This is a genomic window from Sphingomonas sp. Leaf20 (assembly GCF_001421535.1).
In the GTDB taxonomy this organism is placed as follows: domain Bacteria; phylum Pseudomonadota; class Alphaproteobacteria; order Sphingomonadales; family Sphingomonadaceae; genus Sphingomonas.
Genome location: NZ_LMKN01000011.1, coordinates 1 through 115,343, shown reverse-complemented (window position 1 = coordinate 115,343; position 115,343 = coordinate 1). Strand labels below are relative to the sequence as shown.

103 protein-coding genes and 1 pseudogene are annotated in these 115,343 nt (G+C 62.2%); 64 read left to right on the top strand and 40 right to left on the bottom strand.

Going from position 1 to position 115,343, the window contains the following annotated elements; genetic code table 11:
• The first annotated feature begins 40 nt into the window (after positions 1 to 40).
• From ASE72_RS18275 to ASE72_RS18245, 8 genes are all read left to right on the top strand, one after another.
• The gene (locus tag ASE72_RS18275; protein WP_082446279.1) at positions 41 to 313 is read left to right on the top strand and encodes a PadR family transcriptional regulator; all 273 of its coding nucleotides are present in this window, start codon (positions 41 to 43) and stop codon (positions 311 to 313) included.
• The gene (locus ASE72_RS18270) at positions 310 to 948 is read left to right on the top strand and encodes a hypothetical protein (protein ID WP_156350666.1); all 639 of its coding nucleotides are present in this window, start codon (positions 310 to 312) and stop codon (positions 946 to 948) included. Before ASE72_RS18275 ends, ASE72_RS18270 begins: the two co-directional genes overlap by 4 nt.
• Positions 949 to 1,141: 193 nt before the next feature.
• Entirely contained in the window at positions 1,142 to 1,531 is a 390-nt protein-coding gene (locus ASE72_RS18265) for a hypothetical protein (protein WP_056025118.1), read from the top strand.
• Between the two features lie 102 nt (positions 1,532 to 1,633).
• A complete protein-coding gene (locus ASE72_RS18260) occupies positions 1,634 to 2,512 on the top strand; it encodes an ABC transporter ATP-binding protein (RefSeq protein WP_056025115.1) in 879 nt (292 codons plus the stop codon).
• A gap of 14 nt (positions 2,513 to 2,526) precedes the next feature.
• A complete protein-coding gene (locus ASE72_RS18255) occupies positions 2,527 to 6,111 on the top strand; it encodes an ABC transporter permease/M1 family aminopeptidase (RefSeq protein ID WP_056025112.1) in 3,585 nt (1,194 codons plus the stop codon).
• A 348-nt stretch (positions 6,112 to 6,459) separates the two neighbouring features.
• Entirely contained in the window at positions 6,460 to 7,692 is a 1,233-nt protein-coding gene (locus tag ASE72_RS18250; protein ID WP_162235502.1) for an ABC transporter permease, read from the top strand.
• 483 nt (positions 7,693 to 8,175) lie between these two features.
• On the top strand, positions 8,176 to 9,078 hold the full coding sequence (locus ASE72_RS20430) for a hypothetical protein (protein ID WP_156350665.1): 903 nt from the start codon (positions 8,176 to 8,178) through the stop codon (positions 9,076 to 9,078).
• A 116-nt stretch (positions 9,079 to 9,194) separates the two neighbouring features.
• Positions 9,195 to 9,917, top strand: coding sequence for a hypothetical protein (locus tag ASE72_RS18245; protein ID WP_056025106.1), 723 nt, complete (start codon positions 9,195 to 9,197; stop codon positions 9,915 to 9,917).
• A gap of 694 nt (positions 9,918 to 10,611) precedes the next feature.
• Here ASE72_RS18245 and aqpZ read toward each other — a convergent pair.
• From aqpZ to ASE72_RS20425, 5 genes are all read right to left on the bottom strand, one after another.
• Positions 10,612 to 11,469 carry an aquaporin Z gene (aqpZ, locus tag ASE72_RS18240; protein WP_082446278.1) on the bottom strand — a complete coding sequence of 286 codons (858 nt, stop codon included), beginning with the start codon at positions 11,467 to 11,469 and terminating at the stop codon, positions 10,612 to 10,614.
• 104 nt (positions 11,470 to 11,573) lie between these two features.
• Positions 11,574 to 11,858: a CsbD family protein gene (locus tag ASE72_RS18235; RefSeq protein ID WP_056025103.1), complete on the bottom strand. Its 285-nt coding sequence runs from the start codon at positions 11,856 to 11,858 to the stop codon at positions 11,574 to 11,576.
• A gap of 36 nt (positions 11,859 to 11,894) precedes the next feature.
• Positions 11,895 to 13,328 carry a mechanosensitive ion channel gene (locus ASE72_RS18230; protein WP_056025099.1) on the bottom strand — a complete coding sequence of 478 codons (1,434 nt, stop codon included), beginning with the start codon at positions 13,326 to 13,328 and terminating at the stop codon, positions 11,895 to 11,897.
• 93 nt (positions 13,329 to 13,421) lie between these two features.
• Positions 13,422 to 13,787, bottom strand: a complete 366-nt coding sequence (locus ASE72_RS18225; RefSeq protein WP_056025096.1) for a hypothetical protein — start codon at positions 13,785 to 13,787, stop codon at positions 13,422 to 13,424.
• A 140-nt stretch (positions 13,788 to 13,927) separates the two neighbouring features.
• Positions 13,928 to 14,131, bottom strand: coding sequence for a hypothetical protein (locus ASE72_RS20425; protein WP_156350664.1), 204 nt, complete (start codon positions 14,129 to 14,131; stop codon positions 13,928 to 13,930).
• Positions 14,132 to 14,609: 478 nt separating this feature from the next.
• Here ASE72_RS20425 and ASE72_RS18220 point away from each other — a divergent pair, with 478 nt between their 5' ends.
• Together ASE72_RS18220 and ASE72_RS18215 are read left to right on the top strand one after the other, a co-directional pair.
• Positions 14,610 to 15,716 (top strand): LuxR C-terminal-related transcriptional regulator, encoded by a 1,107-nt coding sequence (locus tag ASE72_RS18220; protein ID WP_056025093.1) that lies wholly within the window; start codon positions 14,610 to 14,612, stop codon positions 15,714 to 15,716.
• A 357-nt stretch (positions 15,717 to 16,073) separates the two neighbouring features.
• Positions 16,074 to 16,658 carry a recombinase family protein gene (locus ASE72_RS18215; RefSeq protein WP_056025090.1) on the top strand — a complete coding sequence of 195 codons (585 nt, stop codon included), beginning with the start codon at positions 16,074 to 16,076 and terminating at the stop codon, positions 16,656 to 16,658.
• A 130-nt stretch (positions 16,659 to 16,788) separates the two neighbouring features.
• Here ASE72_RS18215 and ASE72_RS19870 read toward each other — a convergent pair whose 3' ends face one another.
• Positions 16,789 to 17,280 carry a MucR family transcriptional regulator gene (locus ASE72_RS19870; protein WP_082446284.1) on the bottom strand — a complete coding sequence of 164 codons (492 nt, stop codon included), beginning with the start codon at positions 17,278 to 17,280 and terminating at the stop codon, positions 16,789 to 16,791.
• Positions 17,281 to 17,806: 526 nt separating this feature from the next.
• Here ASE72_RS19870 and ASE72_RS18210 point away from each other — a divergent pair.
• From ASE72_RS18210 to ASE72_RS18200, 3 genes are read left to right on the top strand one after another with little or no spacing between them, the layout of a single operon-like run.
• Entirely contained in the window at positions 17,807 to 18,235 is a 429-nt protein-coding gene (locus ASE72_RS18210; protein ID WP_056025087.1) for a hypothetical protein, read from the top strand.
• The gene (locus tag ASE72_RS18205; RefSeq protein ID WP_056025085.1) at positions 18,232 to 18,435 is read left to right on the top strand and encodes a helix-turn-helix transcriptional regulator; all 204 of its coding nucleotides are present in this window, start codon (positions 18,232 to 18,234) and stop codon (positions 18,433 to 18,435) included. Before ASE72_RS18210 ends, ASE72_RS18205 begins: the two co-directional genes overlap by 4 nt.
• A 1-nt stretch (position 18,436) precedes the next feature.
• Positions 18,437 to 19,342: an alpha/beta fold hydrolase gene (locus ASE72_RS18200; protein ID WP_056025082.1), complete on the top strand. Its 906-nt coding sequence runs from the start codon at positions 18,437 to 18,439 to the stop codon at positions 19,340 to 19,342.
• Between the two features lie 478 nt (positions 19,343 to 19,820).
• Here ASE72_RS18200 and ASE72_RS21135 read toward each other — a convergent pair whose 3' ends face one another.
• The 4 genes from ASE72_RS21135 to ASE72_RS18185 form a co-directional block, all read right to left on the bottom strand.
• Entirely contained in the window at positions 19,821 to 20,033 is a 213-nt protein-coding gene (locus ASE72_RS21135) for a VOC family protein (protein WP_327196501.1), read from the bottom strand.
• 296 nt (positions 20,034 to 20,329) lie between these two features.
• Positions 20,330 to 20,487 (bottom strand): VOC family protein (locus ASE72_RS20725; RefSeq protein ID WP_235532452.1); only part of this gene is annotated, 158 nt, incomplete at its 3' end.
• 348 nt (positions 20,488 to 20,835) lie between these two features.
• On the bottom strand, positions 20,836 to 21,924 hold the full coding sequence (locus ASE72_RS18190; protein ID WP_056025079.1) for an NAD(P)H-dependent flavin oxidoreductase: 1,089 nt from the start codon (positions 21,922 to 21,924) through the stop codon (positions 20,836 to 20,838).
• A 305-nt stretch (positions 21,925 to 22,229) separates the two neighbouring features.
• On the bottom strand, positions 22,230 to 23,123 hold the full coding sequence (locus ASE72_RS18185) for a LysR family transcriptional regulator (protein WP_056025076.1): 894 nt from the start codon (positions 23,121 to 23,123) through the stop codon (positions 22,230 to 22,232).
• Positions 23,124 to 23,286: 163 nt separating this feature from the next.
• Here ASE72_RS18185 and ASE72_RS18180 point away from each other — a divergent pair, with 163 nt between their 5' ends.
• Genes ASE72_RS18180 through ASE72_RS18170 form a run of 3 tightly spaced genes read left to right on the top strand, consistent with a single transcriptional unit; the run spans position 23,287 to position 24,693 of the window.
• Positions 23,287 to 23,808 carry a pyridoxamine 5'-phosphate oxidase family protein gene (locus ASE72_RS18180; protein ID WP_321163531.1) on the top strand — a complete coding sequence of 174 codons (522 nt, stop codon included), beginning with the start codon at positions 23,287 to 23,289 and terminating at the stop codon, positions 23,806 to 23,808.
• A complete protein-coding gene (locus ASE72_RS18175) occupies positions 23,805 to 24,215 on the top strand; it encodes a VOC family protein (protein ID WP_056025071.1) in 411 nt (136 codons plus the stop codon). The genes ASE72_RS18180 and ASE72_RS18175 overlap by 4 nt, the downstream gene beginning before the upstream one ends.
• A gap of 13 nt (positions 24,216 to 24,228) precedes the next feature.
• The gene (locus ASE72_RS18170) at positions 24,229 to 24,693 is read left to right on the top strand and encodes a nuclear transport factor 2 family protein (protein WP_056025067.1); all 465 of its coding nucleotides are present in this window, start codon (positions 24,229 to 24,231) and stop codon (positions 24,691 to 24,693) included.
• A gap of 406 nt (positions 24,694 to 25,099) precedes the next feature.
• Here the strand turns inward: ASE72_RS18170 and ASE72_RS18165 are convergent, their stop codons facing one another.
• Entirely contained in the window at positions 25,100 to 25,780 is a 681-nt protein-coding gene (locus ASE72_RS18165) for a TetR/AcrR family transcriptional regulator (RefSeq protein WP_056025063.1), read from the bottom strand.
• Between the two features lie 189 nt (positions 25,781 to 25,969).
• Here ASE72_RS18165 and ASE72_RS19865 point away from each other — a divergent pair, with 189 nt between their 5' ends.
• From ASE72_RS19865 to bktB, 11 genes are all read left to right on the top strand, one after another.
• Entirely contained in the window at positions 25,970 to 26,791 is an 822-nt protein-coding gene (locus tag ASE72_RS19865; RefSeq protein ID WP_162235501.1) for an alpha/beta hydrolase, read from the top strand.
• Positions 26,792 to 26,872: 81 nt separating this feature from the next.
• On the top strand, positions 26,873 to 28,807 hold the full coding sequence (locus ASE72_RS18155) for a flavin-containing monooxygenase (protein ID WP_082446283.1): 1,935 nt from the start codon (positions 26,873 to 26,875) through the stop codon (positions 28,805 to 28,807).
• Complete coding sequence (locus ASE72_RS18150) at positions 28,804 to 29,562, top strand: crotonase/enoyl-CoA hydratase family protein (protein WP_056025058.1); 759 nt, start codon at positions 28,804 to 28,806, stop codon at positions 29,560 to 29,562. The genes ASE72_RS18155 and ASE72_RS18150 overlap by 4 nt, the downstream gene beginning before the upstream one ends.
• A 42-nt stretch (positions 29,563 to 29,604) precedes the next feature.
• A complete protein-coding gene (locus tag ASE72_RS18145; RefSeq protein WP_056025057.1) occupies positions 29,605 to 30,450 on the top strand; it encodes a 3-hydroxyacyl-CoA dehydrogenase family protein in 846 nt (281 codons plus the stop codon).
• Between the two features lie 31 nt (positions 30,451 to 30,481).
• The gene (locus ASE72_RS18140; protein WP_082445142.1) at positions 30,482 to 31,663 is read left to right on the top strand and encodes an acyl-CoA dehydrogenase family protein; all 1,182 of its coding nucleotides are present in this window, start codon (positions 30,482 to 30,484) and stop codon (positions 31,661 to 31,663) included.
• A 10-nt stretch (positions 31,664 to 31,673) separates the two neighbouring features.
• Positions 31,674 to 33,194, top strand: a complete 1,521-nt coding sequence (locus ASE72_RS18135) for an AMP-binding protein (RefSeq protein ID WP_056025051.1) — start codon at positions 31,674 to 31,676, stop codon at positions 33,192 to 33,194.
• On the top strand, positions 33,191 to 33,997 hold the full coding sequence (locus ASE72_RS18130) for an ester cyclase (RefSeq protein ID WP_162235500.1): 807 nt from the start codon (positions 33,191 to 33,193) through the stop codon (positions 33,995 to 33,997). Before ASE72_RS18135 ends, ASE72_RS18130 begins: the two co-directional genes overlap by 4 nt.
• A gap of 1 nt (position 33,998) precedes the next feature.
• The gene (locus tag ASE72_RS18125; RefSeq protein WP_056025046.1) at positions 33,999 to 34,925 is read left to right on the top strand and encodes a 3-keto-5-aminohexanoate cleavage protein; all 927 of its coding nucleotides are present in this window, start codon (positions 33,999 to 34,001) and stop codon (positions 34,923 to 34,925) included.
• 2 nt (positions 34,926 to 34,927) lie between these two features.
• The gene (locus ASE72_RS18120; RefSeq protein WP_056025042.1) at positions 34,928 to 35,719 is read left to right on the top strand and encodes a cyclase family protein; all 792 of its coding nucleotides are present in this window, start codon (positions 34,928 to 34,930) and stop codon (positions 35,717 to 35,719) included.
• 572 nt (positions 35,720 to 36,291) lie between these two features.
• Complete coding sequence (locus ASE72_RS18115) at positions 36,292 to 38,631, top strand: TonB-dependent receptor (protein ID WP_235532451.1); 2,340 nt, start codon at positions 36,292 to 36,294, stop codon at positions 38,629 to 38,631.
• A 20-nt stretch (positions 38,632 to 38,651) separates the two neighbouring features.
• Positions 38,652 to 39,830, top strand: a complete 1,179-nt coding sequence (gene bktB, locus ASE72_RS18110; protein ID WP_056025036.1) for a beta-ketothiolase BktB — start codon at positions 38,652 to 38,654, stop codon at positions 39,828 to 39,830.
• A gap of 487 nt (positions 39,831 to 40,317) precedes the next feature.
• Here bktB and ASE72_RS18105 read toward each other — a convergent pair whose 3' ends face one another.
• On the bottom strand, positions 40,318 to 42,030 hold the full coding sequence (locus tag ASE72_RS18105; RefSeq protein ID WP_056025033.1) for a restriction endonuclease: 1,713 nt from the start codon (positions 42,028 to 42,030) through the stop codon (positions 40,318 to 40,320).
• 871 nt (positions 42,031 to 42,901) lie between these two features.
• Here ASE72_RS18105 and ASE72_RS18100 point away from each other — a divergent pair.
• The 3 genes from ASE72_RS18100 to ASE72_RS18090 all read left to right on the top strand — a co-directional run bounded on the left by ASE72_RS18100 (position 42,902) and on the right by ASE72_RS18090 (position 45,208).
• Positions 42,902 to 43,837 carry a YihY/virulence factor BrkB family protein gene (locus ASE72_RS18100; RefSeq protein ID WP_082446275.1) on the top strand — a complete coding sequence of 312 codons (936 nt, stop codon included), beginning with the start codon at positions 42,902 to 42,904 and terminating at the stop codon, positions 43,835 to 43,837.
• Positions 43,834 to 44,847 carry an AI-2E family transporter gene (locus ASE72_RS18095; protein WP_056025028.1) on the top strand — a complete coding sequence of 338 codons (1,014 nt, stop codon included), beginning with the start codon at positions 43,834 to 43,836 and terminating at the stop codon, positions 44,845 to 44,847. The genes ASE72_RS18100 and ASE72_RS18095 overlap by 4 nt, the downstream gene beginning before the upstream one ends.
• A 91-nt stretch (positions 44,848 to 44,938) precedes the next feature.
• Positions 44,939 to 45,208: a hypothetical protein gene (locus ASE72_RS18090; RefSeq protein ID WP_056025026.1), complete on the top strand. Its 270-nt coding sequence runs from the start codon at positions 44,939 to 44,941 to the stop codon at positions 45,206 to 45,208.
• Positions 45,209 to 45,433: 225 nt separating this feature from the next.
• On the opposite strand, the gene ASE72_RS18085 is transcribed toward ASE72_RS18090, so the two are convergent.
• From ASE72_RS18085 to ASE72_RS18070, 5 genes are all read right to left on the bottom strand, one after another.
• Positions 45,434 to 46,783: a sensor histidine kinase gene (locus ASE72_RS18085; protein ID WP_056025024.1), complete on the bottom strand. Its 1,350-nt coding sequence runs from the start codon at positions 46,781 to 46,783 to the stop codon at positions 45,434 to 45,436.
• Positions 46,784 to 46,785: 2 nt separating this feature from the next.
• Positions 46,786 to 47,463, bottom strand: coding sequence for a winged helix-turn-helix domain-containing protein (locus ASE72_RS18080; protein ID WP_056025022.1), 678 nt, complete (start codon positions 47,461 to 47,463; stop codon positions 46,786 to 46,788).
• Positions 47,464 to 47,528: 65 nt separating this feature from the next.
• Entirely contained in the window at positions 47,529 to 48,725 is a 1,197-nt protein-coding gene (locus ASE72_RS18075) for a trypsin-like peptidase domain-containing protein (RefSeq protein ID WP_056025019.1), read from the bottom strand.
• A 229-nt stretch (positions 48,726 to 48,954) separates the two neighbouring features.
• Positions 48,955 to 49,371: a hypothetical protein gene (locus ASE72_RS20410; RefSeq protein WP_156350662.1), complete on the bottom strand. Its 417-nt coding sequence runs from the start codon at positions 49,369 to 49,371 to the stop codon at positions 48,955 to 48,957.
• Between the two features lie 166 nt (positions 49,372 to 49,537).
• Positions 49,538 to 50,617, bottom strand: a complete 1,080-nt coding sequence (locus tag ASE72_RS18070; protein WP_056025016.1) for a sodium:calcium antiporter — start codon at positions 50,615 to 50,617, stop codon at positions 49,538 to 49,540.
• Positions 50,618 to 51,674: 1,057 nt separating this feature from the next.
• On the opposite strand from ASE72_RS18070, the gene ASE72_RS20405 reads away from it, so the two are divergent.
• The gene (locus ASE72_RS20405; protein WP_156350661.1) at positions 51,675 to 51,842 is read left to right on the top strand and encodes a hypothetical protein; all 168 of its coding nucleotides are present in this window, start codon (positions 51,675 to 51,677) and stop codon (positions 51,840 to 51,842) included.
• Between the two features lie 958 nt (positions 51,843 to 52,800).
• Here the strand turns inward: ASE72_RS20405 and ASE72_RS18065 are convergent.
• Entirely contained in the window at positions 52,801 to 54,192 is a 1,392-nt protein-coding gene (locus ASE72_RS18065; RefSeq protein WP_162235499.1) for a vanadium-dependent haloperoxidase, read from the bottom strand.
• Between the two features lie 528 nt (positions 54,193 to 54,720).
• Here ASE72_RS18065 and ASE72_RS21235 point away from each other — a divergent pair.
• On the top strand, positions 54,721 to 54,972 hold the full coding sequence (locus tag ASE72_RS21235; protein WP_443024789.1) for a DUF6894 family protein: 252 nt from the start codon (positions 54,721 to 54,723) through the stop codon (positions 54,970 to 54,972).
• Positions 54,973 to 56,068: 1,096 nt separating this feature from the next.
• Positions 56,069 to 57,445, top strand: coding sequence for an IS1182 family transposase (locus ASE72_RS18060; RefSeq protein WP_056025010.1), 1,377 nt, complete (start codon positions 56,069 to 56,071; stop codon positions 57,443 to 57,445).
• Between the two features lie 215 nt (positions 57,446 to 57,660).
• On the opposite strand, the gene ASE72_RS18055 is transcribed toward ASE72_RS18060, so the two are convergent.
• Positions 57,661 to 59,421 (bottom strand): SLC13 family permease, encoded by a 1,761-nt coding sequence (locus ASE72_RS18055; RefSeq protein WP_056025008.1) that lies wholly within the window; start codon positions 59,419 to 59,421, stop codon positions 57,661 to 57,663.
• A gap of 116 nt (positions 59,422 to 59,537) precedes the next feature.
• Between ASE72_RS18055 and ASE72_RS18050 the strand changes: the two genes are divergently transcribed.
• Genes ASE72_RS18050 through ASE72_RS18040 form a run of 3 tightly spaced genes read left to right on the top strand, consistent with a single transcriptional unit; the run spans position 59,538 to position 62,553 of the window.
• A complete protein-coding gene (locus tag ASE72_RS18050) occupies positions 59,538 to 61,586 on the top strand; it encodes a hybrid sensor histidine kinase/response regulator (protein ID WP_056025005.1) in 2,049 nt (682 codons plus the stop codon).
• Positions 61,586 to 61,966 carry a response regulator gene (locus ASE72_RS18045; RefSeq protein ID WP_056025154.1) on the top strand — a complete coding sequence of 127 codons (381 nt, stop codon included), beginning with the start codon at positions 61,586 to 61,588 and terminating at the stop codon, positions 61,964 to 61,966. The genes ASE72_RS18050 and ASE72_RS18045 overlap by 1 nt, the downstream gene beginning before the upstream one ends.
• Complete coding sequence (locus ASE72_RS18040) at positions 61,963 to 62,553, top strand: DUF533 domain-containing protein (protein WP_056025002.1); 591 nt, start codon at positions 61,963 to 61,965, stop codon at positions 62,551 to 62,553. The genes ASE72_RS18045 and ASE72_RS18040 overlap by 4 nt, the downstream gene beginning before the upstream one ends.
• Here the strand turns inward: ASE72_RS18040 and ASE72_RS18035 are convergent.
• The 4 genes from ASE72_RS18035 to ASE72_RS19855 form a co-directional block, all read right to left on the bottom strand.
• Positions 62,525 to 62,983, bottom strand: a complete 459-nt coding sequence (locus ASE72_RS18035; protein ID WP_056024999.1) for a CBS domain-containing protein — start codon at positions 62,981 to 62,983, stop codon at positions 62,525 to 62,527. The genes ASE72_RS18040 and ASE72_RS18035 overlap by 29 nt on opposite strands.
• A gap of 160 nt (positions 62,984 to 63,143) precedes the next feature.
• Positions 63,144 to 64,427: a mechanosensitive ion channel family protein gene (locus tag ASE72_RS18030; protein ID WP_235532445.1), complete on the bottom strand. Its 1,284-nt coding sequence runs from the start codon at positions 64,425 to 64,427 to the stop codon at positions 63,144 to 63,146.
• Positions 64,428 to 64,782: 355 nt separating this feature from the next.
• Complete coding sequence (locus ASE72_RS19860; RefSeq protein WP_082446270.1) at positions 64,783 to 65,682, bottom strand: retropepsin-like aspartic protease; 900 nt, start codon at positions 65,680 to 65,682, stop codon at positions 64,783 to 64,785.
• A 952-nt stretch (positions 65,683 to 66,634) separates the two neighbouring features.
• On the bottom strand, positions 66,635 to 67,420 hold the full coding sequence (locus ASE72_RS19855; RefSeq protein WP_162235498.1) for an energy transducer TonB: 786 nt from the start codon (positions 67,418 to 67,420) through the stop codon (positions 66,635 to 66,637).
• A 172-nt stretch (positions 67,421 to 67,592) separates the two neighbouring features.
• Between ASE72_RS19855 and ASE72_RS18020 the strand changes: the two genes are divergently transcribed.
• Positions 67,593 to 68,747 (top strand): endo-1,4-beta-xylanase, encoded by a 1,155-nt coding sequence (locus ASE72_RS18020; RefSeq protein WP_443024788.1) that lies wholly within the window; start codon positions 67,593 to 67,595, stop codon positions 68,745 to 68,747.
• A gap of 101 nt (positions 68,748 to 68,848) precedes the next feature.
• On the opposite strand, the gene ASE72_RS18015 is transcribed toward ASE72_RS18020, so the two are convergent.
• Positions 68,849 to 72,115 carry a TonB-dependent receptor gene (locus ASE72_RS18015; RefSeq protein WP_235532444.1) on the bottom strand — a complete coding sequence of 1,089 codons (3,267 nt, stop codon included), beginning with the start codon at positions 72,113 to 72,115 and terminating at the stop codon, positions 68,849 to 68,851.
• Between the two features lie 273 nt (positions 72,116 to 72,388).
• Between ASE72_RS18015 and ASE72_RS18010 the strand changes: the two genes are divergently transcribed.
• The 5 genes from ASE72_RS18010 to ASE72_RS17990 are packed head-to-tail and all read left to right on the top strand — an operon-like array spanning position 72,389 to position 80,091.
• Positions 72,389 to 73,936 carry a tryptophan halogenase family protein gene (locus ASE72_RS18010; RefSeq protein WP_056024988.1) on the top strand — a complete coding sequence of 516 codons (1,548 nt, stop codon included), beginning with the start codon at positions 72,389 to 72,391 and terminating at the stop codon, positions 73,934 to 73,936.
• Positions 73,933 to 75,336 carry a tryptophan 7-halogenase gene (locus tag ASE72_RS18005; RefSeq protein ID WP_082446267.1) on the top strand — a complete coding sequence of 468 codons (1,404 nt, stop codon included), beginning with the start codon at positions 73,933 to 73,935 and terminating at the stop codon, positions 75,334 to 75,336. The genes ASE72_RS18010 and ASE72_RS18005 overlap by 4 nt, the downstream gene beginning before the upstream one ends.
• Positions 75,333 to 76,850 (top strand): tryptophan halogenase family protein, encoded by a 1,518-nt coding sequence (locus ASE72_RS18000; protein WP_056024982.1) that lies wholly within the window; start codon positions 75,333 to 75,335, stop codon positions 76,848 to 76,850. The genes ASE72_RS18005 and ASE72_RS18000 overlap by 4 nt, the downstream gene beginning before the upstream one ends.
• Entirely contained in the window at positions 76,847 to 78,349 is a 1,503-nt protein-coding gene (locus tag ASE72_RS17995) for a tryptophan halogenase family protein (protein WP_056024979.1), read from the top strand. The genes ASE72_RS18000 and ASE72_RS17995 overlap by 4 nt, the downstream gene beginning before the upstream one ends.
• Positions 78,349 to 80,091: a glycoside hydrolase family 9 protein gene (locus tag ASE72_RS17990; protein ID WP_056024975.1), complete on the top strand. Its 1,743-nt coding sequence runs from the start codon at positions 78,349 to 78,351 to the stop codon at positions 80,089 to 80,091. Before ASE72_RS17995 ends, ASE72_RS17990 begins: the two co-directional genes overlap by 1 nt.
• 3 nt (positions 80,092 to 80,094) lie before the next feature.
• Here ASE72_RS17990 and ASE72_RS17985 read toward each other — a convergent pair whose 3' ends face one another.
• The 3 genes from ASE72_RS17985 to ASE72_RS17975 form a co-directional block, all read right to left on the bottom strand.
• Entirely contained in the window at positions 80,095 to 81,135 is a 1,041-nt protein-coding gene (locus ASE72_RS17985) for a cupin-like domain-containing protein (protein ID WP_056024972.1), read from the bottom strand.
• Positions 81,136 to 81,328: 193 nt separating this feature from the next.
• Positions 81,329 to 82,180: an archaetidylserine decarboxylase gene (gene asd, locus ASE72_RS17980; RefSeq protein ID WP_056024969.1), complete on the bottom strand. Its 852-nt coding sequence runs from the start codon at positions 82,178 to 82,180 to the stop codon at positions 81,329 to 81,331.
• A 472-nt stretch (positions 82,181 to 82,652) separates the two neighbouring features.
• Positions 82,653 to 82,877 carry a YozE family protein gene (locus ASE72_RS17975; protein WP_235532442.1) on the bottom strand — a complete coding sequence of 75 codons (225 nt, stop codon included), beginning with the start codon at positions 82,875 to 82,877 and terminating at the stop codon, positions 82,653 to 82,655.
• A 135-nt stretch (positions 82,878 to 83,012) separates the two neighbouring features.
• Between ASE72_RS17975 and ASE72_RS17970 the strand changes: the two genes are divergently transcribed.
• The 4 genes from ASE72_RS17970 (at position 83,013) to ASE72_RS17950 (ending at position 85,911) form a co-directional block, all read left to right on the top strand.
• A complete protein-coding gene (locus ASE72_RS17970; RefSeq protein WP_056024965.1) occupies positions 83,013 to 83,216 on the top strand; it encodes a hypothetical protein in 204 nt (67 codons plus the stop codon).
• 63 nt (positions 83,217 to 83,279) lie between these two features.
• Complete coding sequence (locus ASE72_RS17965) at positions 83,280 to 83,696, top strand: LexA family protein (protein ID WP_056024962.1); 417 nt, start codon at positions 83,280 to 83,282, stop codon at positions 83,694 to 83,696.
• A complete protein-coding gene (locus tag ASE72_RS17960) occupies positions 83,657 to 84,964 on the top strand; it encodes a Y-family DNA polymerase (protein WP_327196498.1) in 1,308 nt (435 codons plus the stop codon). The genes ASE72_RS17965 and ASE72_RS17960 overlap by 40 nt, the downstream gene beginning before the upstream one ends.
• A 728-nt stretch (positions 84,965 to 85,692) precedes the next feature.
• On the top strand, positions 85,693 to 85,911 hold the full coding sequence (locus ASE72_RS17950) for a hypothetical protein (protein WP_156350658.1): 219 nt from the start codon (positions 85,693 to 85,695) through the stop codon (positions 85,909 to 85,911).
• Between the two features lie 190 nt (positions 85,912 to 86,101).
• Here the strand turns inward: ASE72_RS17950 and ASE72_RS17945 are convergent, their stop codons facing one another.
• The 3 genes from ASE72_RS17945 to ASE72_RS17940 form a co-directional block, all read right to left on the bottom strand.
• Positions 86,102 to 86,617 (bottom strand): YciE/YciF ferroxidase family protein, encoded by a 516-nt coding sequence (locus tag ASE72_RS17945; protein ID WP_056025145.1) that lies wholly within the window; start codon positions 86,615 to 86,617, stop codon positions 86,102 to 86,104.
• Positions 86,618 to 86,718: 101 nt separating this feature from the next.
• Positions 86,719 to 86,883 (bottom strand): hypothetical protein, encoded by a 165-nt coding sequence (locus tag ASE72_RS20400; protein ID WP_156350657.1) that lies wholly within the window; start codon positions 86,881 to 86,883, stop codon positions 86,719 to 86,721.
• Positions 86,884 to 86,967: 84 nt separating this feature from the next.
• Positions 86,968 to 89,361, bottom strand: a complete 2,394-nt coding sequence (locus ASE72_RS17940) for a glycoside hydrolase family 3 N-terminal domain-containing protein (RefSeq protein ID WP_056024953.1) — start codon at positions 89,359 to 89,361, stop codon at positions 86,968 to 86,970.
• Between the two features lie 314 nt (positions 89,362 to 89,675).
• On the opposite strand from ASE72_RS17940, the gene ASE72_RS17935 reads away from it, so the two are divergent.
• Both ASE72_RS17935 and ASE72_RS17925 read left to right on the top strand, forming a co-directional pair.
• Positions 89,676 to 90,110, top strand: coding sequence for a pyridoxamine 5'-phosphate oxidase family protein (locus ASE72_RS17935; protein ID WP_056024950.1), 435 nt, complete (start codon positions 89,676 to 89,678; stop codon positions 90,108 to 90,110).
• Between the two features lie 217 nt (positions 90,111 to 90,327).
• On the top strand, positions 90,328 to 90,693 hold the full coding sequence (locus ASE72_RS17925; RefSeq protein WP_156350656.1) for a hypothetical protein: 366 nt from the start codon (positions 90,328 to 90,330) through the stop codon (positions 90,691 to 90,693).
• A gap of 24 nt (positions 90,694 to 90,717) precedes the next feature.
• Here the strand turns inward: ASE72_RS17925 and ASE72_RS17920 are convergent, their stop codons facing one another.
• The 5 genes from ASE72_RS17920 to ASE72_RS17905 form a co-directional block, all read right to left on the bottom strand.
• The gene (locus ASE72_RS17920; RefSeq protein ID WP_200916381.1) at positions 90,718 to 91,698 is read right to left on the bottom strand and encodes an MFS transporter; all 981 of its coding nucleotides are present in this window, start codon (positions 91,696 to 91,698) and stop codon (positions 90,718 to 90,720) included.
• Positions 91,699 to 91,704: 6 nt separating this feature from the next.
• A complete protein-coding gene (locus ASE72_RS20720) occupies positions 91,705 to 92,217 on the bottom strand; it encodes an MFS transporter (RefSeq protein ID WP_200916379.1) in 513 nt (170 codons plus the stop codon).
• On the bottom strand, positions 92,214 to 93,431 hold the full coding sequence (locus tag ASE72_RS17915) for an MFS transporter (protein ID WP_056024943.1): 1,218 nt from the start codon (positions 93,429 to 93,431) through the stop codon (positions 92,214 to 92,216). The genes ASE72_RS20720 and ASE72_RS17915 overlap by 4 nt, the downstream gene beginning before the upstream one ends.
• 347 nt (positions 93,432 to 93,778) lie before the next feature.
• Complete coding sequence (locus ASE72_RS17910) at positions 93,779 to 94,324, bottom strand: sugar O-acetyltransferase (RefSeq protein ID WP_082446282.1); 546 nt, start codon at positions 94,322 to 94,324, stop codon at positions 93,779 to 93,781.
• Between the two features lie 5 nt (positions 94,325 to 94,329).
• Positions 94,330 to 95,019, bottom strand: coding sequence for a DUF1349 domain-containing protein (locus ASE72_RS17905; RefSeq protein ID WP_056024940.1), 690 nt, complete (start codon positions 95,017 to 95,019; stop codon positions 94,330 to 94,332).
• Between the two features lie 71 nt (positions 95,020 to 95,090).
• Here ASE72_RS17905 and ASE72_RS17900 point away from each other — a divergent pair, with 71 nt between their 5' ends.
• Both ASE72_RS17900 and ASE72_RS17895 read left to right on the top strand, forming a co-directional pair.
• Positions 95,091 to 95,639 carry a TetR/AcrR family transcriptional regulator gene (locus tag ASE72_RS17900; RefSeq protein ID WP_056024937.1) on the top strand — a complete coding sequence of 183 codons (549 nt, stop codon included), beginning with the start codon at positions 95,091 to 95,093 and terminating at the stop codon, positions 95,637 to 95,639.
• A 151-nt stretch (positions 95,640 to 95,790) separates the two neighbouring features.
• Positions 95,791 to 96,888: a biotin carboxylase gene (locus ASE72_RS17895; RefSeq protein WP_056024934.1), complete on the top strand. Its 1,098-nt coding sequence runs from the start codon at positions 95,791 to 95,793 to the stop codon at positions 96,886 to 96,888.
• Between the two features lie 113 nt (positions 96,889 to 97,001).
• On the opposite strand, the gene ASE72_RS17890 is transcribed toward ASE72_RS17895, so the two are convergent.
• The gene (locus ASE72_RS17890; protein ID WP_056024931.1) at positions 97,002 to 97,439 is read right to left on the bottom strand and encodes a winged helix-turn-helix transcriptional regulator; all 438 of its coding nucleotides are present in this window, start codon (positions 97,437 to 97,439) and stop codon (positions 97,002 to 97,004) included.
• A 68-nt stretch (positions 97,440 to 97,507) separates the two neighbouring features.
• On the opposite strand from ASE72_RS17890, the gene ASE72_RS17885 reads away from it, so the two are divergent.
• Positions 97,508 to 98,365: an aromatic alcohol reductase gene (locus tag ASE72_RS17885; protein ID WP_235532440.1), complete on the top strand. Its 858-nt coding sequence runs from the start codon at positions 97,508 to 97,510 to the stop codon at positions 98,363 to 98,365.
• Between the two features lie 388 nt (positions 98,366 to 98,753).
• Here the strand turns inward: ASE72_RS17885 and ASE72_RS19850 are convergent, their stop codons facing one another.
• Both ASE72_RS19850 and ASE72_RS20395 read right to left on the bottom strand, forming a co-directional pair.
• The gene (locus ASE72_RS19850) at positions 98,754 to 98,930 is read right to left on the bottom strand and encodes a Flp family type IVb pilin (protein ID WP_082446265.1); all 177 of its coding nucleotides are present in this window, start codon (positions 98,928 to 98,930) and stop codon (positions 98,754 to 98,756) included.
• A gap of 247 nt (positions 98,931 to 99,177) precedes the next feature.
• Complete coding sequence (locus tag ASE72_RS20395; RefSeq protein WP_156350655.1) at positions 99,178 to 99,318, bottom strand: hypothetical protein; 141 nt, start codon at positions 99,316 to 99,318, stop codon at positions 99,178 to 99,180.
• A gap of 1,323 nt (positions 99,319 to 100,641) precedes the next feature.
• On the opposite strand from ASE72_RS20395, the gene ASE72_RS19845 reads away from it, so the two are divergent.
• On the top strand, positions 100,642 to 100,794 hold the full coding sequence (locus ASE72_RS19845) for a Flp family type IVb pilin (RefSeq protein WP_082446264.1): 153 nt from the start codon (positions 100,642 to 100,644) through the stop codon (positions 100,792 to 100,794).
• 140 nt (positions 100,795 to 100,934) lie between these two features.
• A complete protein-coding gene (locus ASE72_RS17875) occupies positions 100,935 to 101,657 on the top strand; it encodes a hypothetical protein (RefSeq protein ID WP_056024927.1) in 723 nt (240 codons plus the stop codon).
• 723 nt (positions 101,658 to 102,380) lie between these two features.
• On the opposite strand, the gene ASE72_RS17870 is transcribed toward ASE72_RS17875, so the two are convergent.
• Positions 102,381 to 102,713, bottom strand: a complete 333-nt coding sequence (locus ASE72_RS17870) for a hypothetical protein (protein ID WP_156350654.1) — start codon at positions 102,711 to 102,713, stop codon at positions 102,381 to 102,383.
• A 48-nt stretch (positions 102,714 to 102,761) separates the two neighbouring features.
• Here ASE72_RS17870 and ASE72_RS17865 point away from each other — a divergent pair, with 48 nt between their 5' ends.
• The 7 genes and pseudogenes from ASE72_RS17865 (at position 102,762) to ASE72_RS20390 (ending at position 111,147) form a co-directional block, all read left to right on the top strand.
• Complete coding sequence (locus ASE72_RS17865) at positions 102,762 to 103,376, top strand: TetR/AcrR family transcriptional regulator (protein ID WP_056024921.1); 615 nt, start codon at positions 102,762 to 102,764, stop codon at positions 103,374 to 103,376.
• A gap of 352 nt (positions 103,377 to 103,728) precedes the next feature.
• Complete coding sequence (locus ASE72_RS17860) at positions 103,729 to 104,127, top strand: hypothetical protein (protein WP_056024918.1); 399 nt, start codon at positions 103,729 to 103,731, stop codon at positions 104,125 to 104,127.
• Positions 104,124 to 105,401 carry an efflux RND transporter periplasmic adaptor subunit gene (locus tag ASE72_RS17855; protein ID WP_056024916.1) on the top strand — a complete coding sequence of 426 codons (1,278 nt, stop codon included), beginning with the start codon at positions 104,124 to 104,126 and terminating at the stop codon, positions 105,399 to 105,401. Before ASE72_RS17860 ends, ASE72_RS17855 begins: the two co-directional genes overlap by 4 nt.
• A gap of 136 nt (positions 105,402 to 105,537) precedes the next feature.
• The gene (locus ASE72_RS17850; protein WP_056024913.1) at positions 105,538 to 108,720 is read left to right on the top strand and encodes an efflux RND transporter permease subunit; all 3,183 of its coding nucleotides are present in this window, start codon (positions 105,538 to 105,540) and stop codon (positions 108,718 to 108,720) included.
• A 10-nt stretch (positions 108,721 to 108,730) separates the two neighbouring features.
• A complete protein-coding gene (locus tag ASE72_RS17845) occupies positions 108,731 to 110,140 on the top strand; it encodes an efflux transporter outer membrane subunit (protein WP_056024910.1) in 1,410 nt (469 codons plus the stop codon).
• A 115-nt stretch (positions 110,141 to 110,255) separates the two neighbouring features.
• Positions 110,256 to 110,968, top strand: a pseudogene (locus ASE72_RS17840) (IS6 family transposase).
• A gap of 29 nt (positions 110,969 to 110,997) precedes the next feature.
• Positions 110,998 to 111,147 (top strand): hypothetical protein, encoded by a 150-nt coding sequence (locus ASE72_RS20390; protein ID WP_156350653.1) that lies wholly within the window; start codon positions 110,998 to 111,000, stop codon positions 111,145 to 111,147.
• Between the two features lie 948 nt (positions 111,148 to 112,095).
• Here the strand turns inward: ASE72_RS20390 and ASE72_RS17835 are convergent.
• The gene (locus tag ASE72_RS17835) at positions 112,096 to 112,437 is read right to left on the bottom strand and encodes a hypothetical protein (RefSeq protein ID WP_156350652.1); all 342 of its coding nucleotides are present in this window, start codon (positions 112,435 to 112,437) and stop codon (positions 112,096 to 112,098) included.
• Positions 112,438 to 113,404: 967 nt separating this feature from the next.
• On the opposite strand from ASE72_RS17835, the gene ASE72_RS20385 reads away from it, so the two are divergent.
• The 4 genes from ASE72_RS20385 to ASE72_RS20935 form a co-directional block, all read left to right on the top strand.
• On the top strand, positions 113,405 to 113,596 hold the full coding sequence (locus ASE72_RS20385; RefSeq protein ID WP_156350651.1) for a hypothetical protein: 192 nt from the start codon (positions 113,405 to 113,407) through the stop codon (positions 113,594 to 113,596).
• A gap of 138 nt (positions 113,597 to 113,734) precedes the next feature.
• On the top strand, positions 113,735 to 113,902 hold the full coding sequence (locus tag ASE72_RS20380) for a hypothetical protein (RefSeq protein ID WP_156350650.1): 168 nt from the start codon (positions 113,735 to 113,737) through the stop codon (positions 113,900 to 113,902).
• Positions 113,903 to 114,132: 230 nt separating this feature from the next.
• Positions 114,133 to 114,960 (top strand): hypothetical protein, encoded by an 828-nt coding sequence (locus ASE72_RS17825; RefSeq protein WP_156350648.1) that lies wholly within the window; start codon positions 114,133 to 114,135, stop codon positions 114,958 to 114,960.
• Positions 114,961 to 115,130: 170 nt separating this feature from the next.
• A partial coding sequence (locus ASE72_RS20935; protein WP_056024899.1) for a hypothetical protein occupies positions 115,131 to 115,343 on the top strand: 213 nt, incomplete at its 3' end.

Sequence of the window (115,343 nt, the reverse complement as noted above, 5' to 3'; positions counted from 1 at the left end):
GAGTGAGACCATGGGCCGTAATCGTCGACCATCGAAGCAGATGCTCCTCTTGTTGGATGCGCTGTCTGCGCGCACTCAGCAGTGGCGCCACGGCTACGATCTGATGAAAGAAACCGGGCTCTTGTCGGGAACGCTGTACCCGCTACTGATCCGCATGACCGACCAAGGGCTTGTCGAGGCCGAGTGGCGCGAGCCGGAACAACCTGGTCGCCCTGCTCGGCATGCATACCGTTTAACAAATGCTGGAGTGGCATTTGCGCGGGCGGCGACACCTGGCGGTTCGATCACCCTCACCAAGGCCTCCTTCGCATGACCGCAGCGGTGTCGCGGGCTTTGCTGTCATTAGCCAGTCGGTCTCTCGGCTCGGATCGCCGAACGTGGGCGATGGCCATGGAAGCGGAGTTCGAAGAGGCAGTCGAAGATGGGAAGCCAATGATGTTCGCGATCGGCTGCCTCATCGCAGCGTGGCGCGAGATCGGGAAGCACAGTGAAGGACGCCTGATCGTTGCGAGCTATGCGCTTGCCCTAGGATTACTCATCCCGATGGCAGTTCTGCAGTTCCAGCAGGCGGTCGGCTTCCTGCCCTTGGTAGAAAGTTCGCCTGTCGGCATTCCGGGCGCCGGCGCGGAACCAAATCCCTACCTGATCTGGTCTCAGAACAGCGCCATCCCGATATTGCTGATCACGTGGATTCTCCTCGGCATGGCGCACCTTTGTCTTGCTTGGATGCTCGTTGACGGGGACTGGCCGCGCATTGTGAAGTGCGGCACGCTGATTGGGGCGGCAATGATCACGCTGGCGCTCTTCATGGGCGTATTGATGCTCGATCTGTCGCCATTGAGGGCACAATTTGCCGAGCTTGCAATCGAATTGGCGGCAGTAATATCTATCTCGCGGTGGCACATCCGGGTTTATGCAGATGCCTCGCGCGAAATGCCTGCTCGGTAGCCTGTAGGCACCCTCCAACGATCCATGCGACTGGCTGGAATTATACGGATCGATTTGACTGATAAGTCTACATATGTTGTTATGTGTCCGCAAAGGGGGTGGCGAGGCTGACTGCTAATGATCATCGAAACGCTGGCAAGGCGTATGCGGGCCAAGGAGAAACAGCACCCGATGGGGCCAAAGGAGAGTGAAAATGCGGCGTGTTATCAGCATAGGCGTCGTTGCAGCCGGCACTATCTTGCTCATCGCTTTCGTTGTCTTGCTTCGTAAGCCTGTCATTGACTCCAGCGCGAACGGCCTGTTCGCAAACGACTTCTGCGGCACGATAAAGCTCGCCGACGGCAAGATGCTGTTAAACGATCAGAGGACCATATCCTATGTCATCGGTAGAGATGTAGATGGGCCATACATCTTGCCGCGATTTGACGTCGGCGCCGTATCTGATCAAGGGCTCGACGTGGACGGAACCCGCTCGGTGCGAAAGCTGCGCCTCGACCGGCTACCTTCGGCGACCAAGCTTACGCTACATGAGGGTTCGACACCCTATGTCTTCAAAAGGCTGACCCCACGTCTTCGCAAATAATCCGGAAGCAGCGGTTCATCAGATTGAATAATCAGGTAAGAGCCACGCTCGCTTGACTCTTAAATCTACATATGTCGTGATGTTTGTTCAGAGGAGACGGCTATGCTTTCGATCACGGACCTGAGCCATGTCTACGCCAACGGCACGCGCGCGCTCGATCGCGTGACTCTCTCGATCCCTGCGGGCATGTTTGGCCTGCTCGGACCCAACGGGGCGGGCAAGTCGACGCTGATGAGGATCGTCTCGACCCTGCAATTGCCCACGTGCGGTAGCGTAGTGTTCGAGGGTGCTGATGTCCTCAAGGACCCGGGAGCGTTGCGCCGGACACTCGGCTATTTGCCACAGGAATTTGGCGTGTACCCCCGCGTTTCCGCGTACGACATGCTCGATCACATGGCCGTATTGAAAGGCCTCGCCGTTGGTGCCGAACGTAAGGAGACGGTTGAGGCGCTGCTCTACCAAGTCAACTTGTGGGACGTGCGTAAAAAGGCGTTGGCTGGCTTCTCGGGCGGTATGCGTCAGCGGTTCGGTATCGCGCAGGCGCTGATCGGTAATCCCCGGCTGATCGTCGTGGACGAACCCACCTCAGGTCTTGACCCGGAGGAGCGCAATCGCTTCCTCGACCTGCTCGCCGGGATCGGCGACGACACCGTGGTCATCCTTTCCACCCATATTGTCGAAGACGTCGCGGACCTTTGCCCGCGGATGGCCGTGCTGGCGAACGGCCGCATCGTGCTCGACGGCGCGCCTCAGGACTTTATTGCCGAACTGATAGGACGTGTCTGGCAGAAGACCATCGATCGCACTGTATTGGAAGACCACACCGCCGCGCACCAAGTAATTTCCTCCCGCCTGCTCGCGGGCCGAACCGTTATTCACGTCGCATCCGACACCTCGCCCGGCGACGGATTTGTCCCGGCCACTGGCAGCCTCCGGGACGTCTATTTCTCAACGCTCGACGCTTTGCGCCGTGCAGCTTGAGGGGAGCAGCGACGATGTTTCTTAAAGTTGCTAAATTCGAGTTTCGCTACCAACTGCGCAATCCGCTTCTCTGGATTGCCGTATTGCTGTTCGCGGTGCTTGTCTTCGCTGCCACGATTAGTCAAAATTCTATCGGCATGCCCCAGCGTGTCGAAAAAAATGCGCCCTTCAAAGTCGCCCAACTCTATATGGCGCTATCGGGGCTCTACATGTTCGTGTCAGCGGCATTCGTCGCGAACGCGGTCGTGCGCGACCAAGAAACCGGCTTTGCTCCGCTTTTGCTGACTACTGCTATGGCCAAAAGCCCATATCTTTTGGGCCGTTACGCTGGCGCTCTCCTCGCAATAGCGATGAGTTTCATCGCAATTCCCGTGACGCTGTGGCTCGGGACGCAGATGCCATGGGTAGACCCAGCGCTGTTTGGGCCGAACCACATGGCTGCTTATCTCATGCCATTTCTCTGGTTCGCGCTGCCCAATTTATTCGTGCCTTCAGCGCTACTCTTCGCCCTCGCAGTGCTTACGCGCTCGATGGTCGCCACCTATGTCGGCGTCATCGCCTTGCTGATGTTCTGGGGAGGTGCGACTGTTGCCTCGCAAAGTGGCGGCAATGGGCTGCTCACTGCCTATATAGACCCATTCGGTCTTGCTGCGCTCGCGCAGGCTACGCGCTATTGGTCCCCAAACGAACTCAACACACTGAGCTTGCCGGTTTACGGCGTTGTACTGTGGAACCGTCTCAGCTGGATCGCGGTCGGCACGGCCTTCTTCGCACTCGCCCATGCCCGTTTCCAGTTCGCCGAACGCGTCCCGCGGGAAGCGCGCCACCGCAGCATCGAGGTCCAGCAGGCCGGTACAGTGACTATGGTTCGCGAGGGCGCTGCCAAGGCTTTCCCAAGAATCGAGCCGCATTTCGGTCACGCGACCGCCTGGACTCAAATGCGGGCCCGCACGCGGCTCGACATGGTCCAGATATTTCGCAGCCCGGCCTACCTCATTCTGTTAATGCTCGGTCTGATCTTCTCGTTAACCGGTCTGCGAAACCTCGATCTGGCGTGGGGCACTCCTTCCCTGCCAGTCACGCGGCTGATGATCCAGCTGCTCGACGACAGGTTCAAACTTATCCCTCTCGTCATAGCGATCTATTACAGCGGGGAGCTGGTCTGGCGCGAACGCGACCGAAACATTCACGAAATCATCGGCGCGACCGCGATCCCCGACTGGGCCTATGTTGTGCCCAAGGTCCTTTCGCTGGCCCTAGTACTGATCTCGACACTGCTAGTGAGCATGGTTGGCGCGGTGGCGATCCAGCTGTTTAGGGGCTACACGCAACTGGAGCTTGATCATTATCTCCTCTGGTATCTTCTGCCCAACGCGGTGGACTATGTACTGATCGCGATCCTTGCGGTGTCCGTGCAGGCGATTAGTCCTCACAAGATCGTCGGCTGGGGGGGCATGCTAATCTTCGTGGTCTCGCGGTCGGCGCTCCCGATGCTTGGTCTGGAGGACCATCTCTATACCTATGCGCAAGGACCAACCGTCCCCCTCTCCGACATGAACGGGCATGGCCGATATTGGATCGGCGCCTGGAGCTTTCGCGCTTATTGGGCAGCATTTGCTCTCCTCCTGCTGGTGCTGAGCCACGCGCTGTGGCGACGCGGTGCCGAAACGCTGCTGAATGTCCGGTTGAAGCGCCTGCCACATCGGCTAGCAGGCCAGGCGGGCGGCATAGCAGCGGCGGCGATCATTGCCTTTGTCGGTCTTGGCGCCTGGTGCTTCATCAACACCCATGTCTGGAACGCGTATCGCTCCTCGCGCGATGACGATCGGTATCTAAGCGGGCTTGAGCGCCAGTTGGTCCCATATGAAAAGACGCCTCAGCCCGCGATCGCCATGGTGCGTGTGAACGCCGAACTCTGGCCTCGCCAGCAGAAGCTGGTGGCGAACGGCACGCTTGATCTGGTCAATCGGCAAACGGCACCGTTGACCGAGGTTCATCTCCGCATGCGCTCGCGCGACACCGAATGGACCGCGCTAAGTGTTGCCGGCGCAACGTTGGCTAAGGACTATCCCGGTTTCCAGTATCGCATCTACCGCTTCGCGAAGCCGCTGGCCCCGGGCGCGGTGGCGCGCGTCACCTTCACTACCATCCATCATCAGATGGGCTTTCGCAACGAAGGCAATGACGTAAGCGTGGTGGACAATGGGACTTTCATAGACAACTTTGAGCTCCTGCCCGCGATAGGCATGGATCGCCACGGCCTTATCCAAGATCCTGATAAACGGCGCAAATATGCCCTGCCGGAGTTAAGTCCGGCAAGCGTGAATGATCTCTCGGCAACACGCTTTAATCGACTGCGTAGCGACTGGGTCAAGACCGACATCAGCCTTACCACCGATGCCGATCAGACTCCGATCGCCCCCGGCACGAAGATCGCAGACGGCATCATGAACGGGCGCCGCACGGCGCGCTTCATAAGCAACGTGCCGATATTGAACTTCTTTTCGCTACAGTCGGCTCGGTACAAGGCGCGGCACATCCTGCATAAGGGCGTCGATCTCACCGTTTATTATGATGCGCGGCACGCCCGCAATGTCGACCGGATGCTGGCCGGGTCCGCAAATGCCCTCGATACATACCATTCCGCGTTCGGGCCCTATCAGTTCCGCCATGCACGCATCGTCGAGTTTCCGGCTTACAGGGGGGGCGCGCAATCCTTCGCCGGGACCTTTCCCTACTCCGAAGGTCTGGGGTTCATCGCCGACTTTCGAGACAAGACCATGCTTGACTATGTTGGCCAAGTGGTCGCGCATGAACTGGCGCATCAGTGGTGGGGACATCAGGTAATCCCTGCGGACATGCCAGGAGCCTCAATGCTTGACGAAGCACTTGCGCAATATTCCGCACTGATCGCGATGCAAAGAAGCGGGGGCCGCGACGAAGTTCGTCGCTATCTCCGGCATGAGCTCGACGCATATCTGTCTACGCGCGGCTTCGAAACAGCAGAAGAATTACCGCTCAGCCAAGTTGGAAACCAGCCCTACGTTTATTATCAAAAGGGGGAACTAGCGATGTATCGTCTTCGCAACGTGCTCGGTGATAAACGCGTCAATGCTGCACTGAAGCGCTATCTCTATCGCTTCGGGTCCCACACTGCGAGATATCCGCGATCGCTCGACTTGATTGCAGAATTTCGCAGTAATGCCAGCCCGCGGGAGAACGAGTTAATCACCGATCTGTTCGAAAAGATCACGCTGTATGATATCAGGACCATAGCAGCAAAGGTTAGCAAGTTGCCTGACCGTCGCTATGAAACGATCCTGACTGTCGAGGCCCACAAATATCATGCTGATGGAAAAGGAAAGGAGACCGAGGCACTTCTCAAGGAAAGTATCAATTTCGGCCTGTTCGCGGCGAGGCCCGGGCCAGGCTCCTTCGACGTGCAAAATGTGCTTTCGTCTCAGTCTATCGAGATTCATACCGGGGTTCAGCAGATCAGATTGATTGCTTCAGTCAAGCCGAGCTATGCGGGTACGGATCCCTTCGAGATTCCAATCGACCGTAATTCTGATGATAACATCATTGCGACCACAGGATGACGTCCGAGGGGTGCGAACCATCACGTTGCGGCCAGCCGGACGCACGCTACCCAGAGTAGATGTCGAGCATTACAAACTTGAGACGAATAGAACTGCCGTCTTCGCTGCCGCCTCTTAAAATCGACCGGGATGCTATCCACGGTTGCATCGATATGTCGCAAAAGTGGAGACATATGCGACGTTCGAAAGTCAGCAAATTCGCGACACTGGGCGGTGGTGGCCCTACTTGGACGACGAGTGCCGCTTTTAGCACGCACTGGTGGTCATTCATCCTGGCGCCTACCAACAGGATCGTACCATAAGGTCACGCTCCTGTTTTAGGATGCAGGCGTTGCTGGAAGGATGTCCTTGCTCACGACTTTCGAGAAGCTTCTCGCCTCGCGCTTCCTGGTCCCTGGCGCAGGTGGGCGCTTAGCACTGCTAATTGCGGCGATCGGGTGCGCCGGCATCATGATCGGCGTCGCGTCGTTGGTTTTAGTCGTGAGCTTCATGAATGGCGCCGAGGTCCGACTTGCAGGGCAGATCGCGTCGGCGGACGGCCACCTGTTCGTCAGTGGTCCGAGGCTTCGAATTGCTCGCCCGGGCGAGGTGCAACGGACGCTTGAATCCATTCGCGGGGTGCAGGCGGCAACCGCATCGCTAGACGCTTCCGGTCTGATTACCGCTGGCGGAAGGTCGTTTGCGGCTAACCTGCAAGGCGTGCAGCCATCGCAGATAAGCGTCAGCCCCCTGTTTAACGGCTCAGCACACAGCATTGCAGGCGCTGCTCCCACGAGCTCAGGAACCATGGCCTTGGGGAGCGATCTCGCGGACAGGCTTGGGATTGCTCCTAGCGATCACGCAGCGATAACAATGGTCCGCTTCGATCGTGATGGACTTGCTGTCGATAACCACGATCTCGCCGTCTCCGGCGTCGTAAGCACGCAAGTACAGTCGTTCGACAGTCGCCGCGTCATAATGCCGATCGCCGACCTTCGAGCGATCCTGAGAACGGACAGTGTCGCCAGCAAAATCAATGTACGACTCAGCGATCCTGAACGCCAAGATGCGGTCGTAGCGGCTATCAAGGAACGACTGGGGCCGGGCTATACGGTTGCTACCTGGCAGAGCATGAACGCAACTCTGTTCACGGCGCTGGCGCAGGAACGGCTGGCCATGACGTTGATCATATCGTTGGTAACGCTCATCGCTTTGTCGAACGTGCTGTCATCGATGGTGATGCTGGTTCGCTATAAGGTGCGCGAAATTGCTATTCTTCGGACGATGGGCATGTCGCGATACTCCACGGCGAAGGTGTTCATTGTCGTTGGCGTGGCAATCGGTCTCGTCGGCGAGCTGGCTGGTTTGGTACTCGGGTTCGGTCTGAAAGCCGCCAAAGATCCGATCACCGCCGGAATCAGTGCGATGATGGATCACCCGCCTATCGAGCTCAACGTCCTGCTTTCCCTTCCCTTGGTAATCTCTCCCACCGAGATCGCCTGGATCGTAGCGCTGGTTGCGATCGGCGTTGTGACCAGCACAATTTACCCAGCTTTACGGGCAGCTGCTGTTGATCCAGCTTCTGTCCTCAGACACACCTAGTTCCCTCGCAAAAGGCGGGACATACGAGACATCCGAAACTCAGCCCTTTCGCAACATACGTACTGCTTGGGAAGCATCGGATCTTTACATCAAGGAAGGGCACGGATTGGGCCACCCTCGGTCTGATGCCGAACTCGCGACTTTTGCATCTGGAACGCGGAAAATGGTCATTAAAGGAGGGTCGCGCCTGTTGCTATTTGCCCACCTTACACGCGAGATCGGTGGCCCTCCTCGGAGTTGATCAAGCGACGATATTACGGTTGTCGCAGCGGCAGGGTTTAAAGGAAAGGTGCTGAGGTTAAGCCATTCTTGTCGATAATTTTGCGAGACGATGCCCCAAGTAAACGGGGGTTGTATAAAATCATGAGGGGTTAGACTGTGGTAAATCGAGTAAATCGGCCGGCGACAATTTGGATGGTCATTCTAACCGGCGCCGCCTTGCTCCAGGGTTGCGGTGGCGGTAACTCAGGGAACGATGCCCCGGTGATCGTTCCCGGTCCGACGCCGACGCCGAGTTCGACGCCCGCGCCGACACCCACGCCGACCGCTACCCCGACACCGGTAGTAAGTTACGACCAAGTTTTTGATTTTACCCGTGATCGATCTTTCCGCGCGATTGGCGCGAGGCTGCAGACCACTACTCCTTCAGGCTCTAGCACCTTGCAAATTCAGAACTCGCTTCAACCGAACGACTCGACAATTTTAATATCATACGCTGCTGCAACTCAAATGATCGCGTTTCGCTACGAGGGCGAGCAATCCACGGTACCTAGGACGCCTGCCATCCGTAATGATGGTGAAATTGCATGGTTACAGGGGCGTACTGCAACCACGCGTGCAGAAACTGTGGTTTTGAGTCGTGTAGATCTGCAAAATAAGTACGTTATCTTTGGAGGCTTCAACTCGACGGATGATGGAAGCTCTACAAGTTCTGCGCCAAGTGCAGTTCTAGATGTGCGCCGTATCGCACTCGTTGGATCGCCGACCTTTGCAACCGATATACCTACCACTGGAGCAGTTACGTTCTCGCCTGTTATGAGAAGCTTCCTTCAGACCCCAACTCGATTGAGGCTGTTAGCGCAGGGGTCGGTTGCGACGATGAGGGTAGATTATGTCGCCCGGACCGTCTCGGCGACCTTACCGTTCGAGGAAACCGGCAACGATGCGTCCGTCCCCCCTGAGAGGGGAACGCTGACGTTTACAGGCACTCTGAACAGCATCACGAACGAGATATCGGGCACCATCACGAGTGTGGATGGAAGCCAAACCGGGACGTTCAGCGGAAAGCTTTTCGGTCCACAAGGTTTGGAAATTGGCTTCGTCTTTACGTTATCGCGTAGCAGTGATGGCGCACGTGGTATTGGGCAGGTGATCGGACGACGATGACACTTGCTGGTGGTTGTAAAAGAAACCCTTTCGCGACAACCAAGACGGCATAAAGCGCCCATTAGCGGACGGTCTATCCATTGCGGACCTCAGCTCACAATGCGAGATACAACGCCATGTTCGCACGTTTTCGCTTCCTGCTTCTTGCGGCCCTTGCAGCCAGTTTCACGACTGCAGGCTATGGGCAGCATCCGCTAATTCTCCAACGGCTGACGGCATGGAATGCGGCGGCGCCGCAACCCGCCCCGTCGACTATTCGGCAACAGGTTATGGAAGCCGCAATGGTGGCGCAGAAGCGCTCGGGCGGCTGCGCTCCGACCAGCACGGTCGTCGATAGCGTTGTGCCGGCGACTAGCGTTAAGTTCGTGTTCCAAGGCATCGTCGCTGGGCAGCTGAAGAATGGTTGGACCGTTACCGCCCACCACCCGAACTGCGACGCAACTCCCGTACGCTACACCATCTCCGAGGACAGCGCGGGCGCGCTTACTACAATCCGTACCAATCGGGGGCTATCGCTCGCTAATGAGTCGCTGATCGGTGACACTTGGCCGCTCGCCGTCCTCCAGGCGACCGCGACCGCCAAGCGGAACGCGTTTGCGTGTGACTTGAATGGCGCAAGCCTGGGCGTCACCCGCGTCGCCAAAGAAGAGCCTAGTCTCGGCGCCGACGTCTATGGGGTTCGTTACGCCGGTTCGTGGAGCGAGGTCTGGCCGATTGAGCTGTGCGGCCGCACTATCGAAGTCACGGTGCGCTTCACAGCCGACGGTGACGGCGGCGCCTATACGGACCTCAAGGGCACCGAAGCGAAGCTACTCCCGCCGGCGACGAAGGTATCCTGACTACGGTTGAACATCCGCTGTCCATCAAACCCGGACATTTACGGCCGACAAGCATCAGATTTCTGCATCAGGCGATGCCATGATTTTCGCAGTTTCGAGCCTGATGCAAATCTTGTGAGTTTCGCATCAGGAACTGCGCCAAGGTGCATGACGACTGCTTACATCAGCGATGTTCGACGCCGTCAGTTTTAGCCTTCAGTGGGCGAGTGCGTATGCCAATATGAAGCCAAACAACCCTATAGCGAAAGCCGCGAAGAAGACCGCGAGCAACGGGTGCTGCTTAACCAATCGCGTCTGGGATCGAACAGTATCCATATCATTCGGGCTCCTTGAACCCAATCAAATTAAGCGACGAACGGCCGCCTTGTAAACCAGCCTGCGCTTCATTCCGACCGGCCTTGTCGAGCGCCATGCGCCTGTTTTTGTCATGAATGTTGATGCAAAACTTTTAAGTTTTGCGACAACAGCACGGACGATCGCGTCGTAAAACGACGATCCTCATTGCCTCGCTGGCCAGCGCTAGATGCTATTCACGCGAATAACGGGGAACAGCTGTTTGTCGTACACGAGCGCCGGCAATCGAGATTGTCTGCGTTCGCCGTGAGTCTTAGCGGACGATAGAGGCTGGGCCAGCCTTACCGAAAAGGATCCGTTTCGGGAAGGACAAGATCGGCAGAATAGGCCCGTTTCATACTTAGCCTGATACCGAACTACGGTCGTCGGCGACCATCATTTCAACCGGAGTATCCCCGATCGGGCCTGGCGACTGATCTTCGTCAGTATGCGCGAAAAGCCAACGGCCGAGAATACCGGCTACGGCAGCGCCGCTGAGCGGTGCGATCCAGAACAGCCAGAGCTGCGACAGCGCCCAGCCGCCAACGAACAATGCCGGCCCCGTGCTGCGCGCCGGGTTCACCGACGTGTTGTCGATCGGGATCGAAATGAGGTGGATCAGCGTCAATGCTAGACCGATCGACAGCGGTGCGAACGCTGCCGGGGAGCGCTCGTCGGTCGCGCCGAGGATGACCGTGAGGAAGCCCGCGGTCAGCAATGCCTCGGAAAGGAACGCGGTTGCCGCGCTGTAACCGCCCGGCGAATGCACGCCGTAGCCATTCGCAGCGAACCCGCTGGCGACCAGGTCGAACCCTGCGGTGCCCGATGCCAGTGCAGCGATTGCTGCGCTGCCCAATATGCCGCCGATGACCTGCGCGATGACGTAGCCCGGCAGGTCCCGAGCGGGAAAGCGGCCGGCGACCGTTAGGCCAACGCTGACGGCCGGATTGAAATGGCCACCCGAAATGAAGCCAACGGCAAACGCCATCGTGAAGACCGTGAGGCCGAATGCCAGTGCCACGCCCGCCATGCCGATCGTGCCAGGGACGCCCGTACCCGCCGCGATTACTGCAGCGCCGCAACCGCCAAGGACCAGCCAAAACGTACCGATGATTTCAGCGGCCAGTCGCCGTGCGGTCGCGATGCGGCGAGGGCGGGGCGTCTTGCCGTCGGGCGTACCAAAGGTCGAAGCCGGGGGGGAGTTTAGACTGTCGGCCATGTAGTGCTGCCTCGGGTGGGACGCATCCGCTGTCGTCCGTCGGTCGATGAGAGGATGCGCGGGGCGGCAATCGCTGCCCCGCGCATCAGTTGGGCGTCAGGTGATTACTTGCCACGCAGCGTGTTGATGACCGCGATGCCGAGCACGCCAGCTACGGCTGCGGCGGTGAAAGGGCGCTCCTTCGAGAACTGGCGGACATAGTCGAGCAGCGGGCGGATATTGTCCTCGACGACGTCCTTGGCCTGGCCAACGGTCTTCTGGATGGTGCCGCCAAGCTGATCCGCGGCGCCTTCGCTCTGCAGCGACTTGTCGCCGATCGCGCCGCCAAGCGTCTCCTTGAGTTTGCCGCTGACGTTGGTTGCTGCGCCGGTGAGGGTGTCGGTGTTCATGATGATTTCCTTTGATTTACAGGGGGGAGAAAAGGTTCAGATCAGGGGATGGTCGGTGGGGTTCCGCATATCGCCGCGGTCGTCCTGCCGATCGTCCTGACGAGCGTCGCTACTCGCGAAATCGCTGTCGGAGGGACGAAGCATCGATGCCATGCCAGACGTTGCCGTATGGTCGCCGTCGATCGCCCGATCACCGCGGTCGTCGGTCGACTTGGCACCGTCGAGCATCCGCTTGACGGCATTCCCGGCCGCATCGCGACCACCCAGGCCGAACGCCAGGGCAAAGGCGACTGCGATCGCGCCGAGAAGCAACCCGAACGCCAGGTTGATGATGTCGTCGGCCAGACCCATGAAGCGCAGGCCGATCGCCGTGCCGAGCACGATGATCGCGATCCGCACGGCCGGGGCGGCAATGCGTGTGCCCTGGTCGCCGTTACGCTCGATGACGTGTGCCACGAAGCGGGCGATAACGACCGATGCGAAGATGATGATCGCACCGAACACGACCTGCCCGAACAGCGTCAGCACCTCGGCCATGATCTGCGAGCCATAGGCGAAGTCCAGCTGGCGGAACGCTTCCATCAGCCCGAAGATCAGGATCGCGACGAACGCGCCGGTGCCGACCGTCTTCGATGGCATGAACGACGGAGCGGTTCTGCCCAGCTCGCGGCTTTCCGCGTTGCCGAAGATGCCGATCGAACCGATCGTCCGGTCGAAGCCGGTCGTTGCCAGGAACTGCGTCAACAGACGCGACGCGAACTTGCCGATGACATAGGCGACGGCGAGGATCATGCCAGCGGCGATGACGTGCGGAATCGCGTCGAGGATGATGCGCAGCATGGCGGTTGCCGGCTGCGAGATCGCCGCGATGTTGAGCGTGTCGAGCGCCGCGATCGCCACCGGAATGATGATCAGCGCAAACACGATGCTGCCAATGGTGCGCGGCAGCATGGTCGGGTCGGTCGGCGACGTGGCACCGACATGCGTCGAGAAACGCTCGACATGGCTGACCGTGATGACCGCCTCGACCGCCTTCTTGGCAACCTTGGCAAGCACGTAGCCGAGGAAGAAGATCAGCGCGGCGCCGATGATCCGCGGCACTGCCTGACCGAAGCCCTGCAGCATGTCGCCAAGCGGGCCGGTCGCGCCGGCGAGGCCGAGCGGCTGCGTCGCGAGGAACAGCGCGATCAGGAGGACTACCCAATAGGCGGCGTCACCGACCTGCGCGCCGATCGTAGTCGGATTGCGCGGGTTGGCATTCGGCTCGTTGGCGTGGATCGCGAGCGGCGTCTTGTTGACGAGCTTGGCGACGCCCCACTTCACGGCGCGCGCGATCGCCCAGCCGATCACGAGGATGATCAGGGCTGCGATGATCCGCGGGGTCCAGATCTCGATATAGCTCCAGGCTTGCGCCCCGAAATCGCGGGTGTTCGATACGACTGTATCGCCCGCATAAGTTACATCTTGCATGTGTGGTGTTCCTGAAACGCCCATCCGGGACGTGTCTTGCACGACGCCGCTGCCCCGCCGTTTTGGGCGGGGGCAGCGGCGCGGTTAGCGTGATTACAGTGGCGAGGCGGGGTCAGTCAGAATGCCACAGGCTGCAGCAGCCTTGCCGACTTCCAGCGGAACCTTCGGGTCCTTCACTTGCGCAGAAACGCGAATGAAATCGCTGGCGGTCAGGCGGCCCGGTGTCGTGTCGCCCTGGCGCGATGCCTTGGCAGCGCGTCCAAGCTGCTGAAGTTGGCCGAGCGACAGGTTCGCCTCGAGCCGATCGCCGACGCACTGCGACTGCGCAGGCTGGAAACCGTAGCCTTCGAGCGAGGTCGCGATTTTGGCGGACGGGTTGACGCAGGCTGCAAGCGATAGAGTAGCAACGCCGACAACGATAATTGCGGTGAGCTGCGTAGAACGACGATTCTGCGTCATGAATGCCCCTTCTCTTAGGGGGTCATACAGTCAGACCGGAGTGGCCAACGATCTGCTGATCCCAAGCGTCTAACCAGCAAGTTTGTCCAACAGTTTCTAGTATTATTAGCGACTTATCTAGTGCCTTAGTACCATCCCCGTCAAAACTCGGCTGATGTCGCGGTATCGGCACGCCCCTCTTCGGTGCGTGCACGATAAAGCGATGCAAACCTTTCGTGCAGCATCTTTGAACTGCCATCGGCTGAAATCGAAGCGCGGTGACTATGCCACTCCGCGCGCGCAGCGTTGTAAGCACGGTTGCTGGAATCTCGATCGGTGTTCGCGATGTTGTCGTTATTGCTCATTTTTGTACTCTCCTGCATCCCTTTACTCGGCAAACCAGCAAGTTCCCATGGTGCAAAAGTACCCCGAGGTTGGTACGTTCAGCATACTTGGCGTGGCGTCGCGACCTCTTGCGTCGTTTGGGAGGCGGATGCAGCGCGTCAGTGAGGTGTCATGCCCAGCAGCTAAGTTTGACGTAAACTTTCAAAGACCGACTGCCCCCCCCTACGGGTTCCATTATTGTCGGCGGATGCCAGTATAATACAGTCATCCGAGCCTAATTTACCCACAATGTAGCGAACTCGATCGACCGTCTCTCTGGTGGGGACCAATATATCCAATCTATTAATTGGTTAGTCATGCTGACCCTTGCGCCAATCTGTCCTACAGGTTTGGTACAGGTGATTGCCAATTATCAAAATGGGCCACTTCTTAGGTGACGTGATATTCATTTAATCTAAGAGATGATTTTGCCGTATCTTCGTTATACGAGGAACGACGATGACAAACGCCTGCATAGATATTTTCACGCGACCCCAGCACCCTTCGACGGGGCGGGTGTCGAACGCCCGTGATCGCGACACGCAATACGAATGCTTTATCGAGCAAAACCCGACTCCGGCAATCGTTTGCAGCGTGCGCGATCTTCGCTACGTCACCGTCAATCGTAGCTTCCTTGCGCTGACGAACAGCGCTGACGACCATTGGTTGCGGCGATCGATGTACGAGCGGGATATCCTCAAAGGGGTAGCGAATGCCGATTTCTTAAAGCGTGCCCTTGTCGAGGCGCAAACCGTTCCACAGACCCTGGCTGATCTTGCAATGCCTAACGGCATAAGCCGGCGCGTGATAGTGGCAGGCCAGCCGGTGACTGTCGCTGGTCAACCCTGCATTTTGTTTACCTTCACCGACATTGAAGCGTGGCGTGAAAGCGAGCCGTACCATGCTCGGTATCGAACGAGTGTCGAGGCGGCATTCGCGAACTCGTCGGCATGTATGATGATAGTCGACGCCGCCAATAACGTGGTGAACGTGGCAAACGAAAGCCTCTGCTCGCTGACTGGGTATCAGGCCGACGAGTTGGCCGGACGTTCGATCTATGACGTGGACATCTGGCCATCGGGGATCGCATCCGGCACGGTTCATACCAAATGCGGACAGCCTCTCGAGTGCCTGGTTTCACAGGCCAGTGTCATGGTTGGCGAGCAGGTCTACGTGCTTTGGACGTTTCAAGACGTCACCAAACGTAGAATGGACGAACGCGATCTCGCTGCCGCAATCGAGGCCACGATTACGGAATCCAAGTGGCTCAGCCATGCGATATTAGACAATCTGACGCTTCGGTCCGAACCATCACGGAGTAGCGCTCCGTCTGGACTGAATGACCTGACTGTACGCGAGCGTGAGGTGCTGGCGCTGATCTGCGAGGGGATGGATGACAAGACGATGGCACGTACGCTGAACGTCAGCGGCAACACCGTCCGCAACCACGTTGCTCCCGTTTACAGCAAGATCGGCGTCAATCGTAGAGTAGCAGCAGCGGCCTGGGGCCGAGCACGCGGGTTCGACAGCGGCCCGGAGCGTACAGTTGTGTCATCGCACTGCTGAACTATCCTGAGTCACCGGCGCTTGAGACCGCATGCATCCGGGCATGTGAGATTTCATCATTTTGACTTTTTCCAAAAGGGAACCCGACAAGGAAACGGTGCGCCACAGCGACGAGCGAACTGCCCGCTGCAAGCCGTGTTCGTCAAAACCGTTCCCAAACGCGTTCCCGAAATGGCGTCAGCTCGACGGAGTTATGGGAATGACAAGTGCGCCCGTTCAGGCGACGAAAAACACATGATTTACGACATTCCCGGTTTTCGGCTTCGCTGAATCAACGCCGCCTACGGTCATAACGTTCGACAAACCCTGTCGCTTTGATAGAGTATTCATGAACGTGCTTTTGGGGGTTTGTCGTACATGCTGGTTGGATATATGCGGGTCTCGTCGGCTGATGACCGCCAAACGGTTGATCTTCAGCGGGACGCACTAGTCGCAGCCGGTGTCGATCAACGTCATTTCCATACCGACAAGGCACCCGGCGCCCGCGACGATCGGCCGGGACTGAAAGCCTGCCTCGATTATCTGAACCCGGGCGACACGCTGATAGTATGGAAGCTCGACCGGCTTGGACGCTCGCTGTCGCACCTACTGGCGATCGTTACAGATCTGAAGACGCGCGGTATTGCGTTCCGATCGGTAACTGAGCAGATGGATACGACCACGCCGCACGGCGAATTGCTGTTCTCCCTTTTTGGCGCACTCGCACAGTATGAGCGCGCGCTGACGCGCGAGCGCGTAATGGCCGGACTAGCTGCAGCGAAGCGTCGCGGACGCAAGGGTGGCCGCCCGCCGATGATCGATACTGAAACCCTCGAACGGATTACAGCTGCGCTAGATGGTGGGGCCAGCAAGGCTTCTGTCTGTCGGACCTTCAAGGTACCGCGCTCGACGCTCATCGGCACGCTGGCCCGGATTGGCTGGACCGCACCAGGTAAGGCCTGACCGATCGCATCAAGCAGTCTGTCGGCAGAACACAACGCTCTGTGAGAAGCCGGACCGGGCGGACTAGCGGCAGAAGCAGCCCTTCCCCTGCCGCCCAAAGGCTGGCCCCCAATGGGAAGCCAGCTATTAATTACTCAGCAGTTTCAACTTTTGGCTTTTTGGATTTAGCGGGAGCCTTCGATGCCGTGCCATCACCGCTGCGGCTGCTACCCAAGCCAATCCTATGGGCCATCGCACGGCGCGCTTCCGAATAGGTCGTTGCAACCATCGGATAATCAGCCTTCAGACTGTACCGCTCGCGATATTCTTCTGGCGTCAGTCCGTGCGTCGTGAGGTGCCGGCGAAGTGTCTTGTATGGCTTGCCATCGATCATACTGATAATGAAGTCCGGGTTGGCCAGCGACTTACGGACCGATACTGCGGGGGTATATTGCTCGGTATCCGCGACAGGGGCGTTCGCCTCGTTGGCACCGCCGATCAGAGATTGAACGCTTGAGTGCATCTGGGCGAGAAACGCTGGAACGTCATCTGCTGATGTTCGCGTGTTTGGATTTGACAACCATGCAATCGTCAGCTCGGTTGCAAGCTCGACCGCGTCTAGCTGAATAGTTTCGTCAGACATCATTCACTCCACGTATGACGCCGCCATTTGGGGTCGCCTTTTTACAAAAACAACCGCGGCTGCATGCAACTGAAGCAATCAACCAAATTGCCGCATGAATAAGTAGCTATGCAAACGATACCAATATGTAAGTGATTGCACCCTTTTGCCGTGAGGGAAGCAGGGCAAGAACGAAACATTATTGAAGAGACTTGCGCTCAATATGCGCACTTTCGGGCTTGCATGAGCCAAATGACCTTCAAGGTTGGCAGGGCGCAGTCCGGCGATCTTTGACTCTGGCTGCTACTATCGATGACACTCATGGTCAGGCCCTGGACGGCAGCGAAATGGCCAGAATTGGTGGAGAAGAGACCGTCCGCCTTCGGGGATGTAGTGGCAGTTAGCGGACGTTGCTGGCGGGCTGACGCCTTTCGCAAAAATGGTGAAACGTTCGGGTTATAAAACTTCTTACTATGGAAAGCCTGCTTGACGTAAAGCTCGCTTTCCATGACAAGCTTCCTTCACAACGAATCGAAGGGGCTGCAACATGACTACCGACGTCGCCAACACCCGCTACCGGGACCCCGCAACCAAGCGCTATAATCGCCGGATGATCGGCGCGATGCTCAGCTACATCGTTTTGCTGATCGGCGTGCAACGTGCCTTCGACCTCGACGCGATGCGAGGCCCTGCGCGCTGGGTGCTGGCGGCACTGCCGGGCCTGCCGATCGCGGCCGTTTTCTGGCTGATCGGCGACATGATCCTGGACATGCGCGACGAATATCTACGGCTCCTTGAAGTGCGCAAGGCGCTGATCGCGACCGGCGTGACCATGACGCTGGTATCCATCCTGGGTTTCCTCGAGATGCTGGGCGGCGCGCCGCACCTGCCGCTCTTCTACGTTCCCGTGCTGTGGTTCGGATCATTAGGTATCGGACAGTGCGCCAACATGCTGATCGAGCGCCAACGGTCGTGATCAATCATCTGCGTGCGCGACGCGCTGCTCGCGGATGGTCGCAGCAGCATCTCGCCGACCTGCTGGAAGTGAGCCGGCAGAGTGTGAACGCGATCGAGACCGGACGCTACGATCCATCGCTTCCACTCGCCTTCAAGCTCGCCGAACTGTTCGACCTCGCCATCGAAGACGTCTTCGTCAGCCCTTCAAAGGAGCAATAACATGATCCGACACATCGGTTTGCGCATCGCGCTATCAGCCATGACTATTGGCCCCGCTCTCCATCTTGTCGCAACCCATGCCGCGGCATCAACTCGGATCATGCAGATGCCGCACATTTCTGCGGTTTCCATAGGCAAGGGCACGCCAGTCATCCTGATCCCCGGCCTGTCGAGCCCGCGAACCGTGTGGGACGGCGTGGTACCTAGTCTTGCCAAGAACCACCGCGTCTATGTGGTCCAGGTCAATGGTTTTGCCGGCGATGCCCCGGGTGAGAACCTGTCACCTGACATACTCGACGGCATAGTCGAGGACTTGCATGCGCTGATCGAGCGGGAGAAGATCGCTGGCGCCGCGATCGTTGGTCATTCGATGGGAGGGCTCGTCGCGCTGAAGTTGGCGGAAAAGCATCAGGCGGATCCCGGCCGGATCATGATCGTCGACGCACTGCCTTTCATCGGCACGCTCTTTTCACCCGCCGCGACCGTCGCCATGGTCGAGCCGCAGGCCAAGGCGATGCGCGACGCGCAGGTGGCCAGCTATGGCAAACCTGTCAGCGACGCGGCCGCGCAGGCGATTGCAGATCGGCTGGCATTGAAGCCGGCATCTCGCGCGCTGGTGTCGGGCTGGGTGAAGGCGGCCGACCCGCGCGTGTCCGGCGCTGCGATGTACGAAGACATGACCAGCGACCTGCGCCCCGCGATGAAGTCGATCGCAACCCCCATCACGCTGGTCTATCCCTGGTCGTCCGGCGGGCCCACCAAGCCGCATGCGGATGCCATGTATCGTGCGGCGTACAAGGACGCGCCACATGTAACCTTCGTCGATATCGGCGAGGCCGGGCATTTCGTGATGCTCGATCAACCGGCACTGTTCCAGGAGGCTGTCGGCACGTTCCTGTCGCACTGAGTTCTCGCGAGGCGCCCTCCAAATGTAAGCCGAAAGCTTGCCGCTTGGAGGTCAAACCACTGGTTGACCCACGTCCCGCGCCACTCTTCGACCTAGCCTTTTTCCGTGGGGAGCCCGTCCCCGGACCGTCGCTTTGGCCGCGCGCAGGTAGCCGTCGCGGCATCCCCTTTCCCAATCTGTTCCCGTTTACTCGTTATCCAAATCAGCAATCGGCGATGGAAAGACGGGAACGATCTCACTTAACGAATGTCTGCTTTCTGTGTTGTGGCTCGGCAAGCTGAGCGTCCATTATTGGGCGAAGGCACCCTGCCCCCAGCTTCCGGCTAGACTCACTTGCGGTCATTCGCGGCCTCTTTCTGGCTCCCCAACTTCTGCCATCCATTCAGTATTGCAGCAGAGAAGGTGCTGAGCCTCGGCCCTGCACGCTGACTCGCCAGCTTTCAAAGGATGATGAGGCGGCAAAGCTTTTGCCGACCCATTAACGGGCTGTCGGCTGCATAAGCTCTATCGTGATATGATCGGGGCCTGAAACGTAGGCCACCAACGTTCCCTTCCGTGGACCACCTGGGATCGGCAGCGGATTACCTTTCGCCTTCCATCCTGCTGCCTCGACACGGGCAATGGCGACATGAATGTCCTTTACGGTCAGAGCCAGGTGGGCCGCTCCGATCGATCCCGCGCCGCTGGGCACCGTCCCGTTCTGGAGCCCGTTTGAATATTCCAACAGTTCGACCACGTNTTACGGTCAGAGCCAGGTGGGCCGCTCCGATCGATCCCGCGCCGCTGGGCACCGTCCCGTTCTGGAGCCCGTTTGAATATTCCAACAGTTCGACCACGTAGCCGTCTTGTGCCTTGACGATTGCCGTTCTCACTTTCGGATCATCGACACCTGTCACCTGATGCAGGAAGTCGCCCCCCATCTCCGATTGCCGCTCAAGTGTGAAACCGAGCGCTCCCGTCCAGAACCGAACGGCTTCGTCCAAAGANTCGACACCTGTCACCTGATGCAGGAAGTCGCCCCCCATCTCCGATTGCCGCTCAAGTGTGAAACCGAGCGCTCCCGTCCAGAACCGAACGGCTTCGTCCAAAGAAGACACAGCGAAGCCTGTGTGGTCCACGGCAATTACGTTTGTGGCGTCCGTCATTACTGCCCTCTCACTGGTATGCCGCCCGTGCTTACCACGCGACCGTTCACCATCGTAAACCGCTTTCCCTAAACCCTTTCCCGCATACACTTTCCCAACATGGGCCGGAGAAACGGAAAGGCTTTGAGCCTTTTAAAGCAGCGAGTTCCAGGATGCGAAAGACCTTGGGAGCAGACGAGCGTGATCATGCAGCGATCAGGCGACCAGCGGCCGCGGAGACCAACAAAAGGACGCCCGCGCCCCTTACCTTGCTTCTTAACTTCGGGCGCTGGTTCATCATGATTTGAGGCTTTCAGTACGCTGAAAGGTCTGCTTATACGGCTTCTAGTGGGGAAACGGCCAGTCCGATCAAGGAACGTCGCAACGCTCAACCGAGCCTCTAATCCGTCGCAATTCAAATTCCTCTCGCAGCACCCTGACCAAGGCTGCTGCCGGCATGGCACGAGAAAGCGGCGCACCTTGCCCCGCCCATTGCGCTCCGAAACCGTGCTCGCCTTGCGCCTTGGCAGCCGCGTGCAAGGCCTTTCCCGCATCATAGGCGATAGGATAATCAGGCGGTCGGCGTTCATCAACCGACTGACTCAGAGCCGTGAACCGGTTGGCCAGCGCACGCGCGGGTCGACCAGAAATTAGCGAAGTGAGGACGGTGTGGTAAGCGCCCTCACCGGTGAGGGCCGCCCGGTATGCATCGTCTGCGGCCGACTCCGGGCACGCGACAAAGGCAGTTCCCAGTTGCGCTGCCGATGCGCCCAGGTCGAGCGCCGCGGCGATGCCGGCGCCGTCCATTATCCCGCCAGCAGCGATGATTGGTAGGTTGTTCTTGCGCACCAGGAGCCGGGTCAGCGCGAATACGCCGAGCGCGTCGTCAGGCGCGATGGGGTCGAAGACACCCCGATGCCCGCCAGCCTCGATCCCTTGCGCGACCACCGCATCGATCCCGGCGGCCTCGATCGCGTGTGCTTCGTTGAGGCTGGTTGCGGTCGCCATGAGATAGATACCACGCGCTCGCAACGCCGAGAGCACGTCGGCGGACGGCAACCCGAAGTGGAAGCTAACCACTGGCGGCGCGAGGTCGAGCAGTACCGCCACCATGTCGGGATCATCTGCGAAGCTCTTGTAGATGGTCATGAGTGCCGTCGGGGGTTGTGCGCCGTACTCGGCGAACAGCGGGGCAAGCCAATCCAGCCATTGCGCTTCCCGCGACAGATCGGCCTTTGGGCCAGCGTGGACGAAGACGTTGACGTTGAACGCGCGGGTCGTGCTGCTGCGCACCTCCTCGATCATCGCCCGTGCGCCGGCGGCGTCGGTCGCGCCTACTCCGATCGATCCCAAGGCTCCCGCCTCGGATACCGCTGCCGCCAGCGAAGGTGTGGCGACGCCTGCCATCGGCGCCTGGATCAAGGGCACCGAGAGTTCAAACCGATCGATGAGAGACATACCTACGCCGGATCCGGTTATGAACAATTGTCCGCTTATGACTACGCCAGCGCATTAAGTGAATGGCGCCAGGTGGGCTAGGTGCGGATCGTCTGCCCTTCAACCGCTCCGACCCAGAAAGCGACATTGCCGAACCGCTCTCGCCCATCCACACATTTGCAGTTCGTTCAGGCGCCGGCGACGCCGCGATCAATGGGCGAACGCCGCCGGAACGCCGCCGGCCTGCGTTTGAGCCTTCACCGGGAGGAATGCTGAAATGGAAATCTGCCGCCTTCGCCGCGAAATAGCTTGTCCGGCGGTCCCGGTCAGGACCACACGCCCCGCCGCCCCTGTTCCCGCATCGCGTCGATGAACACCCTGACCGCGGGCATAGCGGCTCGACCGGGATCATAGAGCAGGCTTACCGGCATGGCGGACGGAGCATGATCAGCCAAAACCTCAATGAGTCGCCCGCTCGCGATATGCGCGGCCGACTGGTAACTCAGTACATTGGCAAGGCCGACGCCTGCTTCCGCAGCAGCGAGGATCGCATCGATGCCGTTGACGGTCAGGCGGGGGACGATTTCCAACAGCCTCTCGCCGCGCGCGCCAAACGACCATCGGGTGCCGGCGCGCACACCGCTACCCATGATACACCGATGCTGGGCCAGGTCGCCATGATCGATGGGCAAGCCATGTTCGGCAAGATAGCCCGGGCTTGCCACGATGGTCTGACGGACCGAACCGATCGTCACGGTGCGCAGCGTGCTGTCCGCCAGCGTCCCGATCCGCACCGCCACATCGACACCCTCCTCGACGATGCGGACATTACGATCGAGCAGCATCATGCGCGCGTTGAGGCCGGTGTGGCTGGCCAGCAGCGCGCTGATGACCGGCAACACATGCAGCCGCCCGAATATGACCGGCGCAGTTACGTAGAGCTGCCCCCGGGGAACCGAGCGACCGCCCATGGCGATCTGCTCCGCCTCGCGAATGTCCGCGAGTATGCGCCGCGCCCGATCGAGCAGGCTTGCCCCGTCGTCCGTCAGGGACACCGCTCGCGTCGAGCGGTGGAACAGCGTCACGCCCAGATGCCGCTCCAGCGCCGCGACCGCACGGGTCACGGCAGGAGGCGACAGATTGAGGACGCGCGCCGCAGCCGCGAAGCCGCGCTGCTCTGCCACCGCGACAAAGACGGAAAGGCTCTCGAAGCGGTCCATTATTCCCCGTATCGCAATAGTCCGTATCAGTAATTGCGAATTATCACATCGCGGGCAACTCGCCATCCTCGTGGCCATGGCGCAGGCATATCTCCACACCCTTTTCGGACCACGCGCTCGCGCGCTGCAAGAAGCAGCGGGGTCGCGAGCGTCATACGCACGCATGGAAGCCGGCGCGGAGACGGTCGACCGGATTACGGCCAAAGAACTTGCGTTCATCGCCGCCCGCGACAGCTTTTACCTGGCGAGCACGTCCGAAGATGGCTGGCCCTATGTCCAGCATCGCGGCGGGGCAACCGGCTTCGTCCGACACCTCGGGGGCAATTGTTTCGGGTTCGCCGACTTTCGCGGCAACCGACAATATCTCTCCGTCGCGCATATTGCGGCCGACGACCGGGTTGCGCTGTTCTTAATGGACTATCCGAACCGCCGGCGCCTCAAGATCATCGGCCATGCCCACGTGAGCAAAGACCCCGCCGTCATCGCAGCGCTCATGCCGTCCGGCTACGCGGCCGAGCCGGAGCGTGGCTTTCTGATCGATGTCGTCGGGTTCGACTGGAACTGCCCGCAGCATATCACGCCGCGTTTCACCGAGGCGGAAGTGCGCCGCACTTCCCAGCCGCTCATTGACGAGATTGCGGTGCTTCGAGCCCACATCGCTCAACTTGAACGGGCAGCATCATGACCAGCAAACTCACACGCGGCGTCCACCATGTCGGGCTAACCGTGCCCAACCTCGATCAGGCACGCGCCTTCTTCTGCGACACGCTCGGATTCGATGAAGTAGGCGGCGTGCCCGACTATCCTGCTATCTTCGTATCGGACGGCACAATCCTGCTGACCTTGTGGCGCGCGGCCGACCCCGTGACGGCCCGCGCCTTTGACCGGCGCGCCAATATCGGTCTCCATCATCTCTCGCTCTCGGTCGCCGACGATGCTGCACTGGCAGCGGCGTGGGCCGCCGTGACGGCGCATCCAGAAGTCGTGGTCGACGCAGCGCCGGGCGCCATCCGTCCCGGATCAACGGCGCGCCACTTCCTGATCCTCATTCCGGGCGGGATCCGTCTGGAGTTTGCCACGCCCTTTGACTGAAAGGATCCGTTCGATGCCACGACTGCCCCTCCCTCCCTTCACCCATGAGACTGCGTCGCTAAAGGTCCGCGCCGCCGAGGACGGCTGGAACAGCCGCGATCCAGCGCGGGTCGCGCTCGCCTATACCGAGGACAGCCAGTGGCGAAACCGGTCTGATTTCCTTCGGGGGCGGGATTCTATCGTCACCTTCCTAACCGCAAAGTGGCGTCGCGAGCACGAGTATCGGCTTATCAAGGGCCTGTGGGCGCATGACGGCGATCGAATTGCCGTGCGCTTCGCCTATGAGTGGCATGACGATGCCGGCGCGTGGCATCGCTCCTACGGCAATGAGAATTGGAAATTCACGCTCGATGGCCTGATGGCGCGCCGGATGGCGAGCATTAACGACGTTCCGATTTCCGAAAAGGGGCGACTGTTCCACTGGCCGCTCGGGCCACGGCCCGAGGATCATCCGGGGCTGGAGGAACTTGGGCTGTAGCTTCAAGCCGTTGTTTTCCTACCGGTCTTGGTTGATGCGCCGTCGGCCACAGTGTGGGTGGGTTCCCGACGCTGAGAGGCCGACAGAAAACTGGAAGGCGGCGCCTGTCAGGAAGCCGCTGACGCTGAATAATGCTGTCATCGACCGCTCAGTTGCTGGGAGGACCCACAAACAGACGTTCAGGCCCCTTCCCTCACTTCCCAACTTCGGACGCTGGTTCACCTTGCGAATGACCGATTTTGACGCCCGGCTATCCGCTCGCGAATGTCGTGATGGGGAGGATTGCGGACAGTCACGTATCGCCAAAATGTAGTTTAATGAGCCTCGTTATAAGATCGTCGTCGAGATTGATTATCGCTTCCGTGACCCCATGATGGCTCTTCGCAACGGATAGTCCGGATAGCCGTCAGCGATAAGGGTCTTCCAATCCCGACAAGATCATGTCCGCGTAAGTACGGCCGATATCTGCCGCGCTGACATCGCTCGTATCGGGCCGGAACCAGCGGTGAGTCCAGCCGATCACACCGAATATGCCATTGGCCACGATCCGTGATGGGCCCACGTTGCGTAGGCTCTTGTCGGCATAACCCTGCTCGATGATCGCAATCATGCTCTGCGTCGTCAGGCGATTGATCTCACGCATGTCGTTCGACCACGCCGAGCGAGAGTCGCTGACATGACCCAGATTCTCGCGAATGTAGATATAGAAGAGCGGGTAGTGGTCGCCATACGACGTCATCAGCGTCGTGATCAGGTCGCGAAGCTTGCGGCGGGGCGAGAGATCGCTCGTTTCGATCTGCTTGGCGATCGCGCAATTGCGCTCGACTACGGTGCGAACCACCTCGTCGAACAGCGCCTCTTTCGAGGAGACATAATAATAGAGCGAGGCACGGTCGACGCCCATCTCCTCAGCGACCGCAGCAATGCTTGCCCGTTCGAACCCCAGGCGATTGAAGACGCGCACCGCGGCTTCCGCGATTTCCTTGCGCTTGGTCTGGTAGGAGGCACTCGAATCGGTACGCGCCGCAGAGCGCCGGCGACCGATGCCGCTCTGTACCTCGGGCTTGCCCTGATGATCTTCGTCCATCGTCGCTCCATGAACCAGCCTGGGCGGTAGATCAAACACCGCCGCCTCAGGATCAACACAAGCGTTGACATCGCGCCGGTGAGAGGTGATCCTTCTGATATGAGCGCTTCTACCGAACTAGATCCCACTTTCGTATCCCTGCTCGCCGATCCAAGGGTAACGTTGCGCCCCCCGCCCCCAAGCCTCTCGATGAAGGATTATCGGCAAAGGCTCGACCGGCCGATGGCGGCGGTCGCAGGGCCCGCAATCTGGTCGGTTCGATCCGACGAGACCGAGGCCATCCGACGCCGCATCTATCGCCCCACTGCGCAAACACACGGAACGATCCTGTTCTTCCACGGCGGTGGCTTCGTTGTTGGATCGCTCGACACCCACGACGCACTGTGTCGCTCACTGGCTGCAGCAAGCGGTGCATCGGTAGTCGCCGTCGAGTATCGACTTGCCCCCGAAGCCCCCTTTCCCGCCGCATGCGATGATTGCCGCTCTGCCCTGCAACGAGTGGCGGGCATCGAGCCAGGTGACATCGGGAAGCTTGCGGTATGTGGCGACAGCGCGGGCGGCTATCTTGCTGCCATGACCGCATTGTACGCGGCCCGCCAAGGTATCCGCATAGACGCGCTTGGCCTGTTCTATCCCGTGGTCGCTCCGGCGTGCGAGACCGAGTCCTGGCGAACGCTGGGGGCCGATCACATGCTGACGCGTGATTGGATGCGTTGGGCCTGGGCGTCCTATCTGGGCGATGCCGGTTCGTTGGCGGCCGACGTCGACCTGCTGCGCGCAGATCTCGCCAGCTTGCCGCCGACCCACATCATCACAGCGGCCTTCGACCCCTTGCGTGACGAAGGCGAGGCGCTTGGCGCGGCAATTCGTACCAGCGGCGGGGTGGTGACGATGACGCGCTACGAAGGGATGATCCACGGCTTTGCAAGTCTGCCGATGCTAACGCCGATGGCCGACCGCGCGATAACCGAGATGAGTCGCAAACTTTTCGTCAACAACAGTGTTGACTGAGGAAGAGGCTGTGCGCATATTCCTGTTCTGCCCTGTGCCATGCCGCTCCGTCGCGGCGCGACACCAATGAAGATAGAGCCGATGGCCGACAGAATTGGACAGGATGCCCCCCTCTGGCTTGCAGAGGCCATCGCGCAGGCGAACATTCCGACGCTAGCCTGCGTGCTGGTGCAGTTGACCGGGGACCGGGAATGGATCGAGGGCCGGTTCGTGCCGACCCGTACGCGTGGGCTGGACGATAACGACGATGGCGGGCTGCCTGGCGCGCTACAGGACGAGATTCGAGCCGCAGCGACGACGGCGTTCGCGGCGTGGTTCGAGGGACGCCTCCCTGCCCTCGCCAATCCGGATGATGCGTTGCTGGTCGAGATGATGAGCGTGTCGTTGGGTGAGACTATCCCCGCGAGCTACGCAGCGATGATCAGGCATGAGCTTCAACTAACCGAGGGACAGCCTGCAATCGACGGCGCTCAGGATATAGCGCCGCCTCCGGGGTTTCGCGCGCTGATCATCGGCGCCGGCATTTCGGGAATGTGCGCCGCGGTACAATTCGCTGCGGCTGGTATCCCTTACACCATCCTCGAGCGGCGACCCGACCTCGGAGGCGTCTGGTTCGAGAACCGCTATCCGGGCGCAGCTTGCGACGTGCCGAGCCACCTCTATTCCTTCTCCTATGCGCCCTATGAATGGTCGCGTTATTTCGCGGGAAGTCGTGAGATTCACGCGTATCTGCAGGATGTCGCCGACCGCTTCGACATCCGCCGCCATATCCGCTTTGGTCTTGAAGTGACCGAGGCGCGCTGGGATGCAGACGCGGGCGAGTGGCAAGCCGACGTGATCGATGCCGATGGCAATTCGGAAACGCTGACCGCGAGCATGATCCTCAGTGGCGTGGGCGCGTTCAACAAGCCGCGATTGCCCGACATTCCCGGAATGGACCGGTTCGAAGGGCCGAGCGTGCATACCGCACGCTACCCTGAGGACGGGATCGAGCTCGCCGGCAAGAAGGTCGTGCTGGTCGGCAACGGCGCGAGCGCGATGCAAGTCGGGCCGGCAATCGTCGACAGTGTCGTGTCGTTGACGGTGGTAAACCGTACGCCTCAATGGGTCGCGCCGTTCCCGAAGTTCAAGCAGGCGATCCCAGAAGCGTTGCAGCATCTGATGCAGACGATGCCGCTGTACCGGCTCTGGTACCGATTGCGACTTAGCTGGGCGTTCAACGACAAACAGTATGAGGCGTTACGGCAAGATCCTGACTGGGACGGCCAAGGCAAATCGATCAACGCGATCAACGACTCCCACCGTCGCGGGCTGACCGCTTATATGACGGCGCAACTGGGCGAGCGGCAGGACCTGCTGCCCGACATGATCCCGTCTTACCCTCCGTTCGGCAAGCGCATGCTGCTCGACAATGGCTGGTACCGGATGCTCGCCCAACCGCATGTCGAGTACGTCAACGGTGCAGTGACCGAGGTCCTGCCGAACGCCATCGTGACCAGCGACGGGACGACACATGAGGCGGATGCGATCATCTGGGCGACCGGGTTCGACGTGGTCAACCTGCTGGCACCGATGCGCGTCGTCGGCTTGGACGGACGCGACCTGCATGGCGACTGGGATGGCGACGATGCGCGCGCGTATCTCGGGACAACGGTGCCGGGCTACCCGAACTTCTTCTGCCTGTACGGACCGAACACGCAATACGGGCATGGCGGAAGCCTGATCTCGGTGCTCGAACGGCAGATGCACTACGTCATGTCCTTGCTCCGCCAGATGTTCGCAAAGGGGATCGCGACGATCGATGTGCGGCAGGATGTCCACGACGCGTACAACGCAAAGGTCGACGAGACGCATGCCGGGCTCGTCTGGACCTATCCCGGCGTCGATGGCTATGTCCGCAATTCAAAGGGGCGGATCGTCGTCAACAACCCGTTCCGCATCCTCGACATGTGGCGGATGACCGATACCGCAGACCTAGACGACTACCACGTGACCCGTGAACGGGTGTCAGCATGAGCGTGGTGGTCGAACGCCGCGCCGCGGTGCTGGTGATGACGATCGATCGGCCGGCGCAGCGCAACGCGGTCAACCGCGCCGTTTCGCTCGCTCTGGCCGAGGCGCTCGACGTGCTGGATGCGGATCCGACGTTACGCGTTGGAATCGTCACCGGCATGGGCGGAAATTTCTGTTCGGGAATGGACCTGAAGGCGTTCGTAGACGGCGAACGACCGGAACTCGAAGGTCGCGGGTTTGCCGGCGTCACCGAAAAACCGCCCGCAAAACCATTGATCGCTGCCGTCGAAGGCTACGCGCTGGCGGGAGGGTGCGAGTTGGCGCTCGCGTGCGACCTGATCGTCGCAGGCGACACCGCGATGTTCGGGTTGCCGGAGGTCTCGCGTGGGCTGGTCGCGGGATCGGGCGGGCTGGTGCGGCTACGCGAGCGCATCCCGCCAGCGATCGCGCTCGAATATGCGCTGACCGGCGCGCGAATGGACGCCGCCACTGCACACCGCTGGGGCTTGGTTAACCGGCTCGCGCTGCCCGGTAGTGCGCTGGAAGCCGCTCTGGCGCTGGCGAACGAGATTGCCGCGAACGCACCGCTGTCGGTGATGGCGAGCAAGCAGATCATGGCCGCGTCGCCCGACTGGCCGCTTGATCGACGGTGGGACCTGCAACGCGACATGGTCGAGACCGTGCTCGCTTCCGCCGATGCACAAGAGGGCGCGCGGGCCTTTGCGGACAAACGCGCGCCGGTCTGGCTCGGCGAATGACCCACAATCGCAAATCCGCTGCAACGGAAGAGAGGATGTGACGTGACGGACGATATCGCAGTGATCGGCGGCGGCACGATGGGCGTGGGTATCGCCTATGTTGCAGCGTTGGCCGGACGAAGGGTCCACGTCGTCGAACCAGACGCGACGCGCGCTGCGATTATGGCGCGAACGGTCGAGACCACGCTGGCGGGGGCAGTGTCGCGTGGCAAGTTGGACGCCGATGCAGCCGAAGCTACCGCCGCCCGCGTCGTTCGCGTCGAGACGATGAAGGCGATTCCCGAAGGCCTGGCGCTGATCGTCGAATCCGTACCCGAGCGGCTGGATCTCAAGCGTGACGTCCTCTCTAGCGCGTCCGCCAGGTCCCCCCAGTTACTCGCCACCAACACCAGCGCGATGTCGATCGACGTGCTGGCGGAAAGCGTACGGGATCCGTCGACGTTCCTCGGGCTGCATTTCTTCAATCCGGTCTGGTCAATCAAGCTTCTCGAGATCGTGCAGGGCGCCGCCACCTCTTCGGACGCGCTCGCGCAGGCCCGTACATTCGGCAAGGCGATCGGCAAAGAGACAATCACGGTGCGCGACGTACCGGGGTTCGCGACCAGCCGGCTCGACTTCGCGGCGTCTCTGGAAGCGATACGGATGCTCGAGGACGGCGTCGCCAGCGCGGACGATATCGATCGCGCCGCAGTGCTCGCCTATCGCCACCCGGTCGGCCCGTTGCGGCTGAGCGATATCGTCGGCCTCGACGTTCGGCTGGAGGTCGCACGCGCGCTGGAGGCAGCGCACGGGCCACGCTTCGCACCGCCAGCTATGCTTGCGAAAATGGTCGCCGAGGGCCGGCTCGGCGCAAAATCTGGGCACGGTTTCTTCGACTGGCCCGCCTGACATTCCATAAGATCCACAAGGAACGCACCGCATGTCCGCTCAACCAATGTTCTTCTCCCCCCTAGTCGACACCGCCGATCACCACCGCGAACTGCGCGAAAGCGTCGCCAAGCTGGTCGGCAAGTTCGGCCGCAAATATTATCAGCAATGCGTCAAGAGCGGTGAAGAACCGGTCGAACTCTGGCGTGCGCTGGGCGAGGCCGGGTTTCTCGGCGTGCACATCTCAGAAGAGCATGGCGGCAGCGGCGGCGGGATCGGCGACTATAACGTCGTGATCGAGGAGTGTGCTGCGCAGGGATGCCCGTTGCTTTCGCTGGTCATCAATTCGATCACGGCGCCGATCATCGCTGCGCATGGTTCGCCCGAGATGAAGGCCGAATGGCTGCCGGGCATCGCCAACGGTACCAAGAAGATCTGCTTCGCGATCACCGAGCCGGATGCGGGCTCCAACACGCACAAGGTGAAGACTGGTATCGTGTCCAACGGCGACGGGTTCGTCCTCAACGGCTCTAAATACTGGACGTCGGGAATCGACGTGTCGGACGCGGTAATGATCGTCGCCCGCGATCCGGAGATGGAGACGGGCGACGGGCGCTCAGCACTGTCGCTGTTCCTGCTGCCGACCAGCGCACCGGGGCTCAGCTACCAGCCGATCGATGCCGCGGTGATGACGCCCGAGAAGCAGTTCACGACCTTTTACGACGACATCCAGCTCGACGCATCGATGCTGATCGGCACGCGCGGTGCGGGCCTGAAACAGGTGTTCGTCGGACTGAACCCTGAGCGGGTAGCAGCAGCGGCGATCAACAACGGCATTTCGCGGTTTGCGCTCGACAAGGCGGCGCAGTACGCGCGCGATCGCAGCGTGTGGAAGACACCGATCGGCCAGCACCAGGGCGTCGCGCACCCCCTCGCCGAGGCGTATATCAACGTCCAGGCGGCGCGTCTGCTGAATGCGCGTGCAGCGCAGCTGTACGACCAGGGCGAGGATGCTGCCGAAGCCGCGAACATGGCAAAGTTCGCCGGCGCCGAGGCGTCGCTGAAGGCACTCGACCAGGCGATCCAGACGCATGGCGGCAATGGGCTGAGCTACGAGTACGGGCTTGCCGACCTGTGGTTCATCGCCCGGTTGCACAAGACCGCGCCCGTCAGTCGCGAGATGATCCTGAACCACGTTGCGCAACACAGCCTTGGCCTGCCGAAAAGCTACTGAGGAGCGAACGATGCAACCGACCCTGCTGACGCTGATGCAGCATTTCGCGGCCGAGACACCGGACGCGAAGTGCCTCGCGTTTGACGACGAGCTGCTGACGTTCGCGGATATCGATCGACGCAGTACGCAGCTGGCCAACGTGCTGCGCGAGCGCGGCGTGGGTGCGGGGGGCCGGGTGGCGCTGCTGTCGCATGCGGCGTGCGTGTTCTACGAGCTTGCCTACGCATGCGCGAAGATCGGAGCGATCATGATGCCGCTGAACTGGCGACTGGCGGCGGGCGAGATCGCGGCGATCATTGCGGATGGCGAACCACAGCTGGTGCTGGTGCAGGATGTACTGGCCGATCGCCTTACCGGCGTAGCGGTCGAGACGATCGATCTGACGGCGCTCGATGCGTTGCGCGACGCAGCGTCCGATGTGCCACCGAAGATCATGGTCGATCCCGATGCGGCTACCCTGCTCCTCTATACGTCGGGGACCACGGGCGTGCCGAAAGGCGTACTGATCAGCCAGACCAACCTGTCTTATGTCGAGCGGATGGCACGCGAGGTATGGGCGTTCACCGCTGACAGCGTCAATCTGGTGGCGATGCCGCTCTTCCATATCGGCGGGATCGGCTACGGCATGATGGCGCTCAGTCAGGGCGGGCATACCGTGCTGCTCGAAAAGCTCGACCCGGCCAGTGTGGCGGCGACGATCGACCGGCACGGGGTGACGCACACATTCTTCGTCCCGACCGTGGTGCAAAGGCTGGTCGACCATGTCGACACAGGCGGCATTGCGCCGCAGGGACTGCAACGCATTCTCTACGGTGCGGCCCCGATCGGCGAACCGTTGCTGCGCCGCGCGATCGCGCTGTTCGGCTGCGAGTTCAGCCATGCCTATGGCGCGACCGAGACCGCCGGGACCGTCATAAGCCTGCCGCCGCACGAGCATGATCCCGATGGCCCGACGCCCGAGCGGTTGCGATCGTGCGGCCGGCCCTTGCCGTGGGTCGAGTTGCAACTGGTTGATCCGGACACCGAGGTGCGCGTCGCACCCGGCGAGGTCGGCGAGGTCCGGATCCGGTCGGGGATGGTGATGATCGGCTATTGGCGGAAACCCGCCGAGACGGCTGCGGCCGTCACGCCCGATGGCTGGCTCAGGACCGGCGATGCCGCCTATTGCGACGGCGAAGGGTTCGTCTTCATCCACGATCGCTACAAGGACATGATCGTGTCAGGTGGAGAGAACGTTTATCCGACCGAGATCGAGAACGTCCTTGGCGCGCATCCGGATGTCGGCCAGGTCGCTGTGATCGGCGTGCCGCACGCAAAATGGGGCGAGACCCCGAGGGCGTACGTGGTGCCGCGGATCGGTGCAGACCCGGACGAGGCGGCGATGATCGCCTACACGCGCGAGCATCTGGCGCATTACAAATGCCCGACCTCGGTTCGCTTCGTCGGTGCACTGCCGCAGAACGCGTCCGGGAAAATACTGAAAAAGGATCTGCGCACGCTCGACCGCGCGCGGTCGGAAATTGTGGCATGACGTTGTCCCCCCAGGCACGCGCATTACGCGGGTTCGCAGTCGATTTTTTGACCTCGCACGATCCGCAAGCTGTCGAATGGGTGATGGACCCGGCCTATAAGCTGTCGATCGGTGGACACGTGTTCGACGGGCGCGACGACCAGTATCTTCCCGCGACCGCGGCACAACTCGATCAGTTTCCGGGACTGACGGTAACGGTCCACGACACGATCCTCGGCGTCGACGGTGTGGCGATGCGCTTTACCGAGCACGGCGCATCGGTGCGCGACGACGGTCGCGTCGCAGCATGGCGCGGGATCACGGTATTCCGTCTAGCTGGCGAGCGGTTGTCGCATGGCTGGGCGGAGGAGGATTACTTCGCCCGCAAGCGTCAGTTGAAGAGCGGCCTGCCCGACGCGGTTGCCGCCCCTGCCCTCGCGCCGTGGGATCAGCCGGTACTGCCGCCCGATCCCGCAACCGAGGCGATTGTGCGCGATTGGTTGCCTGGAATGTTAAGGGCTGCCGCAGTCGAGCCCGTGCTAGTCGACGGACCGGACTTTGCAGCGTTGGTCGAGATCGATACGCTGACGATCTCCCACATGTTCACCGCCGGCCCCCGCGCGGCCGCGCATGTCGAAAGCCACGGACGCTATGCGGGCGGGTTCGTCGACATCGACCGGGCATTGGTCGGAGAACCGGTCATCCTCAGACTGGCGGCGATTATCGACGTGGCCGACGGCACGGTTTCACGCGCGCAGGTATCCGGCGACCGGCTCGGGCTCCATCGTCATCTGCTCGCCCTGCAACGCGAGCGGAAGGGGTAACATGGCCAAGATCATCATCACGTGCGCGGTGACGGGCGGCGCGCATACGCCGAGCATGTCGGACGCGCTGCCGATCACGCCCGAGGAAATCGCCAACCAGGCGATAGCTGCCGCAGAGGCGGGCGCTGCGATCCTGCATCTCCATGCGCGCGTGCCCGAGACGGGACAGCCGACCGGCAATCCGGACGTCTACGCGCAATTCCTGCCGGTGATCCGCCAGCGTACCGATGCGGTCGTCAACCTGACCACGGGTGGCTCGGCGACGATGCCGCTCGACGATCGGCTGGCGGCGGCGACGCGCTTCAAGCCGGAGATGTGCTCGCTCAACATGGGCAGCATCAACTTCGCGTTCCACGGCGCGGGGCGGCGGATCACCGACTGGAAGCACGCGTGGGAAAAGGACTATGTCCTCAACTCCGACGACTATATCTTCCGCAACACCTTCCGCGACATCGACCGGATCATTACGACGATGCGCGAGGGCGGCACCAAGTTCGAGCATGAATGCTACGACGTCGGCCACCTCTACAACCTCGCGCATTTCGTCGCTGCGGGGATCGTCGAGCCGCCGTTCTTCATCCAGATGATCTTCGGCATTCTGGGCGGGATAGGTCCCGATCTCGAAAATCTGATGTTCATGAAGGCGACTGCGGACCGGCTGTTTGGGCGCGACTCGTATCAATGGTCGGTGCTGGCGGCGGGCAGGCACCAGATGCCGTTCCTGACCCAGGCCGCGCTGATGGGTGGGCATGTCCGCGTCGGGCTGGAGGACAGCCTCTTCATTGAACGCGGCGAACTGGCGGTCTCGAACGCGCAGCAGGTAGCGAAGATCGTCCGCATTCTGCACGAGATGGGGCATGAACCTGCCACGCCGAGCGAGGCGCGCGCGATGCTCGGCCTCAAGGGTGGCGACCGGGTGGAGTTCTGAGCATGGCACGCACGATCATCGACCTATCGGTGTTCCTCGAAAACGACGTGATCTCCGATCCGCCCGGCTACGGCCCGAGTATAGAATACATCGATCACAAGGCGTCGGTCCCGGGGTTGCTCGGCTTTTTTCCGGGTTTGGCAGCAAACGACCTTCCCGACGGCGAGGCCTGGGCAATCGAACGCGTTGCGCTCACCACGCACAATGGAACGCACCTCGATGCGCCGTATCACTATGCGTCCACCATGGATGCCAAGATTGGAGATGGCGGCAAGCGCGCGATCACGATCGACGAGGTACCGCTCGATTGGTGCTTCCAGCCCGGCGTCAAACTCGACTTTCGGCATTTCTCCGACGGCTACGTTGCGACCGCTGAGGACGTCGAGGCGGAACTGGCGCGGATCGGACATACGCTGTCCCCGCTGGAGATCGTCGTCGTCAACACCAGCGCGGGCGACCGGTTCGGATACGACGATTATGTCGCTTCGGGCTGTGGCATGGGACGCGACGCGACGCTGTACCTGACGGAGCGCGGCGTGCGCGTGACCGGCACCGACGGCTGGAGTTGGGACGCGCCGTTCGTCCATACCGCGGCTGAATATGCGAAGAGCGGTGACGCAGGACTGATCTGGGAGGGTCACAAGGCCGGGCGCGACATCGGCTACTGCCATATCGAGAAATTGCACAACTTGGAGAGCCTGCCGGCAACCGGGTTCACGATCGCCTGCTTCCCCGTAAAGATTCGTGCGGCATCGGGCGGATGGACACGCGCGGTGGCGATACTCGATTCCTGAGCCGCTTGGGTTGCAGATATCGTCAACGCGTGCGTGGATTAACTGCTCTGTCCCCTACTCCTCGGAAGGCAGAACGAGCCGCTGAAAAAGTGTAACGCGCGCTTCTGTTTGTCAGCACGACCTGTTTGATGTTGCGTAATTACGCCTCCAACCGATCACCCAAGTTATTGTCAACGTTTCTGTTGACAGTCGACGGAAGGCGCGCCTAGCTTTCGACATGTCGGGGGGGAGTTTCCCTCACCGACCACCACAGCGGCTTCGGCAGACCATCCAAAACTGGAGGTCGGCCGGATAATCATACCGCGACACAGGAGGAGGATGGCATGAAGGTGCGTTCATATCGTTCGGTCCGGATCGGCGCGCTTGCCGCCGTCTGTTCTTCAGCATTGATAGCGGGGACCGCGCTCGCGCAGCTCGCACCCGCCCAGGGCACGCCGGTCCCCCCCGCCGCTTCAGTCGCCGTCCCGCCAGGCAACCCCACGCCGCTTGAGCAGGCCACGGATGCCGCCCCGGTCGCCAGCGACGCAGACATCGTTGTCACCGCGCGTCTCCGGAAGGAAGGGTTGCTCGACGTGCCCGTCGCCGTGTCCGTGCTGTCGGCCGCAGAAATCAACAAATACAACGCCACCGACCTTACCAAGATCGGCGAACTAACCCCAACCGTGATCGTCAGCAATTATCGCACGATCGGTGGCGGTTCGATCGCGATCCGCGGGATCAGCTCGCCGCCGACGCAGGTTGGGTATGAACAGCCCGTCTCGGTTGCGATCGACGGCATCCAGTCGTCCTCCGGGCGCGTTGCGACACTCGGATTCTTTGACATCCAGCAGGTCGAAGTGCTGAAGGGCCCGCAGGCGCTGTTCTTTGGTAAGAACAGCCCGGCCGGCGTCATCTCGATCACCACCGCAGGACCGACCGATCGCTTCGAGGTCGGCGGACGCGTCGGTTATGAATTCGTCGCCGACGAAGTGTCGGGCGAAGCGCATGTCTCCGGCCCGATCACCGAGACACTTGGCGGCCGCGTGGCGATCAAGCACCGTGATGCGAAGGGCTGGCTCTACAACAACGCGCAAGTCGCGCCGAACCCGTTCTTTCCGGCCGCACTGCCCGCGTCGACCGGAACGCTACCCGGCGCACCGGGTCGCAGGGTCGGGGACGACGAGACGATGGGTCGCGTGACGCTCGAGTACAATCCGACCAGTGCATTTTCGGCAAGCGCAAAACTGTTCGGGCTGATCGCGCATGATCAGGGCGGCGGCTCGTTCTCACAGAATATCGGTCCGTGCACGGGCGACCGGCCACGGTCGTTCGGGGTCGCCGATCCGTTCGGCGATTGCCGCGCCGACAACCAGACCAGCTTCAGCAACATCGTCCCCGCGATCGCCAACCGCATTCCCGCGCTAGATGGTGACAACCGCTCGCGCGGGCTGAATAAGGCGTACACGGCGTCGCTGGTGCTTAAATACGATACCGACGACTTCAACCTGTCGTCACTGACCGGCCGAATCTACAACCGGTATCGCAGCGTATCGGGCCTGACGCACACCGTCGACAACGCGCTGACCACGTACGAAGACACCAGCTACGCTAGCTTTAGCCAGGAATTCCGCTTGCTGACCAAGCTTGACGGGCCGGTCAACTTCCTCGTCGGCGCGTATTACGGCGACACCCGCGACGAACTGTACAACGACACCAATTTTCGCGCCGACATCAGCTACAATCCGCTCAACGATAGGATCGAGACGTACGAGAAGGACGCGTACCTGACCGGCCGCACCTATTCGGTGTTCGGCCAGGCAACTTGGCTGATTGTGCCTAAGCTCGAACTTGCCGCAGGCGCACGTTACACGTCGGAGAAGAAGAAGACGCGGAACCAGAACCTTTATGGCATAAACTCGGCGCTAGGCCGGTTTAATACTGCCGCAACCGTGTTCGCAAGTTCGACCGACCAGACTCCCGGTATCCTCGCCGGGACCTTCAAGGATGACAACATTTCGCCCGAGGCGACGTTGTCCTACCATCCGGTGGCCAATTCGACGCTGTACATCGCCTACAAGACCGGTTTCAAATCGGGCGGGTTCGGGATCACCAGCCCGATCCAGACCAACACGACGCTCGCCGACATCGACTTCGATTCGGAAACAGTGAAAGGCTTTGAGGCGGGCGCCAAGGGTGAGCTGTTTGACCGGCGGCTGCGACTGACTGCATCAGCCTTCGCATACAACTTTAGCAATCTGCAGGTCACGCAATACGACGCCAGCACGATACGATTCCAGATCAGCAACGCCGGACAGGTACGCCAGCGTGGTGGCGAGCTTGAGGCCAATTTCGACGCCACACGGATGCTGCGACTGCATGCCGCGGTTGCATACGTGCACAACCGGTTCCGCGATTACACCGGCCAGTGCTACGGCTACACGATTCCAGCGGCCGTTGCGGTTACCGCCGCTGCACCGTCCGGATGTTCGTTTGTGACCAACGCGACGGGTACGCGGACTTTGACCGCGGCAGGGACGCCAATCCTGCAACAGGTGCTCGACGGCCGAGCCCCAGCGCGTTCGCCCGACCTGACCGGCAATGCAGGCTTCGAGCTGACCATCCCGGCCAGCAATGATTTCGAAGTCGGGGTGACCGGCGATACCTTCTATAACTCCGCATACTTCGCGAGCGACTCCTTTGCGCCCGCCTCCAAGCAGAACGACTTCTGGCGGTTCAACGCGAGCGCCCGCGTCGGGCCGACCGACGGCCGGTGGCAGATGTCACTGATTGGTCGCAATCTGACGAACAAGTACTATCTGCTGTTTGCGGGTGATCGCACCGGCGGCACTAGCATTCCACTCACGCAGGGCGAGCAGCGCGGAGTCGTGGCGCGCGGCCGGGAAGTCCTGCTGCAGGCAAGCTTCAAATATTGAACAACGTCGGAGAGTCGAGCGTGAAGCCAGTGTATATCGTGTCGGGCGTACGGACCGCGATCGGTGATTTCGGGGGCAGCCTGAAGGATCACGCGCCCGCGGACCTGGGCGCGAGCGTCCTCGCCGAAGCAGTGCGGCGAGCCGGGTTGACGCCGAACGATATCGAGCATGTCGTGATGGGTCAGGTGATCCAGACGATACCGCAAGACGCGTATCTGGCGCGGGTCGCGGCGCTCAAGGCTGGGGTTCCCGACCGCGCCCCTGCCCTGACACTCAACCGGCTATGCGGATCGGGCCTACAAGCGATCATCTCGGCCGCGCAGATGATCGCACTCGACGAGGTCGAGATCGCGGCAGCCGGCGGTGCAGAGGTAATGAGCCGGTCGCCTCACCACGTGCCCGCGGTTCGGTTCGGCCAGAAGATGGGCGACGTGCAGATGGTTGATGCGATGATCGCGGTCCTGAGCGATCCGATCGACGGCTATCACATGGGCATCACTGCGGAAAACATCGCGCGCGATCACGACGTCTCGCGGGTCGATCAGGATGCCGCCGCGGTCGAGAGCCACCGGCGGGCGGCGCAGGCGCAATCCGAAGGACGGTTCGACGACCAGATCCTGCCGATCACCGTCAAACAAGGTCGCGGCACACGCGAATTCGCGGTCGACGAACACGTCCGCGGCGACGCGAATGCCGACTCGATGGCGAGTTTACGCCCTGCCTTTCAGAAGGCCGGCACGGTGACGGCAGGCAACGCGTCGGGGATCAACGACGGTGCCGCAGCCGTGATTTTAGCGTCGGCATCTGCGGTGGAGGCGCGCGGCCTGACGCCGCTCGGCAAGATTCTCGGTTGGGGTCATGCCGGCGTTGCGCCCAGCCACATGGGGTTGGGGCCTATTCAGGCGGTACCGATTGCACTCGAACGCGCTGGTCTGACGCTTCACCAGATCGACGTGATCGAGTCCAACGAAGCCTTTGCCGCACAGGCCTGTGCGGTATCGCGAACGCTTGGGTTCGACCCCGACAAGGTGAATCCGAACGGATCGGGTATATCGCTCGGCCATCCGGTCGGTGCGACGGGGGCTATCCTGACGGTGAAGGCTCTCTACGAACTTGCCCGCAACGGCGGCCGCTACGCTCTCGTGACAATGTGCATAGGCGGGGGGCAGGGTATAGCGATGATCGTCGAACGCGGTTGAAAGGATTCGTGGTTTCCGTGGGGCAGAATCATTCTGTTTTGTGAGCGGCAACGAGCGAACGCTATCGACAACGCAAGATGCGGAAGTGCCGCTAGTTCTAATATCATTGACTTTGAACGCAATCTTTCGTCCCAGCTTCACCATATCATGAATATTTCGCAACCACTGCGCCTAAATTGTCCCCCTATCTTTACTTATCTGCTTCCCCGCCGGCTTTGGTCTATCGCTATCTTCATTTTAGAGTAGAATGAGCTTTTCAAAGCGTTTGAGAACCTTGTTGCCGATACGTTAGTATCGAAGCTTCGTTTTGACCCACAAGACGACACTCAAGCCGCATTTTTCGTCTCCCAGCGACGGCCGTTCGTTCATCGGCTGAAGCAGGACCCACGTTGCTTCACAGCTGGTTTGTGAAGGACCGCCGTTGAAGTGTTCAGGCATGGTGCTGGTGTGATCGGTCGTCCTTCGCCGCGCCCATCGGCCGGCTACCTCATTGAAACCGCGCGGCGCGTGCGCCGGCAACGTCGATGCTGGCCTGATAGCCGTGCTTCTCAAGCAGGTGCAGCAGGTTAGCGCCGTTAAGCAGTGCCAGCGGCTTGTCGCTGGCGAAGCGGTAGGCGTCGGGGCCATAATCGGAGGTGGTGACCAAGATGCCGCGCGACGCGCCCTCGTTCATCACCGTGCCGTAGAGGTCGCGGACCGCGGCGACGCCAACCGTGCGGGTGTAGCGCTTGGCCTGGATGACGATCTTGCCGCCGCTGATCGGGTCGGGGTCGAAGGCGATGGCGTCGACGCCGCCGTCGCTGGAGGACTGGGTGACCTTCACCTCGCCGCCGCGGCTCAGAAATTCCTTCTCGAACAGCTCGCGGACGAGGTGCTCGAAGTCATCCCACGATATGGAGGCGAGATTGGTCCCCTGGCTGAGGGTGGAGCCGACCTCGCGGGCTTCGATGAAGCGGCGGTCCTCGCGGTCCATCTCAATGACAGGTGGGACGGGCGCGAGCGCGGAGAGGCTGGCGGCAGAGACGCCCTTGAGCGCCTTGAAGCACGCCTTGGGATCGACGCGGGCGAGGTCGATGCGGCAGAATTCGTCGCGCTTGGCGAGGACCGACAGGATGCATGATCGCCGCTGGAGCCCGGTGGCCGGATCCACGGACTCGACCATGCCGTTGAAAAGAACCGCATCGACATTGCCGTCGACGTCGGCCTCGAAGAGCTCGTGGATGGTTCTGAGGCATATCTGGTGGCAGGCGCTGTCGAAGTTGGCCTTGCGGTCGCGCTCGGCGATCTTCGTCTCGACCAGCTCGCCGGTGGCCTTCACGAATTTAACCGACTTCGTTTGCGGCAGCCGGTCTGGGGCGGGAAGGTCGTAGGCCAGCAGCAGCAGGCGGTCGTCCGGCCGATATTGAACCTCATAGGACTTCTCGAACAGGCCACCGTAGTCCGAGTTCTCCAACACCAGCGATGCGTGTTCGATGACAGCATCGGGATCGCGGTCGGCGACCGCGTCGCGCAGCGCGTCGACCTTGGAGTGGGAAGCGGCCTGCGCGGACAGGTGCTCGGCCTTGGCGCCATGGTGCTCGGCCCAGAAAGCGGCCTCCCGCGCTTCCCAGTTCGTCATCGCGACCGCGTGCAGCGCCTCGCGCTCCATTTCCGACCGCCGCCACTCCTCGCCGGCGCGGGCGTTGCGCGTCTCGGCCTGCCCCTCGAGATGGCGGCGCTTGCCGAGCAACCGATCAAGCAGGCCGATCTGCAACGCCTCGTAGGCGGGTTCCGGGCGGGGTACTGTGGTAGGCTGCGGTTCCGGGAAGCGGGACGGCATCGGGTATTGGCTGCGGTCCTTCAGCGTCTCCCAGTCAATGGCGTCATCGATGGTCAGTGTGTGAGCGAGGATGCGGCTTATGCGTTCCTGGTCGCGGATGGCATCGGCGGTCATGTCGTCGGCCGCGCCCTTGCCGGTCTGGAAAAGCCTTTTCGTCTCGAACGCGACCAGCTTCTCGTCCCAGTCGGCTAACAGGGCGTCAACTTTGCTCTGAAGAATGAACAGCTCCGGCGCACCAAGCTCGCGGTGCAGGTTCATCGTCTTGTGCCGTATGTCGATATAGTAACGCAGGATCCGGTCGCCGCGCGCGCTAAACTTGGCGCTGAGATTGCCGATTTCGAGCTTATCTAGGTTCGGCGAATGCAATGTGATGTCGGTCATTTCGGCAGTTCCCCTCGGCGTCTCCGCGCTGTCCTTGAGAGTCGAGCACGACGCGCGGTCGGCGGCAGGTCGGCTCGCAATTAATGAGCGGAAAGGCCGTTCATTTCGGTCGGCCCCCACGCTACGCTGCCCCTAAGTTATCTCGGTGCTTGCCGTGTTGCTCACCGTGAGTCAGCCTCACAGCAGACTGACGATGCGTTGCCTGATGATCGATCGGCCAGCCGCATCTGCAGTTGGTCGAGCAGGTGGTGGTCGGCAGCACGCCACCGGCCCATCACCTTTCCCGAGAGCATCGACGAGGCGGTCTGGCCTTTTGGCAGCTACTCACCTGGCCCCCTCCCGCAGTGAGACCCAAATGCAGACATTCAGCTGGTAGCTTCGCCTCCCCAACTTCGGCCATTCATTCATGTCTGTAGCCATCGTCGGCAACCTGTCTTTACTGCAATAGACATGCCGGCCGATCGCTTTCAGGGCGCAGTCTGTTTATCCGTCTCGGTCCCCTCCCCGGGGCCGTGACTGAAAGAGGCAGACTCGTTGTCTGATCTCCGCTTCCAGGTGCGCCGACCACATGCCAGTCACGGGATACGCGACTGGGCGACGCATCGACCACCCCTTCGGCCCATCAACCGCGGGATGATCTGCGAACGCTGCCTTCCGACGTGCAACCGCTGGCTGAAGGGCGCTCTTCGCACCCCGCGAACGACCGTGGCCATCCTCACAGCTGGACTGCGGTAGGTGATCGACGATGCGGACGATTGCGCGGAACCCCATCCCCATCTCGAACGGTATACCGGAACAACGTGGAGCTGACCGTGATCGATCTTTCCTGTCGCGGCTTCACGGCTGATCCGTGGACGGGAAATACCGACCCATGATGGCCACGGACTGGAAGGGTGGCCAAGCCCTTCGTGCCCGTGTTCGTCTGCTGCGCTTCAAGATGTCTACCCAAGCGTTTGGTCGGATCGGGTTGTGGGCTGTGTTATCGGCCCGAACGGTCCGTAGCGCGTTCCGTGACGATTTCGGCATCGCGGCGAGTTCGATTGCTTTTGCCGCTTTTCTAGCGATGATCCCGCTAGCGGGCGTCATTGCGGGCGTTTACGGCATGGTGGTTCCACCAACCGCGGTCGCCGACAATATGTACAAGATTGTCGCCATCCTGCCGGTCAGTGCGCAGCATTTGGTAGCCGCGAACCTGAACCGCGGGCTTGCCAGCGGTCGCGGTGGAATCGTTACCCTGATTGTGTCGCTCGGCATCGCACTGTTCAGCGCGCGTCGTGCGGGACGGTCGCTGCTCCACGGGATCAATCTCGCCTATCTGATCGAACGCGAACGAAGGGGTCTGCGCCGTCAACTGGTGTCGACGGTTGTGGTACTGGGATGCGCCGCGCTCGTGCTAACGGCGCTCGTATCGCTGTCGGTCCTCACGTTCCTGCAGAGCTATGTTCCCGACGGGCTGCCGGGTGCCCGGCTGGCGTCGGCGATCACGCTGTTCGGCTCATTGACCGTCGGTGCGGGTGGCGGCCTTATCGTCCTCTATCGCTACGCCCCGGCGTCGGAGGCGATCCCGTGGCGCAGCGCCCTGCCCGGCACGATCGCTGGCGTCGCCCTGTGGCTGACCGCGACGATGATGTTTCGCGCCTATGTCGCGCAGTTCGCGCGCTTCGACGACACCTATGGCTCGCTGTCCGCGGTCGTGGTGCTGATGCTCTGGCTGATGGTGTCGGCCTGGGCCCTCCTGCTTGGCGCGCGGCTAAATGCCGAAGCCCTGCGCCATGCCGGCGAACACATAAAGGAACGTGCCGAATGACCGACATCCCCGTGCAGGACCGCTATCGAAACCGCCTGCTCGGCATCATCACCGCGATCCTACTGATTGCCGCGCTGCGCATCGGCTTTGCTGTCATCATGCCGATCGCCTTTGCCGCGATCATCGTCGCCGCGCTTTGGCCGCTAAAACGCTGGCTGGCGCGGTTCATGCCCTCCTGGATCGCCTATACGCTGACCCTCCTGTCGCTGGTCACGATCCTCGGCGCGTTCGCCGCGGCGGTGTACCTGTCGGTCGGTCAGCTGATCGGCGCGGTTGCGTCGCAATGGGCAGGTCTCGAGCGCGGTTATAACCACCTCGCCACTTGGGCGGCGGATCGCGGCGTGCCGATCGCCGGGACGATCAACCGGCAGCGGATCACGGTGCTGGTCCAGATGCTGGCGAGCGGCGTCTACGCGTTCGTGACCTATGTCGGCTTCATCGGGATCGTGGTGATGCTCGGCATGCCTGAAGTGCCACGGCTTCGGCGCAAGCTGTACGAGATGTTCGAGGGCGGTGCGCGACGCGACATGCTCGAAGTCGGCGAGGAGATTTCCGGTCAGATCCGCCGCTATCTCGGCACCACGCTTGCGACCAGCATCCTGACCGGCGTCGCATCGTCTTTATGGTCATGGATGACGGGGCTCGAGCTGGTGCTGGTCTGGGGTATCCTGAACTTCCTGCTCAACTTCGTCCCCGTCATCGGCAACATCGTCGGCATCGTCCCGCCTGTGCTCTTCGCGTTCATCCAGTTTGGCGGGTGGCAGATGCCGTTGCTGGTGTTCGCAGGGTTCGTTGTTCTGCAGATGACGATCAGCAACGTCGTCTACCCGATCCTGCAGGGCAAGCAGCTGTCGCTGTCGCCGCTGGCGATCATCGTCGCGATGACGTTCTGGAGCTGGGTATGGGGCATCGCCGGAGCACTGATCGCGGTGCCGCTGACCGCTGCGATCGTGATGATCTGCGGGCAGTTCGATCGCAGCCGTTGGATCGCCAAGCTGCTGGCGTCATGATGACGAGGTGAAGTGCCTGATGAACAGGAACAAAGCCACGTGTCAGCGATTACGCCACAAGAACACGCGGTCAAAAACAGGGGATAATAAAATGAAAAAGACATTCGTAATCGCGATTGCAGCAGGGCTCGCTTCTCTTTCGGCGTGCAATTCCAGCCCACGCGAACAGGCCGCGGACAAGATCGAATCCAACACCGAAGCGGTTGCGGATAATCTCGAGGATGCTGCCGACCGGATCGATAACGAAGCCGTTGAGGATCGCCTGGAGAACAAGGCCGATGCCGTTCGTGCAACCGGTCAAAACCAGGCTGAAGACATGCGAACGAATGACCCCGACACCAACCTGTCGAACGGCATGTAATTTTGTGAGACAGGACGAGCCGCTCCCAAGCACAGCTCGCTCTGGAGGGGCGTCCAAGTAACATTGGGCGCCCTTTTCCGTTTTCGCCGTTTTTAAGCTGATTTCGAGACAGCCGCAGAAAGCTCGGACCTTCTATCCCAAAAGCCTATTTAATTAATGTATGTGCCGTTCCAGGGGCAATCATGCAATTATGCAGTGGCTTAGCGGCCCTACAGTCACACGACCTCACATTGCGTTCGGGAAGTGAACTTCTACTCTTAATCCCGGGGTGTTGTCGGCTAAAGCAAGGCGGGCGCCGTGAACCCTTGCGGAAACGAGCGCGATATTAAGTCCAAGGCCACTGCCTTCAGAACTACGACTAGCGTCGAGCCTGACAAACCGGGACAACGCATGCTCGCGTTGATCCGGGTTTATCCCCGGCCCAGTGTCGGACACGATCAACCACAGCCCGTCACGACGGTGGTCGAGACTGACTGACACGAGACCACCTGGGGGCGTATATTTGATCGCATTGTCGATCACGTTCGTGACGAGTTGTCCAAGAAGCGATCGCACACCACTGACTATTGCCGGCGATACTTCGGCACTCAATAGGAGGCCCCTATCTTCTGCTACGGGTTCGAACAGTTCAACGGCCTCGCCGACGATTGCCGCCAAATCAACGGGAACAAACTCCTTGGCCATCGTCGTTTCTGCTCTAGCCAGTCGTAGCGTGTCGTCGATCGTCCGGAGCAAGGCATCGAGATCTCCGCGCATATCCGACGTCGCATTATTTTGATCCCCGCCAAGGGCCGCAAGTTCGAGCCGCGACCGGATCCGCGTCAGCGGCGTCTTCAGATCATGAGCAAGCGCATCGGTCGCGGTTCGCAGCGAATCCACGAGGCGTTCGATCTCCGCGAAACTATGGTTCAGAGTCGCTGCCAGGCGGTCATATTCATCGCCCCGCCCTGCCACGGGCAAACGCTCGTCCAGATGCCCGGCGCGAAACCGGTCGCCGGCGGTGCTGGCCGCATCGAGGAAGGCGAGCCCGCGCCGACTGTACCAGAAGCCGAAGAGCAGGCCGATCACTCCGGTAGCCATCAGCGACCAGGCAAGTGCGGAAATATAGCGATCGCGCAGCAGGCGTCGATCATCCGAGAGACTGCCGACGAGCAGTCGATAGTCGTTGCCGAGAAGCACCGTCCGCGCGGCGACCTGTCGCTCGATGACCGTGCCCCGCGTCGTCGCGACCTGCGTATCGAACGTACGATACCCAGTACGGTCGATTTCACTGGGCCATTTTGCCAGGTTTCCCGCGACCGGCTGGCCCGAAGCGTCGGTCATGAGATAGATGAAGTCTGTAACGCGCGGGCGCGCGACCGCACGGGACACGGACTGTGCGACGGCAAATGGCCCCTCGCTCTGATACCGCTCAATAAGCCCTGCCGCTTCGTCGTCGACCACTGCCTGCGCGCGGTCGTCGAGCAGGCGTACCGTCTGGACATATTGCACGCTCAGGGCGATCCCCGTCGCGATCAGCGCAATCAGCGTGATCCAGAGTGCACCCCGCAGCGCGGCTGTCGAGGGCCAGCGCATCGTCAGACGGCATCCAGCCGATAGCCCGAGCCGCGGACGGTTCGGATCATCGGAACGTCATCCAAACCGTCGATCTTGGCGCGCAGCCGGCTGACATGGACGTCGACGACGTTCGTCCCCGGATCGAAGTTGTAATCCCAGATCGCCTCGATCAGCATCGTGCGTGTCACCACCTGCCCGGCATGGCGGGTCAGATAGTCAAGCAGCTGATACTCCTTGTTGAGCAGTTCGATACGCCTGCCGTTGCGTGTGGCTGTGCGGCCGAGCAAGTCGAGCGTCAACGAACCCGTCTCGCGGGTGCCTAGCGCCGTGTCGGTGTCGCTGAGTCGACGAACTATCGCCTCCAGGCGTGCAACGAGTTCGCCAAATGAGAAGGGCTTGGCCAAATAATCGTCACTGCCCGCCTGAAGGCCCGCGATCCTGTCGTCCACCTGCCCGAGTGCCGATAGAAGCAGTACCGGCGTCCGATCACCTTTCGCACGCAATGCCTTCAGCACCGACAGTCCATCGAGCTCGGGCAGGTTCCGGTCAAGAATGATCGCGTCATATCGGCCAACGATTGCGGCGGTAAGGCCGTCGATGCCGGTAGCGGCGTAATCGGACACGTGGCCAAGCTCTACCAGCCCGCGACGAACATAGTCTGCAGTCTGTGCATCGTCTTCGATCAGGAGCAGCTTCAAGGTCGGACCGTTCCATTCAAGGTGTCAAGGAGCGGACGCGTGTATCGCCCCCCGGTTCCATGGGCTCAAGACTGGCCTATCGGTTCGCTTGCGATGCGCAGGTTCAGGGAAACCTGGCGGCCGTCACGCAGCACCTGTGTGGGAACGATCGAACCAATCCGAGCCTCCGCTACGGCGCGGGCAAGGTCGCGCCCGTTCTCGACCGGCCTGGATCCGAAGCGCCGAACGACGTCGCCGCGTTGCAGGCCGGACAGCGCGGCTGCCCCGCCATCTTCAACCTCGGCGATCAACGCGCCGTTGGTGGCGTTCGAGCCCATCGCGCTGGCAATCTCCGGTGTCAGATCCTGCAACGAGACACCGATCCTGCCACGCGACACATGGCCGGTTTGCGCGATCTGAAGCGCGACCTTCCGCGCCATGGCGGCCGGTATCGCAAACCCGATCCCAACATTACCGCCAGTCGGAGAAAAGATCGCGGTGTTCACCCCGACGACCCGACCTGCACTATCAAACAGCGGACCGCCCGAATTGCCGCTGTTGATTGCGGCATCGACCTGCAGAAAATCGTCGTAAGGCCCCGCCCCGATTGCCCGCCCACGGGCCGATACGATGCCCGATGTCACGGTGTTTCCAAGGCCGAACGGACTGCCAACGGCAAACACACTGTCTCCGACGCGGATATGGTCGCTGTCGCCCCATTTGATCGGGGTGAACTTACCGTGCCCGTCGATCTTGACCACGGCGACATCGATCTTGGGGTCACGACCCAGGACGCGGCCGGAGAATTCGCGGCCGTCCGACATCTGGACGGTAACGCGGTCGGCACCGTTGACGACATGGTTGTTCGTGATGACGATCCCGGATGCATCGACGATGAACCCCGAGCCAAGCGATCCCCGCTGCGGGCCTTGCTGTTGTGGCGCCCCGGATTGCCCACCGCGATCCTGCATGCCGAAGCCGAACAGCTGACCCAGTCTATCAGCCAGTTCGCTCTCCTCCGATCCGAACTGCGTCGGCTCGAACTGCTGCTCTTGAGTTGATGCGGGCTTGACCTGTATCTGAACAACGCTTGGTCCAACGGCTTCGACCATATCTGATAGCGAGGCATGCACCCCTGTCGACGCGACAGCAGCGGGCCCGGGTGCCGTGAACCGCTCGGCGATGCTGGTGCGACCGTCATCCGCGGCAATCGCCCCGCCCGCGACACCGACGAGTGCCGTGGTTCCCAGAGCGACGGCAGCGATCACCGGGCGTACGGTCATGCGACGGTTAAGTATCACGGTCTTTGTCCTTGTCCTGCGAGCATATGCTCTCTTTGGAACCGGACGATGACCGCCGCCTGTTGCGAACATTACATCGCTGTAATCTTACGGGCCCGCCTGCTTGCCCGGTGCCATACCGCCGCCCCCGGAGCCCGCTCGGAGCTCGACCCGGTTCTCGATGTTCGGGCCGCTCCACGGCGTCCCGTGTCCGGACGCTCGATCATTCGGACTAAGCAGGATCGTCATCGAGCGTCGCGACCCCCATCAATGGATGCATGACGAAGGTCCAGCCCTCACCCCCGACAATCATAAGGCGCAACGATTGACGATCTGCGGTGCCGAGCAAAGATGCCGCTCCTGACGAAGCCGGCAATGTAACCGTCCTGCCATCCTGTAGAATACCGGTTGCCCAGCCACGTCGTCCAATGCGGATCTCGCTGGCAAGGCGCTCCAGAGCTGTCTCAAGCGCTGTGCGCGCACGTTTTCCGGCAACCCATGCATGGCCGCACGGCTCCAATTCCAGGGAGGGTCCTGAGGGTTGATTGGGAACTGGAGACGGCCGTTTGACGACACGACGAAATTTGTTCCCGGAGGAATCAAGAGGACGCACCCCTTCCATACTCATCATGCGCGCAAACTCATCCATCGCTGCTTCCTAAGGGGTAGTGTTCGGAGCGCATAGGTTTGACCCCTAGTTCTTTTTTGCTGAAAGGACGGCCCACGCACGGAACCGACGACTCGGATTCTGGCTGTTGGGCGATGACACAACACCTACCGGTCAAGCTGACTTCCGCAGTCGCATCCATAGTGACCTAACCGCCGTGAATGTTAGATATGGCCAACAGGCCGCCCACACCGAGAGCATAAAGGATGAGCACGGTGAAGGAGTCGATCCCCATCCGCCAGACCTGCCGCTTGGGGCGGAAAATGAGGCCTGCCGCGTAGACACTGGTCAGCAGCACCCCAAGGCCTGCAAGGTAGATGTCACTTGCCTGGGCATCAGGAAGCACCGCCTTGCCGGAGATGACGACGGCAAGGAGGAAGAGCACCGGTAGGAAGGCGTTTCCTCCAAAGATGTCGCTAACGGCGAGCTGATAGTCCTTCATGCGCACCGAGGTGATGCCGGTCGAAAGCTCGGGCAGCGACGTGGCGGCTGCGAGAACCGTTGCACCGAACAGGACCCCACTGAGCCCGATGTGTTGGGCAATTGCATCGCCACTCCGCTCCAGCAGCACACCGGCTGCGAGGGTCGCGAGTGCAGCCCCACCGAAAATGGCTGCCAGGCGGACCGTGCTCTCTCCCTGCTGCGCAGACGCATCGTTTTTCTTCGCTTGCGAATGCCCCTTGGGTTCCTCCTGTCCATCGGGAGCGGTGCCGCTCGTATCGTGCCACGGCAACCCCTTGCTGGCTTTGCTGGAAAGCCACACGCCAACCACCCATAAAATGGCGATCAACACCGCCCCGGGGGTCAGGCGTGCAGCGATGAGCGTGCCGGGGAGCTGTGTCGCCATGATCGACACGGTCAAGACTGCCACGACGAGCACCGCCTCCACGACCAACGTGAGGCTGGCGGCGCGGTAGGTCAGAGGCACCTTTTCCTTCATGGCGATGTCCATGGCTACAAGAACGACAGTCTGGATGGCGATACCACCCAGTATGTTGCCAACCGCTACGCCCAAGTTGCCCGCCAGCGCCGCACTGACGGTGATCGCGACCTCTGGTAAGTTGGTGGCGACCGCAAGGACGATGACGCCGCCAAGCGCCTTGCCTAGGTGAAGGCGCGAGGACAGGATGTCCGTCGTGTCGGCGAGCTTCACCCCGGCGATCCAGATTACGCCCGCGCAAGCGGCAAAGATCGCGAGCAAAATTGGCAGGCTGAGTCCGTTGAGCATGCGGAACTTTCAGTTCGTCGGTAGGTGTATAAGGGTCGATCTTAGCGAACCAACTGACCAGGCGTTCCACGACAATTCATCCTGCAATGCCAAAGCAACGCAGCCGAATGTGCCCGCCCCAGCATCCGTGGAAACACGTCCACGATGAGCGGTGGGCCTTACAACTTTGACCGCTCCATCTAGGGGCGTTTTACGCAGACCCACCTGTGTCCTCGAGCGCGTTCGGATAGGATGCTTTCACCTTTTGCCTTTAATCAGAGGCGTGTGAAAGCCACCGAAAGCCCAATCGTTCGCGACATTCCGGACGGAACGTACGTCGAGCTTGTTGCCAGTCTGTGCGGCACGCGCATGCGGGTGACGCAATCCGCCCATTTCAGATCTGTGAGCGCGCCGGCGATGCGGGCAGACGGGCGCCCGAAAGCGGACAGGCAGCCTTCCACCACATGCGGGCGGAAGAGGCCGCTTCCCTATCACCTGAACAAACGGCGGCTTAGCGTGATTGCCCGCCCGTAAGCGGCCGTTCCGCTTTCCACCAATAGCGGACGCGCGACTGCGGCGAAGGCGTCCTCCGCCGCAGCCACGATTATTCGCGCCGTTTACCGCGAGCGTACCCCGTCCTCCCGTGGCAGACACCTTAGGATTGAGCCACCGACGTCATAGCTTAGTTGGCTTATTGGTAATAAGTTGGATCTAACAGGACGTCTGTAGAAACGGGATGACCGCTCCCCCCGATTGAGTAATTTTCCGCCATCATGACAGATACGACGACGGCGCTTACTGCCCAAACCGAAGGGCTAGCAGCCGGTAAGGAAAAAGAAGGACGGCTGGAACACTGCCCTTATGACGAGGGCCAGAGTCCGGTTCTACGAGCTATCTGGCAGAATGCTTTCATCACGTCGCGTCTCTACGGTGACGAATAAACCTCATCGACTATCCGCACGAACCACGTCGGTTTGTCTCGATATGAGACGATCTTTGGAAGCGCATTAGTTTGAGTATTTGCGCATGGTGTTCCCTGTCGTACCGGCCCGGGCTTGTTGAATGGCGAGGTTTCTGAGTGGCATACATCGAACCCGAACCGGATTTCGAGAAGTTGGCGTCAGATGAACTGGAAGCTGCCGCACGGGCGGATACGATAGAAAAGCGCCGAGCTCATCTGGATCAGGCCGCCATCTACGCCGCGCTTGGGGAACGCAGTCGTAAACCAGGGCAGAGCATTAAATAGTCAGGGCAGCGGCGGAGATGCCCTCCGCCGCAACCAATCAAACCGCACGGATAACTGCGGGATGTGAGCAACCTATGGCACGATGTACCCCGGCGATACCCCAGCCACGCAGCACGCCATGACGGATCTGATCGAGAACGGATCTTGTCTGCGCGCTTGTTAGCTTTCACGCAGATCACCTCGTCGCAATTTCACTTTAGCAATCATGATTGCCGACGTTCGTCGCAAGGCTACAAGGGGGTCACACGAACGGAGGCGTCCGTCACTATGATCGGCCTGTTGGAATTTGCGGCAGTTACAGTAGCATCCTGTCCGGTTGAGCAGGCGCAGTACGCTCAACGCCATAACCCAGGGGTGACGGCTTACTTCCGTCCAATCGACAGTGGTCTCGATTGGCCGAGCCGTATTGCGTTAGCTGTTCACTATGCAGGGTCGGGGAAGACCTTTTGGTGGCTGCCCTGGAACGGCGGCTCGAACGCGCTCCAAAACCTTGCCTCTACCGAAGATGTCACCGTCCAGAGTTGGCGGCCGCCGAGCCCGGATGGCGGGCCCCGGCCGTACGGGAACAGGCAGTATATAGGAACCGACGCGACCTATAAACTGATTGACCATGTTCCGAACCGAGGCGAAGCTGCGCCAGCGCATATGCTTTTCCCGGACTCGGGGGGCTCACGAGACACGGCTTTTCTCAATAGGCAGTTGTTCGATCTCGTCGGCTGCCGAAAGAGGCGCAACTGATCTTCACCGCACCCCCGATCTGTTCTAGAGAATGGATAGTCGGCAGTCTATTTACCGGACATTCTCGGCCTTCGTTGCTGCGGCGAGACCCTCCGCCGCAGCCGAGCGAACCCCTCCGGGGCCGCAGTTTGTAGGCAACCTATGACACGATATACCCCAGCGCTGCCAATCAGATTAGTTGGTGTTTAAAGCGTACGCGCAGCTGCCCCGCCTTTCGTTATTAGACAGATCCCCCGAGCGACGGGGAGGAATTGAAAAGGGCGTGTGCTTCCTCGGCAATCTTTAAACCTAGCGGCACGCCGCCGACATTTTGAGCGGGGGTGCGAGGGATCCCATCAAATCGCCAGTGAACGCCAAGGTAGATGCGGCTGACGGAGTTTTCCCAGATTGCTCTGGCGTAGTTAGGATACGTCACCGGGCTGTGCTGACGAACCGATCCGTTGGGATCGATCGATATGCCGTCGAGTTCATCCGACACGAAGGTGAAGACTTCGTTGTTAATCGTATCGCCGGGGCCATCTTCCTCAAGCAGAACATCGGCGAGTGTGATTGGATCGGGGGCTGTGCCAAGAGCCAGCCGAAGCGTCTGGAACAGCGCCGCGCCAAAAGTGGCGTGTCCCGATGGATAGGCGGGGAATGGAGGCGTAAGTGTATAGCGCCCTGGCGACGCATTGGTCTGCGGTGCGCCGAGCGGCGCCCAAAACGGATCGCCGTCCGGCGAGTTTTCGGCCCGGATGCCTACCACGGGCCGCCACAGATCGTAGTGATACTTCCAATGCCACGCATCGATACCCGCATCCGCCATTGCGACGTTAAGTTGCGCAAACAGTTCCGCCGATTTGGCGACGCTTAGCGCCTTGTCCGCCACAACGACGCGCGCGATTTGATTGTACATCCGCGGGGGAACGCCCAAATTCATCACTCCGTCATAGCCCCAGTAGACGCCAACCCGCTCCTGCTCGGCAGTTCTATCGCGCCGATCGGCCGCGCCGTAGCGCACGACCTCTTCATAATCCTCGCGATACGCCGGATCATCAACTAACGGCATGCTGCCTTGGCCCGGGTACGGCGCAAGCGCGTGGTGATCTGGTCCGGTGAAACGCGTCACGTCTCCCCACACAAGACCCAGCCTTGGTTGGTTTGGAGCGAACGGATCAGCGCGGTGCTGTCCGTAGGCGAGCGTTTCGTTTTGAGGCGCGGTGACCATCACGGTCGATCCATCGGCAGCGCGCATGTCCAGGATCGCTCCGGCGATCGTGGCGCCATAATCGAAGGCCGCATTAGATGCGCCGCTATGTGCGTCGTTGATGAACGAACCATACCGCGGGTACATTGCCTTCAACGCCGTCACCGCAGCACCCGCAACCGTATCAGCAAGGACGCTGCCTGCTGGCGGCGCACCGATCACGTGCACGACGCTCTTCTTGTTCAGATAGGCGGCGGCAGCCCGATTGGTCTCGAAGGCTACAGCATCATGGATGGCGATGTGCACGATCGCCATCGCGCGAGACGTTCGAATCGGGCCCGGCTGCTGGGAATTGTTAAAGCCCCGCGTGAAATCGCGACGCGAACATTCCAAGAGTACGTTGTTCCAATATAGGACCAAGTTCATGACCATCTCCGTTGCTAGACAAGGAAAGTGGCATGAATCAGCCCTTATCGCGCCACTCGACATAATACTTCTGATGCAGGTTTATCCTGCATAAAACTAGCGATACCATGACTCCCTCTTTTGAGTCGCGCCTTGATATACCCTTATTTTCAATATCAAACCGAGATATAGCCGATTTATGCATTTTGTAATTTATTACATCATGGGACAAATGTAGATCAAGACGGTCATGGGCTATTAATAGTCGGAGTGGGAACGTCGCTCGTCCTGATTAAACGGGGCTTACTCTGAACGCACAATCGTAGTTTCGATGCCTCCCTTGACTGCTGCGGAGGCACACTCCGCCGCGACCAGCTCAAGCCAACGGAAAGCGCCCCCTTTCTAGTGCACTACAAGTGCCGACGTACGTTACTGATACGTTCCTTGGAGGATTCGACGGAACCAAAACGGCTAGGCGTTCGCTACTCGATCATCGCTTTGGAAAGCGACTGAGAGACTTAGTGCTCCCGCTTTATTTCGGGAGTTGAAATGTCGATTTACTTTTTCGAAATTGCCGACGCTAACCCACGGATCCCCTGCGTGGGTGAGAACCTTGCATCGCTCGATGATGCCCGACGCTTTGCGCTAAAATATGCTGCTGCGCTTCTATGCGAGCAGAAAGAGCCGTTTTGGAATGGCGATGAATGGTCAATGACAGTAACTGACGCGAACCGGCTAAACCTATTCACACTAATGATATATACGACTGCGGCACCTGCAACATTAAAGCTTCAGCAATAGATCGTTTGGATTTCGAAGCCCGTCACTAAATAGACCCCGCGGTGATCGCAGACACCAGTGCAGCCGCCCGGGATGCACCTGGACTCGGCGGACTTTAGCGCAACGCACGTGCAGATCGCCGCGTTAGTATGCGCCAAACCGTAGCAGGCACGATTTTGCGGACATAAAAACATCCCGAGATGATCGACCCGGTCGTTCTCTTCTCGACGTTTTACATTCGTGCAGCGGAAAACCCCTGCGCCGCCGCCGATAGAACCCCGCAGATAACGGCAGTTTATGCGCAGCCTATGGCACGAGGAACCCCAGCGATACCCCAGTCAGGCAGGTCGTCATGTCCAGCCCGATTAAAATGGATCATCCGTTCGCCCACGTCCGAAACCGACCCAATGCCGGACACTCGGGTTACAAATGGGCGCTTTCGAAAGCCGCCATTCGTTCAGGGCGATCTTTCTATCCCGGTCACTCCTGATGCAAAAATTAAAAGTTTTGCATCAAGTTTGATGGCTAGCGCTGGCTGCATTTCAGATCGATCGCACGCCGATCTAGGTCGCTGAGGGTTTCCCCGATCCTAGCCGATTCATTATCCCAGCAACGCTGCTTAGGCGTACGGCCGTCCCGCTGTTGAACGGGCACCACGTACACAGGATATGGAAATACAGGCGTTTTGCTATCGGGCACGGCAGGTGCTGCCTGTTGAAACGATGAATTCGCCTTTGACGTATCCTGTACCTGGAAGGATGCGATCAGGGTCATTCCGAACGTGATTATCGTTGCTATCATCACCGCATCTCCCCGTTGCCGATCCGCTGAGTATGCACCTGGACTGCTGACAAATCCCTCTACGTAACGATTTAGCCCTCAGCCGCGGCATGATGCAAAACTCACAGGTTTTGCATCGGCCAGAAAACGGCGGGAACCGTGCGATGCGCCGGTGCAAAAATCTAAGGCGTTTCACGCCTACATTTAGTGTCGGTTTTCCCATAACAGGCTCCGAAAGCGGACCGTCCGCTGACCTCCCGATTCTGTTGAAAAAGTCGGGCTTGCAGTGGTGTTGTCGGTCTGATTCAATCTTCGCCAAACAAGCGGAGACAGGCCGATGATGGGCGAGCGGATGGTGGCGCAGGAGGCGCTGTTCTACAGCTTCAGTCTGGAGCGACATGTCCCCGCGGATCATATGCTGCGCTCGGTCGACCGGTTCGTCGATCTGTCGAGCATCCGCGAGCACCTGAAGCCGTTCTACAGCGAAATGGGACGGCGATCGATCGACCTTGAGTTGATGATCCGCATGCTCATCATCGGCTACTGCATGGGGATCCGTTCCGAGCGTCGGTTATGCGACGAGGTGCATCTGAACCTGGCCTATCGCTGGTTCTGCCGGCTGGGGCTGGAAGGAGATGTTCCCGACCACTCGACCTTCTCGAAGAACCGCCATGGTCGCTTTCGCGACAGCGAACTGCTGCGCAAGCTGTTCGAAACGACGGTCGAGCGCTGCATGGCCGAGGGGCTGGTCGGTGGCGAAGGCTTCGCTATTGATGCGAGCCTGATCCGGGCCGATGCCAATCGTCAAACCGGTGCCCCGGGTAGCGAGGGTCTGCCGCCCGAGGCCAACAATCGTGCCGTTCGCGAGTATCTTGCCGTCCTCGACGATGCCGCATTCGGGGCGGCTACGCCGGTCGTGCCGAAGTTTCTGGCGCCGGCGGATCCGGCGTCGCGCTGGACCTGCGCGCATGGCGGGCATGCCTATTACGCCTACTCGACCAACTACCTCATCGATCTCGACCATGCCGTCATCATGGACGTGGAGGCGAGCACCGCGATCCGGCAGGCCGAAGTGACCGCCTGCAAACGGATGATCGAGCGCGTGCAGGACCGGTTTGGCGTCTGGCCCGAACGGCTGGCAGCGGACACAGGGTATGGCTCGGCCGAGATGCTGGCGTGGCTCGTCCACGAGCGCGATATCCACCCGCACATCCCCGTATTCGACAAGTCGGTCCGCCGCGACGGCACCTTCGAGAGGGCAGACTTCCGCTATGACCTGAGCGACGACAGCTATGTCTGCCCTGCCGGCAACCGCCTGCGTCCCCGCAACCGCAACTTCACGCAGGCCCGCGGCGATGTCGGCCAGGACGGCTTCATCCGCTATCGCGCCCGCCAGCAGGACTGCGGGGGCTGCGATCTGCGGCAACGTTGCACACCCAACACGCCAGCACGGAAGGTAACCAGGTCCATCCATGAGGTTGCCCGCGATCTGGCGCGCGATATCGCCGCTACCGACGCCTATGTGACATCCCGTCGTGAGCGTAAGAAGGTTGAGATGCTCTTTGCGCACCTCAAACGCATCTTGAAGCTCGACCGCCTCCGCCTACGAGGACCAAACGGCGCCAAGGATGAGTTCCTCCTCGCTGCCACTGCCCAGAACCTCCGCAAGATGGCCAAGCGCATCCCGATGCCGGCGCAGATGGCACCTGCCTGAGACGGCAGGAATGCTTGCCTTGGTTTTAAGCCTGGGTCCGCCCCGCACCAAGGCCGGCTTTTTCAACACAATCCACCAATCCCAGCCATTCCGCTCCCGTCCATGGCCTGCCCGTGAGCGTCGTCAACGCACAGCCTATGGTAGGTTCAACGCATGGATAACAATGTCTTTGTGCGATGTACCTAAAGGCGGCAGCGATACCCCATTGGATGCATCTATAACGGCCAGAAATACAGAATGAGCGTCGTTCCAAGGCTTAGAATGAGCAGCGAAAGCGGAATGCCCAGCCGGGCATAATCGGCAAACCGGTACCCACCCGGCCCCATCACTAGCGTATTACATTGATGCCCGATTGGAGTGAGGAAATCGCTGCCAGCACCCACCGCTACCGCCATCAGGAAGGCATCCGGTCGCAAGCCAAGTTGCTGGGCCATCGTCGCACCGATCGGTGCCATCACGAGTACGGTCGCCGCATTGTTCAGAAATGGCGTAACGGCCATCGCGGCCGCCATGACTAACGCGATGATCGCGAACGGTGGCAGCTGCGCCGCCACCGTCGACAGGCCGCTGGCGATGATTGCCGTTCCGCCTGTGGTCTCCAGCGTACCGCTTACCGGGATCAGCGCTCCGATCAAAACCAGGATCGGCCATTCGATCGCGCCATAGGCTTCGTCTGGCTTCAGCACGCCGGACACGATCATTGCGGTTGCTGCGGCTAGGAACGCGATCGCCACCGGCACGATCTGCAACGCCAGCGCCAGCACGGTCAGTACCACGATGCCGGCCGGTACCCAGACCGACCGACGGCGACCCACTTGAAGCCGGCGTTCGGCCAGAGGAAACAGTCCGGCCGTTGTCAGCCGATCGCTCAGATTATGTTCGGGGCCGCGTAGCAGCAGCAAGTCGCCCTCCCTGAACGAGACCTGCCGCAACCGTCGCCGGAACCGGTAGCCGGTCCGGCTGATGGCGATCAGCGTCAGCCCGAACTGCTCGGCCAGCCGGGCGGTGGACGAGGTCTGTCCGATCAACGGCGATTCTTTCTGAACGATGGCCTCTGCAATCGACAGGTTGCCGCCGTCCAACGCTCGGTCTGCCGCCGGAATGAGACCGGCACCGATGACCACCCGTTGCAGCGCCGGCGCGTCGCCCTTGATCAGCAAAACGTCGTCGATCGAAATCGTCCAGTCCGGTTCCGGCACCAACCGTCGGAAACGCTCGCGGATGATACCGGCGACGTGGACTTCGCCCGATGCGAGCTTTTCGATGTCCGCAACGGTTTGACCGACGTATGCCGAGTCGTCCGACAACCGTAGTTCGGAGACATAATCCTCGACCGAGAATGCATCCTCTGCCGATCGCGACCCCTGCCGGTCCGTGGGCAGCAGTCGCCAGCCGAACGTCAGGAATATCATGCCGACCAGCGTGATACCCAACCCGACCGGCAGATAGTCGAACATACCGAACGGCTTGCCGAGCAGATCCTGGCGAACGCGGCTGACCACGAGATTCGGCGACGTACCGACCAGCGTCATCAGCCCGCCCATGAGCGACGCGAACGCCATCGGCATCAGTACGAAATGTTGCTTGGTCCGGTGCCGCCGGGCTAGTTGCGTCGCGACCGGCATGAAGATCGCAAGCGCGCCGATATTCTTCATGACGGCCGACAGGATTGCGACGGCGCCGCCAAGGCCGACGATCTGGCGGCCGGGCGTATCGAGCCGCGCGGCGAACGGCCGGATCAAGGCATCGACGATGCCGGACCGGGCAATGCCCGCACTGACGACCAGCGCGGAGGCGATGATGATGACGATGTCGTCGGCAAACCCTGCGAATGCATCCTTGGCGGGTACGAGCCCAAGCAGGACCGTTGCGAGGAGTGCGAGGATGGCGACTACGTCGTATCCTAGTTTGTCCCATACCAGCAGGACCACCACCGCGCCGATTATGCCGAACGACGCGAATTGATCGAATGTCACGGACAGTGCTCCCCAACGGGAACGTTCGTCCCATAACAGCCTCTGAACGTCGGCTCTTTGTCGACGTTCCAGCCGCCATGCGAGGATCGAAGGGCAGGCCGCGCGTTATACCGGCTGTGACAGCCAACTCCCCCCGCCGACCCGCGCCCGCGCGGCTGCCCGTCCGCCTCGGTGTTGGCATCGCCGGCCTGGCCGCGATTGCCGGCGCGACGTGGCGTGGCCGCGACTTCGCCCGCTCGCTGGCGACGACCCGCGCGGCCGAGGCCGCGATGCGCCAGAGCGAGGCACGCTTCCGCTCGCTGATCGAGGCGACATCGGCAATCGTGTGGACGACCGGGAGTGACGGCGAGTTCCGTGATCCCCAGCCGAGCTGGGAAGCCTTTACCGGACAGTCGTTCGACGACATGCTCGGCTTCGGCTGGGTCGATGCGATCCACCCCGACGATCGCGAGACGAGCAGGGCGGCGTGGGCGGATGCGGCAGCGACAGGCCGGGTCTATGAGATCGAACACCGCATCCGGCGCCATGACGGCGCGTATGTCGACATGCAGGCGCGGGCAGCCCCGGTGTGCGGCGCCGACGGCACCGCGCGGGAATGGGTCGGCATCCACAGCGAGATCGGCGAACGCAAGGCGGCGGAGCGCGCGCTTGCAGCGGCAAAGTTCAAGGCGGAAGAGGCAGCGCTGGCGAAGAGCCAGTTCATCGCCAATATGAGCCATGAACTGCGCACGCCGTTGAGCGCGGTCATCGGCTATGCAGAAATGCTGGAAGAGGATTACGAGGGGGCCGATCCGGTCGAGGTTCGCGCCGATCTAAGCAAGATTACCGCGAATGCACGGCACCTGCTGGATCTCATCAACGCCGTGCTGGACCTGTCGAAGATCGAGGCAGGCCGGGATGAACTGTATATCGAGCGGTTTGACGCCGACGCGCTGATCGGCACGGTCGTCGATACGGCGCAGGCGCTGGTGGCGAAGAACGACAACCGTCTGCTCGTCGATGTGCCGACAGCGCTGGGGGAGATCGGCTCCGACGTGGTCAAGCTGCGTCAGTGCCTGTTCAACCTGGTCAGCAACGCCGCGAAGTTCACGAGCAACGGACAGATTACGCTATCGGCTCATCGCAGCGACACCTTCATCGTGTTCGAGGTGCGCGACACCGGTATCGGCATGACCCCGGAGCAGGTCGGGCGGCTGTTCGAACGCTTCATGCAGGCGGACAATTCGGTGACGCGGCAATATGGCGGCAGCGGCTTGGGGCTGGCGATTACGCGTGCGTTTGCACAGCGGCTGGGCGGCACGGTGACGGTGGAGAGCCGGCTCGGAGAGGGATCGTGTTTCCGCCTCGCCGTGCTGACCGACCTTCAGGAGGACGTCACACGGGAGGATGAAGATTCGCCGGTCCTCATCGAAACGCGTTCGACGGTACTCGTGATCGATGACGAACGGCCGATGCGCGAACTGCTCCAGCGGTTTCTGGAGCGCGAGGGGTTTCAGGTCCTGACCGCCAGCGACGGCGAGGCCGGGCTCGCCATGGCGCATCGCTATCGACCGAGCGCGATCATGCTCGACGTGATGATGCCGCGCATGGACGGCTGGGCGGTACTGAACGCGTTAAAGGCGGACCCGGTGCTGGCGGATACGCCGGTGGTGATGGTGACGGTAAGCCGCGAACGCGGACTGTCGTTGTCGATGGGCGCGGTCGACCATCTGCCCAAACCGGTCGACTGGACTCGACTGAAGACGATCCTCGATCGATATCGGGTCGCGGAGGCGCCACAGGCACTGCTGGCGGGGTCGGACATTGATACCAAGGCGGCATTGAAGGCCGCGTTCGACAGCGAAGGCTGGACCCTGGGCAGCACGAGCATATCAGCTCTACTGGCTGGCACGCTGCCAGCGCATAAGCCGCAACTGGTGCTGGTCGACCTCGCGGATGCGCCAGACGGGCTGAGCGACCTTCCCTCGATCCGCGAACGAGTCGGTGCCGCTACCTCAATCGTCGTCCTGTCGGATGGTATAGGGGCGGAAGCGCGTCGCGCGATCCGGGCGATCGACGCAGATATGATCGAGGCGGCCAACGGCAACGCGTTTGCGGCCAAACTGAAGGCGTTCCTGGCGGATCATACCCCTGAAACGTTACCAACCCCAAGTGGAGCAGAATGATGGCGACCCTGTTGCTGGTAGAAGACCATGAGGAGATCTGGGATTTCCTGTCACGGCGTCTCCGTCGCAAGGGACATGACGTGGTCGTCGCGAATGACGGCCGCTCCGGCGTTGACGCTGTTCGTGCCAATCGCCCGGACTTGATCCTGATGGACGTCAACCTGCCCGTGCTCGACGGCTATTCAGCGGTTCGTGAATTGCGTGCCGACGAGGCGACACGCGAGATACCGGTCATCGCATTGACCGCGCACGCCATGACCGGTGATCGCGAGAAGGCGATCGCGGCGGGATGTACCGACTATCACCCCAAACCGATCGACTTTTCCAGGCTGCTCGAACAGATCGAGACGGCGCTCGCATCAATGGCCGATGCCGGGTGACCATTCGCCTCGACGACAGTGTAGACGGCGTTGCGAACCCCGACTGGGTTCTGCACGCCGCGCGCCGTGGCGGATCGGTCGGCAGCGGACGCAACGTGAAAGCGGGCGAACCCGATCACGCCTCCCTTCGCAGGGCCGTGCTGGACCAGGTTTTGGCGGTCAAGATACTGGACGCGCATCTGCGCAATCGCATTCAATTGATGCAGAGCGACCCAACGGATTTGTCTGGCGTGTCCCCCACGGAGGCGGCGTTGCTGATCCGGGGGATGGCCGCTGCGGGGCACGCCGATGGCGGGCTGCAGCAGGCCGAACGTGCGCGTCTGGTGATATATGCCAGGACCGCGCCGCTCACGGAGGATGCCCGGTGCGATATACTGGCAGAGATCGAGCGTCCCCCGTCGATCGAAAGCCTTGTCCGGCAGGTCGAAACGCCGCGCATAGCCGAGCGTTTCTATGCCGTATCGATCGCCGTTATCGGGCGCGAGTCCGCTGTCTCCCGCGCCTATCTTGCCTATCTGGCGATCAGGCTCGACCTGTCGAACGATATCATCCTGCGCCTCAATCGCGAGAATGATTCCCGTCGCTGACCTCCCGACGGCTGTATCGGCTGAGGTCGGCGAGACCGTCGCGGACGGTGCCACTGTCGATCAGCAGCTTGCGGGAGATGTCCCCCAGCGTGAGCCAGCCGACGGTCTTGCCGTCGGCATCCCGCACCAGCAGCCGGCGGACATGGTATCCCGCCATCAGGTCGAGCGCCGCCTCCACGTCTTCGTCCGGATCGCAGGTATGGACGTGCTCCGTCATCGCCTCGGCTACCAGCGTGGTCGCCGGGTCCTTGCCCGTAGAGCAGACCCTGAAAAGAACGTCCCGGGTCGTGATGACCCCCAATGGAGCGTCCGTGCTTCCCACCGGCAGCGCACCGACGTCGATTTCCCCCATCAGTACGGCAGCAGCCTGGATCGTGTCGTTCTTTCCGATGAACTCGACGTCTCGGCTCATCAGTTCGGCTACTTTCATACCTGTCGAATCCTTCTTGGTTCAGAGGGAAGCGTTCACGGTCGCGCAAGTTCCATACGCTGCGGCGTGATGGTCAGTTCGGATGAATGCCCTCCGGATCGCGTCGAAGCCGGCCATTGCTTGGGGTTCACCGGATCGCCGAGGCGGGTGTCGAGGGCGACTATGTCGACGGGCCTCGTTCGCGTGACGTCGAAGGAAAACGGAGATCGCGCTGAGGCACCGGCATGGTAACGCCGTGTTCCTTGAACAGATCCCAGATGCGGAAGAACACGTCGCTCGTGACGTTCCCAACCCCCGCCTCGGGGCTGTCGATCCAGATCCGCAGGTCGAACTCGACACCATTGTCGCCGAATTCCTTGATCCAGCAGACAGGGGCGGGTTCGGTCAGCACACGTGGTGAGACGGACGCGGCCTCGACCGCGAGCCGCTGCGCAAGTCGCAGATCGCAATCGAACGACACCCGAAACCCGACATGAACCCTGACGTCCCGGCTCGAGAACGACCAGTTTTCGACTTCGTCGGTCATCAGCCGTTCGTTCGGGATCAGATGTTCCTTGCCATCGCGGGTCAGGACAGAGACTGCACGAACGCCGATCTTGTTGACCCAGCCGAAAGTATCGCCGACCGCGATGACGTCGCCGGGCTTGATCGATCGGTCGAGCAACAGGATGAGACCGGCGATCAGATTGCCGAGTGTCTTCTGCAGGCCGAAACCGATCGCAAGCCCGAACGCGCCAGAGAACACGGCGAGCGCCGTGAGATCGATGCCGAGAAGATCAATACCAACGAAAATCGCGACGGTGACGACCGCAATCTGAGCGAGTTTCTGGAACAGTACGCGTTGCGCCGCGTCAAGCAGTCGAGCCTGCCCGATCCAGCGCAGGATCAGCCCGAGCAGTGCGCGCGCGGCGAGGAACAGCAGGAGCGATAAGCCGACCGCGTTGACGATATCGAGCAGCGAAATACGCCGGGTGCCGACCCCCATGCTGGCGCGGTCCAGTCCCGCGATCAACGGAGCGAGGCCGCCCAGCCGACTTGCCAGCACGATGAGAAACAGGGCGGCGGCGATCAGTGACGCTGGTCGGCTGCGCAGGCCAAGCGCACGGCCGAACTCGTAGGCCAGCATGGCTACCGCGATGCCGAGACTCGCAGCGAGGAGAAGGTCTGCACCGGGGTTTAGCCCCCGAACGCCGAGAAACGCCGTCAGGACCAGCGCCATCACGCCAGCGCGAGTAATTGCCATGAGACGCGGCGCGATCACGTCGGCGTGACGTGGCGTCAGCGCCGGCAGGAGGTATCGGCAGGCAAGGCGCGCGGCAGCGATGCCCAGCAGCAACGCGGTGCCTAGGATTGCGACAGCCGCGATCAGGTCGTGAAACGGCACCGCCGTCCATTGGTCCAGATATGTCTGCCACCAGGCATCGTGTTCCAACCGGTTCTCCAATGCGAGCTCCTTGGTGCCGGTCGCTCGACAATCATCTCGACGCTCACGACGTCATGCACGTCCGGGAGCAGAACCTGTGTTAGCCAGACTTGGCGCCTTGGTCAGCCCTTGTCGTCATGCGCATTCCCGCCGGGGCATTTTAGTCTTTTCAGGGCAGGGATCGCTGGCGAAACAGCGTGCAGAACGGGCGCTAAATAGCGGCAACCGGGATGCTTTCGAGAAAAGCTTTCGGTTCTCAATCACCATCTATTTTAAGAAAGGCCGCAGCATCAGGACGATACCCCGTCGCAAAAAGCGACGATCTCGGCTACGGATCTGCGCGGAGATTGCGCCTAGTGATCGGGGTCTATCATCGTCAGTTTACGACAGAAACATCGGCCGGCTTTGACATTTCCGAGGTGGGAGGCGGTGGAAGTTCACCCAGACCGTGCGGAGGTGAAACCGCGCTACGTCGTAGCCAGACGCGACCCGCCGCTAAATCTATCGTCACCACCCAATCTTTCAAAAACGACATACCGAGATTACCGTCGATCACTAGATCAGGACCGTAGATCGGGCCGGTGATCGAGACGCCGTCTGCGAGCCGTAGCGTTGCCATTTGGCCACCGCTGCCGACTGGATTGAGCCCTACCTCGCCTAGCAGAGGACGAGAGACAAGGTTTGGTCCAGTGTTGCCGCTGTCTAATTCCAGCCGCAAGGGTCCATGACGCGCCGGCACCTCAACAAACGCCGACAATGCGATCCCGCCGACTTCGCGCGCTAGGTGAGCCTTTATCTCAGTTGCGCTGCTGACGCGTTTGCGGGCACTGGCTTCGGTCTCAACCGTCAGTTCCATCCGGGCGAAGTCGATCGTGACGGTTCGGCCAGCAAATGCGTCAAGTGCCAGCAATCCGTCAAGCGGTGCGTCCGGGCTACCGACGTCAATCACTAGCGCCGTAGGCGCGCTCAGGCTGAGGCCACCCCATCGCAAACGAACTTCGTCGCAGCGCGCCCCGCTGATGCGGGCACCTCGCATATGGAAGCCGACGATACGCCCCCACGGTGTGCACCCGATCGCTCTGGCCGTAGCTGTCGTCACCACCGTCATGCCCCCTGCAGTATCAACCTGAAACAGGCGCTCTTTTCCACCGATCTCGACCTTGGCAGCGATGCCACGGCCATATTGGACCAATGGAAGGCGAGCAGCTGGCTGATCGTTGGCGTGAACTGTCGTAATTGAGAGAGCGCCTACCAACGAGCCGATCAGCATCTTCATGGGTTTCCTTAGCCGCTAGCGACCGCTCCGGTCGGACTATCAACATCTGCCGCGAGCACGGCGCGAATGTCATTAAAAAGTGGATTATGGTAAGTGCGCTCCGCGTGTGAGACCACAGCAGAAAACTTGGACGTAGATGACGATGCAACCTCGAAAACTTTAGAAAATCGCCGAGTGGCTTCGCCCTTCCCCATGCGGCTGACGAGCCCTACATAACGTAAATCATCAACCGCTGGTACAGCAGACTGGTACAGCGTGGCTAAACCGGCGGGTCGAGAACGACGTTAATTCGTTACTTCGATCAAGTAGGCTCCCCTCCCGTAGGGGGCACCATATCATCGCTAAGCAGCGGAGATCGGCGGACAAGCAGTAAATCAATGCTTCGTGAGGCGCCCGGTGCTACAAATGGGGCGTCGCATGTCGCATTCCGTCAAGCGCGGCAATTTCTGGTTAGACTAGCGCCGCATTCCTTTATCCGACGTCAATCTTGTGGTTTGCCTGCCCGTAAGGGCGAAGTCCGAGGAAAGTCTGTAACCGGGGGTTCAGCCCCTGCCTCATCGTCTGAACGGACGGCTGCTTCTCGCAATCGTTGCCCAAAAGCGGCCGGTCCGGTTTCCACCACTTTTGCCATTCAGCTGCAAGCAAAGGCAGTCCGCAATATTAGGGTGCGGCTTAACGCGGCATAAACCACGGCCAGCGATTTGTGCGGAAACCGTGCGGCGGCGTTCGGCTCCAAGCACGCGCACTTTCGGGGAGCGGTTATGGGAACCCAACGACCTAATCGGAACTTTGGGTGTAAATCCAAGGGGTGGTGGCGGTGCTGTCAGTCTAACGCGAACTGCTCTCCACAAGATGCGCTCGGGTCTGCGGGTGCGGCAGCCTAGCTCGTGAGGATCTGCCGTTCGGCCAGTGCGGCTGAGCGGCGATCTCCGCAAGTGTATGAACGTGCGAATTAACGCCGTTGGCTTGGCCACCCGCCCAACGACCAGATCAGCAACCGCGTCTCGAGCGAGCGCATCGGCTTGCCGTCCTTACCGATCGCCGGCTGGTATTTGCCACGCTTGATGATCTGCTTGCAGGCGGAACTGTCCAGAACCGGATTGCCGCTCGAACGCACGATCGTGCAACCGTCCACCCTGCCCTTCGTGTCGATGCTCCAGCGGACGGTGGTGTCGCCATCCTGCCGGTTGTGCGCAGCCTGGAGTGGGAAGACGAACCATTTCGTGACATCGCCGATTGGCTTGGCCGTCACCGCCATCTGCGACAGGTCGACACCCCATGATCTGATCTGATCGGTTTCGCAGGTCACGAGCGCGCGCAGCGCCTTATCCGCGCGGTCGAGGGGGAACGTCATCGCGCCCTGACCCAGTTCTTCGATCGTCAGCCCGACCTGCGATCCCAACCCGACGATTTGCGCATGTGGCGCCATGAACCGCAACACCCGCTTACGACCCCCGGGAATCCTGAGGCTGACGCCCATGCTTATTATCGTTGTAGCGGGGTCGGGACGCATGATAACGCCACCACCCCTGAGCGCTTCGTCCGGACTGTCGGCAGACAATATAATGACCTCGGTCTGGAAATCGCCCGGAGCCTGCCTGAACCCAAGGGTGACTTTGGTCCCGTTCGATTCATACGGCCGCGTCAGCAGACAGAGGTCCTGCTGGTAGTCCATTGTCCATTTGCCGACCGGGCTATAGCTTACCGTCGAGACGGCAGCCGCCACCGCAAATGCCACAATCATCCCGTTGCCCCCTGACCACTTGCGTACGTCGAAAGAGTAATGCCGTTTCAGGCCCGTTAACAATGGCCTGCACGTCGTAGGTCTGCATGGTACGCTGCCGCGTCCGGATTGACCTCATCCCAAGAAATCGCCAGCGTTAGCGCTATCATAAAAGAGAGGATGCCTTGTGGATATTACACGTCGCAGCGGGCTGTCGATGCTTGCAGGTCTTGCCGTATTAGTGGGGGCACGGGGCAGCGCTGCAAGCGAGCCCGAGGTCGCACCGAGGAGCCTGAAGCAGCTCGCTGCGGCGAAGGGCATGCGGATGGGATCGAGTTTCGCCTGGGGCGCTCAGGGTGCCGATCGCGGCTCGTTTGCGAACCCGGCCTACGCCGCGCTGCTGATGCGCGACTGTAGTCTGCTGGTCGCCGAGAACGAGATGAAGTGGCAGGCGCTGCGTCCGAGTGCGACCCAGTTCGACTTTGCGCGGTTCGATGCGATGATGGCGTGGGCGGACGCCAACGCGCTACCGGTCCGCGGGCACAATCTGTTGTGGCATCAGCCGAAATGGATGCCGCGCTGGGAAGAAACACACGACTTTGGTGCGACCCCCGCGCGTGCAGCCGAACGCCTCCTGGTCGATCATGTCAGCACCGTGTGTGGCCGCTACGGCAGCCGGATCAGGAGCTACGACGTCGTCAACGAGGCGGTCGATCCCAAGGATGCGAGCTTGTACCAGACCGCGCTGTCGCGGGCGATGGGTAGCCCGGAGGCAACGCTCGACCTCGCCTTTCGCACCGCGCGCCGCGCCGCGCCGCAGGCACAACTGGTCTATAACGACTATATGAGCTGGGAGCCCGGCAACGCCACGCACCGCGCAGGGGTTCTCAAGCTGCTCGAAGGGTTCAAGACGCGGGGCGTGCCGGTCGATGCGCTAGGCGTGCAGTCGCACCTGGTCACACAAGGGATCGATGCGCGTGCGACGATCGCGGAGCTGGAGGGCGAGTGGCGCCGCTTCCTCGATGAGGTGACCGCGATGGGCTATGGATTGGTGATTACCGAGCTCGACGTACGCGACAATTCGCTTCCCGCCGACGTTGCAGTTCGCGACCGAGCGGTGGCGGATTTTACGCGCGGCTACCTCGACGTGATGCTCGCCTATCCGCAGCTTCGCGACGTGCTGCTGTGGGGAATGACCGATCGCTATAGCTGGATTGAAGGGTTCGAGCCGCGCAAGGACAAGCCACGCCGCCGCCCCTGCCCCTATGACGCCGCGTTCAAGCCCAAACCCATGTACACGGCGATCGCCGCCGCGCTTGCCGCCGCCCCACACCGCGCCTGACACGATAACAAAAAATGGGCGCCGCGGTTAACGCGCGGCGCCCAGGGGGAGAACGGGAGGCTGATCGGGAGGGTCGGCCGAACCGACCAACCCTGTCGCGCTTATCTGAACGACGCGCGAATGGAGAAGGTGAAGCGGCGATCCGCGATGAACCAGTTGCGCGGCCGCGTCAGCAGATCATCGTTGATTACGTACGATGTTCGCGTAATCGAGTTGGTCAGGTTGACGCCCTGGAACCCCATCTTGATTGCCGGTGTCACTGCATAGAAGATCGATGCGTCAAGCTGCCCGTATTTTTCCGCGTACACCGGGGCGTTCGGAGCGATCACGTCGCGGATCGTCAGGAGATTCCTCGACCGCCAATTATAGGCGGCACGGACTTCCACACCGTTGCGCTGATAGAAGGGCGCGATATTAAATTGATATTTCGACAAACCTTGAAGCGGCAGTCCGCTGGTGTCGACGTTAGAGATAATCCCAGCCGCGACGTTGGGATCGTTCTCGTCGAGGTTTTCTTGCGAGACTCCCGACGACTTCACATAGGTGAAGTTCGCGGCGAGGCCGAAACCGCTCAGCACCCCGGGTAGAAAGTCGAAGGTCTGCTGATATCCGACCTCGAAGCCCTTTACACGACCGGTCTCGGTCGAATTCAGCGGGGTGGTGATGATCCCATCGAAGGTCGCGCCGTTGTTGGTGAAGCTCTGCCGCTGCAGGCTGTTGGTCTGTACGCCGTACAGATCCTTCTTGAAGAGCGACAGCGTGAGCTGGCCGACATTCGAAAAATACCATTCCGCAGTCAGGTCGTAATTGTCGGCGCGGACCGGCTTCAGATATGGGTTGCCGACCTGAAAATTCGCGATGGGCGAACCGTTGAATGCGATGGTCTGATCGCTTGTGTTCAGGCTGATATTATAAAACGACCGCGTCAGCCCGAAATCAGGCGGTGCGACGCTCTTGGTGAAGGCCGCGCGAAACTGCAAACCGCCGCCCATCGCCAGCTTCACATTGAAGCTCGGCAGGAAGTAATCATAGGTCAGCCGCGCGTCATTCGGGGCCAGCGATCCGTTCTGGAATGCAACGGCGGAGTCGCGCACCGCCTGGGGCAACGAGCAGAACCGCGACGGGACACCTCCATTGGCGACCTCTTCCGGCGTCAACGCCGGGCAATTAAACGCCTGCTGCGGGAACGCGAAGAACCCTGAGGAGACACGTCGCGTCTTGGTGTAGCGCACGCCAAGATTACCGCTCAGGTTCCACCCATTGGACAGATCGTTCCCGAACCGCGCCATCGCGTAGACTGCATTATTGCGCTCGCTGACCGGGTTGATCTCGCCCGGCAGAAACGGGGTTCCGGCAATGACGCCGGCACGGCCGGCCAATGGGACCCAACCCTCGGCACCCGAAAGGTTGCTCGTGAAGGTGCGCCATTCCTGCGCGATCTGGCTGATCGCCTGAGTCGCGGTGTCGTAATTCTGGAGGAATGATCCCGGTACGAACACGCGCCCACCGTTCGACGCATCGTTCGCCTGGCCGCGGAAGAAATTGTCGTACAGAAACGCCTGCTGCGGTCCGAGATTACCCTCGTTACGCGTGACGGGATTGCCATCGATCGGGCGATCGAACCAGACAGGGCCACCTGGTCCGGTCGGAGCGGCCGCATTGGTTTGATTATTGCCGCCACCCCAGATCTCGCTGAGCACGCCCCAATTGTAGCCGGTTGAACGGGCTTCGTTTTGCCGGTCGGCGAAGCGATAGCCGACGCGAACCGAGGTCAGCCAGCTGTCTTCAGGGAAGGAATAATCAAGGTCGATGCGCGCTGCATCCTCGTTGCCCTTGCTGTCTTCAATATGGTCCATCGCCGATCGATAGAAGTTGTTGTACGCGTCGAGGTAGCTCGGGTGCGCCGCGTTCTGGTAGTTGTTCGGCGTATTCGTAACGGGCACGAAGTTCACATAGGCGGGGTTGGTACCGTCGAGCCGAATGTCGGCATTCTGATAGGACGTGCCCCATACGGTCAGATCGGTGACCTTCACCTGCGACCAGACATGCTGATAATCGAGATTGATGCCAAGCCGGTTGGTCGCCTGCCACTTCAGATTGAAGCTCGCATCGTTCGTGCGGAATCGCGAATTATTGCCGCGTGAAATATTGTTGCTTTGAAGACCGTTGGTCGGCGTGCGCTGGTCACCGCCGTTTGCCGGGTCCTGGTCCGCACGATAGCCGTTCGGTCCGGTGATCAAGCCGCTCGTGAAGGCGTTGTCGTCATCATAAGTGAAGCTGGTGCCGGGAAAGGGCTGGGAATCGCCCGCGGTCAGCACGTTGTCGGTCGCGACCTCGATCGAATTCTCCGTCCATGCCTCGCGCGAGTCGGTCCGCAGGAATTGCGCGGTCGCGGTCATCGACTTGTCAGGGCTGCGCCACTGGCCGGCGGCCGAATAGCCATAGCGCGTTCGGTTGAATTCCTGGCTGCGGATCGCCGCGCCGCGGGGCACGTAGACGGTGCGGCCGGTGTTGACCACGCCGGTGGTCGCATCGACCGGCTGCAACAGCGAGCCGTCGGCGCCGATCACACGCTCGCCCCAGTTCGAGATCTGCACGCTGTCGGCGCGGCTGCGGACCTGTGAACGCACGAAGCTGGCAAGAATGCCGAAGTCGCCAATGCCAGTTTCCCAGCGATTGCTGCCGAGAACCGAGACGGTCGGCGCCGACTTCTTGACGAAATCGCCGTAATTGTTCTCGAGCGTCCCGCCCAACACCAGTCCGGTGGAATCGAACGGCAGGCGCGTGCGCAGGTTGACCGAGCCGCCGATGCCGCCTTCGATCATGTCGGCGGACGGGCTCTTGAACACGTCGACGCCGCCAAGCAGCTCGGCGGGCACGTCGGCGAAGGACAAGCCGCGGCCGTTGTTCGCGCTGAACGAATCGCGGCCGTTGATCTCGGATCGCGTGTAGCTGAGGCCGCGGACGGTGACGCCCGAACCTTCGGTCGCGAAGTGATCGGGATCGGCGCCGGCCGAGAAGCGGCTGATCGACACGCCAGGCACGCGCTGCAGCGCTTCGGTGACCGAACGGTCGGGCAGCGCACCGATATCTTCGGACGAGATCGAATCACCCACGACTTCGGAATTGCGCTTGATCGCCTGCGCACTCTGCAGGCTCTGGCGGATGCCGGTGACGACGATGTCCTGATCGGCGGCTTCGTCCTGGGGCGTCGCGGTCGCCTGCTCGGCCTGCGTCACTTCGGCGCCGCCGGAGGGCACCTGCCCGTTCGCGGATGGCTGCGCCGCGCCCATTTGCGGCGCCCCGGCCACCGTTCCCGCAGCACGTTCAGAAGGTGCGGTACGCTTTGCAGCGTTCGGCGTCGGCATCGCCTGGTCAGCTGTAGCACCGGCCTGCTGGGCCAAAGCGCCATTCGGCGCAGTGGCCAGGCACAGCGCCAGCAGTGAAGCACCACCTTTCAGGAGGGTTCCCCGACGCGCGACGCGTGTGATCTCGAACTTGGCCATTGCTCCCGACATCCCCTCTTTTTGTTAGCGCTATCATTAACTGGCGCTGTTTTTCTACAATGTTTGGTAGCGATAGGAGGAAGTAAGGCCTAGAGCGAATCTTACATTTTTTTAATGTTTTGCTAGGCTTGTTGTATGAATGCAACATATCGGGAGGCGGGATTGAGCGGACGTGCAAGGCTACGCATCGTCATCGTTGGTGGCGGTACCGCAGGCTGGATGACTGCGGCTACGCTCGGCCTTACGACCGGTGCGAGCGCAGCGGGACGCCTGGCCGATATCACGCTGGTCGAGTCCGAGGAGATCGGGACGGTTGGTGTCGGCGAGGCCACGGTCCCTCACATTCGGTTTTTCAATCAAAGATTGGGTATCGACGAAGCCGATTTCGTCCGGCGTACCAAGGCGACGTTCAAGCTGGGCATCGAGTTCTGCGATTGGGGTCGGATCGGCGACAGTTACATCCATCCGTTCGGCGATTTCGGCCATGACGTCGACGGGCTGCCGTTCCATCAGCATTGGCTCCACGCGAACCGGGGCAAGCCGGATGAGACGCCGGGACTCGCCGCGTGCTCGCTCCCGATCGTTGCCGCACGAGCCGGGCGGTTCACGCCGCCGCTCGACGATCCGCGATCGGTCGGGTCGACCTATTCCTATGCGTATCAGTTCGATGCCGGGCTCTATGCCGCGTATCTGCGCGACTATGCCGAAACCCGTGGCGTCACGCGGATCGAGGGTCGCGTCGAGGACGTCGAACGGGGCCCGAGCGGTATCGCGGCGCTTCGCCTGGCGGACGGACAGCGGATCGAGGGCGATCTGTTCGTCGACTGTTCGGGGTTCCGCGCCCTGCTCATCGAAGGCGCCCTGAAGGCGGGACACGAGGATTGGGCGCACTGGCTCCCCTGCGACGCGGCATGGGCGGTCCCGACGGCGAACACCGGCCCCCTCGTTCCCTATACCCGCGCCACCGCGCGCGACGCCGGCTGGCAATGGCGGATCCCGCTGCAGCATCGCACCGGGAACGGTCATGTCTTCTCGACCCGCTTCACCGATCCGGAACGCGCACGCGCGGTACTGCTCGACAATCTCGAGGGCGAGGCGCTGGCCGAGCCGCGGATGCTGCGATTCCGCACCGGGCGTCGGAACCGCCAGTGGATCGACAATTGCGTAGCGATCGGCCTCTCGGCGGGGTTCCTCGAGCCGCTTGAATCGACCAGCATCCACCTGATCCAGCTGGCCATCGGCAAGCTGATCGAGCTGTTCCCGAACGACGCCGTGCTCGACCCCGCGGATGCCGCGGAATTCAACCGCGCGATGGCGCTGGAATATGACCGCGTCCGCGACTTCCTGGTTCTTCATTATTGCGCGACCGAGCGTGACGACACGCCGTTCTGGCGCCACATGCGGACGATGGACCTGCCCCCCTCGCTGGCCGGCAAGATCGCCGCCTTTCGCGATCGCGGCATCGTCGAACAATATCGTGAGGGCATGTTCCTGCCCGCAAGCTGGCTCGCGGTCTATTATGGCCAGCGAATCATGCCCGAACGCATCCACCCCCTCGTCGCCGCACTGCCCGCCGCGGACTCGCGCGCGCGTGTCGCGGCCGTCGCCGACGCCTGCCGCCGCACCGCCGAGGGGATGCCGACGCATGCGGACTATCTTGCAGGGATCGGGGCTGCCGCGTGACGGCTACGGTGGCTGTGCTGGGCGCGAACCTGTGCGGCTGGATCGCCGCGGCGGCGCTGGCGCGGCGCTTGCCACGCGAGTCCTACCGCGTGGTGGTGATCGACGACGGCACCGGCGACGATGGCCTGGGCGATTTCGCGCCGGTGATCGCGGTGCCGCCCGCGCTCGCGGGCTTCCACGCCGAGCTCGGTCTCGACGCGGCGACGTTGGTCCGGACGACGGGCGGCGGCCATGCGCTGGGCGTCGCGTTCGGCGGCTGGCGGGCCGACGGCGCGGCGGCGTTCCTGTCCTATGGCGAGACCGGTGCGCCGCTCGAAGGCATCGCGTTTCACCAGCTCGTCGGACGGCTGCGCGCGGCGGGGCACCCGGTCCGGCTGGCCGATCATGCGCTGTCCGCGGTCGCCGCGCAGGCGGGCCGGTTCGCACCCGGGGCGCCGATCGCGCATGCGCTGCATCTGCCCGTCGCGCCCTATGAAGCGCTGCTCCGCGAGGCGGCGCTGCGGGCGGGGGCCGAACGCGCGTCCGCGGAGTTCGTCGATGCCGAGATCGCAGCGAACGGCATCGTCGAGAGGCTGACACTGGCGGACGGTACCGGCATCGAACCCTGGCTCGTCCTCGACTGTTCGGGAACCGACGCGCGCATCGCCAGCCGTACCAGCCCCGCGTCCGAGGACTGGTCCGGCTGGTTGCCCTGCGACCGCACGCATGCCGAGACGGTGCCCGCGCAGGGCGCCCCCCCGCCCTATACGCAGGTAGACGCGCAGGACGCGGGGTGGACCGCGACCTGGCCGTTCGACGGCGCGGATGTGCGACTGACGTGCAGCGTTGGCGGAACCGGCAAGCCGTTCCGCGCGGCGCGCCGCATCGAGCCATGGCGGGGCAATTGCGTCGCGCTGGGCGCCGCCGCGGGCCTGCTCGAACCGCTGCACCCGACCGCACTGACGCTGCTGCTGCGGTCGCTTGCGCAGCTGATCCAGCTCTGGCCCGACGGACCGCAGGCACCCGTCGAAGCCGCCGCCTTCAACCGCACCGCAGCCGCGGCGTTACACGGCGCGCGCGACTTCCTGATCGCGCACTATGCCGTGGCCGGTCGCGCCGGCGCGCTGTGGGACGACCGCCGCGCGGCATCGCTACCCGGACCACTGGCCGCGAAATACGATCTGTTCGCGGCGCGCGGGCGGTTGCCGATGTATGACGACGAAGTGTTCGAGGAGGAGGATTGGGCGGTGATGTTCGACGCGATGGGCCTGATGCCGCGCCGTTACGATGCGCGCGCGGACATAGTGCCGCTGGCGACGATCGAGCGGCATCTGGCCGAGCAGCGTGCGCGGATGATCGCGCAGGTCCGCGCGCTTCCCCCTTATGCGCAGGCGATGGCCGCGTTGCGGGCGCGCGCATGACGATCGGCGCCCCCGTCCGCCGCATCGTCATCGTCGGCGGCGGTACGGCCGGCTGGATGGCGGCGGCCGCGCTCGCCCGGCTGATCCCGACCGGGGCGAGCATCACCCTGATCGAGTCCGACGCGATCGGCACCGTCGGCGTCGGTGAAGCGACGATCCCGCCGATCCGCGGCTTCAACGCGATGCTGGGAATCGACGAAGCCGAATTCCTCGCCGCGACCGCGGGGAGCTTCAAGCTCGGGATCGAGTTCCTCGACTGGGGTGCGCCTGGCGAGCGCTATCTGCACCCCTTTGGCGGGTTCGGTTTCGACATCGAGGGTGTGCGCTTCCACCAATATTGGCGTCGCCGCCGCGCCGCCGGGGTCGTCGAGGATATCGAGGCCTATTCACTGTGCGCGGTCGCCGCGCGCGCGGGACGGTTCATGCCCCCCTCGCCCGACCCGGCGTCGGTGCTGTCGCAGATGGCGCACGCCTATCATTTCGACGCGGGCCTCTATGCACGCTTCCTGCGCGGCCGCGCCGAGCGCGACGGTGTCGTGCGCGTCGAAGGCGACGTCGTCGATGTCGCGCTCGACGGCGAGACCGGCCATGTCCGCCACGTCATGCTGGCCGGCGACCGCGTCATCGAAGGGGACCTGTTCCTCGACTGTTCGGGGTTCCGCGGCCTGCTGATCGAGCAGACGCTGGGCGCGGGCTATGAGGACTGGACGCACTGGCTGCCGTGCGACCGGGCCGTTGCGATGCCGACCGCGAACGCCGGCGCGGCGATCACCCCCTATACCCGCTCGACCGCGCGCGAGGCCGGCTGGCAATGGCGCATCCCGCTGCAGCACCGCACCGGCAACGGCTATGTCTATAGCAGCGCGCATTGTTCGGACGACGAGGCCGCAGCGACGCTACGCGCCGGGGTCGACGGCACCCCGCTCGCCGAACCACGCCTGCTGCGCTTCACCGCGGGACGGCGGCGGAAGCAGTGGATCGGCAACGTCGTCGCGCTAGGCCTTGCCTCCGGTTTTACCGAACCGCTCGAATCGACCAGCATCCACATGGTCCAGACCGGCATCTCGAAACTGCTCGCTTTGTTTCCCGACCAGGGCTTCTCGCCGGTCGAGATCGACACCTATAATCGGCTGGCAGCGACGCAGTTCGACCAGGTCCGCGACTTCCTCATCCTCCATTACCATGCGACCCGCCGCGAGGATTCGCCGTTCTGGCGCGAGATGCGTGCGCGGCCGATCCCCGACAGCCTGAGCGAGAAGATCGCCTTGTGGCGTCGCCGCGGACGGCTGTTCCGCTGGGAGGATGATCTGTTCGCCGAGGCGAGCTGGGTCGCGGTGCTGCTGGGCCAGGGCATCGTTCCCGAGGGCTGGGACCGGCTCGCCGATGCGGTCGACGCGCGTGACGTCGATGCGCGGTTCAACCGGTTGCGCGCGATGTTCGCCGACGCCGCATCGCGAATGCCGCGGCACGAGGAGTATATCGCGCGAACCTGCCCGACGCGGGTGCGCGCATGACGGCCGCGCTCGGATCGGTCGTGATCGTCGGCGGCGGCACCGCGGGCTGGATGGCCGCGGTCGCGCTCGGCCGACTGCTGGGCCCGGCCGGGACGCGCGTGACGCTCGTGGAATCGGACGAGATCGCCACGGTCGGCGTCGGCGAGGCCACGATCCCGCCAATCCGAACCTTTCACGCGATGCTCGGGATCGACGAGGACGCCTTCCTCCGCGCGACCGGCGGCAGCTACAAGCTCGGGATCCGCTTCGAGGGCTGGACGCGCCCGGGTGAATCCTATGTCCATCCGTTCGGCCAAATCGGGACCGATATCGCCGGCGTGCCGTTCGCCGCGCAGTGGCTGCGCGCGCGCCAGGCGGGTGCCGCCGAAGCGCTCGGCGCCTATTCGCTCGAAGCCCGCGCCGCCGAAGCCGGCCGCTTCTCGCGCCCGATCGCGAACGGCGATTCACCGCTGTCGCGGATCGGCTATGCCTATCATTTCGACGCAGGCCGCTACGCCGCGTTCCTGCGCGCGCAGGCCGAGGCGCACGGCGTCGTCCGACGCGAGGGCCGGGTCGACCGCGTCGAGCGTGGCCCCGCCGCAATCGCCGCGGTCCATCTCGCCGACGGCAGTCGTATCGAGGGCGACCTGTTCCTCGACTGCACGGGGTTTCGCGCGCTGCTGATCGAGGGCGCGCTGCAGGCGGGCTGGACCGACTGGTCGCTGTGGCTGCCGTGCGATCGTGCGGTCGCGGTCCCTTCGGCCGCCGACGCCGCGCCGCTCGCACTCACGCGCGCGATCGCCGAACCCGCCGGCTGGCGCTGGCGTATCCCGCTGCAGCATCGCACCGGCAACGGGCATGTCTTTTCCAGCCGCCACTGCAGCGACGACGAGGCGACCGCGACGCTGCTCGCAGGGCTGCAGGGTGAGGCATTGGCCGACCCGCGCGTGATCCGCTTCGCCACCGGGCATCGGACCCGGTTCTGGACCGGCAACTGCATCGCGCTCGGCCTGGCGGCGGGGTTCATGGAGCCACTCGAATCGACCAGCATCCATCTGGTGCAGAGCGGGCTTCAGCATCTGTTGCGGATGCTTCCGACGGGCGGTCCCCCTGCCCCGGCGATCGTCGACCGGTACAACCGCACGATGACCGGCGAGTTCGTCCGGATCCGCGACTTCCTCGTCGCGCATTATCACCTCAATGCCCGTACCGAACCCTTCTGGCGCGAGCGCGCGGCGGCGCCGATCCCGGATGGCCTCGCCGAAAAGCTCGCGCTGTTCCGCGCCGGCGGACGCATCTTCCGCGAAGCGGACGAGCTGTTCAACGAGGTCAGCTGGCTCGCGCTGCTGACCGGACAGGACGCACCCGTGACCGGCCATGACCCAATCTGCGACGCGCTGCCGATCGCCATCGCGGCAAAGCGTCTCGCTCAGATAGAACGCGTCGTCGCCACCTCGCTGACGCACTTGCCCCCCCATGCCGACGCGCTGGCACGGTTGGGTCAGGACAGGACAATCTGATGCCCATTGCCCTTGTCCTTGCCGCGGCCGTCATCAACCTCAACCAGCTCGGCTTCCGTCCGGAAGACCCCAAGCTTGCGATCGTCGCCGATGCGGCGACGTCGCCGCTCGAATGGGTCGTGGTCGACGACGCCGGCAAGACCGTGCTGACGGGGCGCACCACAGTCGGCGGCGACGACGCGGCGTCAGGCGATCATGTCCATGTCTCGCGCTTCACCGCGCTCACCCGCCCGGGCAACTACCGGCTGCGCGTCGACGGGACCGAAAGCGGCCGCTTCCGCGTCGGCCGCGACGTCTACGCCCCGCTTGCGCTGAACGCGCTCAACTTCTTCTACCAGCAGCGCGCCGGCACGCCGATCGACGCGCGCTGGGCCGGTGCCCGCTGGGCGCGCGCGGCCGGACACCCGCGCGAGGTAGCCGCCTGTTTTTCGGGAGCGGACGAGAAGGGCAATGTCTGGTCCCGCTGTCCCTATACGCTCAATGTCACCGGCGGCTGGTACGACGCGGGCGACCACGGCAAATATGTCGTCAACGGCGGCATCGCGGTGTGGACGCTGCAGAATCTCTACGAAACCGGGCTTGCGCGTCGCGTGTTCGCCGACGGTCAGGCGCGGCTGCCGGAAGCCGGCAACCACCGCGACGACCTGCTCGACGAAGCGCGGTGGGAGATCGAGTGGATGCTGCGGATGCAGGTCCCCACGGGCACCCGCGTCGCGCTTCCCGTCGGGCCGCACGATCGCTCGGGCAGGCTTGCACTTACACCAGTCGATGCGGGCGGCATGGCGCACTACAAGGTTGCCGACGCGCGCTGGACGACATTGCCGACCGCACCGGCCGACGACAAGGAACCGCGGCGCCTCTACCCGCCCTCGACCGCGGCGACGCTGAACCTGGCCGCGGTTGCAGCGCAGGCCGCGCGGCTTTGGCGGCCGATCGATCCCGCCTTCGCCGCGCGGTGCCTGGCCACAGCGCGCGCCGCCTGGACCGCGGCTGAGCGCAATCCCGCGATCTTCGCGGCGCAGGGCTTCACCGGCAGCGGCGGCTATGGCGACGAGACGCTCGACGACGAACGCGCCTGGGCTGCAGCCGAGCTGTTCGCGACGACCGGCGATGCAGCCTACCGCGCCGCGCTGCCGACCGGCGCGATGGGCGAACCCGGCTGGGCCAGCGTCGCGCCGCTCGGCATGATCACGCTCGCGACCGCAAGCGGCGTTCCCGCGACGATCCGCGCCGGTGCGCGTGCAGCGATCGTCGCCGCCGCCGACGGCTTCCTCGCCGAAACCGCGCGCACCGGCTACCGCATCCCCTACGCCTCGCAAACTTATAATTGGGGCTCAAATTCCAGCATCCTCAACCGCGCGATGCTGCTTGGCCTCGCACAGCGCTTCACCGGCGATGCGCGCTACCGCGCCGGCGTCGTCGATGCGGCCGATTATATCCTCGGCCGCAATCCGCTGGGCCAATCCTATGTCTCGGGGACCGGCTGGAAGCCGCTGACCAACCCGCATCACCGCTTCTGGGCGCATCAGCTGTCGGCATCCTCGCCACCGCCGCCGCCGGGGGTGGTGTCGGGCGGCCCCAACAGCAGCGCGATGGTCGATCCGGTCGCCATGACACTGAAGGGCCGGTGCGCGCCGCAACGCTGCTGGGCGGACGACATCAACGCCTATGCGCTGAACGAGGTGGCGATCAACTGGAACGCGCCGCTCGTCTGGGTCGCCGCCTATCTCGACAGCGACTGACGCTCAACGGCGCTGGAGCGATTTCAGCAGATAGCCGCGAATCCGCTCGGTCCGGTCCTGGCTAGCCGGCCCGAGCACGCCGCGCGCGGGCGCGGGCAAATGATCGCCCGCCGCTGTCGCCTCGTCGGCGAAGACATAATGCTCGAACCACGCGCGCCACCCCGCCTTCTCCGCCGCGGGCAGGTCGCGCACCGCCATCATCGCGTGCACCACCGCATGGAACGCCGACACGCTCGAATCATAGGCGCGCCAATAGTTGCACAGCACGTTCAGCGTCCCGAACGCCTGGACATGGTGCCACCAGATCGCAGGGATGAAGATCGCATCGCCCGGCCCCAGATCGGCGACCACCGCATGACCGAGCGCCTCGGCATAGCGCGGATACCGCTCGAGATCGGGCGCGAGCGGATCGACCATGCTCGAAGGCGGGCCTGCCAGCGTCCGGTCGAGCGGCCCCAAATAGAGATTGCCGACCTGATCGGGGGGAAACAGCGTGAACCGCCGCTCGCCCGCGACTACGCAGGCAAGATTGGTCGACCCGTCATAATGCGTCGCGGTCTGCGATCCGTTGCCGATCCACAACCGTGGCGTCGCCCCGCCCATCGGCAGGTCGAGCGGATTTGCCGCCGCCCATCCCGGCAGATGCTCGGGCGCGGTTGCCGCGTTCGCGTAGAGGACATGCCGTTCGGCTTCGGGAACACCCGACAAGCGCAGCAATTCGCTCAGCAACACGCCAAGCGGCGCCTTCTCACGGTGGAAGTTGAACCCCTCCAGGTTATCCCCGCGATAGAAGAACTTGCCGCCGAACTCGGGGCCGCCGATCAGCACCTCCATCGGCTTGCCGCCATCGCCAAGCCCGGTCAGATACGCCGCCGTCGCGCGATCGCCACCCGCCGCGGCGCGGACGCTTGCCCAGTGCGCAACCTGACCGCGCAACACGATCGGCGCGTCGCGCACCGCGATCTCGGCGGCAAAGGTGGCGGCGTCGACCGCGGCGCGCTCCTCGACACGGGCATCGGTGGGGGCAGGATGCGATATCGTCATCCTGCTGCGATAGCAGGATAATGCGCTGCGCCATATTGCGTTTGAGCCCGCGTCAAACGAGCTGCGACTACGCAGACCCTCCGTCGGTCAGCGGCAGCATCGAAGATCGTGCGAGCACTTACGAACACCCGCCAGTCGCTCATTTCGGTGCAAATTGATTACGTGGACGAATGCGCTTGCCCAGCCTGAAGGTTCAAATCAGGCGATCGCCCATGTTTTCGCCAAGCTGGACCTGCCGCGCTGGTATCCAGCTTTCATTGAAGGTGAGCGTCGCCTCCTGGAATAGCATCACAATCGTTGAGCCGAGCAGGAAGCGCCCCATCTCTTCACCCTGTTCGAAAGCAATCTTCTTGTCGATATAGCGCCATTCCGTCGGCGTCCCGGTACGCCTGGAATTAACGACCCCGTGCCATACAGTAGCCATGCTTCCGACGATGGTGGCTCCGACCAGCACCATGACGAATGTACCGTGTTCCGAACTCTCGAATACGCAAACGAGGCGCTCATTTCGTGCAAACAGATTCGGCACGCCTTGCGCTGTGACGGGATTCACCGAAAACAGACTGCCCGGGATGTAGCGCATGCTTATCAATCTGCCCGCGCACGGCATATGGAGACGGTGATAGTCACGTGGAGACAGATAAAGATTTGCAAAACTGCCATGACGGAACTTCGCTGCTAACGTTCCGTCTCCACCGATCAGTTCGGTCGTGGTAAACCGATGTCCCTTGGCCTGCACGATGTGATGATCGTCGATCGCGCCAACTTGGCTGATCGCGCCATCTACGGGGCAGACGAAATCCGCATGTGCCAGTGGGCGAATTCCCTTCCTGAGAGGCCGCGAGAAAAAGTCATTGAAGCTCGCGTAGCTGGCGATGTCGGGATTTTCGGCTTCGCTCATATCGACGCCGTATCGTGCGACGAACCAGCGGATCAGTCGCGTGGTCATAGCACCGCCGCGCGCCCGGGCGATACGACCAGCCACTAGCGTCAGGCGTTGCTTGGGCAGCGCATATTGCAACAGGACGGTAAAGCGATCGAACATTTCTAACCCTCGAGTAGCGGCCAGCGGAGGTAACGATCACTTCTCGTTACGTAAGCGCTTCACAAGCCTACTTCCGAAAGCCCCTGAGCCAGCGTGCACCCGGATATGAACGCGGAATTCTCGTATGGCGAGCATGGGCGGTCGTGTTCAACGAATTGCCGGGCTCGCAGCGGCTGCCGCGAGAACCCGAACAGTGCATATCGACGATATTTGCGGATTAGACGGGCGGTTGCTCGGGCAACGCGTGGAGCAACAACACGTCCTTCCGGAGAACGAGGGCAGCACGCAGACCGTGCCCGATGCGATCGTCGCATCCAGTCAAAAGAACCGTTCCGCCCAAGGCTGTCTAACGGCCCGCCTCAGCGACAAGGGGAACAAGCGCGAAGCGGGCCGGCCAAGGTGTTGGAGACTCCGTGGCACGATGCGAACGATCGGTATTGCAAGTCGCCCCCTCCTTGTAAGGATTACACGATCAAGCGGACAGCCAGTCGGACTCGGCATCGTCGACCGCGGCAAACATGTCGCCTTCCGCCTGCATCGCGCTGAGATGCTTGCGGACGGCTTCCGGGTCGCCGGTCCGAGGAAACCGGCGATCGACCGCAGCGCCGGCCGCAAGCTGTCCGACAAGGTCAGATCGATCTTTCTGTGTCATCAGCCACTGGCCAAACGCCAGCGAGGGTTCGTCAGTGTCGGTCAATTTCGCGTCCTCCGAATCGTCAGACTGCCATCGCATCAGACTGATGTTCTTGCAATGTTCTTGCGAATCAGGCGGCAGTGCGCGTAGCTATGGCCACGCCCCGACGGGCGGACCGACAGTGATGGGAGCAATGACATGCAGCACGATCTGCGGCTGAGAGCGGCTGCGCGCGCCGTCTACGACAACATATATGCCTCGGCGGACACCGCAACGTTCAGCTTTGATGACGCCGAGCGGTTCGCCACCGCGGAGTACCGGCAGGCCGTCGGTGCAGCGCAGGACGCGCGGTCAGTTCTGGCTGCCCGGCACGAGCAGCTTCTTTTCGTGGCGATCCTCTAGGCTATGTCCGCAATCCCCCAAGGCCGGCCGGTCGTTGTACCACTGAACCGACGTGACGATCCGGTGCGACTTCACGATGTCCCGTTCGCGCTCGTGCCGTGCGAGGTGCCGTTTTTCCTGGTGCATACGCAGGCCGGCTTTCCGTCGCCTGCGCAGGACGACATGCAGGAGCCGATCGATCTCGGCGCGTGGTTGGTCGAGCATCCGGCAGCGAGCTACATCATGCGGGTGGATGGTCGATCCATGTCCGGCGCCGGGATCAATGACGGCGATCTGATCGTCGTGAACCGCGCCAAGCAGCCAAGGGCCGGGGCAATCGTCGTCGCACTCGTGCACGGCGACAGGACGTTGAAGCGCCTGCGCTTCGTCGACGGCCGTCACTGGCTGGTGCCTGAAGCCGACGGATTCGCTGACATCCTGGTCGACGAGCATGTGGAGATATGGGGCACCGTCGTCGGCGTCGCACGCAAGATGGCATGACCACGCCAATCGCCCTGATCGACTGCAACAACTACTACGTATCCTGCGAACGTGCTTTTGACGCCAGCCTGGTCGGCGTCCCGGTCATCGTCCTTTCGAACAACGACGGCTGCGCGATTGCCCGATCCGCCGAGGCAAAGGCGCTCGGGATCAAGATGGGCGATCCGATCCACCACCTGCGTGACATGGTCCGGCGACACGGCATTCAGGTCCGCTCGTCAAATTATGCGCTCTACGGTGATATGCAGCGCCGGGTGATCGCCGCCTGCGCGCCGTTCGCACGGGATTTCGAGATCTATTCGATCGACGAAACATTCCTTGACCTGGCGGGGTTTGATAACCGTGATCTCGTCGCACATGCTCACAAGATGCGTGCCCAGGTTCAGCAGTGGACGACGATCCCCACCTGCGTCGGCATCGCGGAGACGAAGACGCTGGCCAAGCTGGCCAACGCCGCGGCCAAGAAGGACCCGAGATTCGCTGGCGTCGCGGATCTTCGCGAAGAGGGCACGCGCCGCGATGTGATGCAGGTTTTTGCGGTCGGGGACGTGTGGGGCGTTGGCGGTGCCACGGCACGCAAGCTTATCGGTCTTGGCATCCATACCGCGGGCGAACTGCGCGACATGCCTATGAAGCAGGCACGCGCCGTCGGCACGGTCGTCCTGGAGCGACTGGTCGCGGAACTCCGCGGCGTTCCGTCCAACGCGGTTGAGGCAGTCGAACCGCGACGAAAAGGCATGGCGGTGACCCGATCGTTCGGGACGCCTATCTGCGACTTCGAACGGATGATGGGTGCGCTGTCGCAATACGCACTCCGCGCTGGCGAGAAGCTGCGATCGCACGGATTGGTCGCTGCCCGGCTGACGGCGTTCTTCCACACCAACAAGCACAGGCCGGATCGCCCGCAATACGGCGCTTCAAGGATGGTGACACTTCATCCGATGACGAACGATAGCTTCGAATTGATCGCGGCCGCCAGGCGCGGCGCGGAGAAGGCGTGGCGGGATGGCTATGCCTACACGAAGGCCGGCATCATGCTCGACGACCTGCTGCCCGAAGATGATCGGCCGCGCACGCTGTTCGAAGCTGACACGGCGAAGCGAGATCGGCTGATGGGCGCGCTCGATGCGATCAACGGCAGATTCGGCACGTGGAGCGCAGTGACGGCATCGCAGGGGTTCAAACGTGAATGGAAGATGCGGTCGGAGATGCGGTCGCCGTGCTGGACGACGGACATAGCGCAGGTGCCGACGGTGCGTGCACGATAGCGTCGACGGCGTGCGACCTTGCGTTCGCTATGGTTCACACCGAAGAGGCAAAGATGAGTCACGCCAGTAACATCGTGTATTGCGACGGCCCGCACAGCCCGCACGCTTTCGACATCGTCCCTCTGCAGCCTCGCAGAGGTAGCCTGGATGCCATGTGCCCCGTCTGCCAAGGCAGAGGCCAATGGAATACCGAGATTGATGTCGTCAGCTTTCGCTCCAAGCGCACTGCTTGCGACCGGTGTCACGGCGCGGGCTGGGTAGAGACTGGATCCGATCCCGTCGGGGTGCCCGACATTGAGGTTTCCCCGGAAGGCTACCCTCGGTGGACGCTCCGCTACGAGGCACCCACAAAAGTTATTCAGACGACGGATCCGGAAACGGCTGGGTTGTCGAAGTCCTAACCCGCCGGCAGACCAAGCGCCCGGTCCTCAAGCCAGATCACGGTTGATCTTCCTCGTGGGAGAAATTGACGGCAATCCCGTCGCCGGTGAATGATTGCCGCCGTTCGTATCGCCTATTGGTAGCCGCCGTTTTCCTCCCGCTCCTTCGCAGCGTCTTCCTGTACCTTTTCCATCTCCTCTGCCTCATCGGCCGGGGTCGCGTCGTCGGTCTTCGGATCGTCGATCATGGTCATCTCCTCGCCTGTTCAACGCGCGACGCCGCTTTCGGGCGCAGCCGTTCGTCACTGCCGTGCGTTCGTGATGATCGGGACAAGACGGGAGATCACGATGCGGTTCGTTCAGATCGAAATGCTACCTGCAGGCAAGGCGCTCGTCGACATCGACAAGCTGACTCATGCGGTCCCCGAGGCCGAGGGATCGCGACTGTATCTGGGAGCGCAGCACATCGACGTGCCGCATTCGCTGTCCGAACTGGAGAACGTCCTTGCCGGTCGCGAGCGCACGGACGACGGGGAGCACAGTTCCACGGGGTTCGGCGTTCGGTAAGGCCGCTCGTGTGCGATGGCGCGCGTCGTTCCGCTGGCAAATGCCGCAGCGTTCATGCCGTCAGCTGACGCCTTCATGCTCCGATTCCGGCGCGCCGTGTCTTTGGCCAAACAACCGCAGGCTGCAGCGGGCGTTTCTTTGATGGATGCTGGCAATGGTCGGGGGGCATCGCCCCCCGACGCCGTATCGTTTATGCGGTGACCGCTTCCGCCTTGAGGTTCACGCTGGACGTTGCCATCGCGGTCAGCTTGTCGTCGGTCGCATATTCCTCATCGAGCGTTTCTTTGAGGATCGCGGCGATATCCGCGCGGCCAAGTTGGTTGGCCCAGGCGATCAGCGTCCCGTACCGGGTGATCTCGTAATGCTCGACCGCCTGTGCCGAGGCGATGAGCGCGGCATCGAGAACGGCCTTGTCCTGGATTTCGCCGGCAACTTCGTTGGCTTCCTTGATGATGCCGTCGATCGCCGGGCAGGTCACCGCCTTCGCCTTCTCGCCGAGCAGATCGAAGATGCGCTCGAGCCGCGTGATCTGCCCTTCGGTTTCACGCAGATGTGTTTCGAAACCCTGCTTCAGCGCTGGCGCCGTTGCCTTGTCGACCATCTTGGGCAACGCCTTGGTGATCTGGTTTTCCGCGTAATACACGTCCTGCAGCTGATGCAGGAACAGGTCGTCGAACGTCACGATGTCTTTGGAAAACAGGCCCATGATAATGTCCTCGCTGAGCGGATAGCCGCGAAGCAAACTGCTCCGGTACCGCCGAAACGCGCCGACTCCGGGGTAAGTTTCGTTCCGGTTCAGCGCAGCTTTCACGCAAGCCCGATCGACGCCGGCTTTGCGCTGGTGCTCATAGCGAGATCGCGAGCTGCCAGCGCGACTGTCGCGAACAGTTGCGCCGTGCTGGCGCGGCGGGGAACGTTGAGCACGTCTGGAGTGACAATGCCGGATCGCGGCGGCAGCGTCTGTGAAGGCATGATCGCCTATCCGCCGCGCGCGGGAAGCTGAAGCGACTACATCTACTCAGGCGCCGCACGGCCGGATTTGTCTCACCCTTGCAATCAGCGAACTGTCAGCGAAGTTGTCTTCAACGCGGTTGAGCTGTTTCCCGCGCTGATGGTGAACGTGCCCGGTTCGACGACGCGATGAATCTCGGCGTTCCAGAAGGCCAGATCGGCGGGTTTCAGGTCGAACGTCATCGTCCGCTTCTCGCCCGGCTGCAACGTCACGCGCTGAAAGTGCTTCAGTTCGAGCACCGGCCGGGTGACCGTCGCTTGGTCGTCGCGGACATAGAGCTGGACCACTTCGTCCCCGGCGCGACGGCCGGTATTGGCAACGTCAACCGAGACCCGCACCGTTTCATCGCGACCGATCGTCGATTTGGTGAGCCGCGGCGCACCGACGTCGAAACTGGTGTAGGACAGGCCGTAGCCAAACGGGTAGAGCGGAGAAGTACTTTCGAATAGATAGCCGCGCCGTGCGGTTGGCTTGTGATTGTAGAAGATCGGCAGCTGGCTCTCACTGCGCGGGATAGACACGGGCAGCTTGCCGCCGGGATTTGCGCGGCCGAGCACGACATCGGCGACGGCGTTGCCGGTTTCCTGACCCAGATACCAACCCTCGACGATCGCAGGCGCGTTCGCCTCCAGATACGTCGCGGCGAGCGGACCGCCGTTCAGCAACACGACCACCACTGGCTTGCCGGTCGCGAAGAGACGGCTGGCCAGCGCGTTTTGCTCGCCGATCAGGTCGAGCTTCTGTCGGTCGCCCAGATGCTGGTCGGCCCAGGCCTCGCGGCTCAGCTGTTCGTTCTGACCCAGCACCAGCAGGATCGTATCCGCCTGCGCTGCCTTGCGCACGGCTTCCTCCATCAGCGGGGCGTTCTCCGCCGGCGAGACGAGTTCGACCTTGTCGGCGGCCCATTGACGACTGCGGGTCAGGCGAACGCCCTCGGCATAATCGACCGAAAAGCGCCCCTGTGCCGCCTGCTGCATGCCCTCCAGCACGCTGACGACATGCTTGGGCACGTCCGAATAGCCGCCGATGGGGGTGTCGCGGGCGTGGGTGCCGACGACGAGCATCTTGCCGACCTTGCCCGGGTCGAGCGGCAGGAGGTTGTTCTGGTTTTTGAGCAGCACCATTGAGCGGACGGCGGCCTCGCGAGCCAATGCTATCGCGTCGGGCGTCGCGGTGCTGGCTTCGGCCGTGCGGGCGTTGGCGTACGGGTTTTCAAACAGCCCCATCTGGAACTTCATGGTCAGGATACGGCGAACCGCATTGTCGACCTGTTCCTGCGGCACCTTTCCGGATTTGACCATCTGCGCCAAAGTCGCCCAGCCCTCGGCATCGGGCAGTTCCATATCGACCCCGGCGTCGAGCGCGCGACGGCCGGCGGCGGCCATGTCGGTGCCGTACAGCTTGTGACGCGTGTTGAGTTCCTTGATCGCGAAATAGTCGCTGACCACCGATCCCTTATACCCCCATTCGCGGCGCAGAACGTCTTCGAGCAGCCATTTGTTGGCATGGCTCGGGATGCCATCGATCTCGTTGTAGGATGCCATCACCGCCTGAACCGGCAATTCCTTCACGGCACGTTCGAACGGCGGGAAGAAGTTTTCGCGCAACGTCCGTTCGGAAATATTCGCCGGGCCGACATTGGTGCCGTTTTCGGGCTGACCATGGCCGGTCATGTGCTTCAACGTGACCATGACCTTATTGGGCTGCAACGGCAGGGTCGTACCCTGAAACCCTCGAATGGCGGCCAAGCCCATTTCGCTGACCAGCACAGGGTCCTCGCCATAGGTTTCCTCGATCCGGCCCCAGCGGGGATCGCGGGCGACGTCGACGACAGGGGCGAGCGCGAGATTGGCACCGCGGGCGCGCATTTCGCGGGCGGCGACGCCGAACACGCGCTCGACCAGTGAAGGGTCCCACGACGATGCCAGCGCGATCGCCTGTGGAAAGCTCGTGGCGCCGCGCGCGACATAGCCGTGCAATGCTTCCTCATGCATGATCATCGGAATGCCCAGCCGGGTCTGCTCGACCGCCCAGCGTTGCGCCGCGTTGACATACTCGGCGGTTTCCCGAGCGGTGCGGTTCACCGCATCGGCGGCAACGCCGGCGGCGTTGTTGCTGACGGTCACGCCGCGCTTGTCCGATGGACGTGTGATCTGGCCCAGGCCGTTCGGGAAGGCGCGCGAAGCCTTCTGCGACGAAAAATCGCCTTTCGCGTCCTGAATATCGCTCTTCTTTTCCCAGATGCCGATCATCTGGGCGACCTTCTCCTCCAGCGTCATGCGTCGCAGCAGGTCTTCGACGCGCGCGGCGACTGGCTGAGAGGGATCTTTGTACGGCATGCGCTGGGCCGATGTCGGACGGTCGACGCGGGTCTGCGCGACGAGCGTTCCGGTCGCAGCCGTCCCCAGCAGACAGGCAAGTGCCAGGCGAACGGGCATTACGCGATCGATCACAATCTCTCTCCCCGGGGCATTCGGCATCGACCGCCGCCCGCTTTTGGTAGCGCTATCGGATATCGGTGCGGACGAATCCCGTCAACTCGTCAGGCTTTCTGACTCTGCTCGTTTTCTCGATGACGGTAGAGACCCGCAATGGGATAAACGAGCGGCCCCCTGCCCGAGGGTTTCCCCGCCGATGTTCGAATGGACCGCATGCGAAAGCTTCGTCGTCGACGTGAGCTACGCCGGCTCGATCCGGGAGTTCTGACGTTGTCCGCTTGGGCACACGTTTCGCAACCCGAAGGGAAGACCTGATGACCGACATGACTTTGCAGGATCTCGCCAAGGCGATGGGCAAGATCGACTTTGCGATGCTGACGACGCGGACCGAAGGCGGCCAGCTCGCGACCCGGCCGATGAGCAACAATGGCGAAGTCGAGTGGCAAGGCGATAGCTACTACTTCAGCTATGACGATGCGCGCACCGTTTCCGACATCCTGAACGATCCACATGTCGCCCTGTCGTTCCAGGGACGCAGCGGGCTGCTGGGCAAGCCGCCGTTGTTCGTCGCGGTCGAGGGCGCAGGCAAGATCGTGCGCGACAAACAGGCGTTTGCCGAACACTGGACGCCCGATCTCGAGCGCTGGTTTCCACAAGGCGTTGATACGCCGGGCCTCGTGATGATCGAGGTCAACGCGGTGCGGGTGCATTACTGGGATGGCACCGACGAAGGCGAAGTTGCGGTTTGACCGACGCCACGGCGCCCATCGTCCTGACCGGATCGCGCACGCGCTGGTCGGCCACGGCGCGATAGACAACGCGTTGGTGCGGAAGGGAGCGCGGCACGATACGCTCCCGCCCGGCGTCACAGTCGTCGCGGTCGATTTCGCCGAGCCGGCATGCCTCACAGCCGCGTGAGCTGGGGCAGCGTTTGTGGTGTCGGCGGTCAACGGACTGGCGGAGGTCGTGCTCGGGCTGCAGACCCGGTTGGTCGACGCAGCGTTCGCCGCCGGGGTGCCGCGCGTCATCGCGTCCGACTATGCGCTCGACTTCACCAGGACGACGCCGGGGCGCAACCGCAATCTCGATCTGCGGCGCGCGTTCATGGCGCGGATCGATGCCGCGCCGATCCGCGCAACTTCAATCCTCAACGGTGCGTTCGCCGACCTGCTTGCGGGGCAGGCGCCGATTGTGCTGCCGCGGACCCGCCGGGTCCTGCATTGGGGCAGCGCGGAGAGGGAAGGCTGTTCCCCGCTCGACAACCACCGCTATCCGGATGTTGCTTTCACCCCAGCGCAGACCATCTTGCGTTCGGCGTATACGAGGGGATAGCCGAGGTGCCCCACCGGCAGACGGTCACGCCGCGCCTTCTGCGACCCACGATCGGACATCGGTCCAGGTTGACGCACCATGCTCCTGCGGTGCCTGCGGGACGAACACCGAGAGCGTCAGTGTCACGCCGGCGATCAGCAGGACGCCCCAGAACGTCAGGTGCAGACCGTGCGCCAGCCCTGCCCGGCTTGCTAGTGCGCCTGCCGCCGCCCCCTTCCCCGCGAGCAGGTGCTGGACCTGTTGCAGCGAACCGGCGTGTCCGCGGGCGAGGCTGGCGTTGAGCACGGTGCCGAGCACCGCCGCCCCGAGTGTGCTGCCCAAATTGCGGGCAAACAGATTGGAGGCCGTCGCGGCCCCACGCTCTGCCCAGCCGACGCTGCCCTGGATCAGCACGATCGCGGCCGTGCTTAGGAACCCCATCCCGAACCCCATCACCAAGGACCCGAACCCCGCCACGAGCGGCGAGCTCAGCGGAGACAGCAGCACAAACGGTATCGCGCCCACCGGCAGCAAGGCTGCGCCGAGGATCAGGATCGGTCGCAGGCCAAAACGCCCGAAATTGCGCGCGCCGAGCGTCGCCGCGATCGGCCAGCCAAGCACCATGGCAGTGAGCATGAACCCCGCCTCGAGCGGCGAACGCCCCATTACCGCCTGGACGTACATCGGCAGGAAGGTCGTGAGCCCGATGACCGCCATGCCGCTGAACAAAGTCACCGCGTTGGTCGCGGCGATCGTGCGGCGTGCCCAGAGCGCAAACGCGATCATCGGATCACGCGCGCGCCGCTCCTGCACCACGAACAGCGCTGCGGCGGCGATGCAGATCAGCGCAGCGATTGCGGCGATGCCGCCGCCATCCGGCCCGGCTTCGGTGAGCGCCACCATCAGCGCCGCGATCGCGACTGTGAACAAGCCCGCGCCGACGGCGTCGACGCTGCGCTCGTGCGTCGCCACGGTTTCGCGCAGGAACAGGTAGAAACCGGCCGCCGCAGCCAGCCCGATCGGCACATTGATCTAGAAAATCCACGCCCAGCTGAGATGCTGGATGATGAGCCCGCCCCCCAGCGGCCCAATCACCGACGAGACGCCCCACACGCTCGCTAGCCAGCCCTGAACCTTGCCGCGCTCGTGCGTCGCGTAGAGGTCGCCGATGACCGTGATCGACACCGGCTGGATCGCGCCTGCACCGAGCCCCTGGACGAGACGAAACACAATCAGAGACGGCATCGACCAGGCGAAGCCGCACAGCACCGAGCCGAGCAGGAAGATGCCGATGCCGACCAGCAGCACCGATCGCCGGCCATAGAGGTCGGCGAGTTTGCCGAACACCACCGTCGTCGCCGTCTGCGCGAGCAGGAAGGAGGAGAACACCCACGCGTAATATTGCAGGTCACCGAGCTGTCCGGCGATTTGCGGCATCGCGGTGGACACGATCGTCGCCTCGATCGCGATCATGAACGACGCCGCCATCACGGCCGCAAGGACGTAGCCGCGGCGCACCGCAGGGGGCGCGAGACCCTCGGTCATGCCACCGCCTCGCTCGATCCGCTTACCGGTCGCTGGCGGCGTTCCGCGATCGTCCAGAGCAAGGCGATCGCCCAGACGGCAAGACCGCCCAGCGCCAGCGCGCAGCCCACCCATCCGGTCGCGGTCCAGCCATAGCCGGCCGCCACCACCATTCCGGCAAGCCAGGGGCCAAGCGCATTGGCGGTGTTGAACGCCGAATGATTGAGCGCCGCCGCCAGGCCCTGCGCGTCCTCCGCCACGTCCATCAGCCGGGTCTGCAACACGGTGCCGAGCGAACCGCCGAGCCCGATCGCGAACACCGCGAGCACGATCGACCACAATTGGTGCGCCGCCACGGTATAGACCGCGAGCGACGCGGCGCTCCACAGCAGCAACGCGCCCGCCGTCGGCATCAGCGCGCGGTCGGCGAAGCGCGGGACGATCAGATTGCCCGCGGTCATGCCGATCCCGAACACCGCGAGCACCAGCGGCACCACCGTCGATCGCACGCCCGTCACTTCGACCAGCGTGGACGCGAGATAGGTGTAGACCGCGAACAATCCGCCAAAGCCGATCGCGCCGATGCCGAGCGTCAGCCACACCTGCGGACGGCGCAACGCGCCCAGTTCGCGCAAGGGACTGGCGTCCGCGTCGGGCCGGTCTCGCGGGACGATCGCCAGCACGAGCATAACGGTCGCGAGCGCGCACACGGTCACGACGCTGAAGCCCCAGCGCCAGCCCGCCACCTGGCCGAGCCAATTGGCGAAGGGTACGCCGATGATGGTGGCGGTCGTCAACCCGAGCATTACGCGCCCCACGGCTTGCGTGCGTTGCTCCGGGGGGACGAGCGACGCGGCGACCAGCGACGCGATCCCGAAATAGGCACCGTGCGGCAGTCCGCTGAGAAAGCGGAAGACGAGCATCGCATGATAGGACGGCGCCAGCGCGCTCAGGCCGTTGGCGACGGCAAAGAGCGACATCAGCACGATCAGCAGCGTGCGGCGGCTGAGGCGCGCGCCGAACACGGTCAGCAGCGGCGCGCCGACCACGACGCCGAGCGCATAGACACTGATGACGTTGCCGGCGGTCGGCTCGTCGATGCCCAACCCGCGGGACATGTACGGCAACAGGCTCATGGTCGCGAACTCGGTCACACCGATCGCAAAGCCACCGAGCGCCAGCGCGAAATGGATCAGTCCGACCGAGGCAGTCCGGTCAGGCGGGGGGATAGGCATAAGATCAGTCCGGATTGTGCGGTGCAGCAACGCGCGAACCGGCGTTTGGCTGCCCTTCCTTTTCCTTATGGGGCAAGGCATTTGGCGGCCCTGCTCGGCACCCGCGACACGCGACCGCCGACCTGCGGTAACGGTGTTCGACAATCAGCATATCAGCATGCGTGCGCTGGATCCGGCACGACGGGGTCACGCGCCACAGCTGCTGGTTCGGCGCGCTTCAAAAAGTGTTGATTGAGGTGCTTCTTTCTCAGACCCGGTTGCGGACGTTCGCGGGCGCTTTTGACGTTCCGAACTTCGGACATGCATTCATTTCGGGGCGAAGCCCGCCGTGTGTGAGCAATTTGCCGTTATCCCAGCAGGCGAGCGGGATTGCCCGCCACGGTCGCGCCATCGGGAACATCGCGCGTCACGACACTGCCTGCGCCGACGATCGCATCGTCACCGATCGTGATGCCGGGCAGGATCAGCGCACCACCGCCTATCCAGACGTTTCGACCGATGGTGACCGACCGCCCGAACTCGAGCATTTGGCCACGCTGAGCCGGGTCGCGCGGATGATCGGCGGTGAGAATCTGCACGCCCGGACCGATCTGCGTGCCCGCACCGATCCGCACCGGCACTACGTCTAGCACCGTGCAGCCGAAATTGAGAAACACGCCTTCGCCCAGATGAATGTTATAGCCATAGTCACAGTGAAACGGCGCTCGGATCGTCGCACCGCGCCCCGCGTGGCCAAGCCCTTCCACCAGCAGCGCATGACGCTCAGCCACGGTAGCTGTCGATGCGCGATTATAGCGGTCGAGCCACCCAGCGGCGCGCGCCGCATCCGCGACGAGTTCCGGATCGTCGGCGACGTAGAGCTGGCCCGCCAGCATCCGCTCCTTCTGCGTCATCGCGATCAACTCAGGTCGTGGAGATCCTTGCCGAACGGGGCTGTGATGGTCAGGTCGGAGAAATGCACGTCCAGTCCGGCCCGCTCGGGCGTGCAGGCCATCGGTCCAACCTGATAGGCGGGGGCGATCGGAAAGGGTGCCAGCCTGACCAGGGGCCACGTCTTGCCGTCCGCTGACACCTGCAACCGCAGGACGCCCTTGGCGACCGTCGCGCGCATCCAGAAATCCTGCGCGTCATGCTCGTAGGGGCCGGTTGCCCAGTCGGACTTTCCGTCGGTCAGCACGCTGCTCAGCATCGCGCGCCCGTCGGACAATTCGATCCCCGCCTTGACCCAGTGCCGTTCGTCGACCCGCACCATGATGCCGGCCTGATCGTAGAGTTTCTGATACTGGCCGCGAATGCGCAATTGGGCGGTGAACGCGGCAGGCGCGGCGAAGCCGAGGAAATGACCGCTGTCCCGGGTGAAGCCGTAATGCGTCTCGCGCCAGAAATCGCTGCCCTTGTCGGTGACGAGCGTCAGGTCTCCGCCGGGGGCGGTCTTCCAGGCCTTCGGCGCATTCAGCCAGCGACCGTCACGGCGCCCAAGCGCCGAGATAGCCGGGCCCTGCGCGGTCGCGACGCCGGCATTTCCCGCGATCGCAAGCGCTGCGGCACCACCGATCACCGCCCGCCGGTTCACCCGATCCTCTGTCATAGCCGCTGCCTTCCAATTACCCTCGATGTTGTGTACATATGTACACATGCCGGGATTGAGGTAAAGAGGCGATGACCCAACAGACCCGGCGCAACGATCCGGCACGGCGGCAACGCATCATCGATGCGACACTGGCGGTCATTGCCGATCACGGAACCGCGGCGACGACTCATCGCCGCATCGCCGAGGAGGCGCACGTGCCGCTCGGTTCGGTCACCTATTATTTCGCGACGCTGGAGGACTTGCTGACGGCAGCCTTCCTGCAACTCGCCGCCGAATCCTCCGCGGCCTTCCGCGCCCGTCTGGACGCTGCGACCGACAGGGCAGCGGCGTGTTCGGCGGTCGTCGACATCATCGCGAACCAGGTCTGGGCGGAACCCCGCACCCTGTTGTTGAGCTACGAACTCTACGCCTTCGCGGCCCGGCACCCGCCGGTCGGCGCGGTCATGCAGCGCTGGATGGACAGCAGCAGAGAGTCCCTGGGGCGCTTCTTCGACCCGCTCACCGCGCGCGCGCTCGACGCGCTGATCGAGGGTATCGGCATTCACAATTCGATCGATCGCGCGCCCCTCGACCGCGATGCGATCAAGACCATCGTCGAGCGGATTGCCGCGTGTTAGCCGGTCCGATCCATCAGGCTGCTCCAGCGCAAATGCCGCCACCGTCAGGATCAGGCCCATGCGTATGGGGCCACCGCCGCATGACCGCAATCGATGCCCCTTTCATGCGCGCGCCGCTTCGAGCTAAGGCGCGGCGCGCAGGAGATGATTCATGAAGACAGCGCCGGTTGCCCTTCTCTACCAAGCGCTTCCACCACCGTTGATCGACGGACTGCGAAAGGACGCAAAACCGGGCGGATATTCAGATGGCGGCGCAGACATTGCTTTTGCCTTGCGAACGGCTGGGGTGAATGTGGTCACGCCCACCTCCTCGCCAGACCCTGCCAGGGCACTCGACTGGGTCTTCCCGGACACGGCCGAGGGTATCCGTAGCGCAGGCGCAGCCGGCGCATCGGTCCTGTGGGCGAACACGGTCCTGTTCGAAGGACATCCGCTCGAGACGGCAATGGTCGACTTCGACATTGTCGGGCAGCTTCCCTCGGCGATGCAGGCGTTCGACGACAAGTTCGAGACCAACCATCTTCTGACCGACGCTGGCCTGCCGGTAGCGCAATCGTTTCTGCTTTCCTGCACCGCGAAGGAGAACGTCTGTGCACTGGCCGATGTCGAGCACGCGTGCGCGTCTCGCGGCATGTCCTTTCCGATGATCGTCAAACCGGTGCGCGGACGTGGCAGTCAGGGTGTGACCCTGGTGGAGAGCCTCGGCGCTCTGCGCGATGCCGCGACTGCGTTGATCAAGGCAGCCACCTTCGGCGACGTGCTGATGGTGGAGGAGTTTCTCGGCGGTGACGAGATGACGGTCACCCTCATGCCGCCCGCGTCCCCGCGCCCGGACGGTTCGCGTGCACCGACGCACTGGGCGTTGCCACCCGTCTACCGCTTCGATCAGCGCGCCGGAGTAGCACCGTATAACGGCGACGTTCCGGTGACCGCCAACAGCGTCGCAATCGCTTCCGAGCGGCTGCTCGAACCAGCCATCATGGCAATGATCGACAGCTGCGTCTCGGCAGCCGCGCTGGTCGACGCGCGCACCGCGATCCGGATCGATTGCCGGGCCGATCGTGATGGTCTGTTCAAATTGTTCGACCTCAACATGAAGCCCAACATGACGGGGCCGGGCCGCCCGGGGCGCGAAGATCAGGATTGCCTCTCGGCGATCGCTGCCCGCGCCAAGGGTTGGAGCTACGTCGATCTGTTGCAGGCGATGCTTGCTGCCAAATGGAGGCGCGAGCCGCTGAAGGGAGCGTAGCTAAGAACGTCATCTAGAATGAGGTTTATTTCGATCGCAGACATAGCGGGACGCCGCATTTTCCGAACACGATGGTATTTCCGGAACGCTGAGCCTCTATGCCGATCTCGCCTTCAGCGCTCTTCTCCCGCATGTTCCCGATCAAACATCTCCCGTGATGTGCGAAAGCCGTCGACGTTCTCGACGATCCACGTCCAAAGCGGAACCATCATCACCAGTAGCTTCAGTCCGGTTTTGGACAGAGCATATTCTACATGGGGAACGACCTCTTCGAAGTCGTGACGCACCACCAATCCATCGCGCTCCAGATGGCGCAGCGTGCGCGTCAGCATCCGCTGCGTGATACCGTGCATCCGTCGGCCGATTTCCGCATGGCGAAGCTGGCCGTACACGCCGAGCGTATGGATGACACCAAGCGACCAGCGGTTGCCGGCATGGGCCAACACCTCACGGCGAACCCCGTCGTCATCGTCCCGCAGGCCGTCGCAAACCGTTTGCGAATATCGGAGGATGTCCTCCTCGCTTAGCGATTGAACGGCAGTATCACGCATGTGCCCATCTTTCACGCTTGCCCCTGGCTTGCCAGATCACCGGCATCCAAGGCGAAACGAGTTAGCCGATGAACGATGCAGTCTCCAACGTGAAATCACGCAATATCCTCGTCCTGGGTGCCGGCGAGCTTGGCATGCCCGTGCTCCGCAATCTGGCGCGTCGCGCCAAGGGCATCGACTGTGCCACGATCAGCGTCCTTCTCCGCGAAGGTGCCGTCGAGTCGGGCGATCCCTCCAAGCAGCGTGACATCGCCGAGATCCGCGAGGCGGGGATCGAGATCGTGCTCGGCGACCTGGTGAACGACACGATCGATGAGCTGGCATCGCTCTTCTCGGATTACGATACCGTGATCGGCTGTGCAGGCTACGCAGCCGGGATCAACACGCCGATGAAGCTCGCCAAGGCGGCGCTACAATCCGGTATCCCGCGCTATTTCCCGTGGCAGTTCGGCGTCGACTTCGAGGCGATCGGTCGCGGCGGGCCGCAGGACATCTTCGATGCGCAGCTCGACGTGCGCGAGTTGCTGCGCTCGCAGGACAAGACCGAGTGGGTCATCATCTCCACGGGCATGTTCATGAGCTACCTATTCGAGCCGGACTTTGGTGTCGTCGATCTGGAGAAGAGCGAAGTTCACGCGCTCGGCAGTCTCGATACCGCTGTGACGCTGACGACGCCGGATGACATCGGTTTGCTGACTGCCGAGATCGTGTTCTTCGAGCCGACGATCCGCAACGAGATCGTCTTCCTGGCCGGTGACACCGTCACATATGGCGAGGTCGCGGACAAATTGGAGGCGGAACTGGGCCGGGCCTTCAAGCGGTCGGTTTGGACCGTGCCTTTCCTGATGGAAGAACTGGCGAACGATCCGAAAAACATGATGCGCAAGTACCGCGCCGCCTTCGCCATCGGTCGCGGTGTGTCCTAGCCGAAGGCAGGCACGTTCAACGATCGGCAGGGCCTTCCGGTCACCGACGTCGCGGCCCTGATCGATGCCGATCTGCGAGGGGCGCAACCAGACACGTGATGTGGGCGGGGTGACTGCAGAGGCCTTCCCAAAGACGTACCCAGAGTGGGACAGTCACCCCTGGGATCACGCAGACCGCCATGCGGGTCAACCTCCCGCCCGAAATCTGCCCCGAATTGGCCTTTCCCAAAATGGCCTGTTGGAGACGCAGAAACGGGACAGCTCGCGCTTGGCGAATGGCCGTTACCGGGAGCCTGGATCGCCAGCCTGAACGCCGCGGTTTGGGCGGAACTACCCAGCGTCGTTTATCGCCAAGGATGGCTGCGCTAACGGACGCGCTGGCTGGCGTTCAGCCCACTCGGCTACTCATCTTGCTCGATACGTTATTGAACGTCTTATTCAAACTTCCGCCCAGACCCTGCATCGCAGCAATCGCAGCAACGGCGATGAGGGCTGCGATCAGACCGTACTCGATGGCGGTCGCGCCGCGGACATTCCTTCGGAGCGAGTTAAGCAACTGAACCATGGTGGCTCCTTTCGGGGCCTCGCCTAATTCCGAACCATTAACGATACGTTTGCCACGGCTGGCGCGTTATCTCACTAAGGCTGGCTCTAGTTGATGACATCGACTGCTGCGGCGACCCGCGCTCAGTCATCCCGGTGGGGATCATCTCCCAACACGTGGACCAGAGTGTCCATGACGGGCGCTCCCTCCATCGTGCCATGCGCCTGGACGACCGCCATTGCCTTCAGCCAGACGTCCCGGTCAGTCATCATGTGTCGAGGTTCCGCCGTTTGATTTCAGCGGCCAGCGCTTCCCTGACGAAACTCCCCGCCTCGCCGTCAGCCTGACGACACGCCTCCAGCAAACTGCGATCGTTCAAAAACCTGATCAGATCGAGACGCAGGAACATCGTCATCATCCTCAGGTCTATGCGTGGGCGACCCGATCGGGCAAGCTATCTCGGCGGACGAGTTCGATGACCTTCATTGTCGGCATCAACTGACTTAACGTGGATCTGGGCAACGGCAATGGCGCCTACGCCTGCCGATTCATCGGCCAAGCCCCTGATGCCGCGAGCTGATGGATTATGCCGTTCAACGAGGCTGTGACGATCCGCGGGCGGACCATGTCGTCCGTTGCGTTTATGCCGCTCCAGAATTGCGTAAGCGGCCACTGGTCAGGGCAATGGGGACGAAGAACCCGAAGGGCCAGCCTCGTTCCGCTTGAAGGTTTTGGTCCGCTGCCGGCGCCTCGGCCACTTCCCGGAGAACCGTCAAGGCAAGATCGATCAGATAGCTTTGATAATCGATCACCCCACGGCTTCCCTTCCCGAGCCTGGCCTAGCTTTGAAGCGTTAATGAACGACACGATCCGGCAAGTTTGTTGTTTAACACCGAGGCATAAGCGGTTCGACCATCATGATCGTGTCGATGGCGGAGGCAATCCGACGTAGATTCTCGAACCCTATTTCGGGTCCAATCGCCTCTCCCAGATCGTCGCAGAGATATTCCCCGGTCAACGAACTATGCACCGCGAGGATCGTGCTAGCGGTAAGCCAAACCTGCCTATTGGTCAGTTGCCCGACGGGTAGCCCAGGCACTCGCGCGCGGGGGGAACCACCGCGGCGCCGGTACATCATCGCCATGTCGCTCACCTTGGTGAGGACTCGTCCAAAAAGGATCCCTGGGCGATCGACGCACGCTGTTGGCGGCGAGCAGCGGTACACCCCGCGAGTAGTTCGTCTGAAAGAAATGACGCCGCTTCGATATCAAGCGTGACGGCGAGACCCGGGGCACCGACGAGGACGTTCCCGTCGCTCGCGGAAACCCTCAGAACTTCAGGACGCAACGTTGTCAGCATGCCCATTCTCCCGTGGGTAGCTAGCGGACAGGGGCTGCGGATCGTTCCAACCATTGATCCACGGCAGGACGATATTGGCAAACGACGCGGCTTTCTCGTGAGGAGGCAAGGCCAAATTCAGCTGAAACCACGGTGCTCAAACGTCAGATCACCAGGACCGCGACACGATGACTTTCCAGTAATGTCAGATGCTTCCCGGGCGCTGAAAGTGTATCGGCTTTGTGGAAGCTGGAATATTTCAGAATATTATAATTATACATTTAATACACGATGCGCTCGCCCCTTGTACATAAAACACCGCACCGATTAATAACTTTTATTGCCAATCATATTATTAGGCTGTGCGGGACATTAGAACAAAAGGGGCGGAAATATGCTAAGGTTTCTCAGAGATCGCCGTGGCGCTACAGCCATTGAATACGGCCTTATTGCCGCTCTCATCGCAGTATCGGCAATTGCCGCAATGCAACAGGTTGGCACAAGCCTGTCAGCGACGTTCAATAATATAGCCTCTCATCTGACGTAATACTTCCTGTCATTCGTGAAATTATCTACCGGGTCACGGGCACCCGCCTCGCCCTGTGTTACGTGCGCCAGATATAACGGGTGCACGTTCCACGGGCTTTCCATCTAGACGACGAAGGTCCAGAATGCGGTGCTAGGGGGATGCACTTGCGCGGTCTGGATTTCACTTCTTGGCAGAGCCTGCTCGCCACCATCCTCGGACTGACGCTCGTTACGCTCTTGGGGGTTGGCATCCGTCTGCTCACCCAAATGACGTTCCAGCAGCGGCGTGAACGGATGAACCGGCAGATCAATGAGCGCCTGAAGACGCTTATCGCTGCCTACAAGGTCCTTGGCGGCTCGTTCACGGGGGACCTAACCGTCGATCCGGCCCACCGGCGCGATTTGCGGCGGCGGGAGCAGGGCGTCGTCGCAGAGGAGCCGATGGCTGCGCTGGACCTTAGTGCGGAAGGCGCGGCACGGTCGGACCGCACGCGCCGGATCCGCGACGCGGTCGAGGCCGCGCTGTCCGATATCATCTTGCTCGGTACGGAGGAGCATGTCCGGCTCGCGGACAGGGCGGTTCGCGAGCTGGTTGCGGGCCACCCAGTCCACACGCATGAGTTGGTTGTGTCGCTGCGTGCGTTCGTGCGCGATGCGCTTGATCTCGACCCGATCCCGGCCGACCTAACCATCGCTATGCAAGGACCCGCGCGTCCGGCGTCGTCCGGCGGCGGCAGAGGTGGTAGCCGCAAAGACGATGCTGGCCGGAGCGGCGGCGGCGGTGGTGGTATGGGCGGCGGCGGGGCTGGAGGCGGCGGCATGGGTAACAATGTCCTTGGCGACGATCCACACCATGTCGCGGCGCAGACCGCAGAGCGATAGGCTAAGCCTTCCTGAGCTAAGTCTTGGCTGACACACAACCAGACGTTCACGCCCCTTCCCTCGCTCCCCAACTTCGAACGCGGGTTTATCGTTGCGATGACCTATTTTGAAGCCCGGCTATCCGCTCGCGAATGTTGCGATAGGGAGGTGAGCGGCCCGACTGCTTTCAGCGGTGAAGCCCGGTAAGCGGACGGTCTGCTTACGATAGAAAGCCGACGCCTACTTACGGGAGCCACGGAATATCAGCCAATTTCCAGCAACCAAGATGGCAAATCCGAACGCCAAGCTAACCAGCGTCGCCTGACTTTTAGCCGCATGACACGGGTTGCCCGTCACAGGACCGATTACGTCTTCGGCACAGTCGCCCAAGGCGCTGAAGCCCACAAGCACTAGGGTGATGGCCGAGGCAATGACGGTCCACGCTTCTGCGGCAAGAGTTCGCCTTAAGCTAGCTCGCCTCCAGCCGAATAACGCTACCGGCAAGCATGGCGCAAGCCAGATTAGTACGACCCAAACTCCACTTTGCATGTGTCCCTACTCGCTTGGGGTCATCACAAGATCCGTAAACCACATAGCGAGTAAGCTGAACGAACGACAGCTATCGGGCGAGCGCTCCGCGACAAGAGTGGCGACATGTGAGCGACTGCCGACTGTCCGCTTCTGGGGTCTGCTTTGCCGATCGCGACCTTCGCGACATGGTGGAAAGCGGCCGTTCCCGATCTGTCAGTAGACGATCGACATGTCCCGCTTCAGCGGCTTGGGCGGCGTTGGCGGACGCAAGCCGGCGGCAAGATAGTCGGCAGCTACCGGCTTGAGATTGAGGGCAGCTTGATAGCAGCCTTCCAGCGGCCGATCTGTGATGCTTGCCGCCTCCCAGAATTTCTGCCCAGTTGCGGTCGAGAGAGATTGCCGAACCTCCGCTATCTCAGAAGTTGATAGCCGTCGCGCTATCCCGTCCACCGCGCATGCCGCAACCGCAGTGTCCAGCTGGCTTCGGTTCAAGGGCACCTGGCGGGCGATCAGCGGCGCACGATCGGTGAGCGCTTCCACCAGCATGTTCCAGTCACTGGACCCTTGGCGCATTGTCACTATATACCGAACGGTATGAATAGGCTTTGCACGCTCACCGCCCCCAAGGGCCGCCCCCGCGAGTTTGATCTCGACGAAGCGTTAGCGGGTGCGTTGCGCGTGTTCTGGCGCAACGGCTACGAGGGCGCGTCGATGGCGGAACTGACCGCTGAGATGGGAATCACCAAGCCCAGTCTCTACGCCGCGTTCGGCAACAAGGAGGCGCTCTTCCATAAGGCGCTCGACCTCTACGAGCGTGAAAAGCTTGCTTATATGACGTCCGCGCTCGACGCGCCGACCGCGCGCGCCGTAGCGGAAAGACTGCTCCGGGGTGCACTCCAGATGCAGATGAGCACCTGCGATCCCAAGGGATGCCTTAGCGTCATCAGCAGCGTCGCGTGCAGTGCGGAGGCCGAGCCGATCAAGGCCGAGGTCGCCAAGCGTCGCGCGTCGTCGGAGGCCGCTTTGATGAAACGGTTCGACGAGGCCAAGGCTGCCGGCGAATTCCCCAACGGTCTCGAGTCGCACGCGCTGATGCGGTATCTGTTCGCGATCATGCAGGGTCTGTCGATCCAAGGCGGTTCGGGCGCGACCTGCACTGAGCTCAACCAGCTCGTCGAGACCAGCCTGTTGGTGTGGCCAACCAAGTAATCCGGTCAGTCCGCCGACATGGAATTCATGCTTTGTTACGGTCGCAATAAAAAATACCGCACGGTACAAAAGTCTGTTGACTAGATGAACGTGCGGTTTATATACCGACTGGTATCGAAGCTCCTTCCTAGAGCGGACGGGGCAACCGGGGACAACAACCCATGACCACGGTCACCACCTAACTCGGAACAGATGGCTTCGGTCGTCTGGACTCTCGAAACTTCAAGCGGGCAAGCGCGGCATGGTGATGTGCCGGCAACGACCGTGCGTGCCTTGCGATCAGCTGACGTTGGTGGGCCGTCCACCGACGAAGGCCGGTGCTTGCCCGAAAAATCAAAAGGGGGACAATCCCATGGCTTACCTCGACCTCGACAACATGTTCGCCTCGCCCGTCACCAGCCGCGCACAGACCGTGTCGGCGCGCGCGCCGACCGGCTTCTCGCCGCTGGAATGGAGCGTCATCGCGCTCGCCAAGCGCGACACGTTGCGCAGCCTGTCCGGCCCCAGCCGCATGTCACGGGCGATGGGCAGCCTGTTCGGCCTCAGCACCGCGTTGCGGCTCGCCGACCCCCGGCTCGAAGCGCTGCGGCGGATGGCCGTATACGCATGGCGCCGCGGCTTCGCGCTGCCGATGGCAGAGATCCAGAACTTCCTCGCCGCCGGCTTCGTCGAGGCGCAGATCGAGACTTTGGTCGAAAGCGTGACGGGCATGCGCGTCGGCGCGCAGCAGAAGCGGAGCATCGCAGGGTGAACCAGCTGACCACGATTACGGCCGCGCACGACGCCGATGTCGCCGCGACGCCGCCCGCCGGTCGCCATCGACGCCCCGCATGGCAGCGCGGCGCGATAGTTCTGGTGCCCGTCGCGCTGTTCGGCGCGGTCGGCGTGAAGCTGTTCGATCATCCCGACGCGGCGATGGCAGCACCCCCGCCCGCCTCGGTCACGGTGGCGTCGCCGCTGGTGCGACAGGTGAGCGAATGGGACGATTATGTCGGCCGGTTCGCGCCGAGCCGCAGCGTCGAGATCCGGCCGCGCGTGGCGGGCGAAGTCACCGGCGTCCACTTCCACGACGGCGATATCGTCCGCAAGGGCCAGCTGCTCTTCACGATCGACTCGCGTCCGTTCGCCGCAGCCCTTGCCGAAGCGCACGCCAACGTCGCGAGCGCCAGAAGCGCCTTGTCGCTCGCGCGTACAGACCTCGGCCGCGCGCAGCGGCTGGTTGCCGACGAAGCCGTCTCGGCGGGTGAAGTCGACGCGCTGCGTGGCAAGCTCGAAGCCGCCACCGCCGCGCTCGCCGCCGCGCAGGCGCGCGAACGCGCCCGCGCGCTCGACGTCGGATTCACGCAGGTTCGTGCACCCATCGGCGGGCGCATCTCCGATCGCCGCGTCGATGCGGGCAACCAGGTCGCGGGCGGCGAAGGCACCGGCGGCACCGTGCTGACGACGATCAACGCCCTAGATCCGATCTACTTCAATTTTGACGGGTCGGAGGCGCTGTATCTCAAGACGCAGCGCGCACGGCATCCCGGCGCGGCCCCGGCCGCGGTCGAGATCCAGCTGCAGGACGAGACCGAGCATCGCTGGAAGGGCAAGCTCGACTTCACCGACAACGGGCTCGACCAGCGCTCCGGCACGATCCGCGGCCGCGCGGTGATCGCGAACCCCGGCTATTTCCTGACACCGGGGATGTTCGGCAACATGCGGCTCGCCAGTGCAGGGACGCGACAGGCGCTGCTGGTGCCGGACGATGCTGTGCAGACCGATCAGGCGCGGAAGGTGCTGCTGACGATCGATGCGAAGAACGTCGTGAGCCAGAAGCCGGTCGAGCTTGGGCCGGTGGTCGATGGCCTGCGCATCGTCCGCTCGGGGATCGGGCCGAACGACCGGGTCATCATCCAGGGCACGCAGATGGCGATGCCGGGCGCCACGGTTGCGCCGAAGGCGGGACGGATCGCGGTCGCGACGGGGGCCGCTGCGCCAGCCTCCGTCCAGCCCATCTCGGGTGAAGCCACGCTCGCGAAATAGGCGTCCACCCCGGCAAAGGCCGGGGCCCAAATGGGATAGCGTTTCGACCTAATCACTGCGGTTCGCCCAATTGGGCCCCGGCCTTCGCCGGGGTGGTGTTGGCGCGTGCCCGCGTCCCTCTACCGAGGAAATTCCCATGCGCTTCTCGCGCTTCTTCATCACCCGGCCGATCTTCGCGGGCGTGATCGCGGTAATCATCACGATCGTCGGCGCGATCGCCTACATGACGTTGCCGGTGTCGCAATATCCCGACATCGTCCCCCCCACCGTCACCGTCAGCGCGACCTATCCCGGCGCCTCGGCCGAGACGGTCGCCGAAACCGTCGCCGCGCCGATCGAGCAGGAGATCAACGGCGTCGACAACATGCTGTACCAGTCGTCGCAATCGACCGGCGACGGCAAGGTGACGATCACCGTCACCTTCAAGATCGGCACCGATCTCGATGCCGCACAGGTGCTCGTCCAGAACCGCGTCGCGGTCGCGGTGCCGCGGCTGCCCGAGGACGTCCAGCGATTGGGCGTCGTCACGCGGAAGACGTCGCCCGACTTCCTGATGGTCGTGAACCTCGTCTCGCCCGACAACTCGCTCGATCGCGGCTACATCTCCAACTACGCGCTGACTCAGGTCCGCGATCGCCTCAGCCGGATCGACGGCGTGGGCGACGTGCAGCTGTTCGGCGCGCGCGATTATTCGATGCGCGTGTGGATCGACCCCGGCCGCGCCGCCGCGCTCGACCTCACCGCGGGCGAGATCGTCGCGGCGCTCCGCGCACAGAACGTCCAGGTCGCCGCCGGCACGCTCGGCCAGCCGCCGTACGACAAGGGCAACAGCGCGTTTCAGCTCAACGTCGAGACGCAAGGGCGCCTGACCGATCCCAAGCAGTTCGCGGACGTCGTCATCCGTACCGATGCGCAGGGCCGCCAGGTCCGCGTCTCGGACGTCGCGCGGGTCGAACTCGGCGCGCAGGATTACGGCGCCAACACCTATCTCAGCGGCAAGCCCACGGTCATTGCCGCGGTCTTCCAGCGTCCCGGCTCGAACGCGCTCGGCGCCGCGCAGGCCGTCACCGCCGAGATGGAAAGCATGTCGAAGCGCTTTCCCAAGGGCCTCGCATACAAGGTCATCTACAACCCGACCGAATTCATCGCGCAGTCGATCGACGCGGTGAAGCATACGTTGTTCGAGGCGATGATCCTCGTCGTTCTGGTCATCCTCGTCTTCCTGCAGAAATGGCGCGCGGCGATCATCCCGATCGTGGCGATCCCGGTCTCGCTGATCGGCACCTTCGCGGTGCTCGCCGCGTTCGGCTACAGCCTCAACAACCTCTCGCTGTTCGGCCTCGTCCTCGCGATCGGGATCGTCGTCGATGACGCGATCGTCGTGGTCGAGAATGTCGAGCGCAACCTCGAACACGGGCTCTCGCCACTGGAGGCCGCGCGCACGTCGATGGACGAGGTGTCGGGTGCGCTCGTCGCGATCGTGCTCGTGCTGTGCGCGGTGTTCATCCCGACGGTGTTCCTGACCGGGCTTTCCGGCGCGTTCTACCGCCAGTTCGCAGTGACGATCTCGACCGCGACGATCATCTCGCTGCTCATCTCGCTGACGCTGTCGCCGGCGCTCGCGGCGATGCTGCTCAAGCCCAACGCCCCTGCAGACTCGGGCAATCGCCTGACCCGCACGGTGCGCCGCGCGGGCGACGCGTTCAACCGCGGGTTCGAGCGGATGAGCGAAAGCTATGCCCGCCTCACTGCGCGCCTCGTCGCCGCGCCGAAGCGGATGATGGTCGCCTATGCCGCGCTGATCGCGGTCACGGTCGGCGTGTTCATGGTCACCCCGTCGGGCTTCGTCCCTGCGCAGGACCAGGGCTATTTCCTGACCGTCATCCAGCTCCCGCCGGGCTCGTCGGTCGAGCGTACCGACGCGGTGATGCAGAAGGTCGCCAAGCGCATCCTGCCGCTCGCCGGCGTCAAGGGCGCGGTCATGCTCGCGGGCTTCGACGGCCCGTCGCAGACGCTCGCCCCCAATAGTGCCGCTGCGTACATCCCGCTGAAAAGCTTCGAGGAACGCAAGAAGCTTGGCGTCACGCTCGCCAGCATCATGGCGGAATCGCAGAAGGCGACCGGCGACATCACCGAAGCGCGGCTGCTGATCGTCCCGCCGCCGCTGATCCAGGGGATCGGCTCGGCCGGCGGCTATCGCCTGATGGTGCAGGACCAGGGCGGCCACGGCTATGGCGAGCTCGGCAAGACGAGCTACGACCTGATCGGCAAGGCGAACCAGACCAAGGGCCTGGCGCAGGTCTACACCTTCTTCGACACCGCCACACCGCGCATCTTCGCCGATGTCGACCGCGCCAAGGCCAATCTGCTCGGCGTCCCCCCCGAGCGCGTGTTCGAGGCGTTGCAGGTCTATCTCGGCTCGGCGTTCGTCAACGACTTCAACCTGTTAGGGCGTACCTACCGCGTCACCGCGCAGGCCGACGCACCGTTCCGCAACACCACCGCGGACATCGCCAACCTCAAGACGCGCTCCAACTCGGGCCAGATGGTCCCGGTCGGTTCGGTCTCGACCTTCAAAGACAAGACCGGCCCGTACCGCGTCGTCCGCTACAACCTCTTCCCCGCGGTCGAGGTGGATGGCGACACCGCGAAGGGCTATTCCTCGGGCCAGTCGCTGGTGGCGATGGAAAAGCTCGCCGATGCGTCGCTACCCGCTGGCTACGCGCATGACTGGACCGGCATCGCCTACCAGCAAAAGGCGGCCGGCAGCACCGCCGCGCTGGTCTTCGGGATGGCCGTGCTGTTCGTCTTCCTCGTGCTCGCCGCGCAATATGAGAGCCTGACGCTACCGCTTGCGATCATCCTGATCGTGCCGATGTGTCTGCTCGCGGCGATGACCGGGGTGAATCTGAGGGGCATGGACAACAACGTCCTGACGCAGATCGGGCTGGTCGTGCTCATCGCCTTGGCCGCGAAGAACGCAATCCTGGTCGTGGAGTTCGCCAAGCAGGCCGAGGAACAGGATGGCCTGTCCCCGGTCGAGGCGGCGGTGCGCGCGGCGAAGGACCGGTTGCGGCCGATTCTGATGACGAGCTTCGCGTTCATCCTCGGCGCGGTGCCGCTGGTGATCGCCGACGGGGCGGGCGCCGAACTGCGCCAGGCGCTCGGCACCGCGGTGTTTTTCGGGATGATCGGCGTGACCGGCTTCGGCCTGCTCTTCACCCCCACTTTCTATGTCGTCGCACGGGCGCTGGCGATGCGGTTCGAACGCCGCAAGCCAGCCGCTGCCCCCGCCGCGACCCTTCAGCCAGCCGAATAGGACCAGCCTCATGAAGTCCCTGCTTCTCGCGAGCCTCTCGGCGCTGACGCTTGCCGCGTGCGCCGCCGGCCCCGACTATGTCGCGCCGATCACCCCGCCCAAGGCGACGGCATCGTTCGTCACCGCCAGCGCGGCCACCGTCGCGACGGCGCCCGATAACGACTGGTGGCGGATGTACCGCGACCCGGTCCTCGACGGCCTCGTCGCCGACGCGCTCGCGGCGAACACTGACCTGCGCGTCGCCGTCGCCCGCCTCGACAGCGCCCGCGCCTCGCTGCGCGGCGCGAAGACCGACCGCGAGCCCCAAGTGAACGCAAGCGGCAGCGGCAATTACTCCCGCACCTCGCAACTCCAGAACCTGCCCGGCTTCGACCGCGAGCGCGCCACGTACGATGTCGGCCTCGACGTCAGCTACGAGGTCGATCTCGCCGGCCGGGTCCGCCGCAACGTTGAGGCCGCGCGCGGCGATGTCGGCGCGGCGCAGGCCGATGCCGACGCGGTCCGTGTCTCGATCGTCGCCGCCACCACGCGCGCCTATGTCGATGCCGCCTCGTCCGCAGAACGCCTCGCGGTCGCCCGGCGGATCGTCGATCTGCTCGACAAGTCGAACACGCTGACCGGCAAGCGGGTCGACGCAGGCCGCGCCGCCCGTCTCGACCAGGTCCGGATCGCCGCGCTGCGCGATCAGCGCGCCGCGAACATCCCGCAGATCGAAGCCGAGCGTCAGGCTGCGCTCTTCCGCCTCGCCACGCTCACCGGCCGCACCCCGCAGGACCTGCCCGCCAGCGCCGGCGCGCGCGTCACGACGCCGCGGCTCGACCGACCGATCCCGATCGGCGACGGCGCGAGCCTGCTTGCGCGTCGCCCGGACGTGCACGCCGCCGAACGCCGGCTCGCCGCCGCCACCGCGCGGATCGGGGTGCAGACGTCGCAGCTCTATCCGCAGATTGCGCTCGGCGCTTCGATCGGTTCGACCGCGCTCAGCGTCGGCGACGTCTTCACCGGCGGGCCGATCCGCTGGTTGCTCGGTCCGCTGCTCAACTGGTCGGTCAATCAATCGGCGGCGCGCGCGCGCATCGCCGGTGCCGAGGCCGACACGCGCGGTGCGCTAGCCAGTTTCGACGGCAGCGTGCTGACCGCGCTCGAGGAAACCGAGACCGCGCTGTCCAACTATGCGCGCGAACTCGATCGCCGCACGCAGTTACAGTCCGCGCATGACAACGCCGCCACCGCCGCGCGCATCACCCGCGCGCGCCAGCGGGAAGGCCAGATCGACTTCCTCGACGTCCTCGACGCCGAGCGGACGCTGGCAGATACCGATACCGAGCTCGCCGCGGCCGACGCGCGGATCGCGGGCGCACAGGTCGACCTGTTCCGGGCGTTAGGGGGCGGCTGGCAGGCCGCACCCAAGCCCGCCTAACAACCGGAGCAGCGCGTTAACCGACTTTTGAAACCCAGCAGCAGCTAAAGTGGCTCTGTCAAAGCAACGTGGCAAACAGGGTAGGCGGCTGATACCATACTTAGATGAGCCGCAAATCTGGGGCGCGCTACCGCCGAGTCCGTTTCGACGTTTCAATTCGTCGCCCGAAGTGATCCGCTGGTCGTGATGATGTACATTCGCTTCCTGCTATCGCTGAGGAACGTCGAGGACCTGCTGTACGGTCGCGGTATCGACATCTGCCATGAAACGGTGCGCATGTGTTGGAACAGGTTCGGCCCGATGTTCGCCAGCGACATCCGTCGCCAGCGGGTGAGTGCGATGCGGGGTTTCCGACAATGGCGCTGGCATCTGGACGAGATGTACGTGAAGCTTAATGGTGAGATGGTGTACCTGTGGCGCGCTGTAGATCACGAAAGCGAGATCCTCGACAGCTTCGTTTCCAAGACCAGGGACAAGGCGGCAGCACTCACTTTCACGAAGAAAGCGCTGAAACGGCATGGTTCGCCGGAAGGGGTCACCACTGATGGGCTGCGCTCTTATCGCGCAGCGATGCGTGAACTGGGCAACGAAGAAAAGCGGGAGGTCGGCTGTTGGCCCAATAATCGTGTTGAGAACAGCCACCTCTCGTTCCAATGACGGGAGCGAGCGATGCACCGATTCAGGCGGATGACGACGTTGCAGAAACTCGCATCCGTCCATGCCAGCGTTCACAACCACTTCAATCTCGAGCGCCACCTCGTCGACCGCCAGACTTACAAGGAACGACGCTCCGCCGCGTCGGCGGAGTGGCAGATCCTCGTGAGTTAAGCCGCCACATTCCAAGGCCGAGATCCATCATGTGGAGAGCGGTTCGCGTTAGACTGACAGCCCCCGTCGACGTGATGCGCGACGCCGCGGTTGCCGGGCTCGGTATCGCCTGTCTGCCGATACCGCACGCCGAGCGGCAACTGGTCAATGGCACGCTCGTTGAGGTGCTTGCCGGTTGAGCGCCCACGCTGCCGGCAAACCACCTTTATTATCCAAGCCGGCGTCAGCCAACCGTCGCGTTCCAAGCCTTTGTCGATGCGATGCGCGTCTAGTCCCGGCGTCAGGCGAGGCTGTCATGAGCGCCGATCGTGAAGTCGGTTGGGAAGGCGGCGACATAACATCCGCATCGATTATGAATGAACGTCTGGAGTTCGGAAGACGGAAGACGAGCTCGAATGTCACTTTGTGGGTCTGACCGGAAGTAAGGGCAGGGCACATTCCGCCCAAACCTAGTCGTTCCCCTAGGGCTATCCCTCACCTGAAACCTGCCATAGGTTCACCTTCGAAGGCAGGGATCGAGATGCACTACCCCCTCATGGACATCACGGATCGTATCTCGGAGCCGCCGACTTGGTGGCTCAACGGTATCCCGCGGTACTGTGAATACGCTCCAGATAGAGCGACCTTTGCCCGCACAAATATGTTGGTGCGGGTATGCTGCCAACAGTGCCGTCGCGCATTCGCCGTTGCCATCGGCACACAAGCCATCTTGCTACAGAACGTTGTGGAACCCGTCTTAGGCTATCCATTCGATAGCAAGACTGGTGAGACCATTAGCGAAGCACACGATGATCCGCCATTACATCTTCGAGATGACGGCTTCAATTGCCCCGGAAACCCGATGATTGCAGAATGGATTGCTATCCTGCAAGTTTGGGAAAGGTCTGGGGGGGAGTCAATCCGCCGGCCCGATCTTGAAGGCCCTTCGCCCGATAGTTTGGGCTGACACAACGGCAATTTCGCATCTCTCCGCTCTAAAGCAGACGGACCGGAATCCACCAGAAATAGATGTTCCGGCCGAGCCTTAGGTAAGGTGAAACCGCGCCGTACGAGGCGATGTCTCATTCGCAGAGGCGGGTTGAGCGTTGCCACAACTCGCCGAAAACGTCCAAAAACGCCTAGGCGGGTCACTCGTCTCGGTGATTGCCGAGCGTACCTAGCCAGTCACCGCCGAGTGACAGCATGGCCATCCCGACGAACGGTGCGGGCAGCACCATCGTGACCCATGCCCAGATGAATACGACAGGAATGCCGATGTTGCGATTGTGGATGGCGGCTGCCTTGGCGTCTTCTAACTCGAACCCGATCCATAACGCCGTAGATAAGCCGACAAGCCAGCACAGGGCCACTCTGCGCTTGAGATGGGTTCGATCGTCAGGGATCAGCCACCGCAGTGCCAGGAGAATCGCCGCAAAGACTGCACCCCCGACGAGAACGGGAACGACCAAAAGCTTAAGACGAAGCTCCAACCATCCCTCCATCGGCGTCAGGATGGTTGTCCGCCGCGGACTAGTCAACGACCGCTCGTGTTTCCAAACTGGCCATTCCGCTTATGCCCAAACATGGAGATACAAGCGGACCGGCCCTGCCGCCGGAAGCGGCCGTTCGATCCTGCAATTTCGTCCAGTTTTTACAGATCCTAGATATATTGGGTCTAATTACAGAATATCAATTATAATTCAGGGCTTTCTGATGCGGATAGATGTTCTAGGATTCTGTGTCATATCTTTATTCGTCTCGACCTGTGCGAACGCACAGTTTTCGGGCCTACTCTCGAAACGATTTGGCCTTCCATCGAGGGGCGAGGTCGGCGGTTCTTATCAATCAAATAACCAGATCAGAACGTATATCATGTCGGATCCACATGATAATTTATCCTTATACGATAAACTCATAATCAAGGCTTCTAAAATGGCGGCCGACCGAGGTTTCTCGCGCATCGGTGTCACAAAAGAAAGTTGCACAACCGCCGTCATTGCCGGAACCCCCCGCTCAACGAGCTGCTATGTTATAGCGGTTATGCTGAATGAACAGGAAACCACTAAATCTCGTGGGGACCGTGAGGTTCAGTATTATTCCGTGAAGACCGTCAATAGTGGTATGATAGCGCCGTTACCTGCGTCAAGATACTAGCGCGAGAAGCTCGTTCTCGATCAACGGCCCCTTTCTGAAAAGCGGCTGCGCCACGCTATGTCTGCTAACACTGGCCGCCTACCCAATAACGGCCGGTCCGCTAACCCACCAATAGCGGACACGCGATTGCGGCGGAGGTGTCCTCCGCAGCAGCCACGAGCATTCGCGCCGTTTACCGCGAGCGTACCCCGTCCTCCCGTGGCAGATACCTTAGGATTGAACCACCGACGTCATAGCTTAGTTAGTTATTGGTAATAAGTTGGATCTAACAGGACGGCTGTAGAGACGGGATGACCGCTCCCCTTGATTGAGTATTTTTCCGCCATCATGACAGATACGACGACGGCGCTTACTGCCCAAACCGAAGGGCTAGCAGCCGGTAAGGAGAAAGAAGGGCGGCTGGAACACTGCCCTTATGACGAGGGCCAGACTCCGGTTCTGCGAGCTATCTGGCAGAATGCTTTCATCACGGCGCGTCTCTACGGTAACAAATGAACCTCATCCACTGTCCGCACGAACCACGTTGGTTTGTCTCGATATGAGACAATCCCTGAAAGCGTATTAGTTTGAGTATTTGCGCATGGTGTTCGCTGTCGTACCGGCCCGCGCTTGGTTGAACGGCGAGGTTTCTGAATGGCATACATCGAACCCGAGCCAGATTTTGAGAAGTTGGCGTCGGATGAACTGGAAGCTGCCGCAGGGGCGGATACGAAAGAAAAGCGCCGAGCTCATCTGGATCAGGCAGCCATCTACGCCGCGCTCGGGGAACGCAGTCGTGAACCAGGGCATAGCATTAAATAGTCAGGGCAGCGGCGGGGATGTCCTCCGCCACCGCCATCAAATTCCGCCCTCCCCGGGATCCGGCGTACCCCTTGGCGCCCTAGAGATACCCCGTCCGCTTTCCACACACTTCCGGAAATGCCGGTGTCGCCCAATCGCGGGTATTGCCTAAGCCCTACCGACAAAATTGCGCGCCGGAATGGCTTGAAGGATGCTTCGCTTCGGCTAGCCTTGCTCGATAGGAGATCGTGATGCTGCTGGCGCTCGTTGGATGGACTCTCATTGCTGGCTTACAAGGACCGGGTGGCACGCCTCCAGCTCCTCTCGCTCCAGGTACCGCACCAACACCTGCACAGATCGAGCAACGGCGGGCACAATCGTCCAGCCTTGGGCGCACACTCTACGAATACGATCGTGCCGCTTGGCTCAGCTCGGATGCGCTCACAGCGAAGATTCCAAAGGAAAAGCTCGCAGGCGCTGGCGGCTATATCGTCGAGCAGATTGGCGAGCAGTTGCTCCGCGTCACCTACTACCGTGGTGGGGCTGCTGATGCGCAAGCCTTCTTCGTCGCGGACGTGCGCGGGGGGAAAGTGTTCCGGAACGAGGTGCTTGCCCAACCGATCGCTCTGACGCGGGAACAGACTGTATTGGCGCGAGCCCGGGAAATCGGCGCAGTCACAGCGCAAGAGCGATCTTATCGACCCTGTAACTCACGGCCTTTCAACACCATCGTTCTGCCCTCGCGTAAGGATGGCCCAACTGCCGTCTACCTGTTGTCGGCCCAGCAGGACGCCGGAACATACCCGCTGGGTGGGAACTACCGTGTCGTGGTTGGATCAGACGGCAAGGTTCTCAGCTATCGGCCCTACAGCGTGAACTGCTTGAACATGAAGGTGCCCAAGCTGCCAGCCGGTGCGACACCGGTCGGCTTCATGATCAATCACCTTTTGGATCCTGTTCCTACCGAGCTTCATGTGTTCGCCTCATACAGCCTTGGCATGCCGTTGTATGTGGCCACACCTGACAAGAGAGTTTGGCAGGTAAAGAGGAGTGACATCACGCTTTCGACGCCGAGTTAGCATTCAGCTCGGGCCAATGACGCAACGTCCCAAAGCAGAGAGTAAGACACCTTCGTCCAGAGAGCAGCCGCTCCGCCTTCCAATAATTCCGGACGTTCTGGAGCCAATCGCGTCGAATGACCGCTAACGCTCAATTGCGGACATCGGCTTAGGTATGGCAACATCGGTAAATGCTCCAGCTACTCGCCATTGTTTTGCAGGCCTTGCCGTCCCCACCCGTGCCAGCACCGCCGGCCGACAGCCTTGCGGCAGCCATCCAGCTGTGGGCGGACCATCCACCGGAAGAATTTACGAAGCAGCAGGCGATTGATAGCGCCGTGGCGGAAGCAACGAGGCAAGCCCTCCTCATGGTTGGCATGCAGCCGAGCCCGAAGTTGTCGGTG

What these genes read in the sequence shown, in the direction of transcription:
- ASE72_RS19865 (WP_162235501.1), top strand. Translation starts at nt 25,970, where the DNA reads ATGAAGGATTATCGGCAAAGGCTCGACCGGCCGATGGCGGCGGTCGCA.
- ASE72_RS18150 (WP_056025058.1), top strand. Translation starts at nt 28,804, where the DNA reads ATGAGCGTGGTGGTCGAACGCCGCGCCGCGGTGCTGGTGATGACGATC.
- ASE72_RS18010 (WP_056024988.1), top strand. Translation starts at nt 72,389, where the DNA reads ATGAATGCAACATATCGGGAGGCGGGATTGAGCGGACGTGCAAGGCTA.
- ASE72_RS20395 (WP_156350655.1), bottom strand. Translation starts at nt 99,318, where the DNA reads ATGTTCCTGCGTCTCGATCTGATCAGGTTTTTGAACGATCGCAGTTTG.
- ASE72_RS17845 (WP_056024910.1), top strand. Translation starts at nt 108,731, where the DNA reads ATGAAGTCCCTGCTTCTCGCGAGCCTCTCGGCGCTGACGCTTGCCGCG.
- ASE72_RS17895 (WP_056024934.1), top strand. Translation starts at nt 95,791, where the DNA reads ATGAAGACAGCGCCGGTTGCCCTTCTCTACCAAGCGCTTCCACCACCG.
- ASE72_RS18075 (WP_056025019.1), bottom strand. Translation starts at nt 48,725, where the DNA reads ATGACCGTACGCCCGGTGATCGCTGCCGTCGCTCTGGGAACCACGGCA.
- ASE72_RS18230 (WP_056025099.1), bottom strand. Translation starts at nt 13,328, where the DNA reads ATGCAAGATGTAACTTATGCGGGCGATACAGTCGTATCGAACACCCGC.
- ASE72_RS18060 (WP_056025010.1), top strand. Translation starts at nt 56,069, where the DNA reads ATGATGGGCGAGCGGATGGTGGCGCAGGAGGCGCTGTTCTACAGCTTC.
- ASE72_RS18000 (WP_056024982.1), top strand. Translation starts at nt 75,333, where the DNA reads ATGACGATCGGCGCCCCCGTCCGCCGCATCGTCATCGTCGGCGGCGGT.
- ASE72_RS18095 (WP_056025028.1), top strand. Translation starts at nt 43,834, where the DNA reads ATGACCGACATCCCCGTGCAGGACCGCTATCGAAACCGCCTGCTCGGC.
- ASE72_RS18215 (WP_056025090.1), top strand. Translation starts at nt 16,074, where the DNA reads ATGCTGGTTGGATATATGCGGGTCTCGTCGGCTGATGACCGCCAAACG.
- ASE72_RS18130 (WP_162235500.1), top strand. Translation starts at nt 33,191, where the DNA reads ATGACGTTGTCCCCCCAGGCACGCGCATTACGCGGGTTCGCAGTCGAT.
- ASE72_RS17940 (WP_056024953.1), bottom strand. Translation starts at nt 89,361, where the DNA reads ATGCCCGTTCGCCTGGCACTTGCCTGTCTGCTGGGGACGGCTGCGACC.
- ASE72_RS17935 (WP_056024950.1), top strand. Translation starts at nt 89,676, where the DNA reads ATGACCGACATGACTTTGCAGGATCTCGCCAAGGCGATGGGCAAGATC.
- ASE72_RS18235 (WP_056025103.1), bottom strand. Translation starts at nt 11,858, where the DNA reads ATGAACACCGACACCCTCACCGGCGCAGCAACCAACGTCAGCGGCAAA.
- ASE72_RS18200 (WP_056025082.1), top strand. Translation starts at nt 18,437, where the DNA reads ATGATCCGACACATCGGTTTGCGCATCGCGCTATCAGCCATGACTATT.
- ASE72_RS17950 (WP_156350658.1), top strand. Translation starts at nt 85,693, where the DNA reads ATGCGGTTCGTTCAGATCGAAATGCTACCTGCAGGCAAGGCGCTCGTC.
- ASE72_RS17850 (WP_056024913.1), top strand. Translation starts at nt 105,538, where the DNA reads ATGCGCTTCTCGCGCTTCTTCATCACCCGGCCGATCTTCGCGGGCGTG.
- ASE72_RS18100 (WP_082446275.1), top strand. Translation starts at nt 42,902, where the DNA reads ATGATGGCCACGGACTGGAAGGGTGGCCAAGCCCTTCGTGCCCGTGTT.
- ASE72_RS19870 (WP_082446284.1), bottom strand. Translation starts at nt 17,280, where the DNA reads ATGTCTGACGAAACTATTCAGCTAGACGCGGTCGAGCTTGCAACCGAG.
- ASE72_RS18140 (WP_082445142.1), top strand. Translation starts at nt 30,482, where the DNA reads ATGTCCGCTCAACCAATGTTCTTCTCCCCCCTAGTCGACACCGCCGAT.
- ASE72_RS17970 (WP_056024965.1), top strand. Translation starts at nt 83,013, where the DNA reads ATGCAGCACGATCTGCGGCTGAGAGCGGCTGCGCGCGCCGTCTACGAC.
- ASE72_RS18045 (WP_056025154.1), top strand. Translation starts at nt 61,586, where the DNA reads ATGGCGACCCTGTTGCTGGTAGAAGACCATGAGGAGATCTGGGATTTC.
- ASE72_RS18245 (WP_056025106.1), top strand. Translation starts at nt 9,195, where the DNA reads ATGTTCGCACGTTTTCGCTTCCTGCTTCTTGCGGCCCTTGCAGCCAGT.
- ASE72_RS18190 (WP_056025079.1), bottom strand. Translation starts at nt 21,924, where the DNA reads ATGTCTCTCATCGATCGGTTTGAACTCTCGGTGCCCTTGATCCAGGCG.
- ASE72_RS20720 (WP_200916379.1), bottom strand. Translation starts at nt 92,217, where the DNA reads ATGACCGAGGGTCTCGCGCCCCCTGCGGTGCGCCGCGGCTACGTCCTT.
- ASE72_RS18170 (WP_056025067.1), top strand. Translation starts at nt 24,229, where the DNA reads ATGCCACGACTGCCCCTCCCTCCCTTCACCCATGAGACTGCGTCGCTA.
- ASE72_RS18185 (WP_056025076.1), bottom strand. Translation starts at nt 23,123, where the DNA reads ATGGACCGCTTCGAGAGCCTTTCCGTCTTTGTCGCGGTGGCAGAGCAG.
- ASE72_RS18210 (WP_056025087.1), top strand. Translation starts at nt 17,807, where the DNA reads ATGACTACCGACGTCGCCAACACCCGCTACCGGGACCCCGCAACCAAG.
- ASE72_RS18225 (WP_056025096.1), bottom strand. Translation starts at nt 13,787, where the DNA reads ATGACGCAGAATCGTCGTTCTACGCAGCTCACCGCAATTATCGTTGTC.
- ASE72_RS18065 (WP_162235499.1), bottom strand. Translation starts at nt 54,192, where the DNA reads ATGAACTTGGTCCTATATTGGAACAACGTACTCTTGGAATGTTCGCGT.
- ASE72_RS17910 (WP_082446282.1), bottom strand. Translation starts at nt 94,324, where the DNA reads ATGACGCAGAAGGAGCGGATGCTGGCGGGCCAGCTCTACGTCGCCGAC.
- ASE72_RS18260 (WP_056025115.1), top strand. Translation starts at nt 1,634, where the DNA reads ATGCTTTCGATCACGGACCTGAGCCATGTCTACGCCAACGGCACGCGC.
- ASE72_RS17860 (WP_056024918.1), top strand. Translation starts at nt 103,729, where the DNA reads ATGGCTTACCTCGACCTCGACAACATGTTCGCCTCGCCCGTCACCAGC.
- ASE72_RS19860 (WP_082446270.1), bottom strand. Translation starts at nt 65,682, where the DNA reads ATGAAGATGCTGATCGGCTCGTTGGTAGGCGCTCTCTCAATTACGACA.
- ASE72_RS17985 (WP_056024972.1), bottom strand. Translation starts at nt 81,135, where the DNA reads ATGACGATATCGCATCCTGCCCCCACCGATGCCCGTGTCGAGGAGCGC.
- ASE72_RS18180 (WP_321163531.1), top strand. Translation starts at nt 23,287, where the DNA reads ATGGAAGCCGGCGCGGAGACGGTCGACCGGATTACGGCCAAAGAACTT.
- ASE72_RS20400 (WP_156350657.1), bottom strand. Translation starts at nt 86,883, where the DNA reads ATGCCTTCACAGACGCTGCCGCCGCGATCCGGCATTGTCACTCCAGAC.
- ASE72_RS17995 (WP_056024979.1), top strand. Translation starts at nt 76,847, where the DNA reads ATGACGGCCGCGCTCGGATCGGTCGTGATCGTCGGCGGCGGCACCGCG.
- ASE72_RS20380 (WP_156350650.1), top strand. Translation starts at nt 113,735, where the DNA reads ATGGCATACATCGAACCCGAGCCAGATTTTGAGAAGTTGGCGTCGGAT.
- ASE72_RS18175 (WP_056025071.1), top strand. Translation starts at nt 23,805, where the DNA reads ATGACCAGCAAACTCACACGCGGCGTCCACCATGTCGGGCTAACCGTG.
- ASE72_RS18070 (WP_056025016.1), bottom strand. Translation starts at nt 50,617, where the DNA reads ATGCTCAACGGACTCAGCCTGCCAATTTTGCTCGCGATCTTTGCCGCT.
- ASE72_RS19845 (WP_082446264.1), top strand. Translation starts at nt 100,642, where the DNA reads ATGCTAAGGTTTCTCAGAGATCGCCGTGGCGCTACAGCCATTGAATAC.
- ASE72_RS17870 (WP_156350654.1), bottom strand. Translation starts at nt 102,713, where the DNA reads ATGCTGGTGGAAGCGCTCACCGATCGTGCGCCGCTGATCGCCCGCCAG.
- ASE72_RS17865 (WP_056024921.1), top strand. Translation starts at nt 102,762, where the DNA reads ATGAATAGGCTTTGCACGCTCACCGCCCCCAAGGGCCGCCCCCGCGAG.
- ASE72_RS17885 (WP_235532440.1), top strand. Translation starts at nt 97,508, where the DNA reads ATGAACGATGCAGTCTCCAACGTGAAATCACGCAATATCCTCGTCCTG.
- ASE72_RS18125 (WP_056025046.1), top strand. Translation starts at nt 33,999, where the DNA reads ATGGCCAAGATCATCATCACGTGCGCGGTGACGGGCGGCGCGCATACG.
- ASE72_RS17890 (WP_056024931.1), bottom strand. Translation starts at nt 97,439, where the DNA reads ATGCGTGATACTGCCGTTCAATCGCTAAGCGAGGAGGACATCCTCCGA.
- asd (WP_056024969.1), bottom strand. Translation starts at nt 82,180, where the DNA reads ATGTTCGATCGCTTTACCGTCCTGTTGCAATATGCGCTGCCCAAGCAA.
- ASE72_RS17990 (WP_056024975.1), top strand. Translation starts at nt 78,349, where the DNA reads ATGCCCATTGCCCTTGTCCTTGCCGCGGCCGTCATCAACCTCAACCAG.
- ASE72_RS18155 (WP_082446283.1), top strand. Translation starts at nt 26,873, where the DNA reads ATGGCCGACAGAATTGGACAGGATGCCCCCCTCTGGCTTGCAGAGGCC.
- ASE72_RS17825 (WP_156350648.1), top strand. Translation starts at nt 114,133, where the DNA reads ATGCTGCTGGCGCTCGTTGGATGGACTCTCATTGCTGGCTTACAAGGA.
- ASE72_RS17915 (WP_056024943.1), bottom strand. Translation starts at nt 93,431, where the DNA reads ATGCCTATCCCCCCGCCTGACCGGACTGCCTCGGTCGGACTGATCCAT.
- ASE72_RS18275 (WP_082446279.1), top strand. Translation starts at nt 41, where the DNA reads ATGCTCCTCTTGTTGGATGCGCTGTCTGCGCGCACTCAGCAGTGGCGC.
- ASE72_RS18105 (WP_056025033.1), bottom strand. Translation starts at nt 42,030, where the DNA reads ATGACCGACATCACATTGCATTCGCCGAACCTAGATAAGCTCGAAATC.
- ASE72_RS18165 (WP_056025063.1), bottom strand. Translation starts at nt 25,780, where the DNA reads ATGGACGAAGATCATCAGGGCAAGCCCGAGGTACAGAGCGGCATCGGT.
- ASE72_RS17875 (WP_056024927.1), top strand. Translation starts at nt 100,935, where the DNA reads ATGCACTTGCGCGGTCTGGATTTCACTTCTTGGCAGAGCCTGCTCGCC.
- ASE72_RS18085 (WP_056025024.1), bottom strand. Translation starts at nt 46,783, where the DNA reads ATGCGCTGGCCCTCGACAGCCGCGCTGCGGGGTGCACTCTGGATCACG.
- ASE72_RS18120 (WP_056025042.1), top strand. Translation starts at nt 34,928, where the DNA reads ATGGCACGCACGATCATCGACCTATCGGTGTTCCTCGAAAACGACGTG.
- ASE72_RS18255 (WP_056025112.1), top strand. Translation starts at nt 2,527, where the DNA reads ATGTTTCTTAAAGTTGCTAAATTCGAGTTTCGCTACCAACTGCGCAAT.
- ASE72_RS18090 (WP_056025026.1), top strand. Translation starts at nt 44,939, where the DNA reads ATGAAAAAGACATTCGTAATCGCGATTGCAGCAGGGCTCGCTTCTCTT.
- ASE72_RS20425 (WP_156350664.1), bottom strand. Translation starts at nt 14,131, where the DNA reads ATGAGCAATAACGACAACATCGCGAACACCGATCGAGATTCCAGCAAC.
- ASE72_RS20390 (WP_156350653.1), top strand. Translation starts at nt 110,998, where the DNA reads ATGTGGAGAGCGGTTCGCGTTAGACTGACAGCCCCCGTCGACGTGATG.
- ASE72_RS17905 (WP_056024940.1), bottom strand. Translation starts at nt 95,019, where the DNA reads ATGACAGAGGATCGGGTGAACCGGCGGGCGGTGATCGGTGGTGCCGCA.
- ASE72_RS19850 (WP_082446265.1), bottom strand. Translation starts at nt 98,930, where the DNA reads ATGGTTCAGTTGCTTAACTCGCTCCGAAGGAATGTCCGCGGCGCGACC.
- ASE72_RS18035 (WP_056024999.1), bottom strand. Translation starts at nt 62,983, where the DNA reads ATGAAAGTAGCCGAACTGATGAGCCGAGACGTCGAGTTCATCGGAAAG.
- aqpZ (WP_082446278.1), bottom strand. Translation starts at nt 11,469, where the DNA reads ATGGCCGACAGTCTAAACTCCCCCCCGGCTTCGACCTTTGGTACGCCC.
- ASE72_RS21235 (WP_443024789.1), top strand. Translation starts at nt 54,721, where the DNA reads ATGTCGATTTACTTTTTCGAAATTGCCGACGCTAACCCACGGATCCCC.
- ASE72_RS17900 (WP_056024937.1), top strand. Translation starts at nt 95,091, where the DNA reads ATGACCCAACAGACCCGGCGCAACGATCCGGCACGGCGGCAACGCATC.
- ASE72_RS18135 (WP_056025051.1), top strand. Translation starts at nt 31,674, where the DNA reads ATGCAACCGACCCTGCTGACGCTGATGCAGCATTTCGCGGCCGAGACA.
- ASE72_RS20410 (WP_156350662.1), bottom strand. Translation starts at nt 49,371, where the DNA reads ATGGATGAGTTTGCGCGCATGATGAGTATGGAAGGGGTGCGTCCTCTT.
- ASE72_RS17945 (WP_056025145.1), bottom strand. Translation starts at nt 86,617, where the DNA reads ATGGGCCTGTTTTCCAAAGACATCGTGACGTTCGACGACCTGTTCCTG.
- ASE72_RS18265 (WP_056025118.1), top strand. Translation starts at nt 1,142, where the DNA reads ATGCGGCGTGTTATCAGCATAGGCGTCGTTGCAGCCGGCACTATCTTG.
- ASE72_RS18015 (WP_235532444.1), bottom strand. Translation starts at nt 72,115, where the DNA reads ATGCCGACGCCGAACGCTGCAAAGCGTACCGCACCTTCTGAACGTGCT.
- ASE72_RS18220 (WP_056025093.1), top strand. Translation starts at nt 14,610, where the DNA reads ATGACAAACGCCTGCATAGATATTTTCACGCGACCCCAGCACCCTTCG.
- ASE72_RS18270 (WP_156350666.1), top strand. Translation starts at nt 310, where the DNA reads ATGACCGCAGCGGTGTCGCGGGCTTTGCTGTCATTAGCCAGTCGGTCT.
- ASE72_RS17960 (WP_327196498.1), top strand. Translation starts at nt 83,657, where the DNA reads ATGGGGCACCGTCGTCGGCGTCGCACGCAAGATGGCATGACCACGCCA.